109 protein-coding genes, 1 tRNA gene and 1 pseudogene (2 of these 111 running past the window's edge) are annotated in these 112,338 nt (G+C 71.5%); 46 read left to right on the top strand and 65 right to left on the bottom strand.

Annotated features, from left to right (window positions below; all coding sequences use genetic code 11):
• From selA to ABEA24_RS35330, 5 genes are all read right to left on the bottom strand, one after another.
• Positions 1 to 279 carry the 5' portion of an L-seryl-tRNA(Sec) selenium transferase gene (gene selA / locus ABEA24_RS35350; protein ID WP_345436555.1) on the bottom strand. The gene continues 1,026 nt to the left of window position 1, outside the view, so 279 of the gene's 1,305 nt are visible here — the first part of the coding sequence; its start codon is at positions 277 to 279; its stop codon lies off the left edge, out of view.
• Between the two features lie 193 nt (positions 280 to 472).
• Positions 473 to 619 (bottom strand): DUF397 domain-containing protein, encoded by a 147-nt coding sequence (locus ABEA24_RS35345; RefSeq protein ID WP_345436553.1) that lies wholly within the window; start codon positions 617 to 619, stop codon positions 473 to 475.
• 20 nt (positions 620 to 639) lie between these two features.
• On the bottom strand, positions 640 to 1,512 hold the full coding sequence (locus ABEA24_RS35340; RefSeq protein WP_345436551.1) for a helix-turn-helix domain-containing protein: 873 nt from the start codon (positions 1,510 to 1,512) through the stop codon (positions 640 to 642).
• A 349-nt stretch (positions 1,513 to 1,861) separates the two neighbouring features.
• Complete coding sequence (locus tag ABEA24_RS35335; protein WP_345436549.1) at positions 1,862 to 2,461, bottom strand: DJ-1/PfpI family protein; 600 nt, start codon at positions 2,459 to 2,461, stop codon at positions 1,862 to 1,864.
• Positions 2,458 to 3,414 carry a GlxA family transcriptional regulator gene (locus ABEA24_RS35330; RefSeq protein WP_345436547.1) on the bottom strand — a complete coding sequence of 319 codons (957 nt, stop codon included), beginning with the start codon at positions 3,412 to 3,414 and terminating at the stop codon, positions 2,458 to 2,460. The genes ABEA24_RS35335 and ABEA24_RS35330 overlap by 4 nt, the downstream gene beginning before the upstream one ends.
• Before the next feature lie 98 nt (positions 3,415 to 3,512).
• On the opposite strand from ABEA24_RS35330, the gene ABEA24_RS35325 reads away from it, so the two are divergent.
• Positions 3,513 to 4,037 carry a DinB family protein gene (locus tag ABEA24_RS35325; RefSeq protein WP_345436545.1) on the top strand — a complete coding sequence of 175 codons (525 nt, stop codon included), beginning with the start codon at positions 3,513 to 3,515 and terminating at the stop codon, positions 4,035 to 4,037.
• Positions 4,038 to 4,279: 242 nt separating this feature from the next.
• Here the strand turns inward: ABEA24_RS35325 and ABEA24_RS35320 are convergent, their stop codons facing one another.
• Positions 4,280 to 5,209, bottom strand: coding sequence for a hypothetical protein (locus ABEA24_RS35320; protein WP_345436543.1), 930 nt, complete (start codon positions 5,207 to 5,209; stop codon positions 4,280 to 4,282).
• 94 nt (positions 5,210 to 5,303) lie between these two features.
• Positions 5,304 to 5,699 carry a MarR family winged helix-turn-helix transcriptional regulator gene (locus ABEA24_RS35315; RefSeq protein WP_345436541.1) on the bottom strand — a complete coding sequence of 132 codons (396 nt, stop codon included), beginning with the start codon at positions 5,697 to 5,699 and terminating at the stop codon, positions 5,304 to 5,306.
• Positions 5,700 to 5,784: 85 nt separating this feature from the next.
• On the opposite strand from ABEA24_RS35315, the gene ABEA24_RS35310 reads away from it, so the two are divergent.
• On the top strand, positions 5,785 to 7,245 hold the full coding sequence (locus ABEA24_RS35310; RefSeq protein ID WP_345436539.1) for an MFS transporter: 1,461 nt from the start codon (positions 5,785 to 5,787) through the stop codon (positions 7,243 to 7,245).
• 42 nt (positions 7,246 to 7,287) lie between these two features.
• Here ABEA24_RS35310 and ABEA24_RS35305 read toward each other — a convergent pair whose 3' ends face one another.
• From ABEA24_RS35305 to ABEA24_RS35285, 5 genes are all read right to left on the bottom strand, one after another.
• On the bottom strand, positions 7,288 to 8,088 hold the full coding sequence (locus ABEA24_RS35305; protein WP_345436537.1) for a protein phosphatase 2C domain-containing protein: 801 nt from the start codon (positions 8,086 to 8,088) through the stop codon (positions 7,288 to 7,290).
• 112 nt (positions 8,089 to 8,200) lie between these two features.
• A complete protein-coding gene (locus ABEA24_RS35300; RefSeq protein WP_345436535.1) occupies positions 8,201 to 8,884 on the bottom strand; it encodes an alkylmercury lyase family protein in 684 nt (227 codons plus the stop codon).
• A gap of 22 nt (positions 8,885 to 8,906) precedes the next feature.
• Positions 8,907 to 9,524: a TetR/AcrR family transcriptional regulator gene (locus ABEA24_RS35295; RefSeq protein WP_345436533.1), complete on the bottom strand. Its 618-nt coding sequence runs from the start codon at positions 9,522 to 9,524 to the stop codon at positions 8,907 to 8,909.
• Positions 9,525 to 9,832: 308 nt separating this feature from the next.
• Positions 9,833 to 10,444 (bottom strand): FMN-dependent NADH-azoreductase, encoded by a 612-nt coding sequence (locus ABEA24_RS35290; protein WP_345436531.1) that lies wholly within the window; start codon positions 10,442 to 10,444, stop codon positions 9,833 to 9,835.
• Between the two features lie 107 nt (positions 10,445 to 10,551).
• Positions 10,552 to 11,424: a helix-turn-helix domain-containing protein gene (locus ABEA24_RS35285; protein WP_345436529.1), complete on the bottom strand. Its 873-nt coding sequence runs from the start codon at positions 11,422 to 11,424 to the stop codon at positions 10,552 to 10,554.
• A 168-nt stretch (positions 11,425 to 11,592) separates the two neighbouring features.
• Here ABEA24_RS35285 and ABEA24_RS35280 point away from each other — a divergent pair, with 168 nt between their 5' ends.
• Complete coding sequence (locus ABEA24_RS35280) at positions 11,593 to 12,240, top strand: HAD family hydrolase (protein ID WP_345436527.1); 648 nt, start codon at positions 11,593 to 11,595, stop codon at positions 12,238 to 12,240.
• A gap of 85 nt (positions 12,241 to 12,325) precedes the next feature.
• Here the strand turns inward: ABEA24_RS35280 and ABEA24_RS35275 are convergent, their stop codons facing one another.
• A complete protein-coding gene (locus ABEA24_RS35275) occupies positions 12,326 to 13,177 on the bottom strand; it encodes an alkaline phosphatase family protein (RefSeq protein ID WP_345436525.1) in 852 nt (283 codons plus the stop codon).
• A gap of 219 nt (positions 13,178 to 13,396) precedes the next feature.
• Between ABEA24_RS35275 and ABEA24_RS35270 the strand changes: the two genes are divergently transcribed.
• Positions 13,397 to 14,131: a hypothetical protein gene (locus ABEA24_RS35270; protein ID WP_345436523.1), complete on the top strand. Its 735-nt coding sequence runs from the start codon at positions 13,397 to 13,399 to the stop codon at positions 14,129 to 14,131.
• A 148-nt stretch (positions 14,132 to 14,279) separates the two neighbouring features.
• Positions 14,280 to 16,046, top strand: coding sequence for an MOSC domain-containing protein (locus ABEA24_RS35265; RefSeq protein WP_345436521.1), 1,767 nt, complete (start codon positions 14,280 to 14,282; stop codon positions 16,044 to 16,046).
• Positions 16,047 to 16,138: 92 nt separating this feature from the next.
• On the opposite strand, the gene ABEA24_RS35260 is transcribed toward ABEA24_RS35265, so the two are convergent.
• From ABEA24_RS35260 to ABEA24_RS35250, 3 genes are all read right to left on the bottom strand, one after another.
• Positions 16,139 to 16,234 (bottom strand) — tRNA-Sec (locus ABEA24_RS35260).
• A gap of 14 nt (positions 16,235 to 16,248) precedes the next feature.
• The gene (locus tag ABEA24_RS35255; protein WP_345436519.1) at positions 16,249 to 16,953 is read right to left on the bottom strand and encodes a YidC/Oxa1 family membrane protein insertase; all 705 of its coding nucleotides are present in this window, start codon (positions 16,951 to 16,953) and stop codon (positions 16,249 to 16,251) included.
• A gap of 130 nt (positions 16,954 to 17,083) precedes the next feature.
• Entirely contained in the window at positions 17,084 to 17,350 is a 267-nt protein-coding gene (locus ABEA24_RS35250) for a DUF6412 domain-containing protein (protein ID WP_345436517.1), read from the bottom strand.
• Between the two features lie 97 nt (positions 17,351 to 17,447).
• Here ABEA24_RS35250 and selD point away from each other — a divergent pair, with 97 nt between their 5' ends.
• From selD to ABEA24_RS35235, 3 genes are all read left to right on the top strand, one after another.
• Positions 17,448 to 18,455, top strand: coding sequence for a selenide, water dikinase SelD (gene selD / locus ABEA24_RS35245; RefSeq protein WP_345436515.1), 1,008 nt, complete (start codon positions 17,448 to 17,450; stop codon positions 18,453 to 18,455).
• A gap of 72 nt (positions 18,456 to 18,527) precedes the next feature.
• Positions 18,528 to 19,169: a trimeric intracellular cation channel family protein gene (locus ABEA24_RS35240; protein ID WP_345436513.1), complete on the top strand. Its 642-nt coding sequence runs from the start codon at positions 18,528 to 18,530 to the stop codon at positions 19,167 to 19,169.
• Positions 19,170 to 19,352: 183 nt separating this feature from the next.
• Entirely contained in the window at positions 19,353 to 20,105 is a 753-nt protein-coding gene (locus ABEA24_RS35235) for an LppU/SCO3897 family protein (RefSeq protein WP_345436511.1), read from the top strand.
• Positions 20,106 to 20,126: 21 nt separating this feature from the next.
• Here ABEA24_RS35235 and nrfD read toward each other — a convergent pair whose 3' ends face one another.
• The 3 genes from nrfD to fdnG all read right to left on the bottom strand — a co-directional run bounded on the left by nrfD (position 20,127) and on the right by fdnG (position 25,233).
• Positions 20,127 to 21,035 (bottom strand): NrfD/PsrC family molybdoenzyme membrane anchor subunit, encoded by a 909-nt coding sequence (nrfD, locus tag ABEA24_RS35230; protein WP_345436509.1) that lies wholly within the window; start codon positions 21,033 to 21,035, stop codon positions 20,127 to 20,129.
• A gap of 275 nt (positions 21,036 to 21,310) precedes the next feature.
• On the bottom strand, positions 21,311 to 22,147 hold the full coding sequence (locus ABEA24_RS35225) for a 4Fe-4S dicluster domain-containing protein (RefSeq protein ID WP_345436507.1): 837 nt from the start codon (positions 22,145 to 22,147) through the stop codon (positions 21,311 to 21,313).
• Between the two features lie 2 nt (positions 22,148 to 22,149).
• Complete coding sequence (fdnG, locus tag ABEA24_RS35220) at positions 22,150 to 25,233, bottom strand: formate dehydrogenase-N subunit alpha (protein ID WP_345436505.1); 3,084 nt, start codon at positions 25,231 to 25,233, stop codon at positions 22,150 to 22,152.
• Between the two features lie 320 nt (positions 25,234 to 25,553).
• Here fdnG and fdhD point away from each other — a divergent pair, with 320 nt between their 5' ends.
• Positions 25,554 to 26,363, top strand: a complete 810-nt coding sequence (gene fdhD / locus ABEA24_RS35215) for a formate dehydrogenase accessory sulfurtransferase FdhD (RefSeq protein ID WP_345436503.1) — start codon at positions 25,554 to 25,556, stop codon at positions 26,361 to 26,363.
• 124 nt (positions 26,364 to 26,487) lie between these two features.
• On the top strand, positions 26,488 to 27,381 hold the full coding sequence (locus tag ABEA24_RS35210) for an alpha/beta fold hydrolase (protein WP_345436501.1): 894 nt from the start codon (positions 26,488 to 26,490) through the stop codon (positions 27,379 to 27,381).
• 129 nt (positions 27,382 to 27,510) lie between these two features.
• On the opposite strand, the gene ABEA24_RS35205 is transcribed toward ABEA24_RS35210, so the two are convergent.
• A complete protein-coding gene (locus ABEA24_RS35205; protein ID WP_345436499.1) occupies positions 27,511 to 27,906 on the bottom strand; it encodes a nuclear transport factor 2 family protein in 396 nt (131 codons plus the stop codon).
• Between the two features lie 141 nt (positions 27,907 to 28,047).
• Here ABEA24_RS35205 and ABEA24_RS35200 point away from each other — a divergent pair, with 141 nt between their 5' ends.
• Entirely contained in the window at positions 28,048 to 28,656 is a 609-nt protein-coding gene (locus tag ABEA24_RS35200; protein ID WP_345436497.1) for a TetR/AcrR family transcriptional regulator, read from the top strand.
• Between the two features lie 33 nt (positions 28,657 to 28,689).
• On the opposite strand, the gene yczR is transcribed toward ABEA24_RS35200, so the two are convergent.
• Positions 28,690 to 30,108 carry a MocR-like transcription factor YczR gene (gene yczR, locus ABEA24_RS35195; protein ID WP_345436495.1) on the bottom strand — a complete coding sequence of 473 codons (1,419 nt, stop codon included), beginning with the start codon at positions 30,106 to 30,108 and terminating at the stop codon, positions 28,690 to 28,692.
• A gap of 144 nt (positions 30,109 to 30,252) precedes the next feature.
• Here yczR and yczE point away from each other — a divergent pair, with 144 nt between their 5' ends.
• Positions 30,253 to 30,882 (top strand): membrane protein YczE, encoded by a 630-nt coding sequence (gene yczE, locus ABEA24_RS35190; RefSeq protein ID WP_425551275.1) that lies wholly within the window; start codon positions 30,253 to 30,255, stop codon positions 30,880 to 30,882.
• A 1-nt stretch (position 30,883) separates the two neighbouring features.
• On the opposite strand, the gene ABEA24_RS35185 is transcribed toward yczE, so the two are convergent.
• Positions 30,884 to 33,676, bottom strand: coding sequence for an ATP-binding protein (locus tag ABEA24_RS35185; protein WP_345436491.1), 2,793 nt, complete (start codon positions 33,674 to 33,676; stop codon positions 30,884 to 30,886).
• A 233-nt stretch (positions 33,677 to 33,909) separates the two neighbouring features.
• Between ABEA24_RS35185 and ABEA24_RS35180 the strand changes: the two genes are divergently transcribed.
• The 3 genes from ABEA24_RS35180 to ABEA24_RS35170 all read left to right on the top strand — a co-directional run bounded on the left by ABEA24_RS35180 (position 33,910) and on the right by ABEA24_RS35170 (position 37,769).
• Complete coding sequence (locus tag ABEA24_RS35180) at positions 33,910 to 34,812, top strand: hypothetical protein (RefSeq protein WP_345436489.1); 903 nt, start codon at positions 33,910 to 33,912, stop codon at positions 34,810 to 34,812.
• Entirely contained in the window at positions 34,809 to 35,489 is a 681-nt protein-coding gene (locus ABEA24_RS35175; RefSeq protein WP_345436487.1) for a hypothetical protein, read from the top strand. The genes ABEA24_RS35180 and ABEA24_RS35175 overlap by 4 nt, the downstream gene beginning before the upstream one ends.
• A 480-nt stretch (positions 35,490 to 35,969) precedes the next feature.
• Positions 35,970 to 37,769, top strand: a complete 1,800-nt coding sequence (locus tag ABEA24_RS35170) for a glycoside hydrolase family 15 protein (protein ID WP_345436485.1) — start codon at positions 35,970 to 35,972, stop codon at positions 37,767 to 37,769.
• A 267-nt stretch (positions 37,770 to 38,036) separates the two neighbouring features.
• Here the strand turns inward: ABEA24_RS35170 and ABEA24_RS35165 are convergent, their stop codons facing one another.
• The 5 genes from ABEA24_RS35165 to ABEA24_RS35145 all read right to left on the bottom strand — a co-directional run bounded on the left by ABEA24_RS35165 (position 38,037) and on the right by ABEA24_RS35145 (position 43,262).
• Positions 38,037 to 38,909: a hypothetical protein gene (locus tag ABEA24_RS35165; RefSeq protein WP_345436483.1), complete on the bottom strand. Its 873-nt coding sequence runs from the start codon at positions 38,907 to 38,909 to the stop codon at positions 38,037 to 38,039.
• A 116-nt stretch (positions 38,910 to 39,025) separates the two neighbouring features.
• Positions 39,026 to 40,606 carry a beta-N-acetylhexosaminidase gene (locus ABEA24_RS35160; RefSeq protein ID WP_425551279.1) on the bottom strand — a complete coding sequence of 527 codons (1,581 nt, stop codon included), beginning with the start codon at positions 40,604 to 40,606 and terminating at the stop codon, positions 39,026 to 39,028.
• 46 nt (positions 40,607 to 40,652) lie between these two features.
• Positions 40,653 to 41,516, bottom strand: coding sequence for a hypothetical protein (locus ABEA24_RS35155; protein ID WP_345436479.1), 864 nt, complete (start codon positions 41,514 to 41,516; stop codon positions 40,653 to 40,655).
• Entirely contained in the window at positions 41,513 to 42,469 is a 957-nt protein-coding gene (locus ABEA24_RS35150; RefSeq protein ID WP_345436477.1) for a S66 peptidase family protein, read from the bottom strand. The genes ABEA24_RS35155 and ABEA24_RS35150 overlap by 4 nt, the downstream gene beginning before the upstream one ends.
• 214 nt (positions 42,470 to 42,683) lie before the next feature.
• The gene (locus ABEA24_RS35145) at positions 42,684 to 43,262 is read right to left on the bottom strand and encodes a MarR family winged helix-turn-helix transcriptional regulator (RefSeq protein ID WP_345436475.1); all 579 of its coding nucleotides are present in this window, start codon (positions 43,260 to 43,262) and stop codon (positions 42,684 to 42,686) included.
• Between the two features lie 48 nt (positions 43,263 to 43,310).
• Between ABEA24_RS35145 and ABEA24_RS35140 the strand changes: the two genes are divergently transcribed.
• From ABEA24_RS35140 to ABEA24_RS35120, 5 genes are all read left to right on the top strand, one after another.
• Positions 43,311 to 44,036 carry an SDR family NAD(P)-dependent oxidoreductase gene (locus ABEA24_RS35140; RefSeq protein WP_345436473.1) on the top strand — a complete coding sequence of 242 codons (726 nt, stop codon included), beginning with the start codon at positions 43,311 to 43,313 and terminating at the stop codon, positions 44,034 to 44,036.
• A gap of 36 nt (positions 44,037 to 44,072) precedes the next feature.
• On the top strand, positions 44,073 to 44,828 hold the full coding sequence (locus ABEA24_RS35135) for a glucose 1-dehydrogenase (protein ID WP_345436471.1): 756 nt from the start codon (positions 44,073 to 44,075) through the stop codon (positions 44,826 to 44,828).
• A gap of 45 nt (positions 44,829 to 44,873) precedes the next feature.
• Complete coding sequence (locus tag ABEA24_RS35130; RefSeq protein WP_345436469.1) at positions 44,874 to 45,008, top strand: hypothetical protein; 135 nt, start codon at positions 44,874 to 44,876, stop codon at positions 45,006 to 45,008.
• A 127-nt stretch (positions 45,009 to 45,135) separates the two neighbouring features.
• Positions 45,136 to 46,236, top strand: a complete 1,101-nt coding sequence (locus ABEA24_RS35125; protein WP_345436467.1) for a glycoside hydrolase family 3 N-terminal domain-containing protein — start codon at positions 45,136 to 45,138, stop codon at positions 46,234 to 46,236.
• A 192-nt stretch (positions 46,237 to 46,428) separates the two neighbouring features.
• Positions 46,429 to 47,340, top strand: coding sequence for a sulfotransferase family protein (locus ABEA24_RS35120; protein WP_345436465.1), 912 nt, complete (start codon positions 46,429 to 46,431; stop codon positions 47,338 to 47,340).
• Here the strand turns inward: ABEA24_RS35120 and ABEA24_RS35115 are convergent.
• The 10 genes from ABEA24_RS35115 to ABEA24_RS35070 form a co-directional block, all read right to left on the bottom strand.
• Positions 47,315 to 47,443 (bottom strand): hypothetical protein, encoded by a 129-nt coding sequence (locus tag ABEA24_RS35115; RefSeq protein WP_345436463.1) that lies wholly within the window; start codon positions 47,441 to 47,443, stop codon positions 47,315 to 47,317. The two genes, ABEA24_RS35120 and ABEA24_RS35115, sit on opposite strands and share 26 nt — an antisense overlap.
• A gap of 555 nt (positions 47,444 to 47,998) precedes the next feature.
• Positions 47,999 to 48,376: a hypothetical protein gene (locus ABEA24_RS35110; protein WP_345436461.1), complete on the bottom strand. Its 378-nt coding sequence runs from the start codon at positions 48,374 to 48,376 to the stop codon at positions 47,999 to 48,001.
• A 21-nt stretch (positions 48,377 to 48,397) separates the two neighbouring features.
• Complete coding sequence (locus ABEA24_RS35105) at positions 48,398 to 48,940, bottom strand: hypothetical protein (protein WP_345436459.1); 543 nt, start codon at positions 48,938 to 48,940, stop codon at positions 48,398 to 48,400.
• A gap of 59 nt (positions 48,941 to 48,999) precedes the next feature.
• Positions 49,000 to 49,245: a hypothetical protein gene (locus tag ABEA24_RS35100; RefSeq protein ID WP_345436457.1), complete on the bottom strand. Its 246-nt coding sequence runs from the start codon at positions 49,243 to 49,245 to the stop codon at positions 49,000 to 49,002.
• A 101-nt stretch (positions 49,246 to 49,346) separates the two neighbouring features.
• Complete coding sequence (locus tag ABEA24_RS35095; RefSeq protein ID WP_345436892.1) at positions 49,347 to 51,260, bottom strand: ABC transporter ATP-binding protein; 1,914 nt, start codon at positions 51,258 to 51,260, stop codon at positions 49,347 to 49,349.
• Between the two features lie 207 nt (positions 51,261 to 51,467).
• The gene (locus ABEA24_RS35090) at positions 51,468 to 52,262 is read right to left on the bottom strand and encodes an aldo/keto reductase (protein WP_345436890.1); all 795 of its coding nucleotides are present in this window, start codon (positions 52,260 to 52,262) and stop codon (positions 51,468 to 51,470) included.
• 149 nt (positions 52,263 to 52,411) lie between these two features.
• Positions 52,412 to 53,470, bottom strand: a complete 1,059-nt coding sequence (gene bioB, locus ABEA24_RS35085; RefSeq protein ID WP_345436456.1) for a biotin synthase BioB — start codon at positions 53,468 to 53,470, stop codon at positions 52,412 to 52,414.
• 102 nt (positions 53,471 to 53,572) lie between these two features.
• Entirely contained in the window at positions 53,573 to 54,346 is a 774-nt protein-coding gene (locus ABEA24_RS35080) for an enoyl-CoA hydratase/isomerase family protein (protein ID WP_345436454.1), read from the bottom strand.
• A gap of 121 nt (positions 54,347 to 54,467) precedes the next feature.
• Positions 54,468 to 54,680, bottom strand: coding sequence for a helix-turn-helix domain-containing protein (locus tag ABEA24_RS35075; protein WP_141961196.1), 213 nt, complete (start codon positions 54,678 to 54,680; stop codon positions 54,468 to 54,470).
• Positions 54,681 to 54,806: 126 nt separating this feature from the next.
• Positions 54,807 to 56,405 carry an ABC-F family ATP-binding cassette domain-containing protein gene (locus tag ABEA24_RS35070; RefSeq protein WP_345436452.1) on the bottom strand — a complete coding sequence of 533 codons (1,599 nt, stop codon included), beginning with the start codon at positions 56,403 to 56,405 and terminating at the stop codon, positions 54,807 to 54,809.
• A 290-nt stretch (positions 56,406 to 56,695) separates the two neighbouring features.
• Between ABEA24_RS35070 and ABEA24_RS35065 the strand changes: the two genes are divergently transcribed.
• The 4 genes from ABEA24_RS35065 to ABEA24_RS35050 all read left to right on the top strand — a co-directional run bounded on the left by ABEA24_RS35065 (position 56,696) and on the right by ABEA24_RS35050 (position 60,338).
• On the top strand, positions 56,696 to 56,935 hold the full coding sequence (locus ABEA24_RS35065; RefSeq protein WP_345436450.1) for a hypothetical protein: 240 nt from the start codon (positions 56,696 to 56,698) through the stop codon (positions 56,933 to 56,935).
• Positions 56,936 to 57,255: 320 nt separating this feature from the next.
• Positions 57,256 to 58,323 carry a DUF2330 domain-containing protein gene (locus ABEA24_RS35060; RefSeq protein WP_345436447.1) on the top strand — a complete coding sequence of 356 codons (1,068 nt, stop codon included), beginning with the start codon at positions 57,256 to 57,258 and terminating at the stop codon, positions 58,321 to 58,323.
• 276 nt (positions 58,324 to 58,599) lie between these two features.
• Positions 58,600 to 58,995, top strand: a complete 396-nt coding sequence (locus ABEA24_RS35055; RefSeq protein ID WP_345436445.1) for an ABC transporter permease — start codon at positions 58,600 to 58,602, stop codon at positions 58,993 to 58,995.
• A 137-nt stretch (positions 58,996 to 59,132) separates the two neighbouring features.
• A complete protein-coding gene (locus tag ABEA24_RS35050) occupies positions 59,133 to 60,338 on the top strand; it encodes an EAL domain-containing protein (protein WP_345436443.1) in 1,206 nt (401 codons plus the stop codon).
• 131 nt (positions 60,339 to 60,469) lie between these two features.
• Here ABEA24_RS35050 and ABEA24_RS35045 read toward each other — a convergent pair whose 3' ends face one another.
• The 3 genes from ABEA24_RS35045 to ABEA24_RS35035 all read right to left on the bottom strand — a co-directional run bounded on the left by ABEA24_RS35045 (position 60,470) and on the right by ABEA24_RS35035 (position 63,612).
• On the bottom strand, positions 60,470 to 61,669 hold the full coding sequence (locus ABEA24_RS35045; protein ID WP_345436441.1) for an alpha/beta hydrolase fold domain-containing protein: 1,200 nt from the start codon (positions 61,667 to 61,669) through the stop codon (positions 60,470 to 60,472).
• Between the two features lie 124 nt (positions 61,670 to 61,793).
• Positions 61,794 to 62,432, bottom strand: a complete 639-nt coding sequence (locus ABEA24_RS35040; protein WP_345436439.1) for a response regulator — start codon at positions 62,430 to 62,432, stop codon at positions 61,794 to 61,796.
• Between the two features lie 28 nt (positions 62,433 to 62,460).
• Complete coding sequence (locus ABEA24_RS35035; protein WP_345436437.1) at positions 62,461 to 63,612, bottom strand: sensor histidine kinase; 1,152 nt, start codon at positions 63,610 to 63,612, stop codon at positions 62,461 to 62,463.
• Between the two features lie 133 nt (positions 63,613 to 63,745).
• Between ABEA24_RS35035 and ABEA24_RS35030 the strand changes: the two genes are divergently transcribed.
• Complete coding sequence (locus ABEA24_RS35030) at positions 63,746 to 64,291, top strand: hypothetical protein (protein WP_345436435.1); 546 nt, start codon at positions 63,746 to 63,748, stop codon at positions 64,289 to 64,291.
• Between the two features lie 186 nt (positions 64,292 to 64,477).
• Here the strand turns inward: ABEA24_RS35030 and ABEA24_RS35025 are convergent, their stop codons facing one another.
• Entirely contained in the window at positions 64,478 to 65,686 is a 1,209-nt protein-coding gene (locus ABEA24_RS35025; protein ID WP_345436433.1) for an RNA-guided endonuclease InsQ/TnpB family protein, read from the bottom strand.
• Here ABEA24_RS35025 and ABEA24_RS35020 point away from each other — a divergent pair.
• Positions 65,685 to 66,002, top strand: a pseudogene (locus ABEA24_RS35020) (SDR family NAD(P)-dependent oxidoreductase); the annotation flags it as partial. The gene ABEA24_RS35025 and the pseudogene ABEA24_RS35020 sit on opposite strands and share 2 nt — an antisense overlap.
• A gap of 212 nt (positions 66,003 to 66,214) precedes the next feature.
• On the opposite strand, the gene ABEA24_RS35015 reads toward ABEA24_RS35020, so the two are convergent.
• Both ABEA24_RS35015 and ABEA24_RS35010 read right to left on the bottom strand, forming a co-directional pair.
• Complete coding sequence (locus ABEA24_RS35015) at positions 66,215 to 66,697, bottom strand: SRPBCC family protein (RefSeq protein WP_345436431.1); 483 nt, start codon at positions 66,695 to 66,697, stop codon at positions 66,215 to 66,217.
• Between the two features lie 20 nt (positions 66,698 to 66,717).
• Entirely contained in the window at positions 66,718 to 67,302 is a 585-nt protein-coding gene (locus ABEA24_RS35010) for an HD domain-containing protein (protein WP_345436429.1), read from the bottom strand.
• Between the two features lie 95 nt (positions 67,303 to 67,397).
• Between ABEA24_RS35010 and ABEA24_RS35005 the strand changes: the two genes are divergently transcribed.
• On the top strand, positions 67,398 to 67,907 hold the full coding sequence (locus ABEA24_RS35005) for a hypothetical protein (protein WP_345436427.1): 510 nt from the start codon (positions 67,398 to 67,400) through the stop codon (positions 67,905 to 67,907).
• 6 nt (positions 67,908 to 67,913) lie between these two features.
• On the opposite strand, the gene ABEA24_RS35000 is transcribed toward ABEA24_RS35005, so the two are convergent.
• From ABEA24_RS35000 to argF, 10 genes are all read right to left on the bottom strand, one after another.
• Positions 67,914 to 68,234: a metal-sulfur cluster assembly factor gene (locus tag ABEA24_RS35000; protein ID WP_345436425.1), complete on the bottom strand. Its 321-nt coding sequence runs from the start codon at positions 68,232 to 68,234 to the stop codon at positions 67,914 to 67,916.
• Positions 68,231 to 68,677 (bottom strand): Fe-S cluster assembly sulfur transfer protein SufU, encoded by a 447-nt coding sequence (sufU, locus tag ABEA24_RS34995; protein WP_345436423.1) that lies wholly within the window; start codon positions 68,675 to 68,677, stop codon positions 68,231 to 68,233. Before sufU ends, ABEA24_RS35000 begins: the two co-directional genes overlap by 4 nt.
• Before the next feature lie 34 nt (positions 68,678 to 68,711).
• Entirely contained in the window at positions 68,712 to 69,992 is a 1,281-nt protein-coding gene (locus ABEA24_RS34990) for a cysteine desulfurase (protein WP_345436421.1), read from the bottom strand.
• Complete coding sequence (sufC, locus tag ABEA24_RS34985; protein WP_345436419.1) at positions 69,989 to 70,738, bottom strand: Fe-S cluster assembly ATPase SufC; 750 nt, start codon at positions 70,736 to 70,738, stop codon at positions 69,989 to 69,991. Before sufC ends, ABEA24_RS34990 begins: the two co-directional genes overlap by 4 nt.
• 5 nt (positions 70,739 to 70,743) lie before the next feature.
• Positions 70,744 to 71,058, bottom strand: coding sequence for a non-heme iron oxygenase ferredoxin subunit (locus ABEA24_RS34980; protein WP_345436417.1), 315 nt, complete (start codon positions 71,056 to 71,058; stop codon positions 70,744 to 70,746).
• Positions 71,055 to 72,173 carry a Fe-S cluster assembly protein SufD gene (gene sufD / locus ABEA24_RS34975; protein ID WP_345436415.1) on the bottom strand — a complete coding sequence of 373 codons (1,119 nt, stop codon included), beginning with the start codon at positions 72,171 to 72,173 and terminating at the stop codon, positions 71,055 to 71,057. The genes ABEA24_RS34980 and sufD overlap by 4 nt, the downstream gene beginning before the upstream one ends.
• Before the next feature lies 1 nt (position 72,174).
• Entirely contained in the window at positions 72,175 to 73,587 is a 1,413-nt protein-coding gene (gene sufB / locus ABEA24_RS34970) for a Fe-S cluster assembly protein SufB (RefSeq protein WP_345436413.1), read from the bottom strand.
• Positions 73,584 to 74,342: a helix-turn-helix transcriptional regulator gene (locus tag ABEA24_RS34965; RefSeq protein ID WP_345436411.1), complete on the bottom strand. Its 759-nt coding sequence runs from the start codon at positions 74,340 to 74,342 to the stop codon at positions 73,584 to 73,586. Before ABEA24_RS34965 ends, sufB begins: the two co-directional genes overlap by 4 nt.
• Before the next feature lie 76 nt (positions 74,343 to 74,418).
• Positions 74,419 to 75,786 (bottom strand): MFS transporter, encoded by a 1,368-nt coding sequence (locus ABEA24_RS34960; RefSeq protein ID WP_345436409.1) that lies wholly within the window; start codon positions 75,784 to 75,786, stop codon positions 74,419 to 74,421.
• A 68-nt stretch (positions 75,787 to 75,854) separates the two neighbouring features.
• The gene (gene argF / locus ABEA24_RS34955) at positions 75,855 to 76,865 is read right to left on the bottom strand and encodes an ornithine carbamoyltransferase (RefSeq protein WP_425551274.1); all 1,011 of its coding nucleotides are present in this window, start codon (positions 76,863 to 76,865) and stop codon (positions 75,855 to 75,857) included.
• 99 nt (positions 76,866 to 76,964) lie between these two features.
• Between argF and ABEA24_RS34950 the strand changes: the two genes are divergently transcribed.
• From ABEA24_RS34950 to ABEA24_RS34940, 3 genes are read left to right on the top strand one after another with little or no spacing between them, the layout of a single operon-like run.
• Positions 76,965 to 77,876 (top strand): ABC transporter ATP-binding protein, encoded by a 912-nt coding sequence (locus ABEA24_RS34950; protein WP_345436407.1) that lies wholly within the window; start codon positions 76,965 to 76,967, stop codon positions 77,874 to 77,876.
• A gap of 47 nt (positions 77,877 to 77,923) precedes the next feature.
• Complete coding sequence (locus ABEA24_RS34945; protein ID WP_345436886.1) at positions 77,924 to 78,640, top strand: ABC transporter permease; 717 nt, start codon at positions 77,924 to 77,926, stop codon at positions 78,638 to 78,640.
• Positions 78,641 to 78,643: 3 nt separating this feature from the next.
• On the top strand, positions 78,644 to 79,585 hold the full coding sequence (locus tag ABEA24_RS34940) for an EamA family transporter (RefSeq protein ID WP_345436405.1): 942 nt from the start codon (positions 78,644 to 78,646) through the stop codon (positions 79,583 to 79,585).
• 26 nt (positions 79,586 to 79,611) lie between these two features.
• Here the strand turns inward: ABEA24_RS34940 and ABEA24_RS34935 are convergent, their stop codons facing one another.
• A complete protein-coding gene (locus ABEA24_RS34935; RefSeq protein ID WP_345436403.1) occupies positions 79,612 to 80,580 on the bottom strand; it encodes an alpha/beta hydrolase in 969 nt (322 codons plus the stop codon).
• Positions 80,581 to 80,664: 84 nt separating this feature from the next.
• Between ABEA24_RS34935 and ABEA24_RS34930 the strand changes: the two genes are divergently transcribed.
• The 4 genes from ABEA24_RS34930 to ABEA24_RS34915 all read left to right on the top strand — a co-directional run bounded on the left by ABEA24_RS34930 (position 80,665) and on the right by ABEA24_RS34915 (position 83,787).
• Entirely contained in the window at positions 80,665 to 81,510 is an 846-nt protein-coding gene (locus ABEA24_RS34930) for an NAD(P)H-binding protein (protein WP_345436401.1), read from the top strand.
• Positions 81,511 to 81,543: 33 nt separating this feature from the next.
• Positions 81,544 to 82,083: an anthrone oxygenase family protein gene (locus ABEA24_RS34925; RefSeq protein ID WP_345436399.1), complete on the top strand. Its 540-nt coding sequence runs from the start codon at positions 81,544 to 81,546 to the stop codon at positions 82,081 to 82,083.
• Between the two features lie 126 nt (positions 82,084 to 82,209).
• Positions 82,210 to 82,707 carry a MarR family transcriptional regulator gene (locus tag ABEA24_RS34920; protein WP_345436397.1) on the top strand — a complete coding sequence of 166 codons (498 nt, stop codon included), beginning with the start codon at positions 82,210 to 82,212 and terminating at the stop codon, positions 82,705 to 82,707.
• A gap of 81 nt (positions 82,708 to 82,788) precedes the next feature.
• The gene (locus ABEA24_RS34915) at positions 82,789 to 83,787 is read left to right on the top strand and encodes a COX15/CtaA family protein (protein WP_425551273.1); all 999 of its coding nucleotides are present in this window, start codon (positions 82,789 to 82,791) and stop codon (positions 83,785 to 83,787) included.
• A gap of 24 nt (positions 83,788 to 83,811) precedes the next feature.
• Here ABEA24_RS34915 and ABEA24_RS34910 read toward each other — a convergent pair whose 3' ends face one another.
• The 5 genes from ABEA24_RS34910 to ABEA24_RS34890 form a co-directional block, all read right to left on the bottom strand.
• The gene (locus tag ABEA24_RS34910) at positions 83,812 to 84,879 is read right to left on the bottom strand and encodes an alpha/beta hydrolase (protein WP_345436393.1); all 1,068 of its coding nucleotides are present in this window, start codon (positions 84,877 to 84,879) and stop codon (positions 83,812 to 83,814) included.
• A gap of 212 nt (positions 84,880 to 85,091) precedes the next feature.
• Positions 85,092 to 85,451: a hypothetical protein gene (locus ABEA24_RS34905; protein ID WP_345436391.1), complete on the bottom strand. Its 360-nt coding sequence runs from the start codon at positions 85,449 to 85,451 to the stop codon at positions 85,092 to 85,094.
• 13 nt (positions 85,452 to 85,464) lie between these two features.
• Positions 85,465 to 86,592, bottom strand: a complete 1,128-nt coding sequence (locus ABEA24_RS34900; RefSeq protein ID WP_345436388.1) for a GNAT family N-acetyltransferase — start codon at positions 86,590 to 86,592, stop codon at positions 85,465 to 85,467.
• 167 nt (positions 86,593 to 86,759) lie between these two features.
• Positions 86,760 to 88,472, bottom strand: a complete 1,713-nt coding sequence (polX, locus tag ABEA24_RS34895) for a DNA polymerase/3'-5' exonuclease PolX (RefSeq protein ID WP_345436386.1) — start codon at positions 88,470 to 88,472, stop codon at positions 86,760 to 86,762.
• 20 nt (positions 88,473 to 88,492) lie between these two features.
• A complete protein-coding gene (locus tag ABEA24_RS34890) occupies positions 88,493 to 89,110 on the bottom strand; it encodes a GntR family transcriptional regulator (protein ID WP_345436384.1) in 618 nt (205 codons plus the stop codon).
• A gap of 140 nt (positions 89,111 to 89,250) precedes the next feature.
• Between ABEA24_RS34890 and pdhA the strand changes: the two genes are divergently transcribed.
• The 3 genes from pdhA to ABEA24_RS34875 are packed head-to-tail and all read left to right on the top strand — an operon-like array spanning position 89,251 to position 92,608.
• Positions 89,251 to 90,309 carry a pyruvate dehydrogenase (acetyl-transferring) E1 component subunit alpha gene (gene pdhA / locus ABEA24_RS34885; protein ID WP_345436382.1) on the top strand — a complete coding sequence of 353 codons (1,059 nt, stop codon included), beginning with the start codon at positions 89,251 to 89,253 and terminating at the stop codon, positions 90,307 to 90,309.
• A gap of 11 nt (positions 90,310 to 90,320) precedes the next feature.
• A complete protein-coding gene (locus ABEA24_RS34880; RefSeq protein ID WP_345436380.1) occupies positions 90,321 to 91,307 on the top strand; it encodes an alpha-ketoacid dehydrogenase subunit beta in 987 nt (328 codons plus the stop codon).
• An 8-nt stretch (positions 91,308 to 91,315) separates the two neighbouring features.
• Positions 91,316 to 92,608, top strand: coding sequence for a dihydrolipoamide acetyltransferase family protein (locus ABEA24_RS34875; protein ID WP_345436378.1), 1,293 nt, complete (start codon positions 91,316 to 91,318; stop codon positions 92,606 to 92,608).
• A gap of 72 nt (positions 92,609 to 92,680) precedes the next feature.
• On the opposite strand, the gene ABEA24_RS34870 is transcribed toward ABEA24_RS34875, so the two are convergent.
• The 3 genes from ABEA24_RS34870 to ABEA24_RS34860 are packed head-to-tail and all read right to left on the bottom strand — an operon-like array spanning position 92,681 to position 95,535.
• A complete protein-coding gene (locus ABEA24_RS34870) occupies positions 92,681 to 93,778 on the bottom strand; it encodes a glycosyltransferase family 4 protein (RefSeq protein ID WP_345436376.1) in 1,098 nt (365 codons plus the stop codon).
• A gap of 3 nt (positions 93,779 to 93,781) precedes the next feature.
• A complete protein-coding gene (locus ABEA24_RS34865; RefSeq protein WP_345436374.1) occupies positions 93,782 to 94,627 on the bottom strand; it encodes a hypothetical protein in 846 nt (281 codons plus the stop codon).
• Entirely contained in the window at positions 94,624 to 95,535 is a 912-nt protein-coding gene (locus tag ABEA24_RS34860; protein WP_345436372.1) for an ABC transporter ATP-binding protein, read from the bottom strand. The genes ABEA24_RS34865 and ABEA24_RS34860 overlap by 4 nt, the downstream gene beginning before the upstream one ends.
• Before the next feature lie 134 nt (positions 95,536 to 95,669).
• On the opposite strand from ABEA24_RS34860, the gene ABEA24_RS34855 reads away from it, so the two are divergent.
• The 6 genes from ABEA24_RS34855 to ABEA24_RS34830 all read left to right on the top strand — a co-directional run bounded on the left by ABEA24_RS34855 (position 95,670) and on the right by ABEA24_RS34830 (position 102,728).
• Positions 95,670 to 96,863, top strand: coding sequence for a sensor histidine kinase (locus ABEA24_RS34855; RefSeq protein WP_345436370.1), 1,194 nt, complete (start codon positions 95,670 to 95,672; stop codon positions 96,861 to 96,863).
• Positions 96,860 to 97,993, top strand: coding sequence for a sensor histidine kinase (locus tag ABEA24_RS34850; RefSeq protein WP_345436368.1), 1,134 nt, complete (start codon positions 96,860 to 96,862; stop codon positions 97,991 to 97,993). The genes ABEA24_RS34855 and ABEA24_RS34850 overlap by 4 nt, the downstream gene beginning before the upstream one ends.
• Positions 97,990 to 98,646: a response regulator gene (locus ABEA24_RS34845; RefSeq protein ID WP_345436366.1), complete on the top strand. Its 657-nt coding sequence runs from the start codon at positions 97,990 to 97,992 to the stop codon at positions 98,644 to 98,646. The genes ABEA24_RS34850 and ABEA24_RS34845 overlap by 4 nt, the downstream gene beginning before the upstream one ends.
• 147 nt (positions 98,647 to 98,793) lie before the next feature.
• Positions 98,794 to 100,404: an FAD-dependent oxidoreductase gene (locus tag ABEA24_RS34840; RefSeq protein ID WP_345436364.1), complete on the top strand. Its 1,611-nt coding sequence runs from the start codon at positions 98,794 to 98,796 to the stop codon at positions 100,402 to 100,404.
• A 23-nt stretch (positions 100,405 to 100,427) separates the two neighbouring features.
• Positions 100,428 to 101,645 carry a cytochrome P450 gene (locus tag ABEA24_RS34835; protein WP_345436362.1) on the top strand — a complete coding sequence of 406 codons (1,218 nt, stop codon included), beginning with the start codon at positions 100,428 to 100,430 and terminating at the stop codon, positions 101,643 to 101,645.
• A gap of 141 nt (positions 101,646 to 101,786) precedes the next feature.
• Complete coding sequence (locus ABEA24_RS34830) at positions 101,787 to 102,728, top strand: hypothetical protein (RefSeq protein WP_345436360.1); 942 nt, start codon at positions 101,787 to 101,789, stop codon at positions 102,726 to 102,728.
• A gap of 74 nt (positions 102,729 to 102,802) precedes the next feature.
• Here ABEA24_RS34830 and ABEA24_RS34825 read toward each other — a convergent pair whose 3' ends face one another.
• Positions 102,803 to 106,090, bottom strand: a complete 3,288-nt coding sequence (locus ABEA24_RS34825; protein ID WP_345436358.1) for a GH92 family glycosyl hydrolase — start codon at positions 106,088 to 106,090, stop codon at positions 102,803 to 102,805.
• 282 nt (positions 106,091 to 106,372) lie between these two features.
• On the opposite strand from ABEA24_RS34825, the gene ABEA24_RS34820 reads away from it, so the two are divergent.
• Positions 106,373 to 106,828 (top strand): DUF2871 domain-containing protein, encoded by a 456-nt coding sequence (locus tag ABEA24_RS34820; protein WP_345436356.1) that lies wholly within the window; start codon positions 106,373 to 106,375, stop codon positions 106,826 to 106,828.
• A gap of 21 nt (positions 106,829 to 106,849) precedes the next feature.
• Here the strand turns inward: ABEA24_RS34820 and ABEA24_RS34815 are convergent, their stop codons facing one another.
• Entirely contained in the window at positions 106,850 to 108,295 is a 1,446-nt protein-coding gene (locus tag ABEA24_RS34815) for a PrsW family intramembrane metalloprotease (protein ID WP_345436353.1), read from the bottom strand.
• A gap of 17 nt (positions 108,296 to 108,312) precedes the next feature.
• Entirely contained in the window at positions 108,313 to 109,257 is a 945-nt protein-coding gene (locus ABEA24_RS34810; RefSeq protein ID WP_425551272.1) for a heme o synthase, read from the bottom strand.
• A gap of 442 nt (positions 109,258 to 109,699) precedes the next feature.
• On the opposite strand from ABEA24_RS34810, the gene tkt reads away from it, so the two are divergent.
• Positions 109,700 to 111,742 carry a transketolase gene (tkt, locus tag ABEA24_RS34805; RefSeq protein ID WP_425551278.1) on the top strand — a complete coding sequence of 681 codons (2,043 nt, stop codon included), beginning with the start codon at positions 109,700 to 109,702 and terminating at the stop codon, positions 111,740 to 111,742.
• A gap of 8 nt (positions 111,743 to 111,750) precedes the next feature.
• On the top strand, positions 111,751 to 112,338 hold the 5' portion of the coding sequence (gene tal / locus ABEA24_RS34800; protein WP_345436349.1) for a transaldolase. Its footprint extends 510 nt past the window's final position; only the first 588 of its 1,098 coding nucleotides appear in the window; its start codon is at positions 111,751 to 111,753; its stop codon lies beyond the right edge, outside the window.

The raw sequence follows: 112,338 nt of genomic DNA, 5'->3' as shown, positions 1-112,338 counted from the left end.
ATCCCGGGCGGCCGCGGACAGCGGGGCACGGCCCAGGTTGGTGTGGAGGAGCACGCCCGTGGCGTTGATCACGGGGCGCAGGGTCGTCGCGTGCGGCGGCAGAGCGGCGACGGCGGCGTCGGCCACGCACTCGGCGGTGATCTCCCCGCGCCGCGCACGCTCCTGCGCCGCCGCGACCGCCGACTTCACGGTGCCGCGTCCGAGCCTGAGGGTCGCCTCCGTGAGCCGCGGGTCGGCGAGCACGGCGTCCGTACGCGGAACCCGGCGTCGAGAGTCCATGTCAGAAACCTACGACCGTGGCATCCCGGACGCCACGGGCCCGCCCGGCGTCCGGCGGCTCCCCCACCGCGCCAAGCGTCAGGAGAGTCCACTTCCTTCGCGGCGCCGCGAAGGAAGTGGACCGCTATTTCACGCACAATCGCCCACAATATGCCTATTGCGAGCGATCTGATTGTTCAAAATTATTCAATTATCAATGCTTATCCGCCGACGCCGTCGAATTGCCGTCCTGCGGCGCGATCAACGGCATCGAAGCCACCTCAACGCATGCGCCATTGGCCATGCTTCGAGACGCTTTGCGCCAAATGGCGCCGGGATGCTCAACTATCTTTCCCATCATTCTCACCTCCTTTCGCCAACTTATCCCCACGCATCCCGGGCCGTCCTGGAGATCAGTTCCATGGATTCCGCCGGGTCGAGCGCCTCTGCACTGAGTCGTTCGAAACTGAGCCTGTGCCGGTAGGTTTCGGTCTCTTCTTCGACATACGAGCAGCCGTTCAGGTGCTCTATGTACGTGACATCGTGGAACTTGATGCCACCGACCTGCGGGAACTGCAGAAGCGTGAAGGACCCCGTCGCGATCGGATGGGGTCCGTCAAGTCGAAGGACCTGGAGGGTGACGTTGGGCAATTCGGCCAATTCCAGGAGATGTTCGAGCTGCTCGCGCATGACGTCCGTGCTCGCGTAACGCCGGAGCAGGGTGGCCTCGTCCAAGACGATGGACAGCCGCAGCGGCGCCTCGCGGGTGAGTACGGACTGGCGCGCCAGCCGCGTCTCCACGCGGGCCTCCACCCGGCTCGGCGGGACCATTTCGATCGAATGGAGCCACTGCTCGACCGCCGAGGCATAGGCCTCCGTCTGCAGGAGGCCGGGAACGACCTGCGTCTCCCATTGGCGGATCTCCTCCGCCTCCATCTCCAGGCCGATATAGGAGGCGTACGGCTCGGGAAGGGCGTCGGAGTAGGCCTCCCACCATCCCTTGCGCACGGCATCTCTGGCGAGCTGGAGAAGCTGCTCGCGGTATGTGCCGTCGACACCATAGAGTTCCAGCAAGCTCCTCACGTCTCCCAGACGGGGGGCTTGACGGGCGTTTTCGATCCGGCTGACCTTCGAGGCCGACCAGCCGAGACGCTCGGCGACGTCATCTCCGGTCAGTTCGGCTCTCTCACGGAGGCGGCGCAGCTCGGTGGCCAGTCTACGATTACGAACCGTGCCACTACTGGGCCCGGGCACCTTTGTCCTCCCCAGCCGACCGACGAGACTCCCTCGGCCGTGCGTTACTACTTTGGCATAACCGTTATAGAGGTCAGCCGTAATGGTGTCAAGAAATCGCCGTCGCAACCTTTAGTGAAACTTGCGACGCAATATACCTTAGTAGGCGATGTACGGCGAGTCGGTTACGAACCGCGGAGACGACCTCGCACGCACTACCCGCATGCATAGCAGCACGGCAATCACCTGGGCCGCCGCCCTTCCCATCTTGTGACAACGACCACATGATCGCCACGCCCCGCCACCGCATATCTCGTGGTGGCGGGGCGAGGGTCCGGCGAGGCCGCCCAGAGGACTCGCGGGACGGTGCTCAGGCGCCGAGCGGCTCGTCGGCGAGGTAGGGCGGGGCCGGCTCGTACTGGATGTACCTGCGCACGGCCCGGGCGTGATCCCTGCCATGCAGGCGCCCGACGAGCCACAGCGCCATGTCGATGCCGGCGGACACCCCCTGGCTCGTGACGAGATTCCCATCGACGACGTAGCGCGCGTCGCGTACGACGGTGATGTCGCCGCGCGCTTCCAGCGTGTCCTCGAACTCATGATGGGTCGCCACCCGCCGGCCCCGGGCGTGGCCCGCCTCGTGGAGGAGCAGCGCGCCCGTGCACACGCTGGTGATCCAGGCGGCGTCGGCCTTCCTGAGCCAGTCGATGAGGACCGGATTGGACACCTCGCGCCGAGTTCCCCGGCCGCCCGGCGCCAGCACGACGTCGAGGCGCGGGTGGTCGCCGAAGACATGGTCGGTCAGGACCCGGAGCCCCTTGTTGCAGCGCACCGGACCGGGCTTCTCGGCGATGGTCACCACGGTGTCGGCGCGGTCCCGCAGCATGGAGGAGGCGGTGAAGACCTCCCACGGGCCGACGAAGTCCAGCTCCTCCGCGCCGTCGAAGAGCAGTAGTCCATAGGTCGTCACGCGTACTCCTTAGTTGATCGAAAACGGTCCCGGTAGTCGGACGGGGGAACGCCGACGTGCCGGTGGAACGCCCGGCGCAGCGTCTCGGCGGTGCCGAAGCCGTACCGCCGGGCGATCGCGTCGACGGGGTCGTCGCCCTCGGCCAGCGCGCGGCGCGCCGCCTCGACGCGCACGCGCTCGACGTACGCCGCCGGGGGCACGCCGAGCTCGGCCGTGAATCTGCGTTGCAGGTGACGGGGGCTCAGACCGGCCCTGGCGGCCAGCTCCTCGACGCCGTGGCGGTCCCCCGGGGCCGCGTGCACGGCGTCCACCGCGAGGCGGATCGGGTCGCTCGACGGCTGGGCGGACCACAGCGGAACGCTGAACTGGGACTGGCTTCCGGGCCTGCGCAGGAACATCACCAGCTCCTGGGCGACGGCGTGGGCCCGGTCGCGGCCGAAATCCTCCTCGACCAGGGCGAGCGCCAGGTCCATGCCGGCGGTCACCCCCGCGGACGTCCAGAACCTTCCGTCGCGGATGAAGATCGGATCGCAGTCGACGGTCAGCTCCGGATGCTCGGCGGTCAGCTGGTCGCGGCGTCTCCAGTGGGTGGTCACGCGGCGGCCGGCCAGGAGGCCCGCCGCGGCCAGCAGGAGGACGCCGCTGCAGACGGACGCGACGCGCCGGGCGCCCGCTCCGGCGGCGGCCACCCACTCGACCAGCGCCCGGTCCCGCCGGGCCTCGTCGACGCCCGCTCCGCCCACCACCACGAGCGTGTCGACGCCGGCGGGGTCGACGTCGCCCACGCCGTACTCGGCGTGGACCGGAAGGGCGCTCCGCGAGCGTACGAGCCCGGCCCGCGGCGCGACGATCCGGCACCGGTATCCGGCGTGGCCGAAGACCTCGTGCGGCCCGACGAGGTCGAGCGGCTGGAATCCGTCGAAGACGACGAAGGTGACCTGGGGCGCGTCCATGTCCCCAGCCTCGTCCGTCCGGAAGGATGGCGTCAACGACGGCCACCCCACGGATCGCGCCATGTCCTGGGCACCCGGGAGCCGCTAGCGTCGGAACGGTGATCGCCGCCAGAGACCCCGCGCCCGAGCCGCCGCAGACGATGAGCGACCCGGCCGATCTCCTCGCCGCGTACCTCGACTTCTACCGGGACGCCGTCCTGCGCAAGCTCGAAGGCCTGTCCGAACGGCAGCTGCGCACAAGCGTGCTGCCGAGCGGATGGACGCCCCTAGAGCTCCTCAAGCACCTGGCCCATGTCGAGCGGCGCTGGCTGTGCTGGGGGTTCGCCGGAGAGCCGGTCACGGACCCCTGGGGCGACGACGGGCCGGACGGCCGATGGCACGTCGCCGACGACGAGACCGTCGAGGACGTCACGGCCTTCTTCATGACGCAGTGCCGGCGTTCCCGGGAGATCGTCGCGGGGGCGCGGCTGACGGATGTGGCCGCCGCCGGTGGCCGGTTCACGCCGCCGGCGGTCCGTCCGACGCTGAGCCGGATCCTGTTCCACCTGCTGCAGGAGTACGCGCGACACGTCGGGCAGCTGGACGTCGTCCGGGAGCTGATCGACGGCGCCGTCGGCGAGTGATCAGGCCGCGGCGATCGGTCCGGTACGGAGTCCCCGCCCGGCGAGGGACCAGAGCGCATCGGCCCGTACGGAGCTCCGGCCGGGCAAAGGATTCAGAGCGCGGCCACCGGCCCGTACGGAGTCCCGGCCCGGCGAGGGATCAGAGCGCGGCCACCGACCCGTACGGAGCTCCGGCGGGGCCAGGGCGGCCATCGGTCCGGCGGGGGGCTCTACGCGAAAGGGCAAGGGTTCTGCCCGAGTGATCAAGGGGTGGCCGTCGGACCGGCGGGCAGCTCCGGCTGGGCGAGCACGCGTCGCTCGCGCCGCCAGAGGCGCCGGATCGCGTCGCGCAGCTCTGACGCGGAGCGGGTCCGGGCGACGAACTCCTCCGGGGTCCGGGCGCCGGTCAGCGGGGACAGGCCGGGGGACGTCGCGAGGAGCCGGGCCAGGAGCTCCGGCTGACCGGCCGGGCGGATCGGGGCGCCGCCCTGGTCGATGAGGCAGCCGTGCCGCCCGGCGTACAGGTCACAGGCGCGCAGGCGGCCCAGGCCGGGGAGGGAGACCGCCGCCGACGCGGGCAGCCGCGTCCGGTGGTAGTTCGGCTCGGTGGCGTCGACGGCGGCGAGCTGCTCGTCGTCGAGCCACAGGACCACCAGCTCCGTGCTCGCGCCCGGTTCCAGGACCGGGACCGCCGGGACGTATCCCGGCCTGCTCACGTGCGCGGAGGCACCGGCGACCAGCCCGTCCACCCGCGCGTACGTCATCGGGACGACCACACGGGTCCGCCCCGCGAGCTTGCGGACGATCTGGGCGGGCGAGGCGTTCGACCCGACGGCCAGCACCGGCCGGCGGTCGGCCATGAGGGGCCCGCCGCAGGATCGCAGGGCGTCGTCGAGCGGGACCTCCGGTCCGCCGAAGATTTGGGGCGGCACTGCGGAGGTGTCGAGGATCCAGCGGCCGGGCGGCGCACCGGTCCGTGCGGCGGAGCCGCCGGACGAAGGACAGAGGTGGTCCGCGTGCAGGCCGAGGAAGCATCCGTCGACGAGGAGGCCCGATCCGGACGGCAGGCGCCCAGGGTAGGTCAGGGGCCGGGCGATCGGGTCGTCGCCGAACCCGAGGGCTCGTAGCTCGCGCCCGGGCGCGGTGATCCGCGGGTACGGTGAGGCCGAGGGCCGACCGGATGGGGGGTGCACGGCTCTCCTGCCGTCGCCCTGGCGGCTAGGGGGACACCCCCTAGGACGCGGCGCGGGGTGGAGGACGGTCTCCGCCGAGGATAGCCCGTGGCGGTCAGACCGCGGCGGGCGTGGCCGTGAAATGCTCGGCGAGGACGCCGCGTTGCGTCTTGCGCGCCCGCTCGTGCCGCTCCCGCCCGACGGCGGTGAGCTTCACGAAGATGGCGCGCCGGTCGTCGGCGCACATGCTGCGCTCGACCAGGCCGTCGCGCTCCAGGCGGGCCACCGTACGCGAGAGCGCGCTCTGGCTGAGGTACATCGCACCGGCGAGGTCGTGCATCCGGGACTTCTCGCACGAGGCGTCGACCAGACGGTCGAGCACCTCGAACTCGCTCATCCCGATGCCGTGAGCCTCCTGCAGGGTGCGATCGAGAGCACACGAGACCGTGCTGTAGCTGGCCAGGAGGTCACGCCAGCGCCGCACGAGCTCGGTTTCACCCGTCTCCGTCATGGCCGGACCCTACCATGCTCGCACATTAAATGCAAACGCATTTATTGCTTGGACATCTGATGCATATGCATGTAACTTCTGTCCGGTGACCACGACAGCACTCCCAGACTCACGCACCCTCCCCGGCGCCCCGGCCGATCAGCACCGGTGGTCCGCCCGGCTCTGGGGCATCCTCGCCGTTCTCTCCCTGGTCCTCTTCCTCGACGGACTCGACGTGTCGATGGTCGGCGTCGCGCTTCCGTCCATCGGCTCGGCTCTGAGCCTGTCCACGTCGAGCCTCCAGTGGATCGTCAGCGGATACGTCCTGGGCTACGGCGGACTGCTGCTGCTCGGCGGCCGCACCGCCGACCTGCTCGGCCGTCGGCGGGTCTTCCTCATCGCGCTCGCGGTCTTCGCCGTCGCCTCCCTGCTCGGCGGCATGGTCGACTCCGGCCCGCTCCTGATCGCCACCCGTTTCATCAAGGGTGTCAGCGCCGCGTTCACCGCGCCCACCGGGCTGTCGATCATCACGACGACGTTCGCGGAGGGCAAGGCGCGCAACAAGGCCTTGTCGATCTACACCGTGTTCGGAGCCAGCGGCTACTCCTCCGGCCTGATCTTCGGCGGCCTCATGACCGGGATCGGCTGGCGCTGGACCTTCCTGATGCCCGTTCCGGTCGCGATCATCGCGCTGGTCGCCGGCCTCTCCCTGATCCCCCGCGACCGGGCGGCGTCCGAGGGCGGCCACGACATCCTCGGGGCGCTCACCTCCACGGCGGCCATGCTGCTCCTGGTGTACGACCTGGTGTCCGCGCCGAACCGCGGCTGGACCGCCCCGGTGACGCTCGCGCTCTTCGGCGTCGTCGTCCTGCTCCTCGCCGCCTTCGTCCTCGTCGAGCGCCGCGTCCGGCACCCGCTGATCCGGCTCGGCATCCTGCGCAAGGGCACGCTCGTCCGCGCCAACCTCGCGATCGTCGCGCTGTTCGGCTCCTACACCGCGTTCCAGTTCATCGTCACGCTCTACCTGCAGTCCGTCCTCGGCTGGAAGCCGATCACCATGGCCCTGGCCCTGCTGCCCACCGGGCTCCTGGTGGCGCTCAGCGCTCCGTTCGCCGGGACGATGATCGACCGGTTCGGCACGGCCCGGTTCATCGTCGGCGGAATGATCGCGATGACGGTCGGCTACCTGCTGTTCCTGCGGGTCGACACGCACCCGGTGTACGTCCTCGCCATCCTGCCGACGGCGCTGCTGCTCGGCGTCGGCTTCGCCCTCGGCTTCCCGTCCATCAACGTGCAGGCCACCGCGGGCGTCGAGAACGACGAGCAGGGTCTGGCCGCCGGGCTCGTGCAGACCGCCGGCCAGGTCGGCGCCGCCCTGGTCCTGGCCATCACCACCGCCATCATCTCCAGCGATGACGCGCGGTCGGCGGTCCGCTCGCCGGCGGCGGTGCTCGCCGACTACCGGCCCGGCCTGATCTTCGTCACGGCCGTGGCCCTCGGCGGACTGGTCATCACGCTGGCCCCGCTGCTGGTCCGCCGCGCCGCGCGGCAGGACGCGCTGGACTGACCCGCCCTCGACTCGATCACCCGGGGAGCAGTCCCCGGGTGATCAGTCGTTGCGGGAGGCGGTACGCCCGGCCTCCAGCGAGGGGCCGCCTCCCCTGCGGGTCGCGAGCAGCGCCGTGGCGTCATCGTGGGGTTTCGCGCCCGGTATCGGCTGCTCCCGCTCCGCCCGCCGTACCAGGTCGATGACGTGGGCCGGGCCGGCGGTCCGCAGGGAGTCGAACAGTCCCGGCCAGTCGTAGCCATAGTGGTCGATCAGCCGGGTGACCCCATCGGTACACATGACGACCTCCTCGACCTCCGTCTCTGGGAAGGCCGCCGTCACCGCTTGGTGGGCGGCCTCCGGCACACTGCTCGCGACCCAGAACCCGCCCGGCCGGTTCCGGTGCGTCCGTACCTTCTCCAGCGTGTACGGACGTCCGCCCGGCAGGTGCGCGACGCGGTCGTCCTCCACCACGTGGAGCGACCCGTCGCGACGGCGCACCGCGATCGGCGAGTCGGCCAGGAGGAGGCACTCGACCACGCCGTCGCGCCGGCGCATCACCGCGAGCGTCGACGACGGGCTGTCCGGATTGGACAGATCACACGTTCCGGCGTGCGAGGCGCACACCTGCCCGATCGACTCCGCCACGATGTCCGCGAGCGACCCGTCGGCGCCGTCCGCCAGACGGGCGCTCAGCGCCCCCGCGAGCCGGCGCACCAGCCACGCGACGTCATGGACGCATCCGCTGTCGACACCGACCGGCGCCGTCGCCCCGTCCAGCACGATCGCCCAGTCCGGGCCGGCGACCACGCAGTCCTCGTTGACGCCGCCCGGAGCGGCCTGGGTCGCATAGGTGATCTGCACGATCCGATCGTCCCGTGCCCCCGCGCCTCGCGGGACCCCGCCCCCACCGATCCTGGCGGGGAGGCGTTCCGGCCTCAGGCCGATGTGGGCGCCGTCCGGCAAATCGGCCCGGTCAGGGCAGCCGCCAGAAGTCTCCGGCCAGGCCGACCTCGGTGAGCAGCCGCTGGTTGTGCTCCGTGGTGTGCGGCCGGAAGCCGGGGGCGAGCCGGTCGCCGTACCAGGGCCGGGACAGCTCCCAGACGGTGGCCGCGCCGACGGCCCGGCCCACGACCCGTCCCGTACGCGACGCCCAGGCGGCCAGATGGTCCGGTGAGCAGAACATCCTGATATTGGAACAGGTGAAGACGACGTCGTCCCACCACCGTGCGGCGGGCAGCGGGAAGTGCACGGTCAGCTCCGGCGTCGGTGGCCGTTCGGGTCCGGAGGTGACGCGATGACGCCGGCCGCACTCCGGGCATGCGGTGTCGATCAGGACGTCCACCCCGAGCGCGGCGCTGATCCCGAAGGAGTCCCACGCGCAGCCACCCCACCAGTTGCGGTCGTCGCGGCCGTCCAGCGGTGACACCACGAATCCCATCGGGGAGGCGGAGAACGGATGGGCCATCCGGATCACGTCGTCCGCCGCTCCCAGCACGATGGTGTGGCGGACGGCCAGTTCACGGAGGCCCCACACCGTCTCCTCCGGTGAGCGACCCCACCTGACCGCGAGCTCGCCCGCCGACGGCGCGCGCCCCTCCTCGGCGAGGGTGGCGTAGACCGCCGTGCGCAGGCCTTCCAGCCGCCGTTCGTCGTTCACTCGACACCCCACGCGTCGTTGTTCACTCGACCTCCATCGCGTCGTCGTTCACCCGGGTCCCAACGCGTCGCCCGGCCTCCATCGCGTCGTCGATCACCAGTGCCGCCATTCGCCGGGCCGCTCGGACCGGTGCGGCATCCTGCCGGATGACGCCCTGGACCGCCGCTCCGTCGATGAGTACGAGCAGGTCGCCGGCCAGCCTGCCGGCGTCCGCCGCGCCCGCCTCGGCCGCCAGCCGGACAAGCGCGGAGGTCAGGCGGGCCTTGTGCTCACGTGCCACCGGCCATGCCGGGTGACCGGCGTCCTCCAGCTCGCTGACGGCCTTGACGAACGGGCACCCACGGAAGGTGCCGCCGCTTCCCTCGATCGCGTCGGCGATGCGGTCGAAGACCCCGAGCAGGCGGTCCCGCGGATCACCGGGCTCATCGGGCAGGAGCCAGGCTCGGTGCCGCTCGTCGCGCTGACGCAGCGTCTCCGCGACGAGCTCGTCCTTGCCCGCGAAATGCCGGTAGAGCGACATCTTGCCGACGCCGGCCCGCGCGGTGAGCGCGTCGATGCCGGTGTTGCCGATGCCCTGCTCGTAGAACATCGCCTCGGCCGCTCGCAGCAGCCGGGCCCGGGCGTCCTTCGTTCCGGTCACGGCCCATACGATACAGAGCGGTATCGTACGACGCCAAGATGCCTGGTCGGACGCAGGGCTCGGTCTGGCTCTCCGGCGCGAGCCGACCGAGCCCCTGCACCACGGGCCGGCACGACCGCCGCTCGCACCAGACGCCGCCGGACGCTGCTCGCGCCGGGCGTCGCCGGGCGCCGCTCACGCCGGGCGGCGCCGGGCGCCGCTCACGCCAGGCGTCGATCGCGTCGCCGAGCATCCGGGGGCGTCGCCGCGTCACGGCTCCGCCGGGGACGAAGGCGGAGCCGTGACGGGTACGGTGGCCGGTCGCCGGGTCAGGCGGCCTTCGCGGCGAGGCTCTTGGCCCGCGCGGCGGCGTCCTCGTGGGCCTTGCGGCGTGAAGCATGGGACATGTCGATCAGGCCGGCCATGGCGGGAACGTGCGGAGCCAGCGTGAGCTCCGGAACGATGAACTCCACGTCGAGACCGAGCGTGTCGGTGAGGACCTTCTCGAGATAGGTCGTGACGAACTCGAAGGACTCACGCGGCGTGCCCGGCCCGTACCCGCCACCCCGGCTGGCCACGACCACGGTGGGCGTCCCCGCCGCGGACGGCCGCTCCCCCGCCGTGCGGCCGTGGATGATGACGTGGTCGAGCCAGGCCTTGAGCGTCGACGGGACGGTGTAGTTGTACATCGGCGCGCCCAGCACGATGGCGTCCGCCCGTTCGAGTTCGGCCGCGAGGGCGTCGCGCAGCGGGTCGCCTGCGCCGGCGGTGTACGCGCGGGCGTCGATGTGGGGCAGCGGCTCGGCCGCCAGGTCGCGGTAGATCACCGTGCCGCCCGGATGCTGCGCCTCCCACTCCCGGCGGAACGTCGCGGTGACCGAGCGGGACGCGGAGACGTCTCCGGGCCACAGGGACGCGTCGATGTGCAGCAGGGTAGACATGATCGCCTTTCGCCAAAAGTTGATTGACGCTTCAACTTTCGCCGGTGTCCGCGCTGGTAGCGAGGTGGGCCCTGGACAGAAGACGGTCGAAAACGGACTCTTCGCAGCTACGGCGCGAGGGCGGTCTCCCGGAACCGCAGGGGCGTGACCCCCACGTTCCGGATGAAGAACTTGCTGAAGTTGGTCGGCTCGGCGAACCCGAGACCGCTCGCGATGGCGACGACCGTCTGGTCCGTGTGCGCCAGCAGCCGCTTGGCCTCGAGCACCACCCGGGCGTCGATGACATGCTTCGCCGAGCGGCCCGTAGCGGCCAGGCTGGCGCGGGTCAGGGTCTTCGGGGTGTAGCCGAGCCGGTCGGCATAGTCCTCGACCCGCCGCGTCGTCGCGAAGGAACGTTCCAGCTCACAGAGGAAGCTCCGGAAGATCTCCCCGCCCTCTTCGGACGATCGAGTGTCCGAGGCCGCCGGCAGCCGGCGGACGTACAGGATGAGCGTGGCCAGCAGATGCCGCAGCAGCTCCGGATCGGTCTCCGGCCCGGCCGACTCCTCGCCGAGCCGTTCGACGATCGGCAGCAGACGCCGCATCGCGGCCTCGTCCAGTTCGTACCGCACCGGCGAGAAGGGGTCCCGCAGCAGGCCGTCGGCGGCCGGGAGCGGGGGCGGGAAGTCCGGAGTGAACCAGATGAACCAGGCCTCCAGGGCGGGTGACAGGACGGTGCGCTGCACCTGTCCCGGCCGGATCCACAGCAGTGTGCCCGGAGCGCAGGGATGGGAGACGAAGTCGACCTCGTGCTCGTCCTTCCCCTCGGTCACGAGGACGAGCTGGTGAAAATCGATCCGGCGCGGGCGGACGTCGTCCACGTCGCAGACGAGACGGGCACGGACGTCGCGGGACGTCACGGCCTCGACGCCGAGAGCGGGCGGCCCGGTCGTACGCCGGTAGCCGACCTCCTTGATGACGTGTCCGTTGGCGACCGTCATGATCACCGACCACCTTTCCCCCACCGGCCCGAATGGGCAGAATACTTGAAGGCTCAATCATCGTGCTTCCCAAACCCACCGTGGCCGGCCGGCCGGTCGAGCGTCCCCGGCCTCCAACGCCATTATTCGTTCGTGTCATCCCGGTGTGATCGCCCAAACTGAGGCACCGTGAGATCGCTGCACGTCTTCGACATGGACGGAACACTGCTCGAGGGAACGACGGCCAGCCTGCAGATCGCCCGGCGCCTCGGATCCACAACGGAACTGGTCGAACTGGAGGCACGGTTCGCCGCCGGTGAGATCGACACCCGGGGTTTCTCGGCCGCCATCCACCGGCTGTGGCGGGACCTGACGCCGTCGGCCGTCGCGGACGCCTTCGCCGCCGGCCCTTGGCTGACCGGAATCCGCGAGGTCTGCGCGGACATCCGCGAACGCGGCGAACGGTCCATGGTGATCACCATGTCGCCCGACTTCTTCGCGCGGCACCTCCTGGAGCTGGGCTTCGACGAAGTGGTGGCCTCCCGGTTCCCGGCACTGCCCCTCGTGGAACCGCTGGATCCGGCGAACGTCCTCACCCCGGATGACAAGGTCGGCATCGTCGAGGACATATGCGAGCGGTCCGGTCTCGCGCACTCGCGATGCGTCGCCTACGGCGACTCGATGTCCGACGCTCCGCTGTTCCGCCGGCTGACCAAGACGGTCGCGGTGAACGCCGACCACCACCTCGCGGACCTGGCCGCCCTCAGCTACCGCGGCAACGACCTCGCCGAGGCGTACGCACTCGGCCGCGCCCTCCTCACCCGCGACGCCCGCTGATCACCGACCGACGCCGCCCACCGGATCGCTGAACGAGCCCGCACCGATCACCGGTGCGGGCTCCGCCCGTCGGGACGTCGGCGCGTCAGAACCAGATGCCGGTGATCGGGGTGGCGCCACAGGAGTTGGCCACGCATGCGAGGGTGAAGCCGTCCTCGACGGTACGCAGCACGTTGTCATGGGTGATGCGCTCGGCGAAGTCACCGGTTTTCACGTGCTGCCCGTAGAAGATCGTCGGGATCTGGTTGTTCTGGCTGTGATCGTCCTCATCGAAGGTGAGAATGAGCACGCTGTTATGGGTTTTGGCCCACTGGGCGTAGCCGTTGACATGCGCGCTCAGCCAACCGTCACCGGTGCCGACGCTGCAGTCGTGCATGTCGTTGCAGATGTTCGGGATGACGAACGACACCGCCGGAAGCCTGGTGTAGTCGGTGGGGAACTGCGAGAACGGGACGTTGCTGGATGAGGGCACGTTCGTGAAGTTCACCCATGGGTTGTGCTTGCGGTAGTACTTTCCCTTCTGGCAGCCGGTATAGCCGACCGAGGGAAGATCCTCGGAATAGCCGGTGAAGGTGTCACCGGCGACGATCAGCCGGTGCCCGAGGTTCTCGGTGGAGAACGTGTGCGGGCAGGAGTCGTCGGTGATGCCCTGCGTGGATCCGGAGAACAGTTCCAGGTAGTTCGGCTGGCTGGGATGGGTGACCGCGAACGACTGCGTGAAGTTGGCGCCGCCGGCCTTGAGAGTGTTGTTGATGTACGGCGCCGACGAACTGCCGATGATGTCGTTGTAGGAATGGTTCTCCATGACAACGATGACGACATGGTCGGGGCGGGGTACGGTCGCGGCCACTGCGGGCCTTACCGTGGCGAGGCCCGCGGCGCTCAGTGCCGCCATGGCGAACGCGACCACGTTCCGCCTGATCCTGGTAATACGCACGATACCCTCCGCATTCGCACGGATGATTCGGATGAGCGTCTTGAACGTCCCACACGAATTGCGATGAGTTCGTAACGCGAGGTGAAGGTGGCGGTAACAGTCCACCGGACCTGAATTACGGACAGTGATCAACATGTTTTAGCACTGTCGAGTAGGCCACTTCCGAATCTGAGTACAAGTGCGGATGCCGGGCCCGTCGCGGACTGCGATGGTGTGCGTATGCGCCGACTCGTACTGATCACGCTGGCCGTGCTCCTGGCCGGAGGATGCGGTGTGATGCCGTCCCCGAAGGACAAGGCGACCGACGACGCACGGGACAGGGCCCGGCGCGTCGGGAACCGGCTCTACAGCGGCAGCGTCCGGCCCGCGCAGGACGTGGGCCACCTCGCGGACGACATCGAGGGTGTCGACGTCATGCGGGTGACCGGCACGACGACCACGCAGGGCGACGGGGTCGGCGTGGTCATCCGGGTGTCCGGCACCGCCTCGAAGGACTGGCTGGAACCTGAGGAGATCACCGTGGTCCGCTGCTTCGAACTGCGGATCTCCCCCAAGACCGAATGGGGCGACGAGCCTCGCGACGTCGATTGCCCGCGTGGCCGGCCGCTCACGTTCAAGCCGTGGCCGAAGAGCGTGGAAATCCCTTACGAGCGACTACGGAAGGCCCTTCCGCGCGTGCCGCGCGGTGGCACGGTCGACGAGCGGAAGGTCCGCGGGGCCGTCGCCTCCCTTCACCTCGATCCGGCGATCCACACCGAGGTCCAGGCCGAAGAAGGCGTGGTGGGGGTCTCTCTCCGGGTCAAGCCGTATCTGGACGACGCGCTCGACTGCGCCCTGGCCCAGGTGGCTCCGGGCCGTACGAGCGTATGGTCGCCGCCGAAGATCCAACGCATGCCGGGCGAGGGCGGGTGCGGTGTCGGCAACGCCATCCACCCGATGCCGCCCCCGCACTGACCCTCGCCGGCCGACCTGATCTGTCGAGGACACCTCCGACCTGGGACGATGAGTACGACAAGCCGGCCAGAGAACCGTAGCGGACGATTCTCTCGACTTCCCCCAGAACCGACGTGCCCCTGGTGAGCCGTCACCTGAGGAGGAACGTATGGCCAAGCTGCTGGCGGTCAATGTCGGAATGCCAAAGGACGTCCCCTGGCATGGCAGGACGGTTCATACCGGTGTGTGGAAGCAGCCTGTCGCCGGCCCACGGATGGTGCGCCGGCTGAACATCGACGGGGACGGCCAGGGCGACCTGGCCGGGCACGGCGGCGAACACCGGGCGGTGCTGGTCTACCAGCTCGACTCCTATCGCCACTGGCAGGAGCAGCTCGGCCGCGACGACTTCGGCTACGGGCAGTTCGGGGAGAACTTCACCGTCGACGGGCTGCCGGACGATGAGGTGTGCATCGGGGACCGGTACCGGATCGGGGAGGCCCTGTTCGAGGTCACCCAGCCGCGCGTCACCTGCTACCGGGTCGGTATGCGGTTGGAGGAACCGCGGATGGCCGCCCTGCTCGTATCCCATCGGCGTCCCGGGTTCTACCTCCGGGTCCTCACCGAAGGACGTGTGGAGGCGGGAGATGAGATCGTCAAGGTCGCCGACGGGCCGGAGGGGGTGACCGTCGCGGAGATCGACGCCCTGCTGTACCTGCCGGGGCACCCCCGCGACCAGCTCGCCCGGGCACTGCGCATCCCCGCGCTCAGCCCCGGCTGGAAGACCTCTTTGCAGGCGCTGCTCGACCAGGCGGACGGCGCCCCCGGGCAACCGGCCGGCAACCCGGGACTGACCTCGGCCGCCGGTCCGCCACCGGCCTGGGACGGATTCCGGCCGCTGCGGGTCGCTCGCATCGACGCGGAGAGCACAAGCGTGTTCTCGCTGACGCTGGCCGCCGTCGACGGCGCGCCGCTGCCCGCCGCGTCGGCCGGCCAGTTCCTCACCCTCCGGCTGCGTCCGGGCGATGACGCTCCCCCGCTCATCCGCAGCTATTCGTTGTCCGGCCCGCCCGGGGCCGCGCGGTACCGCATCAGCGTGAAGCAAGAACCGCACGGCGCCGCCAGCACCCATCTCCGCACTCGGGTACGCGTCGGCGACGTCCTGGACTTCGCGGCGCCGCGGGGTTCCTTCACCCTGAAAACCGGCGGTAACCCGGTCCTGCTGGTGTCGGCCGGCATCGGCGCCACGCCGGTTCTCGCCATGCTGCACGCGCTCGTCGCCGAGCGCTCCACCCGCGAGGTGTGGTGGCTGTACGGGGCGCGCGACGGTACGGAGCACCCCTTCGCGCAGGAGAGCCGCGACCTGCTGGCCAGGCTCGCGAACGCGCACCGGCGGATCTGCTACAGCCGCCCGGCACCCGGTGACCGCAAGGACGTCGACTACGGAACCGCCGGACGATTGTCCGTCGACCTTTTCCGGCACTTCGGCGTTCCGCGCGGCGCCGACGCCTACCTGTGCGGCCCTCCCGCGTTCATGTGCGAGCTTCCCACCGCTCTCGCCGCCTCTGACCTCGCCCCCGAGCGCGTCCACACGGAGATCTTCGGGGCGGGACCGGCCCTGACACCCGGCCTGACCGACGTCGCGGCACGGTCGGTGCACGCACCGGCGGGCCCGCCCGGCACCGGGCCCGCGGTCTCGTTCGCACGCAGCGGCCTGACCGTCGGATGGGACCCCGCCTACACGAGCCTGCTCGAACTCGCGGAGGCCTGCGATGTGCCCACCCGCTGGTCATGCCGCACCGGCGTCTGCCACAACTGTGAGAGCGGCCTGCTGTCTGGCGCCGTCACCTACTCCCCCGACCCGGTGGAGCCACCCGCCGAAGGCAACGTCCTGATCTGCTGCTCCCGGCCCCGAGCCGACCTCGTCCTGGACCTCTAGCGGAAACCAACGGGCCGCCCGCGCGGTTCGAGCACCGCCTCGGCGAGGTCGGTCACGGCGCAGCAGCCCCTGCAGCGCCGCGTTAGAAGGAGTGGCGGAGGCGTACGGGAATCGAACCCGCCGACGACGCCGAGCGCCGTCCAAAGGTTTTGAAGACCTCGGGGGCCACCAGGCACCCTCCCGCCTCCGCCGCTGAGCCTACTCATCCCACGGTGGCGCCGCGCCAGAGAATGGCGCGTTCGGCGGCGCTCCACGCGGTGGAGGTCAGCAGGTACAGGCCCGCCGCGAGCGGAACGTACGCGGCGACCAGGACGGTGCCGAACGGCAGCAGGCGCATGGCCGCCCCGACAACTCCCTGCGGAGGCGTCTGACCCGTGAACATGCGGCGCGACGTCCACCAGGCGACCACGGCCAGCAGGGCGAACAGGCCGAGGAAGACCAGGCCGTGCGGGCCGAAGGCGCCCCCCGACAGCAGCCAGCGCCGTCCGAGCGGCACTCCGAAGAGGGTCTGGACGAGCAGCAGATTGGTGTGGCCGCCGACGGCCGGGGACAGGAACAGGCGGTAGACGACGGTGAAGACGGGCAACTGCAGCAGAGCGGGGCCGACGCCGGCGAACATCGACGTGCCCTCGGCCCGGTACAGCGCGGTCACCTCCTGGTGGGCGCGCAGGGGGTCGTCGCGATGGCGTTCCCGGAGCTTTTGGACCTGGGGAGCGAGCCGGAGACGGGCCCGGCCGGCGGCGGCCTGGCGGCGGCTGAGGGGTAGCAGCATGAGGCGGACGCCGGCGGTGAAGACGACGATCGCGAGGGCGGCGCTGAGGCCTCCGGTGAGCGGGTGGAGGGTGGAGGTGAGTCCGGTGACGAGGTCGTACGCGACGCGGACGGCGCCGTCGAGAACAGCGAGCATGGAAGTAGAGCCCTTCGAGCAGGTCATCGGGTGAGAACGGGGGAACGGCCGCGCCGATCACCGGTATCCGCCGCGTGAAGAGACCGCGGTGGGGTCAGTGATCAAGAACGGGCGGCGGGAACGCCTCGTCTCACGGTGCTCGAACGCGGGGGCGGCCGGGCGCGTCGGGATCGCGGAGCCGTACGAGCGCGGAGCGGCCCGCGCGGTCGCGGAGCGCGGCGGCGCGTACGGGTGTGTCCGCGGCGATCGCCGTCGGGGCATGGTGGACGGCCAGGACGATGAGCCCGGCGACGGCAAGGGTCGCGGCCGCGATGAGGACGGCCGACGGGGTGAGCGCGTCGGCGAGATCCCACCACGCGATCATTGCCGCGACGGCTGCGGCGAGTACCCGGGCCATGCATTGAATGACGCACCCGCTCCCCGCCCGGTTCCCACGCACGGATCCGGCGCCTCGTCCCCGGGCCCGGACGACGGCCGCGCGATAGGTTCGCGGTATGGGAGAGAGCGGAGCGCTCGGGACGGCCTACCGCCTGACGCAGTACGCGCACGGCGGCGGATGCGCCTGCAAGATCCCGCCGGGGGAGCTCGAGGAGGTCGTGGCCGGGCTCATCGACGCGGAACGCCCGGACGACCTGCTCATCGGGCTGGACGACGGCGACGACGCCGCGGTCGTGCGGATCCAGGGCGACCGCGCGGTGGTGGCCACCGCCGACTTCTTCACTCCGGTCGTCGACGACCCGTACGACTGGGGGCGGATCGCGGCGGCGAACGCCCTGTCGGACGTCTACGCCGTCGGCGGCGTCCCCGTCGTCGCGGTGAACCTCCTGGGCTGGCCCCGGGACACGCTCCCCATGGAGCTCGCGCGCGAGGTCCTGCGCGGGGGACTCGACGTGGCGCGCGAGGCCCGCTGTCACCTGGCGGGCGGGCACAGCGTGGACGACCCGGAGCCGAAGTACGGGATGGCCGTGACGGGGCTGGCGGATCCGGGCCGCCTGCTGCGCCTGGACGCCGGGCGGCCCGGCACTCCGCTGTGCCTCACCAAGCCGCTCGGGATCGGGGTGCTGAACACCCGGCACAAGGCGACGGGCGAGGTCTTCGCGCAGGCCGTCGCGGCGATGACGACGCTGAACGCCGAGGCGTCGCGGGCCGCGCTGGAGCGCGGGTGCCGCTGCGCGACCGACGTGACCGGATTCGGCCTGCTGGGGCACCTGTACAAGATGGCGCGGGCGAGCGGCGTGACGGCCGTGGTGGACTCTTCGGCCGTCCCCTACCTGGAGGGGGCGCGGGACGCCGTGCGCGCGGGATACGTCTCCGGGGGGACGCGCCGCAATCTGACGTGGGTGACGCCGCACGCCGACTTTGGCGGGGTGCCGGAGGAGGACCGGCTGCTGCTGGCCGACGCCCAGACCTCCGGCGGGCTGCTCGTCGCCGGTGAGGTGCCGGGCGCGCCGGTGGTGGGCGAGCTCGTCGCCCAGGGGCCGGAGGCCCTCGTCGTCCGCTGACGCGCTTCCGTACGTCACCGAGACGGCACCCCGTGTGGCCGGCTTGGGGACGGGCACGAGAGGATCCCGGCTGTGAGCTCCGTGCACGGCACCGACGTGGAGTACGTCGCCGACCTCGCCGGGATCTTCGTCTTCGCGATCACCGGCGCGCTGGTCGGCGTGCGCAAGCGTTTCGACGTCGTCGGCATGGCGGTGCTCGCGGAGATCACCGCGTTGGGCGGCGGGGTGCTGCGCGACCTCGTCATCGGAGCCGTGCCGCCGGCGGCGTTCCGGGATCTGGGATACACGGCCGTCCCGCTCGTGGCGACCGCGCTGACCGTCGCGTGGCATCCGCACCTGGAACGCATCCGCCGGACGGTGCTGGTGCTCGACGCCGCCGGGCTGGGGCTGTTCAGCGTGGCGGGCGCGACGAAGGCCCTCACCTTCGGGCTGGGATCGCCGGCCGCGGCCGCGCTGGGGGTGACCACGGCGATCGGCGGGGGAATTCTGCGCGACGTGCTGGCGCGCGAGGTGCCGAGCGTCCTCCACGATCGCCAGCTGTACATCGTCCCCGCCCTCCTGGGCGCGACGACCGCCACGATCGCGTACGGCCTGGGCGCGCGCGGATATCTCGTGACTCTCGTCACGGCCGCGCTGGCGTTCGGGGTCCGGCTGCTGGCGATCCGGCTCCGGTGGCGAATGCCGCGGGCGCGCGGCGTTCAGGACCGCACATGATCCGTTCCCGTCGGGCTTCAGGACCGCACATGATCCGTTTCTGTCCGGCTTCGGTCAGGTACGGATCAGTGGGATCCGGGAGCCGAAATCTAACGTCTTAGGTAAAGGCCGGTTTGCACAGCGGGCCGCAGACTAGTTGGCTAGTACAGCTTTGTGGGGTTATGCAACGAGGGGCGGTTGTCCGTGCACGAATCACCTGAGGGCTACGGCCAGGGGCCGTACTCCAACCAACCGCAGGGTCAGGGCGGCTACCCTCCCCAGCAGCCGCCGTACCCGGGTCAGGGCTATGGGCAGGGTCAGCAGCCCTACCCGGGCCAGGGCGGCTATCCCGGCGAGGGCCAGCAGCCGTACTACCCGAATGATCCGCAGCAGCCGTACGGCGCTCAGCCGCCCGGCGGCGGCTGGGGTGGCGGCGGTGGGTACGGCCCGTCCGACCCGGGCGGCCCCGGAGGCTGGGGGCCACCGCCGGGGGGCGGGCGCAAGAACAACGGGCCGGTCATCGTCGTGGCGATCGTGGCCGCGCTGGTCGTCCTCGGTGGCGGCATCGCGACCGCGGTGGCGCTGAGCGGCGGTGACGACAAGAAGAATCCGATCGCGGCGAGCACGTCGCCGGGGATCCCGACCACCTCGCCGACGGGGGGCTACCCCACGCTGGACCCGACCCCGAGCGACAGCCCTACGTTCCCCTCGTCCTCGCCGACGCTGGACGCGGCGGCGACGGCTCAGCCGGGTGACTGCGTCAAGAACGCCGGCACGAAGACGGCTCCGCACCTGGAGGACTCGTCGTGCCGCTCGGGCGCCTACAAGGTGCTCAAGCGGTTCAGCGCCACGTCCGACTGGGACAAGTGCAAGGACGTCCCCGGCTACACGGCGGCGTACCGCCGTCGCAACACTCTCTCCGCCCTGAGCTTCGTGCTCTGCATGAAGAAGCTCTGACCGGCGGGCGGGGTCCGGCGCTCACGGGACGGTGCGGCGCTCGCGCTGCGGGACGATGGTGTACTTCGGGTCCTCGGCCGAGGCCTGCCCGGCGTACAGGACCGCGAAGCGGGTGCACAGCGCGCCTCCGGTGAGCGACAGGCCGGCGACGACGCCGGCCACCCGGCTCCGCCCCGCCGCGAGGGTGCCGGCCGCTCCGACCAGGGTCAGCGGCCGCCCGCAGCGCATCAGGGCGCCCGCGCGTCCGATGCGGTACGGCTCGGAGATCAGTTCCGGCCGTTCGCGCATGCCGACGCCGCGTTCGAGGGCTCCGGCGGCGGCCAGTTCGAGTCCGGCGCCGAGCAGAGCCATCCGGCGGGCGGGCCCTGCCTCGCCGCGCGGCGTGGCGATCATGCCGATGGCGCCGCCGCTGGCCAGTGAGCTGCCGGCGAACAGCAGCGGCAGGTGGCGGTAGGCCTCGTGCCAGGCGGGCACGGCCGTGTCAGCGAGCAGCACGCCCGTGTAGGTCGCGACGAGCGGGCCGGTCACCGCCGAGGCCATGCCCGCCGCGCGGCCCAGCGACGGGGCGATCCCGGTGACGGCGGACGCCGCCGCCGCCATCGTGAACCCGCCCTGCCCGGCGAGGACCCACGAGCCGACGCTCATCGGCGAGGTCGGCTTGAACACCCGCAGCATGTTGAGGAACCGCTCCGGGCGGCCGAGCTCGGCGATGAGCAGCCCGGCGCCCGCCGTGCCCGCCACCGCGGCCGTGAGCCTGCCGGTCAGCGCGAGCCTGGGCCGTCCGGTCACGTCGGCCAGCGCCGCCATCGTCGAGGAGGCGCCCGACAGCCCGCCCAGGTAGAGGTAGGCGGGCATGTGCGGCGCCTTCCAGCGCGGTTTCTTCAGCACCGGGCGGCCGTAGTAGGAGCGGAACTCCGCGCGCGGGACCATGCGCTCCTCACGCCCCGGCGCCCGCTCTCCGCCGGGCCCCCGGCGCTCCGGCGCCCGTCCTCCGCCCCGTCCCCGGCGCTCCGGCGCCCGCTCTCCGCCGCGCTCCGGGCGCTCCGGCGCGCGCTCGCCGCCCGGCTCAGGCGCCGGCGCCGACGTTCCCCCGCGCCGCGGCGACCGCTCTCCGTCGCGTTCCTCGTGCCCCGGTACCGACGCCCCGCCGCGCCATCGGTGTCGCGCCGTACGCCGTTCGCCGCGGCCTTCGCGGCCCCACGACATCAGCGCCTCCCGAGGAACGACAGGGCCGCTCCCCCGGCCAGGGCGAGTGCGGCGCCGCCGGCCCACCGCCACATGGCGGGCAGGTCGCGGGTGGTGACGACGGGGTCCGGCGGCAGGCCGTACACCTCGGGCTCGTCGAGGAGCAGGAAGAACGCGCCCGCGCCGCCGACGCCGTCGTTCTCGTCCTCGCCGTAGAGGCGCGCCTCGGTCACGCCCTCCTCGTGGAGCGCGGTCAGCCGGGTGGCGGCGCGTTCCCGCAGCTCGTCGAGGGGTCCGTACTGGATGGAGTCGGTCGGGCAGGCCTTGGCGCAGGCGGGTTCGAGGCCGTCGCCGATCCGGTCGTAGCACAGGGTGCACTTCCAGGCGCGGCCGTCGTCCTCGCGGCGGTCGATGACGCCGTACGGGCACGCGGCCACGCAGTAGGCGCAGCCGTTGCAGATGTCCTCCTGCACGACGACCGTGCCGAACTCGGTGCGGATCAGCGCGCCGGTGGGGCAGACGTCGAGGCACGCGGCGTGCGTGCAGTGCTTGCACACGTCGGAGGCCATGAGCCAGCGCGTCTCGTCACCGTCGCCGACCTGGTGCGGCCGGGTCTGCTCGACGAACGCGACGTGCCGCCACGTGCTCGCGCCGAGCGCGCCGGTGTTGTCGTACGACATCCCGGTGAGCGTGAAGCCGTCGTCGGGGACGGCGTTCCACTCCTTGCAGGCCACCTCGCAGGCCTTGCAGCCGATGCAGACGGAGGTGTCGGTGAAGAATCCCCGGCGTTCGGGCGGGTCGGAGTAGCCGGCGTCCTCGGCCACGTCCGGGAGCGGTCCGTACAGGCTGTTGCTCATGGTCAGTCCTCCGGGATCCCGGCCATGCGGCGGTAGCGGCGCACGAGGGCGCGCAGGGCAGGACCCTGCGGACGGCGGCCGGGCTGGATGTCGCAGGTGGCCGCCTTGCTCTCCTGGATGTGGGTGTTCGCGTCGAGCACGATCGGCAGCAGGTCGTTGGCCGAGTCGCCGCGGGCGATGCCGGCGGAGCCCCAGTGGAACGGCAGCCCGACCTGGTGGATGACGCGGCGGTGGACGCGGAGCGGCTTGACGCGGTCGGTGACGAGGACCCTGGCCTCGATGGCGGTGCGCGCGGAGATGATCGTCGCCCAGTCGCCGTGGACGAGGCCGCGCTCGGCGGCCAGCTCCGGCGACACCTCGCAGAACATCTCCGGCTGCAGCTCGGACAGGTACGGCAGGAACCGGCTCATCCCGCCCGCGGTGTGGTGCTCGGTGAGCCGGTAGGTCGTGACGACGTACGGGTAGACGTCGCCGCCGACGGGGTTGTAGCGGTTGCCCGGACGCGGGTAGAGCTGCCGGGTCGGGTTCGACTGCTGCCCGTACAGCAGGTTGCGCACCGGCGACTCCTGCGGCTCGTAGTGGGCGGGCAGCGGGCCGTCGACCAGGCCGCGCGGGACGAACAGCCAGCCCTTGCCGTCCGTCTGCATGATGAACGGGTCGGTCCCGGCCAGGGCGGCCTCGGCGGTGGCGCCGGGCGGCGGCTCGTACGACGGCGGCTTGGTCTTCTCGAAGTCGGGGACGTCGTGGCCGGTCCACTGCTCGCCGTCCCACCAGATGTAGGCCTTGCGCTCGCTCCACGGGCGCCCTTGTGGGTCGGCGGAGGCGCGGTTGTACAGGATGCGCCGGTTGGCCGGCCACGCCCAGCCCCACTCGGGCGCGACCCAGGACTGCTCCGAGCCGGGCCTGCGGCGGGCGGTCTGGTTGACGTCACCGGTGAAGCAGCCGGAGTAGATCCAGCAGCCGCAGGCCGTCGAGCCGTCGTCCTTGAGCGCGGTGAACCCGCTCAGCGTGTTCCCTTCGGCGTCGTATCCGTTGATCTCGCGGAGCACCGCCTCCGCGGACGGGTCGCGATGCGGGCCCTCCTGCGGGTAGTCCCAGGTGAGGTCGAGGATGGGGCGGTCGTTCGGGTCGCCGGAGCCGGCCAGCCGCTCGCGGATCCGCAGGCCCAGGTGGTACATGAACCACAGATCGCTGCGGGCGTCGTCCGGCGGGTCGAGCGCCTTGTGGTGCCACTGCAGAAGCCGCTGGGTGTTGGTGAACGTCCCGTCCTTCTCCACGTACGAGGCCGCGGGCAGGAAGAACACCTCGGTGCCGATCTCCTCGGAGGTCCACTCCCCCGACTCGATCTCCGGGCCCTCCTTCCAGAACGTCGCGCTCTCGATGAGCTGCAGGTCCCGGACGACCAGCCAGTCGAGGGAGGTGAGCCCGAGGCGTTGCAGCCGGCCGGCCGCCGAGCCGACGGCCGGGTTCTCCCCCATGAGGAAGTAGCCCTTGACCTTGCCGTCGATCTGGTCGAGGACGGTCTGGTACGTGCCGTGGTCGCCGGTGAGGCGCGGCAGGTGGTCGAAGCAGAAGTCGTTGTCCTCGCGGGCGGCGTCGCCCCACCACGCCTTGAGGAGGCTGACCATGTAGGAGCGTTTGCGCCCCCAGAAGCCGGTGTCGCCGACGGCACGTTCGAGGTAGGTGTCGAGGTCCTCGTGGTGGTGGGCGTTGGGCATCGGCAGGTAGCCGGGCAGCAGGTTGAACAGGGTTGGGATGTCGGTGGAGCCCTGGATGCTGGCGTGGCCGCGCAGCACGAGGATGCCCCCGCCGGGCCGCCCGATGTTGCCGAGCAGGAGCTGCAGGATCGAGGCGGTGCGGATGTACTGCACGCCGACGGTGTGCTGGGTCCAGCCGACGCTGTACACCCAGGCGGTGGTGCGCTCCGGCCCGGAGTTCGCCACGATCGCGTCGGCGAGCTCGGCGAAGTCGCGCCGGGAGATGCCGCACACCTGCTCGACCATCTCCGGCGTGTAGCGCGCGAAGTGCCGCTTCAGCACCTGGTAGACGCAGCGGGGATGCCGGAGCGTCTCGTCGCGGTGCTCTCCGTCGGCGTACGCCCAGGTCTCCGGGTCATAGGAGTGGGCGTCGGCGTCGTATCCGGAGAACAGCCCGTCGAGGTCCTCGGTGTCCCGGAAGTTCTCGTTCAGGATGACCGCGGCGTTGGTGTAGCGCAGGACGTACTCGTGGAAGTCGTGCCCGCCGCTCAGCACGTGGTTGATCAGCGCGCCGAGCAGGACGATGTCGCCGCCCGGGCGAATCGGCAGGTGGCGGTGGGCCATCGCGCTCGTGCGGGTGAACCGCGGGTCGACGTGGAAGATCCGGGCCCCGCGCGCCTTGGCCTCCATCACCCACTGGAACCCGACCGGGTGGCACTCGGCCATGTTCGCGCCCTCGATGACGATGCAGTCGGCGTTGGCGAGGTCCTGCTGGAACGTCGTCGCGCCGCCGCGCCCGAGACTGGTCCCCAGACCGGGGACGGTGGCCGAGTGTCAAATACGGGCCTGGTTCTCGATCTGGATCGCCCCGAGCGCGGTCCAGAGCTTCTTGATGAGGTAGTTCTCCTCGTCGTCGAGCGTGGCGCCGCCGAGGTGCGCGAAGCCCATCGTGCGCCGGACCTTCTTGTCCTCGACGGTGTCCTGCCAGCCGGCCCGCCGAGCCTCGATCACCCGGTCGGCGATCATGTCCATCGCCTCGTCCAGGCCGAGCGGCTCCCACTCGGTGGCGTACGGCCGCCGGTACAGGACCGTGGTCTGGCGGGTCGGCGACGTGACGAGCTGCTTGCTGGCCGAGCCCTTCGGGCACAGCCGGCCGCGGGAGATCGGCGAGGCGGGGTCGCCCTCGATCTGGACGACCTTCTCGTCCTTGACGTAGACCTTCTGCCCGCAGCCGACCGCGCAGTACGGGCAGACGGAGTCGACGACCCGGTCGGCCGTCTCGGTGCGCGCCACGAGGGCGTCCGTGCGCCGGGAACGCGCCGCCCGGCCACGCCCCAGCGGGTCGGCGCCGGTGAGCTGGCGGACCACCGGCCAGGACTCGATGCCCACGTCTGCTGGTCGCCCCCTCCCGCCTGGGCCTCCTCCTCGCCCGCCCCTTTCCCCGTTCGCGGCCGTTGAAGCGTCCTGAGCTGCGCGAATCGTGGCGGGCTCGCCGCGGCGAGCCCGCCACGACCAGTTCACCGTTCCTCAACACTGAGCACGAGTGGGTCCCGCGCAGCGACACGCCCCGAACGGTCTTGGTCGCACTGGTCCCCCACGTTCAACCTCGGACGGCGACGCACGTCCCGCGTGCGGTCCACTCCCAGGACGGCGGGTTCCCTCTACATCACCGGACTGCGGTCCGGTTCTGCAAGCGGTACCGTCGGATCATGGGCCGAGTGACCGTGCGACGGCGGATCGCGCACATCGACGAACGAGGACGCCGAGCGATGCCCGACACGCTGGTCGTCGAGGAACCTCTCGAGATCCGACTGGCGGGGCGCCCCCTGTCGGTCACCATGCGGACGCCGGGGAACGACTTCGACCTGATCACCGGGTTCCTGTACGCCGAGGGCGTCATCCGCGCGGCCGCCGACGTCGCCGCGATGCGCTACTGCGCCGACACCGACACCTTCAACGTCGTCGACGTCACCCTCGCCGAGGAGGTGCTCCCGCCGGAGGTCTCGGTGGAGCGCTCCTTCTACACGACCAGCGCGTGCGGGGTGTGCGGGAAGACCAGCATCGACGCGATCCGGCAGCGGGCGCCGTACGACGTCCGGTCCGACGCGACCGTCCTCGACCCGGAGGTCCTGATCTCCCTGCCGGAGACGCTGCGCCGGGCGCAACGGGTGTTCGAGCGGACCGGTGGGCTGCACGCCGCCGGGCTGTTCGACGCGACCGGCACGCTCCTCGTCCTCCGTGAGGACGTCGGGCGGCACAACGCCGTCGACAAGGTGATCGGGTGGGCACTGAAGGACGGCCGCCTGCCGCTGACCGGCCACGTGCTCCTCGTCAGCGGCCGCGCGTCGTTCGAGCTCACCCAGAAGGCCTTGCTGGCCGGGATACCGGCGCTGGCGGCCGTGTCCGCGCCGTCTTCGCTCGCCGCCGAGCTGGCGGAGGAGTCCGGCATGACGCTCGTCGGCTTCCTCCGCGGCCATTCCATGAACGTCTACGCGGGAGCCGAGCGCCTCAAGGACTGACCACGGCGAGCCGACGATGAGCAGGAGGCTGAGGGCGGGCCTCGGAAAAGCACGCGGTCGGTGAGGCACGAGCCGGGCGAGGAGGCGGGTGCGGCGGTGAGCGCGCGGCCGTACGGTGGACGGCATGCCAGACGACACGCGAACGCGCCGGGTCCGCGGCGACGGCGTCGACCTCGCGGTGCACGAGCGCGGCTCCGGGCCGACGGTGCTGCTCGTGCACGGCTACCCGGACACCCACGCCGTCTGGGACGGGGTCGCCGCGCGGCTTGCGGACCGGTTCCACGTCGTGGCGTACGACGTGCGGGGCGCGGGAGCGTCGTCCCGGCCCTCCGGGCGGGAGGCGTACGGGTTCGGTCATCTCCTGGCGGACATGAGCGCCGTGCTCGACGCCGTCTCCCCCGGCGCGCCGGTGCACCTCGCCGCCCATGACTGGGGTTCCATCCAGTCGTGGGAGGCCGTCCGTACGACGCCGGAACGCTTCGCCTCGTTCACGTCCATCTCCGGGCCCTGCCTCGACCACGCGTCGCACTGGTTCCGCGAGCGCCTGCGGCAGCCCTCCGGCGTGCCGGCCGCCGCACGGCAACTGCTGCACTCCTGGTACATGGCGGCCTTCCAGGTGCCGGTGGTACCCGAACTGGTCTGGCGACACTGGCTGGCCGGCCGCTGGAGCCGGCGCATGGAACGGGCCGAAGGCGTCCCGGCCGGCGACGGTCACCCCGCCCCGACGCTGCTCCAGGACGCCGTCGCGGGCCTGAACCTGTACCGGGCCAACATGCTCGGCCGGAACCGCAGCGCGCACCGGACCGGCGTCTCACCGCGCGTGACCGTGCCGACGCAGGTCATCGTGCCCACCGAGGACGCCTACGCGACCCCCGCACTGGCCGCCGAGGCCCCTCGCCCCTTCACCGAGCACCTGCGCGTACGGCCCGTCCCGATGTCGCACTGGGCGCTCCTCGCCCGGCCGGAGGAGATCGCGCGGCTCATCGCCGACCACATCGATCACACCGCCGCCCCTTGACGCGCCCCTCACCGGTCGCCGCCACCATTGCCTGGAGCTCCGCTACGAGGTTCGGGTCCAGCACGAGACCGCCGCGACGTGACGCCGCCGGCGAGGTGCCGTCGCGCTCAGCCGCCGGACCGGAACGGGTCACGAGGTGACCTCGGCAGGAGCCAGCGCCGCCTGCATCGCCACTCCGTCGACGTAGGAGTGCTTCTCCTTCACCGCGCCGTTCTCGACCAGGACGAAGTCCGCGAGGTCGACGTCGAGGGCGGCACCGGCCGCGGACGTGCCGGTCAGCTTCCACTGGACGACCCAGAAGTCCTCTCCGAAGCGGAGGGAGACCAGGTCGAACGCCAGGTCGGGCACGAGCGCGAACGTCCCCGCCGCCGCCTCCCGGATGGCCGCTCGACCACGCGCGGGGGGCTGGCCCGAGTGCAGGTGGAACACGGAGTCGTCCGTGTGGAGCTCGGCGATCCGGTCGGGGTCACGGGCCTCCCAGCCCGCGTGGTAGCGCTCGAAAAGGTCGCGGACGGCAGCGGTCATCGCCGGGTCTCCGTTCATGAAAAAAACAGGCAGTCTGTATGTATCCTTTCGATCGGCCGCCCGTCAAGCGGTCCGCAACGGGACCCGTGAGCGCCGCTATAGACTCTGGTTCGCCCCAGCCGACCTGATCCACCTCGATACATGAACGCCGATCGCCGTACCCAAGCCGAGCGCTCCGCGGCGACGCGGCAAGCGCTGATCACGGCTGGCCGCAGACTGTTCGGCGAGCTCGGTTACGCCGAGGTCAGCACCGTCGCCATCACCCATGCCGCCGGTGTGAGCCGCGGCGCGATGTACCACCAGTTCACCGACAAACGTGACCTGTTCGAAGCCGTGGTCGAAGACGTCGAACACGACCTGGTCGGCCGCATCAGCTCAGCCGTGTCGAAGTCGGGGTTCACCGACCCGATCGACAACCTGGTCGTGGGCTGCCTCGCCTGGCTCGACGCCTCGACCGAGCCCGAAGTGCAGCGCATCGCCCTCCTGGACGCACCCGCCGTCCTCGGCTGGGACCGCTGGCGCGAGATCGAGCTCCGGCACACCATCGGCCGCCTGGAAGCCTCGCTGTCCGCGGCCGCCAAGGCGGGCCGGATCCGCACTCAGCCCATCCGGCCCCTGGCCCTCGTCATCGTGGGCGCTTTGGACGAAGCAGCCCTGTACATCGCCAGATTCGGACGCACACCGGAAGAGGAACGCAACGTCAGGTCGGTCATCGAGCAACTCATCTCCGGGTTGGCGACCGAAGCCTGACGCCGCGCAGCCGGACGAAGATCCACTGGACCCTTAGACGAACGCGGGCCGAGGCGGCTGCGCGCCGGCGGCCTCGCGGCAGGCCGCGGCGAGCCGGGAGACGGCGTCTCGCAACACCTCCGGCGGGAGCACGTACGGCACGCGCACGTGGTCGTCGAGGACGCCGTCCACGCCGAAGGCCGTCCCCGGCACGACGTGCAGGCCGTACCGGGCCGCGGTCGCCGCCAGCGCCGTGCTCGACGTCCCCGGCAGCCGCACCCACAGCGACAGACCGCCCGGCGGGACGCTGAACTCCCAGTCCGGGCACTCGCGGCGCAGGGCGTCGACGAGGACCGCGCGGCGTTCGCGCAGCATGGCGCGCCGCTCGTCGGCCACCGCGTCCATGCGGCCGAGCAGCCCGGTGACGATCAGCTGTTCCAGCACCGGACTGGCCAGATCGACCGACTCCCGGGCCTCGACCAGCCTGCGGACGAGCGCCTGGGTCGCCCGGATCCACCCGATCCGCAGGCCGCCCCACATCACCTTCGACGCCGACCCGATGCTGATCACACGCCCGTCGGTGTCGTGGGCGGCGAGTGGGCGCGGCCGCGCGACGTCGTCCACGGCCAGCTCGGTGAAGGTCTCATCGGTGATGACGTACGTCCCGGTGACCCGGGCGGCCGCGACCAGCGCGGCACGGACCTCGTCGTCCATGAGCAGGCCGGTGGGGTTCTGGAAGTCGGGGATGAGGTACGCCAGCCGGGCGGCGGACTGCCGCAGGCCGCTCGTGATGAGCTCGGGGTCCCAGCCGGCGTTGACGCCCGTCGGCACGAGGCGCGCCCCCGCGCGGCGCAGCGCGTCGAGTGCGTGCGGGTAGGTCGGTGACTCGACGAGCACCGGGTCGCCGGGGCGTACGAACGCCTGGACCACGAGGCACAGTCCGTGCTGCGCGCCGGTCGTCACCAGGATCTGCTCCGGCAGGGTGGGCACGCCGCGGGCGGTGTAGCGCGCGGCGACGGCCTCGCGGAGCGTCCACAGTCCGAGCGGCTCGTAGCCGGGCCCGCCGGCGTAACGCGGGAGTTCGGCCGCGGCGGCGGCGACGTCGTCCTCGAAACCGCGCGGGGCGGACGGTGCGACACGGGCCAGGTCGATGAGCGTCCGGTCCTCCGTGTGGCCGTGGCGGGCCGCCCCCGGGCTGCCGGCGGGCAGCGCCGTCCAGCTGCCCGCGCCCTGTCGGCTCTCCACGTATCCCTCGGCGCGCAGCGCGTCGTACGCGGAGGTCACCGTGGTCCGGCTCAGTCCCAGGGCGGCCGCGAGGTCGCGCTCGGCGGGCAAACGTGTGCGCAGCGGGAGCCGGCCGTCGAGGACGAGGCCCCGGAGGCTCCGGGCCAGCGCGGCGTACAGGGGGCGGCCCTCCGGCGCGCCGCCGAGAAGCCGGGCAAGGCCGGTGGCATTGATCGTCCGGGACGTCATATGGCCACTTTTCCTGATTGGCCATTAATCAGCAAGCCACTTCTATGAGTGAATAGGTCACCCCGGACGAACGGTCACGAATCGCCCGGGGATCCGCAGGCAGGCTCGCTCAATGATCAGGGGAGACCAGTGATCGTCCGCCGATTGGCCCAGCTGTATGTCGGATTGGCCCTCTACGGCCTCGGCATCGCCCTCCAGGTGGCCTCACGGCTCGGCAACGACCCGTGGGACGCGCTCCACCAGGGGCTCGCCCGCCAGACCGGGCTGTCGATCGGCACGTGGATCATCATCGCCGGCGTGGCCGTGATGGCCCTGTGGATCCCGCTTCGCCAGCGACCCGGGATCGGCACGATCAGCAACGCCATTCTCGTCGGCCTGTTCGCCGACCTCTTCCTGTGGGCGCTTCCCCATCCGGGCGCCCTCGCCCTCCGCTGGGGCTACCTCGTCGCGGCGATCGTCGTCGGCGGGTTCGCGACCGGGTGCTACATCGGGGCGGGGTTGGGCGCGGGACCGCGCGACGGCCTGACCACCGGCCTGGCCGCGCGCGGGCACTCGATCCGCGTCGTCCGGACCGGCATCGAACTGACGGTGCTCGCCGCCGGCTGGGCGCTGGGCGGCACCGTCGGCATCGGCACGCTCGCCTACGCGGTGACGATCGGCCCGCTCACGCACGTCTTCATCCCGATGCTGCAGATCAAGCGGGCACCGGGGCGAGACGACGCGCCCCGCCGCCGGGCCGTGCCGGTCCCGGCCGAGGGCGGGAACGCGCCCTGAGTTACGCGGTGGAGAGTGCGGCGAGGGCCGCCTTCAGCCCGCGCCGCGAGTCGATTCCCAGCTTGCGGTACGTGCTGGTGAGGTGGATCTCCACGGTGCGCCTGCTGACGAACAACATCTGGGCGATCTCCCGGTTCGTCGCCTCCTCGGCCGCGAGCCGGGCGACGCGGAGCTCGGCGGCGGTCAGGGACAGCGGTCCGGTGAGCAGCTCCCGTCGCGGTCGCGCGCCCGTGGCGGTCAGCTCCTCCGTCGCCTGCGTGGCGAGCGGGCGGGCGCCGATCCGGGCGGCGAGGTCGAGACCCCGGCGCAGCGGTGGCTGGGCGTCGGCGCGCCGACCCGCCCGGCGCAGTGCGCTGCCGTAGTCGACGAGCGCACGGGCCCGTACCAGATCCGCCGACGAGAGCTCCGCGACCGCCACGGCCTCTTCCAGGAGCGCCAGCCCGCGGGCTCCTGCCTCGATCAGGCCGGTCGCGCGCAGGGCGATGGCGATGGCGCGGGGGGCGCCGAATCGGCGGGCGAGCTCCAGGTCCTCGGCGGCCAGGTCCATCGCGGCGGCGCGTTCGCCGAGGGCCAGATGGGCCAGCGCGGCGTTCGAGCGCCATTCGGCGAAATTCGGATTGGTGTAGCCGGCGCCGCTGAGCGCGTCGCCGCAGGCGCGCAGATCCCGCGCTGCTTCGCGGAAGCGGTTCTGCCGCAGCCGCAGCCGGCCGCGCGCCAGGTGGACGAAGTGGCCGATGAGCAGGCGTACCTGGTCCTCGTCCTCCAGCCCGCGTTCGGCGAGGACGGCCTGCGCCTCCGTGACGGCACCGCGTTCGGCGAGCGCGTCGACCAGGACGGCCGCGGCCAGCGGGATCTCGCGGGCCTGATCCTCTTCGTGGAGGGCGAGCGCGGCCCGGCCGTCGGCCTCGGCGTCCAGCAGGCTCCCGGAGTAAAGGCCGGTGTGCGAGCGGAGCACGAGAAGGTAGCGGAACTCCGCGACGTCGCCGCGGCGTCTGGCGTTCTCAATGGCGCGATCGAGCACCGCGAGGGACTCGGAGTGCCGGCCGGCGATGCCCAGCGCGGCGTTGGTGAAGTTCGCCAGAACCCATCCGTGGCGTGCGGGCAGCGGTCCGCTCGCGGCCCTGCTCGCCAGGTCCGCCACCTCGGCCGCGGGACGGTCGCCCGTCACGGAGGCGCCGAAGGCCAGGCAGCCCAGAATCAGGCGTTCGGCGTCCGTGGCACCGCTCAGGCCGGCGGCCAGCCGGTCCAGCCTGCCCATCCAGGTGCCGGGGGGCTCCCTGGAGGCGAACGCGGCGAGCGCGAAGGCCGCGTGCAGCCGCAGCGACAGTTCGGAGCCGGTGTCGCCGATCGCGCGGCGGGCTCGTTCGAACGTCTCCCGTGCCTCGTCGACCCGGCCGGCCAGCACCATGATCGTTCCGAGGTCCAGGGCCAGCCTCCCGCGCGCGAGCGGGTCCTCCGTCAGGTCGAAGGCGGCGCGCAGGGCCTCGGCGGCCTCCTCCGGTCGGTGCGCCATTCCCAGGGCGTACCCGAGATCGGCGTGGAGGCGGGGCCGCTCGGCCGGGGCGGGCGGCTCGGCGAGCGCGCGCGTCAGACAGGCCGCGGCCGTCTCGGGTGCGCCCCGGGCAAGGGCGCCGGCCGCGGCGGTGCGCAGGGCGCCGACGACGAACGGGTCGGACTCGGGTTCGGCGGCCAGCAGGTGCGGGACGAGCGTCTCCGGCGGAGCGTCGTCCGCCGCGAGGATCAGCGCGGCCCGCTTGTGGTCCGCGGCGCGGCGCATGTCGCTGCCGTCGGCGTACACGGCGGTGCGGACCAGCGGATGGACGAATTCGACCGGGCGGGTCCCCGTGATGATCGACTCTTGGGCGAGCGCGTCGGCGATCTCGGCCGCCCTGGGCCGTTGGACGCCCGCGAGGCGCGCCGCCCGGTGCAGGTCGGTGACCGGTCCTAAGACCGCGAGTGCGCGGGCGAGCCGGACGGCTTCGGGGCCCACGCGGGCCAGTCGGCTCAGCACGGCCCGGGAGACGGTCTCCGGGCGCAGGTCCTCGACTCGTCCCGCCTCGGCCGCCACGGGCCGGACCCGATCGGCGCGCAGGCTGGTGAGCGCCTCGGCGAGCAGGAACGGATTCCCGCCGGTCGCCCGGGAGCACGCCTGGCAGAAGACGTCGTCGGCGGCGCCGGACATCCGCTCCCGGACGAGCCCGGCGACCGCCCGGTCGCTGAGCGGGCTCAGGACGAGGACCTCCGGGTGGGTCCCGCTCAGCGCGCGGGTCAGACCGGAGCCCGGCATCCGCGGACGTCCGCAGAGCAGGAGCAGGACGGGCAGATCCGCGATGCGCCGGGCCAGGTGCGAGATGAACCGCAGCGACGCCTCGTCGGCCCAGTGCGCGTCGTCCACGGTCAGCATCAGCGGGCCCCGCTCGGCCAGGTTCGAGCACAGCCAGTACAGCCCGTGCACGACACTGCCGGTGGCCGACTCGGAGCCGCCCCCGGCGCCGAACACCGGTGCGGCGAGCGCCGCCGCGCCGCTGAACGGCTCCGGGTCGGCCGACCGCAGCACGGGCTCGAACAGCTGACGGACGATCGCGAAGGGCAGCTCCTGCTCCAGCTCGCCGCCGACCGCCGTGAGAGCCCGGACACCGCGGTCGCCCGCCGCCGCCACCGCCGCCCGCAGCAGCGCCGTCTTGCCGATGCCGGGAACCCCCTCGACGAGCAGGACGGCGCCCCGGCCGGCGCGGGCGGCGGTGAGCACGTCGCCGACCCTGGCGAGCTCCTGGTCGCGCTCGTACAACGGCATCGGCGTTCCCCCGGTCGGCCGCCTCGCTCACGCTCGGTCGGCGAAACACTTCGGTGGGTACCACGATGCAGGATCGGCCCCGCCGAAGCCATGGTTTCGTCAGGAACGCCGAGCCGGAACTCCCCGACGCCACCGGTCGAACCCGACCGGCGGGCACGGTCGACTCCGATCGGCGGGAGTCCGGAGGGCGTGGTGTGCGCACGCGCCCTCTCCCCCGGATCCGAGGAGACATCGTGGTCACGCGGCAGATGCTCTCAGCGGCCGTCTGCGCGGCGGCCCTGACGATCGCCGCCTGTTCGCTGGCCCCGGCGATGATGCCACGCGGCTACGCCGGGCCGGTCCGCGCGCTGGACAGCACCCCCGCGATCGGTGGTGACTCGTCGCCGCCCGTCGTGCCGACCCCGTCGGTCGGATCCCCGAAACCCCCGCCGGAAGCCATCGCCCCCCACGTCACGGCGATCGTCAGCCCGGGTTCCGGCCGGCCCGGGGACTCGATCAGGATCTCATTCGTCATCGACCGGCCCGGATGGCGCGTCGACGGTTGCCGGGTGGGGTTCCGCGAGGGTACGACCACGGCCTGCCCGACCGGCGAGGGCGGACCCATCGACCTGCGCGTCCCCGCGAACGCCCGCCCCGGCTACACCTCGGTCGAATGGACCGCCTACTACCGGCCCGATGAGCAGGGGGTCGTCATCGGCGAGGCTCCGCACGCCGATGGCAGCGCACCGTTCCTGGTGCTCGATGCGGCCAGTCCGGCCGGCAGTCCGCCGGACCCCGGCAACGGGCAGTCCTCCCCGGTGGAGTCGCCGATCGGACTCCCGGCCGGACCGCCGCGCACCGCCCCGGACTCATCCGATGGGCCGTCCTTCCCGGGAGTCCCCCTCCTCATCGGGATGGTCGTCGCCGCGGGCGGGGCCGCCGTCCTGGTCGCACGCCGATCTCGAGCCCGTACGGCCGTTCCCGCGCCCAGCGGGCCGATGCGGCCGCAGGCCGGTCCGCGAATCCGGGCCGTGGCCCGCCCCGACCCCGCGATCCGGGTGACGGCGGAAGAACCCCCCGACGGCCGTACGAGCGTCGTGCGGCTCGAGACCCACGGCGGCGTCGTGGCCGTGGACGTTCAGGAGGTGAGCGAATGATTCCGACGGACTCCCCGGTCACCGCCCGGGTCGTCCTCTTCGGCGACACGGACGACGCGGTGGCGAAGCTGGCCCGTGCCCTGTCGTCCGGCCCGGCGGACGCGACACTCGGATCGGCGTTGCGCGGTCTGTCGGCGGCGACCCGTGAGACGGCGACCCGCGAGATCGCCGCCACCGGTACCGGGCTTCTCGAGCTCGATCTGGGCGGTCTGCTGGTGACGGGCTGGCAGAGGTACCGGGCGCTCGTCGAGGCGGGTCACCGGACGGCCGCGGCGCCGGGCCGGCAGGAGATCGTGGACATCATCACCCACCGGATCGGCGCTTCGGCCAACCCGCAGGTCGACCTGCTCGTCAACGACGTACGGGTGGCGACGATCCACTTCGGCCTCGGACTCGAGTTCCAGGTGCGGGCGCTCACCGCGGTGGTCCGGTCGGGACGGATCGTCGCCCTGGAGTCCGGACGCTGCAAGGTCACGGCGAGCCTCTCGATCGAAGGGGTCGAGGTGGCCTCCCAGACCGCGGAGTCCGAGCTGCGTCTGCTGGTCCACGTCGGCGCCGGCATCCCCCTGGTGCCCGAGGCCCCGAACGTGAACGCCCCGCCGCCCGGCCACGGATTCCCGGGGGCGCCCCGGCGAAGCGGTCCGGTCCCGCCGGGACGGAGCGGTCGGATCCGTTGAGGGGAAGCGGTAGGCCCGCTGAGACGGAGCAGGCGATCCCGCGACACGAAACCCGGCAGACCCACCAGGGCGGACTCCGTGCGGCCTGCCGGGGGCCGATCCGGAACGCCCGCCAGGGCGGCGCGGGGGCGCGCCCTGGCGGGGCGGAGCGGGCAGGTCAGGCGCCGCGGCCGTGCCGGTCGCGGCCGTGGAGCGGGAAGGTGTGCTGAGGCCTCATCCCAGCCCGAACGGACGCCGCGTCAGGCTCCGGCCGTGCCGGTCCCGGCGGCGCCGGTCCCCGGCTCGAGCCGTCCGGCGAGGCCGCCGGGTGATCGGTCTCGTGCATGTCATCTCCTTGGTCCACGCACCGTCGCGAAGGACAGAGGAGACGTAACCGCCCGATTCACCGGTAAGCAAGGCGCAGAACGGGCACGGTTGACGGTTGCGCGACCGCGCTGTAGCGCTACGGTACGACGGGATCCGCGACACGAGGGGGCCTGGGTGCCTGGACGAATCGAGGACTACGCGCTCATCGGTGACCTGTTCAGCTGCGCGCTCGTCGGGCGGGACGGCTCGATCGACTGGATGTGCCTGCCGCGCTTCGACTCCCCCGCCTGCTTCGCCGGGCTGCTCGGGACGCCGGACAACGGTCACTGGCAGATCGCCCCGGTCTCCGGCGGCCAGGCGACGCGCCGCCGCTACCGCGGCGACACCCTGATCCTGGAGACCGAGTGGGACACCCCGGACGGCACCGTCCGGGTGATCGACTTCATGCCGGAGCGCGGCGACGCGGCCGACGTCGTCCGCATCATCGAGGGCGTGTCGGGCCGGGTCCCCATGCGCCTCGATCTGAAGCTCCGGTTCGACTACGGGCGGGTCATCCCCTGGATGCGCCGCATCGGCGACCACCTCACCGGCATCGCCGGCCCCGACTCCGTCTGGCTGCGCAGCCCCATCGAGCTGGAGGGCCGCGACTTCGCCCACCGCGCGACGTTCGTGGTCTGCGAGGGCGACTCACTGCCGTTCGTGTGCACGTGGCACCCCTCGCACCTGCCCGCCCCGCGCGACGTCGACCCGTACGAGGCCCTCCAGGGCACCGAGCGGTTCTGGACCGACTGGGCGCGGCACTGCACGTACGACGGCCGGTACCGCGACGCGGTCGTGCGCTCGCTGGCCACCCTCAAGGCGCTCACCTTCGAGCCCACCGGCGGGATCATCGCCGCCGCGACGACCTCGCTGCCGGAGGCCGTCGGCGGGGTGCGCAACTGGGACTACCGCTTCTGCTGGCTGCGCGACGCGACGATGACCCTGGAGGCGCTGCTGCGCAGCGGCTACCGCGACGAGGCGAAGGCCTGGCGGGCCTGGCTGATGCGCGCCGTGGCCGGCGAACCCCAGGACCTGCAGATCATGTACGGCGTGGCCGGGGAGCGCCGGCTGGAGGAGTACGAGCTCGACTGGCTGCCCGGATACGAGGACTCCCGGCCCGTCCGTGTCGGCAACTCCGCGTCCAAGCAACTGCAGCTCGACGTCTTCGGCGAGGTCGCCGACTCGCTGTTCCTCGCCCTGAACAGCGGCATCCAGCCCGAACGGCACGCCTGGTCGCTGCAGCGCGCGCTGACGGGCTTCCTGGAGGAGCACTGGGGCGACCCGGACGAGGGCCTGTGGGAGGTCCGCGGACCGCGACGGCAGTTCGTCCACTCGAAGGTCATGACGTGGGTCGCGGTCGACCGCGCCGTCCGCATGATCGAGACGTTCGACCGCCAGGGCCCGCTGGACAAGTGGCGGGCGCTGCGCGATGAGATCCACCGCGAGGTGTGCGCCAAGGGGTTCGACTCCGACCGCGGCACATTCACCCAGTCGTACGGGTCGAAGGAGCTGGACGCCGCCCTGCTGCTCATCCCCCGCGTCGGCTTCCTGCCTCCCGACGACCCGCGCGTCGTCGGCACGGTCGAGGCGATCCAGCGCGAGCTCACCGTCGACGGCTTCGTCGAGCGGTACCAGACCGGCGAGCAGGAGCACGACGTCGACGGCCTGCCGGGACGCGAGGGCGCCTTCCTCGCCTGCAGCTTCTGGCTGGCCGGCGCGCTGCAGCAGATCGGCCGGGTCGACGAGGCCCGCGAGCTGTTCAAACGGCTGCTCGGCCTGCGCAACGACGTCGGCCTGCTGGCGGAGGAGTACGACCCGCGCCTGCGCCGTCAGGTCGGCAACTTCCCGCAGGCGTTCAGCCACGTGCCCTTGGTGCTCACCGCCTACGACCTCGAAGGCCACGACGGCATCCGCCGCCCCCGCGCCGGGCTCTGATCCACACCGGCGCCGTGATCGCCGAGAGCGTTCGGGATCGGAGCCCCGAGAACAGGTGAGGCGATAGCGCACGCGTCGAAGCGTCAGAACTCGGTCACGTCGTCGGACTCTTCGTCGTCGGATCCGATCCCGGAGCCGGGCTCAGGGTCCGGGGCGCCGAGACCGGAATCCGCAGCCGCAGATGGTCTCCTCCGGGGGCGGGTCGGGTTCCATGGGGGCTGTCGCCATGGGATGGCAGGGAGGCGGCGCCAGACGCCGGTCGTCGCCTCAGCCGGTCGCCGGCGCCTGCACGACCGGATCCACGGCAACGATCCGAGCGCTCATGAGCGCCTTCTTCGCACCTCCCAGGTCCTTTCTCAACGTCTCGAAGGGGTCCGGGGGCACGAGACCGGCCTCCCGCAGCGCCCTCTCGAACTCGCCGGCCCGGTCGTCGGCGGCCTGCAGATAGCCGAGCAGTTCGATCGCCTGTTCTTGCGGAGCCACCCGGAGCGGTTCGGCGCACAGGGCCCGCAGTGCGAAGTGCGCCTTGAGGAGATCCGACGTCAGATTGCCGAAGCGGCCCCAGACCCTCGGATGCTCGCTCGGGGCAACATTCGCGACGAGCCAGTCGTGCGTCCGCTGTCGCCGGTTCAGCGACTCCCGGACCGAACGGCTGTGGACCTGGAGGAGCTGACGCGTGACGTCGCTGATCTCGTACGTGGCCGATTTCCGTACCGGCAGGCGAAGGGAGTCCATGATGCCCTCGGCGTTGGCCAGCGCTTCGTCGACGTCGTCGAGGATGACCTCGTAGAGATCCAGCCCCGCCGGGAAGTCCATGCTCTCGGCCTGGCTGTGGTAGTAGGTGCTGAGCCGCCGGAGAGCGGCGCCGGTGTCGCGCTGGATGAGCCGGAGTTGTTCCACGACACCGATCCGGTGCAGCTGTTCGGTGGCCCGCTCGCCACCGGTCCTGGTGGTCGCCTTGGCGAAGCAGTATCCGGCGGCGGCGAGCAGGGAGCCGAGCACGAAGTCCGGCTGGGCGGCATAGATCTTCTTGAGGTTGCCGGACGCGATGACCGCCACCAGGACCACCACCGTCACACCGATGAACGCCCAGGCGAGCTGGCGATGGGAGAGTTGAAATGCCGGCCCGACGCGTCGCATCCGATCCCTCGCATGACGGAATGACATGGCCCAAGGCTGTGACGGAGCGTATCACCGCAATCGCGGATGTGAAGGGCCTTCGGCTCGTACCCGTCGGCACGGGTCACAGCGCGCGGTCAGTCCGCCATTCGCCAGGTCTTCCGAGGCTTGTCGTGCATCCGTCCGGGGGTGCCGGGGCGTCGCTGCCATGGGTGGGGTCCGGTGGGCGGGCGATACCCGACGCCCAGCGCGTCCAGGCGGGCATAGTGCGCCACGTTCATCCGGCGCTCGAAGTCGGCGAAGTCGCGCTCATCCGGGTGCGGCAGGTCCGACCAGGCCACTTCGGCGAAGGCGACGAGTCGGGGGAACGCCTGGTAGTCCACCCGGCCGCGGTCCTCGGCGACTTCCGTCCATAGGTTGGCCTGGGCACCGATGATGTTGGCCGCGTGCGGCGTACCGGTCAGCCGGGGCGGTACGGGCTCGAATCGGTAGACGTCCTCGAGCGTGTGCACCCACCCGACGGGTACGGGCTCCTCGGCACCGTGGGCCTGGGCATGGTCGAGGTAGACCTCCTGCTGAGGGCACATCACCACACTGTGGCCGGCCTCCGCTGCGGCGATCCCACCCCTGTACCACCGCCAGCACATGACGGCGGCCCCCTCGGCCAGGCCGCCTTCCAATATCTCGTCCCAGCCGATGAGACGCCGTCCACGCGCGGCGAGCCAGCGGCCGAAGTGACGGATCATCCAGGACTGAAGCTCGTCCTCATCCTTGAGTCCCAGTTCACGGATGCGTGCCTGGGCCGTGGGCGATTTGCGCCACTGGTCCTTGCGGCACTCGTCACCGCCGATGTGGACGAACCGGCCGGGGAAGATCGCCAGCACCTCCTCCAGGACACCCTCATAGAAACGCAGCACGGTGTCGGTAGGGGCCAGCACATTGGGATTGATGCCCCAGTCGGTCATCACCTCCAGCGCGGCGGTGTCGATGACGTCGGCGTTCCCCAGTTCGGGATAGGCGGCGATGGCCGCCTGCGAATGACCCGGCAGGTCGATCTCAGGGAGGATCGTGACATGCCGCTCCGCCGCGTACGCGACGATCTCGCGCAGGTCGTCCTGCGTGTAGAAGCCGCCGTGCGGCCGCTCGTCCCAGAGCAACGGCTCACCCCAGCCCCTGCGAGTCCGCCGCCGCCAGGCGCCGATCTCGGTCAGCCGGGGGTGTCGTTCGATCTCAACGCGCCACCCCTGGTCGTCGGTGAGATGGAGGTGCAGCACGTTCAGCTTGTGGGCGGCCAGTAGGTCGACACAGCGCAGCACATCATCCTTGGGCAGGAAGTGTCGCGCGACATCGAGCATGAACCCCCGCCACGCGAAACGTGGCGCGTCATCGATCGTCACGTACGGCACCGTGACCGGTTCTCGCGCGATGGGGGCACGGCGAAAGGCGTCCGGGCCCAGGATCTGCCGCAAGGTCTGACGGCCCCAGAAGACACCGGCCTCAGCACCGCCCACGATCTCGGCGCCGTCGGCCGACACCGTCAGCCGGTACGCCTCCGGCGCAAGTGACGGATCGACTCCGGTACGCACATTCCCATTGAACGGCCCAGAGCCTCCCGTCCACTCGAGCCGGCGGGGGGCGGGTATCAGGTTCACCTCGGTCGCCATATGCCCAGTGTCATCACAGAACGACTCACTCGCCAGGCCCGTGCCGCCCGGTATGACAAGCCCGCCATCACCGGGCGGCGATCACCTCGGTCTCCGGCCCCTAGGGAAGGCCGTCGAGGAAGCCCATGAAGTCGGCGGGCAGCGCCAAGCGGCCCCCGACGGTGCGGGTCTCCAGCAGGGTCAGGGTGCCGTTCCTGGCCCAGAACAGCTCGGGGGTGAGCGAGCCGGGCCCCTCGTCGTAGGCGTTGCGCGCGAAGGCGTGCAGCCGCTCGGCGGTGATCAGCGCGGTGTTCTTGCGGATCGCGCAGGCGGCGATCGCGCTCCGGGTGGGCGCGACGGCGAGCGCGCCGTACGGCCCCGGGTCGAGGTAGGCGTCCAGCCAGAGCAGGTGGGTCGCGGCGTAGAACGTCTGCCCCTCCAGCACGCGGATGCCGGTGTCGTCGATGACGTCGCATTCCAGGGGACCGTCGGCGCGCACGCCGTCGCGGCCGACGGCGAACAGCTCGTCGGCCGTCACCGGCCAGGTCATGGCGTCGTCGGTGACGATGGTGCGGACGGTCGTGGGGGTGTCGGCGACGATCGCCTCGATGAGCCCCGGCGCGAACGGCCGGCAGATGAGGCGGCTGGTCCGGGCCTCGGCCGGATAGACACGGGCCCGCAGCAGGCCCCGGACCAGCGGGAAGTCGCGCAGGTCGAGCGGCTCCTCGATGGCGGTGATGATGGTGCCGACGTGGTCGGCGACCAGTGCGGGCCAGTCGTCGCGGGGCACCTGCCGGGCCAGCTGCCGCAGATTGCGCATGCCGATGTGCAGGCGCTGCGGGCCGTCGAGGAGCATGGCGTCGTTCTGGACGGGACGGCAGCCGTAGCCGTGGCTCTCGGCCACGAGCACGACGAGCGAGTCGAGGGCTCGGTCGTCGCCGCCGGCCGGGGCGGGCCGGTGGTCGCGGCGTTCGAAGGTCGTCATGGTGTCTCCCCCGCGAAGGCGCCCGGAGATCCGGTCCGCCGCCCCCGGGCGTCCGGCACGCCCGGATGGAGTACGAGCGCGTCCGCGTCGAGCAGGACGGGAACGCCCAGCCGGATGGTGAGCTGCCGAGGGCCGTGCCCGACCGGCACGCCCGTGAGGATCGGCACGCCGAGCGGACCGAGGCGGTCGGCGAACACCGCGTCGAGGTCGCCGCAGCCGGTCCAGGTGCCGAGGACGACGCCGGCGACGCCGTCGAACCAGCCGGCCTGGCGGAGCTGGGTGAGCATGCGGTCCACGCGGTAGGGCGCCTCACGGACGTCCTCGAGGAACGCGATGCGTCCGGTGGCCGGCTCCGGGGCGTACGGCGTGGCGAGGAGGGAGGTCAGGAGGGAGAGGTTGCCGCCGGTCAGGACGCCGGTGGCGCGGCCTCCGCGCAGCGCGTGCGTGCCGTGGACGGGCGCTCCCCGGTCGAAGAGGCCCTTCCGCAGGTGGGCGAGCGCCTCCGGCTCGGCGTCGGCGATCAGTGAGGCGACCATCGGCCCGAACGAGGTGGCCACGCCGAGCCGCCGCCCGAAGGCCGTGTGCAGGGCGGTGATGTCACTGGATCCGTGCAGGACCTTGGGCGCCGCGCGGCGGAGCGCGGTCCAGTCGAGGTGGTCGAGGACCCGCGTGGCGCCGTAGCCGCCGCGGGCGCACAGGACGGCGGCGACCCCCGGGTCGCACCAGGCCTCCTGCAGGTCGGCCGCGCGGTCGGCGTCGGCGCCGGCGAGATACGGCAGGCCGGGAGCGGTGTCGGGGACGTGCCGGCCGAAGGTCACCTCGAGGCCGAGATCGCGCAGCACCGCGGCACCGCGCTCCAGGCGGTCGGGATCGACCGGACCGCTGGGGGCGACGACGGCGACTCGATCCCCGGCGTGAAGGGACGATGGCTGACCGCCCCCGGGGTCGCGCATCCGCCCCTCCTTGTTATGTGCTGCGTCAGAGCATGGCACCAACAACCCCCACAGCGGAAGAGGTCAGGTGTCGCGCGCCCGAGCCCTGGACGTCAGCCCGCCTCTGACAGCGTGCGGTCAGAACCTCCCCGATCGGCCCGCGGATCACGCGTTGGTAAAGCGATCATACGGCGTCCGCCACCCCTGGATGATCGTCGGCCCGACTCGTCTCCGGTCAGTCCTCCGGCGGCCCGATCGGGGAGTCGCCATGTCCGCGTTCGAGCAGGCCGTCGAGGAGTTTGCGCAGCAGTTCGGTGAGCCGGTCGCGTTCGGCGGGGCTGAGGTGACCGATCAGGTCGTCCTCGTAGCGAAGCAGCCGCTCGACGCTGCCCTCGATCAGCGCGTGCCCGGCGTCGGTGAGCTCGACGCGGAGCGTACGGCCGCCGGGGCTGCGGACGGCACGGACGGCTCCGGCGGCCTCCGCGCGCCCCACCCGCTGGCTGATCGCGCCGGCGGTGACGAGGCACAGGTCCTTCAGCCGGGCCGGCGTCATGGCGTACGGGGGGCCGGCGCGCCGCAGGGTGGACAGCAGGTCGAGGGTCGCACTGTCGATCCCGAGCCGGGTGAGGGTACGGCGCCGCTCGTCGCCGAGGATCTTCGCCGTCCGCCACACGCGGGTGATCACTCCGATCGACTCCACGGGGACGCCCGGCAGCTCGCGCAGCCAGGCGTGCTGGATCTCGTCGACGGCGTCGGACTGAGGGACGGCGCCGGTCTCAGGGACGGAAGGGCCGGGTTTGCGCTCACGCTGCACGGGGCCTAGCGTAGCCGACGTTGTTTAGGCCTAAACAAGGAGGTCGTGATGACACGGACGGCTGTGGTGACCGGCGGTGGCACCGGCATCGGCCGGGCGATCGCGGAGACGCTGGTCGAGCAGGGCCTGAACGTGACGATCACCGGACGCCGCAAGGAGGTGCTGGAGGAGACCGCGACCGCGATCGGCGCGCGTGCCGTGGCGTTCGACGCGGCGGATCCGGCGGCGGTCGAAGGGGCGCTCACCGAGCTGCCCGACCGGGTCGACGTGCTGGTCAACAACGCGGGCGGCAATGCCGCACGCCGCCGTCCCCCGGTCGCCGACGGCGATCTGGCGGGGGTGCGCGAGCTGTGGCTGGCGCAGTACGAGCAGAACGTCATCAGCGCGGTGCTCGTGACGACCGCGCTGACGCCCCGCCTCGCCGACGACGGCCGGGTCATCCTGTTCGGGTCCATCGCCGGTACGCGCGGCAGCGGCGGGTACGGCGCGGCCAAGGCGGCGGTGCACAACATGGCCGCCGACCTCGCGGCCCGGCTCGGCTCCCGGCGCATCACCGTGAACGCCGTGGCTCCCGGCCTGGTGGAGGACACCGAGTTCTTCGGCGGGACGCTGACCCAGGAGCGGCGCGAGTGGCTGATCTCCCAGGCGTTCAACGGGCGGGCCGCCACGCCGGGCGATGTGGCGGCGACGGTGGCCTTCCTGGCGTCCCCGTCGGCCGGGCACATCACCGGCCAGGTGATCCACGTCAACGGCGGGGCGCTCCTGGCCCGCTGACCGTACCGTCCGCGGGCCGTGATGCATGATCGGGGGATGCGATTCTCTGGACGTGTGGTGGCGGTGACCGGCGCGGGAGCAGGGATCGGGCAGGCCATCGCCCGGAGCTTCGGCGCGGAGGGCGCCGAGGTCCTCGTGGCCGACCTGGACGCCGCGAGCGCGGAGCGCGCGGCCCGTGAGATCCCCGGCGCGCGGGCGGTCGCCGTCGACGTCACCGACCGCGCGAGTGTCCGGGCCGCCCTGGCCGACACGCCCGTGGACGTCCTGGTCAACAACGCGGGTGGCGCGACCGACGCCGCGTTCGAGACGCTGCCCGAGGAGGCCTGGGACCGGGACGTCGACCTGTGCCTGAAGGGGACCTTCCTGTGCACGCAGGCCGTGCTGCCGGCGATGCTCCGGCGGGGCGGCGGAGCGATCGTCAACATCGCCTCGGTCAACGGCCTCGTCCACGTCGGCAACGAGGCCTACAGCGCGGCCAAGGCCGGCGTCCTCAGCCTCACCCGCAGCATCGCGGTCCGCTACGGCCCTCAAGGGATCCGCTGCAACGCCGTCGCGCCGGGCACGATCCGCACCGGCACGTGGGACGACCGCGAACGGCGCAGCCCGGGCGTCCTCGACCGGGTCGCGGGCTGGTACCCCCTGCGCCGGGTGGGCACCCCGGATGACGTCGCCGCCGCCGTGCTCTTCCTGGCCTCGGACGACGCGGCCTGGATCAGCGGGGTGACGCTGCCCGTGGACGGCGGCCTGCTGGCGGGCAACCAGCGCATGACCGACGACATCATGGGCGGCTGACCCCGCTCTGAGGGGTAGCGGTCGTCGGCGCACGGAGTCTCCGACATGGGCGCGTCAGGGGTTGAAGACGGCTCGTACGGCAGCTTCACCGCCTTCGATGTCGACGAGTTCAAGGGCGTCGTCGAGGGTGAGCGCACGGTCGTGCCCTGGCCCCGCCCCTGTTCCAGGGCACGACCGTGACCCCTGGTCCCGGCTCCGGCGAGGCTCTGTTCCACAATCGGAGGAGGAGTCCGAATCCGGCCGCCCGCCGAGGCGGGCCGCAGCAGCGGAAGGAGGCGCGCCCCGCGCCGCGGGGCGTTGGACGGCCATGACGCATCGACCGATCAGCCGGCGGGACGCGATCCGCGCGGGCGCCGGGCTCACCGCCGTGGCCCTCGGGCCGGCGTGCGGGGCCGCCGCGGACGCGCTGACGCCGGAGCAGCAGGCCGGGCAGCGGGTGATCTTCTCCTATTCCGGACCGGATGTGCCGCAGTCCCTGCTCGATCAGGTTCGGGCCGGCACAGCGGCAGGCGTGATCTTCTTCGCCGACAACGTCACCGGTCTGGATCAGATCGCCTCGGTGATCCGGCGATTGGAGGCCGCGCGGCGGGCCGGGCCGGTGCCGGCCCCGCTGCTGCTCATGACCGACCAGGAGGGCGGCCGGATACGACGGCTGCCGGGCGGCCCCCTCATGTCGCAGAAGGAGATCGGCGCGGCGTCCGATCCCCTCGCGGCCGCGAGCCGGGCCGGCGAGACCGCCGGGCGGCTGCTCGCGGGCGTCGGGATGAACGTCAACCTCGCTCCGGTACTGGACGTCCATCGCACCGAAGGCGACTTCGCCGACCGGCTGGGGCGCTCGTACAGCACGGATCCGGCCGTGTGCAGCCGACTGGGCGCCGCCTTCGTCACGGCGCAGCAGCGGGCCGGGGTCGCGGCGACCGTCAAGCACTTCCCCGGGCTCGGCACGGCCGGCGCCGGCCAGAACACCGACCTGAGACCCGTCACGCTCGACGTCTCCCGCGCCGTCCTGCAGCGCGTCGACGAGCCACCGTACGCTCCGGCGATCGCGGCCGGCGTCAAGCTCGTCATGCCGTCGTGGGCCGTGTACCCGGCGCTCGACCCGGCCCGGCCCGCCGGCCTGTCCCCGGTCGTCCTCCGTGAGCTGCGCGAGCGGTTCGGATTCCGGGGCGTGACGGTGAGCGACGCCATCAACGCCGGCGCGCTGACGGCGTTCGGCACGTACGCACAGCGGGCGGTGGCCGCCGCGCGGGCCGGGATCGACCTCATCCTGGTCTGCTCCCAGCGGGTCGCGGACGGGCAGGCGGTCGTCGCCGGCCTGGCCGGCGCGCTGCGGAACGGCCGGCTCGACCGGCACGGCTTCGACGCCGCCGGGGCGCGGGTCACGGCCCTGCGGCGCGGTCTCGGATAAGCCCCCACGACACGGCCCGGACGGCTCCGCGTTTGATCGAACGTGCCTGCGGCAAAATCCAGGTTTCGGGCACTACGATCCGATGTGTCCATCAACCGGTCGTGGGCGCGGCCGACGCATCCGGAGAGAGGCCCCCATGAGTGGCGATCAGGGCGATGACGACCTGACCGGGATGGCAGACTTATGGAACCCATGCGCACGACGCCCTCCCACATCCTCGTGGTCAACGGCACCAAGGTCCGACGCCCGGTCTTTCTCCTGGGCGCCCCCCACTCGGGCTCGGACCTGCTGGCGCGTGCGCTGCGGCGCACCGCCGCGTTCCATGTGACGATGGGACGGCCCGGCGTGGTCCGCACGGTGTACGCCTTCGCACGGCGTCCCTCGATCGCCAGTGAGCGGGGACAGGGCGCGGCACGGGTGCTGCGGGACGCGTACGCGCACAGCTGGCAGGTCACCCGGGAGGGCTGCGGAGAGTGCCCGGCGGAGTGCCGGGAGCTGGGCCGGATCGGAGCCGACGGCACGTGCGCGGATTCGCGCGGCATCCAGCGGTTCGGCGACGCCACCCCCGACCTGATCTACAGCACGGACGTGCTGCTGGACGCCTTCCCCGACGCGCAGCTGATCCAGGTGATCCGGGACGGCCGCGACGCCGTGGCCGGGATGCTCACCGACGAACGCTGCCTGGCATGGTTCCGGCCCGGGTTCGCCAACCTCGACGAGGTGTTCCCGAACCCGTTCTTCGGCGTCGAGGACGTGACCGAGCGCACCCGCTGGCCGCGCGCCGGAGTCGCGGTCAAGTGCGCGTTGCGTTGGCGGGGCTCGATCCGGCTCAGCGCCCGGCTCCGGGCCCAGACGCCGGAGGAGCAGTTGCTCACGGTCCGCTACGAGGAGCTCGTGGCCCGGCCGCGGGAGGTCGTCTCGGCCGTGTCCGACTTCCTCGGCCAGCGGATCGCCCGCACCGCGCTGTACGGCATCCACGACGGCGGTGTCGGCCGGTGGCAGGAGGAGCTGACGCCCAAGCAGATCACCCAGGTCGAGAAGGTCGCCGGGACGGAGCTCACCCGCCTGGGCTACCGGCTCAGCGACCGGTCATCGACGTCGTGACCCGCCCCCGTTCGGCATAGCGCCATCCGATCGCCAGCCCGGCCGCGCCGCAGCCGACGACGAGAGCGGTGATCCGCCGCACTCCGCGCCTGTTCTTCACCATTGCACTCAACTCCGCAGTGACGATTCGCCGCCTGCTCTCAGACTCACCCGGACGCGCGACGGCGGCGTTGCCATGAGGATGCGCTCAGGTGAAACCCGGCGGACGGGCGCCGCGGCACCGGCGGAACGCCGAACGGCCCCGGGCTCCGCGGGTCCAGGACAGGCCGGTGCCCATCCCCCGCCCGGCCTGCAGAACTCAGGACAGCGCGGCGACTGCCCTCACCCGGCAGGCGGAACCCTGGACAGGCCCGCGCCCGACCCTCGCCAAGCCGACGAAACCCGGCACGGACCGACGCCCGTCGCCAAGCCGGCGGAGCCCGGCACGGACCGACGCTCCCGCCAAGCCGAAGAACCCCAGGGCGGGCCGACGCCCACCCCTCGCCAAGCCGACGGAACCCGGCACGGACCAGCGCCCGCCTCCGCCAAGCCGCAGAACCGGGACCCGCCGCCTGCCCTCGTCAGGCCGGCGGACCTGGAACCGGTCGGCGCCAGGCGGCGGAAGCCCGGAACGGGCCCGGCGTCCCGTTCCTCGTCCGGAGGGCGGAACCCGGGACGGTCAGTCGTCGGGGCGGTCGCGCAGGACGGTGTCGTCCGACCGGTCGACGTCCTGCTCGGACCTCTGGACGCAGTGCACGGCGACGCCGCGATGTGATCGGTCGCCAGGGCCGCAGGTGTCCTCGGCCCGCGCCGGCGGACGCCGTCGATGCGGGAGCGGCAGAACCTCGCGGGTCACCCTCTCCCTGATCGCCCGCCGTCCCGTCCAGACCTCTCTGTCCCCACCGTGGACCGGCTCACGGTCCACATGGAAGCGAGCGAACCTCGTCGCCCGGTGATGGGAGAGACGCGTGTCCGGCGGCCCGGTCTCCTGGCGGCAGCCGGCCACCGCCAGCGCGGCTCCTAACGCCGCGCCCGCCACGGCGAGCGAACGTCTCATCTTCTCCCCCGATTCGTGTCCCTAGGGACTGAAGTAATGCTGCAGCCGTGTGACGCGCCCCCGGGCGTCGAACCAGAGTTCAAACATGTGCGAGCGGTCCAGCAGCGGGTGGAGCCGCCCCTGAAGTTTCAAGAGCAGCGTGTGGAACTGTTGCGGGCTCAGCCGGACGCCGCGTACCCAGTCGGTGACGCCCTCGTTGGCGATCGGGGCCGACGCCCGGATGACGGCGCCGGAGGCCAGCCGGAGCTGGACGTACTGCCCCACGTCCGCCGGGTGGACCGTCTCCGGTCCTCCGGGCTGCACCTTGCGGGCCGGGGCGAACAGCACCGCGTCCGCGGTGGGACCCGCCTCGACGAGGCCGAACACGCGGGACCGGTTCGCGTAGGCCGAACCGGGAGCCTCGGTCTCCGTGCCGGACTCCGCGCTGGGGGACGCCGGCGGCGCGTCGGGCACCGGCGGGTCGGCTCCCTCCGTCCGCGCGCCGGTCAGCAGCAGACCGCTCACGCAGGCGCCCGCCGCGACGACGGTCACCCACAGTGCTCGTGCGGTATACGCAGCGCTCACGCGGTGGATCTACCCTCATCGCCGCCGCTTACTCCCGGGAATCGGCGCGCGGCACGCGATCAGCGGTCGTGGTGCTCGGGAGGGACGGGCGTCTCCGTCTCCTGCCCTCTGCCGGCGGGCCGGGCCTGCTCCGCCCGCGGCCTCCGCGGCGCGAGCTCCCGCGCCCGCTCGTTCCCGGCGTCCCGGCCGGGGCGTTCGAGCTCCTCGGCGACGAGGCGGCCGACCTGCCGCATCAGCTCACTGATCGGCCAGAGCTCGACCGGCGGCGGGATGTGGGTACGGGCGCGGTCATCCGGCATCACCATGACCGTTCCCTTCACTCGCGGACAGGTGCTCGATGAGATCGTCTACCCGGGATCGGCGGTTGTACGCCCGCCGGTCCCGCTCCCCGGGGGCGTACGGTCGCTCAGTGCACCGCGTCGGGGATGTTCTGCCGGGCGAACTGCGTGTCGTACAGCTCGCTGTACAGGCCACCCTCGTCGAGCAGCTCCTCGTGCCGGCCCCGCTCGGCGACGCGGCCGTCGTCGATCACGAGAATCTGGTCGGCCTCGCGGATCGTCGACAGGCGGTGCGCGATGACGATCGACGTGCGCCCCGCGAGCGCGGTGCTCAGGGCCCGCTGCACGGCCGCCTCGGACTCGGAGTCCAGGTGGGCCGTCGCCTCGTCGAGCACCACGACGGACGGGGCCTTCAGCAGCAGCCGGGCGATGGCCAGGCGCTGCTTCTCCCCGCCGGAGAGCCGGTAGCCCCGATCCCCCACGACGGTGTCGAGACCGTCGGGCATGCTCGCGACGAGGTCCCAGATCTGCGCGGCCTGGAGAGCCTCGGCCAGTTGCTCGTCGGTGGCGCCGGGCCGGGCGTACTCGAGGTTCGCGCGGATCGAGTCGTGGAACAGGTGCGCGTCCTGGGTGACCATGCCGACGGTGCCGCGCAGCGACTCCAGGGTCACGTCGCGGACGTCCTGGCCGCCGATCCGTACGGCGCCCTCCGTGACGTCGTACAGCCGGGACACGAGCTGGGTGATCGTCGTCTTCCCGGCCCCCGAGGGCCCCACCAGAGCGGTCATCGTTCCGGGTTCGGCGCGGAAGCTCACCCCGTGGAGCACCTCGCGGCTCGGCGCGGTGTCGGCCCGGGCGATCGACTCCAGCGAGGCGAGGGAGACCTCGGAGGCCGCGGGATAGCTGAAGACCACGTCGTCGAACTCGATCGCCGGGGCCGCGCCGCCACCGTCCTCGGCCGACCTGGAGTCGTTCGCGGCGAGCGGGTCCGCGTCCGGCTTCTCGTCGATCATGGGCTTGAGGTCGAGCACCTCGAAGACGCGGTCGAAGCTGACCAGGGCGGTCATCACGTCGACGTGGACGTTCGACAGCGCGGTCAGCGGGCCGTACATCCGGGTCAGGAGCGTGGCCAGGGCGACCAGCGTGCCGAGCTGGAACCCGCCGTTCACGACGAGGGAGCCGCCCACGCCGTACACCATGGCGGTGGCGAGTGAGGCCACCAGGGTCAGCGCGGTGAAGAAGACCCGCCCGTACATCGCGGAGATGATGCCGATGTCGCGCACCCGCCGCGCCCGGTCGGCGAACCCCGCCGACTCCTCCTCAGGGCGGCCGTACAGCTTGGCGAGCATCGCGCCGGCGACGTTGAACCGCTCGGTCATCAGCGAGCTCATCTCCGCGTCCAGCTGCATCTGCTCCCGGCTGATCTTCTGCAGCCGCCGCCCCACCCACTTGGCTGGGAAAATGAAGATCGGCGTCAGCACCAGCGCGATCAACGTGACCTGCCAGGACAGCAGGAACATCGTGCCGAGCACGAGCAGCAGGCTGATCACGTTGGAGACGACCGACGACAGGGTCGTGGTGAGGGCGCGCTGGGCGCCGATGACGTCACTGTTGAGCCGGCTGACCAGCGAACCCGTCTGCGCCCGCATGAAGAAGGCGACCGGCATGCGCTGGACGTGGTCGAAGACCTGGGTGCGCAGGTCGTAGATGAGACCCTCGCCGATGCGCGCGGAGTACCACCGCTGGGCGAGCCCGATCAGGGCCTCGACCAGGGCCAGGCCGCCGACCGCGATGGCGAGGCCGAGGACGACGCCGCTCTTGTGCGGCACGATGCCCTTGTCGATGATCGACTTGAGCAGCAGCGGATTGGCCACGACGATCACCGCGGCGACGGCGTTCAGGGCCAGGAACAGGATGAGCTCGCGGATGTAGGGGCGGGCGTAACCGGCGATGCGCCGGACCGTCCCGGCCTTCAACCGCTCCTTGACGACGGATTTGTCGCGGCGGAACGACGCCATCATCATCCAGCCGTTGTCCGGCATGCCCACGGCGACCCTCCCGTTGGGTTCAGCACGTAATCATGTAAGCGTCCGCGACAACGTACCGGACCGGCGGTTGATTCCCACCCTCCAGAACGCCGATCGCGGCCCTCACGAACAGCCTGCGCCATTCGCGAGGGCCGCGCCATCGGCCATACGCCCGAGTGCGGCTCGGGCCGAGGACCTACGGCGCCGGTGCGCCGAGGCCGGTCACGCGCCGAGGCTGAAGGTGTCCGGGTCCGGCCCGGTGCGCTCGCCGCGGTCGAGACGCGCGATGGCGGCCAGGTCGTCGTCGCTCAGCTCGAAGTCGAAGACCTCGATGTTCTCGCGGATGCGGGACGGCGTCACCGACTTGGGGATCACCACGTTGCCGATCTGGACGTGCCAGCGCAGGACGATCTGCGCGGGGGTCCTGCCGTGCTCGGCCGCCAGCCGGGTGACGGCGTCGTCCTTGAGCAGCGTGCCGCCCTGGGCGAGCGGGCTCCAGGCCTCCGTCGCGATGCCGTGCTCGGCGTGGAACGCCCGCAGCTCCTCCTGCTGGAGGTACGGATGCAGCTCGATCTGGTTGACGGCGGGGACGACGTCCGTCTCCTCGATGAGCCGCCGCAGGTGCGGGATCTGGAAGTTCGAGACGCCGATCGCCCTGGCGCGGCCCTCGTCGTACACCTTCTCGAGGGCCTTCCAGGTCTCCACGTAGGCGTCCTTGGCCGGGAGTGGCCAGTGGACGAGGTAGAGGTCGACGTGGTCGAGGCCGAGCTTGTCCAGGCTCCGGTCGAAGGCCCGCAGCGTGCGGTCGTACCCCTGGTCGGCGTTCCACAGTTTCGTGGTGACGAACAGTTCGTCGCGGGGGATCCCGGACGAGGCGATGGCCTTGCCGACGCCCTCCTCGTTCTCGTACGCCGCCGCGGTGTCGATGCTGCGGTAGCCGACCTCGACGGCGGTGCGGACCGCCGAGACGGCCTCCTCATCGGGGATCTGCCAGACGCCGAACCCCAGCTGCGGCATCGCGGCACCGGTGTTCAGGGTCACGGTCGGGACGGTGGTCACGAAGAAGGGTCCTTCCCTTGTCGTCTGTGGTCTTGCCCCTACACGGTAGGGCCCCGACCGGAACGCGCCTCCGGCCGGGGCCGGTTCAGCCGCCGAGGGGCGGACCGTCAGGTATTGCCCTCTTTGTCGGTCCCTATCCCCCGGTCACGGATGGCGACGAGATCGTGCCGGGCCTCCGGGTCCTGGCGCTCTTCGGTGCCCTCGACGACGAAACCGGCGTCGGCGATCATCCGCAGGTCGTCGTCGCCGGCCTGCCCCTCGCTGGTGAGGTAGTCGCCCAGGAAGATCGAGTTGACCACGTGCAGCGCGAGCGGTTGCAGGCTCCGCAGGTGGATCTCCCGCCCGCCGGCGAGCCGCACCTCGACGTCCGGGAAGACGAGCCGGAACAGCGCGAGGATGCGCAGGCAGCGCAGCGGCGTCAGCTCCCATTTCCGGGCCAGCGGCGTGCCCTCGAACGGGATGAGGAAGTTCACCGGCACCGAGTCCGGACTCAGGTCACGGAGTGCGAAGGCGACGTCGATGACGTCCTCGTCGCCCTCCCCCATGCCGAAGATCGCTCCGGAGCAGGGAGAGAGCCCGGCCGCCGCCGCGTCGTTGACCGTGTCGACCCGGTCCTGGAAGCCGTGGGTCGTGCAGATGTCGCCGTAGCGGTCGGCGCTGGTGTTGAGGTTGTGGTTGTAGGCGAACGCCCCGGCCTCGCGCAGCTGCTCGGCCTGGCCCGGCTTGAGCAGGCCGAGGCACACGCAGACCTCGACGTCACGGGAGGCGATCTCCTTGACGGCCTCGCTGACCCGGTCGATGTCCCGCTGGGCCGGGCCCCGGCCGCTGGCCACCAGGCACACCCGGCGGGCGCCGCGCGCGACGGCCTTGTCGGCCGCGCTGACCATCTCCTCGGTGTCCTGCCAGGAGTACTTGAGGATGTCGGCGTCGGACCCCTTGCGCTGCGAGCAGTAGAAGCAGTCCTCCGGGCACAGGCCGCTCTTCATGTTGACCAGGTAGTTGAGCTTGACCCGGTCACCGAAGAACTTCCGCCGTACGCGCCCGACCGCCGCGATCAGTTCGAGTGTGCCCGCGTCGGAGACGGCGAGCACCGTACGGGCCTCGTCCCGGGTCGGCGCCTCCCGGCGCATCGCCTTGGCCACGATCGGATCCACGAGATCGTCCATGGGGTGAGTCTGCCGTGTGGCGCTCGAGGCGCGGAACAGCCACCGGCACAACAGGGCGGACCGTGGCTTGTAGACGCGGTCTACTTGACGCCGCCGCGCACTTCAGGAGCCGATCAGGTCGCCCAGGAGGGTCACCTGCTCGCGGCGCTCGGCCGCCGCCTGCTCCTCGAGGGTGTTGTGCGGGGCCTGCCGCAGGAGACGCTTGGTCGCGGCCGCCGTCTCCGGCTTGACCTGCAGGATCGCGGCGACGAGGTCGGTCACCGCGGAGTCGAGCTCGGCGGCGGGCACGACCAGCTCGGCCAGGCCGAGGCGGGCGGCCTCGTCGGCGAAGATCGTACGGGTCGTCAGGCAGATCTCCAGGGCCCGGGGCACGCCGACGATGTCGACGAGCGGCTTGGTGCCGGTGAGGTCCGGGACGATGCCGAGCGCGGGCTCCTTCATGGCGAACTTCACGTCGTCGGCGACCACGCGCAGGTCGCAGGCGAGCGCGAGCTGGAAACCGCCGCCGATGGCGTGCCCGTGGACGGCGGCGATGGAGACGATGTCGGGGCGGCGCAGCCAGAGGTACCCGGCCTGCAGGCCGGCGATGAACTCCTCGTCGCGGGGGCCGAAGGTGTCCTCTCCCGGAACGCCCTCCGGGCTGAACAGGCGCAGGTCGATCCCTGCGGAGAACGACGGCCCGTCGCCGCGCACGACGACGACGCGCACACCGTCGGGCAACGTCTCGCCGATCCGGGCGAGCGTCCGCCACGTGCTGTAGGTCAGGGCGTTGCGCCGCTCGGGCCGGGCAAGAGTGATCGTCGCCACGGCGTCGTCGACGTCGAGTCGCAGACCGGCTCGTTCGAGCTCGCCTGCGGTGAGCGGTGAGTCCGCCATGACGCTCCTTCCGGCGTGTGCGTCGTGGCGGAAAAGGCCCGCCACCGTGCCCGACCCTAGCGGGTCGGGCACGGTGGCCTCTCATGCGGTCCGGCGCCGAGAGTTGGGGGGAGCTAGTCCGTCAGGACTTCTTACCGCGGGTGGCCCCACCGCGTCCGCGCAGATTCACGCCGGACTCGGTGAGGATGCGGTGGATGAAGCCGTACGACCGTCCGGTTGCTGCAGCCAGAGCACGGATGCTCTCGCCGGAGTCGTAGCGCTTCTTCAACTGCTCCGCCAACTTATCTCGCTCGGCACCGGTCACGCGGGTGCCCTTCTTTAGGGTCTCGGCCACGAGTACCTCCCGTAGTGATGCGGTGACCGCTGCGTTATCCCCAGCCATGATCAGACATTCGCGCGCGATCGGCTACCCACTACGCCAGAAAAGATCTGCTTCCTTGTGTCAAGGTTGCGCTGCAGGTCAGGCAAGTGCCACGAGATCGGAAAATTCGTCACTCCAGATGTCCTCGACACCATCCGGAAGCAAGATCACTCTTTCCGGTCGCAACGCGTGCACCGCACCCTCATCGTGGGTCACCAGAACGATGGCCCCGGCATAGGTGCGGAGGGCCGCCAGGATCTCCTCGCGGCTCGCCGGATCGAGGTTGTTCGTCGGCTCGTCGAGCAGCAGCACATTGGCGCTGGACACGACGAGAGTGGCCAGGGCCAGGCGGGTCTTCTCGCCCCCGGAGAGCACGCCTGCGGGCTTGTCGACGTCGTCCCCGGTGAACAGGAAGGAGCCCAGGATCTTGCGCGCCTCGACCTCCGGAAGGTCGGGGGCCGCGGACCGCATGTTCTCCAGCACGGAACGGTCGACGTCGAGGGTCTCGTGCTCCTGCGCGTAGTAGCCCAGGCGCAGGCCGTGCCCGTCGATAAGCTCGCCCGTATCGGGCTTTTCGACGCCCGCGAGCATGCGCAGCAGGGTCGTCTTGCCCGCGCCGTTGAGGCCCAGGACGACCACTCGGCTGCCCCGATCAACCGCTAGGTCGACATCGGCGAAGACTTCCAACGAACCGTACGATTTGGACAAAGCTCGTGCCATGAGCGGCGTTTTGCCACACGGAGCCGGCGCGGGGAACCGAATCTTGGCCACCTTGTCGGCCTGACGCTCGTCCTCGACCCCTGCCAGGAGGCGCTGGGCGCGGCGCTCCATCTGCTGCGCGGCCTTCGCCTTCGTCGCCTTGGCCCGCATCTTGTCGGCCTGGGCCTGCAGGGTGCCCGCCTGGCGCTCGGCGTTGGCGCGCTCGCGCTTGCGGCGCCGCTCGTCGGTCTCCCGCTGGGTCAGGTACGTCTTCCAGCCGACGTTGTAGAGGTCGATGACGTTGCGGTTCGCGTCGAGGTGGAACACCTTGTTCACGACCGCGTCGAGCAGGCCGACGTCGTGGCTGATCATGATCAGCCCGCCCTGGTGCGACTTCAGGAAGTCGCGCAGCCAGGCGATCGAGTCGGCGTCGAGGTGGTTGGTCGGCTCGTCGAGCAGGAGGGTGTCGGCCCCGGAGAACAGGATGCGGGCCAGCTCGACCCGGCGGCGCTGACCGCCGGAGAGCGTCCGCAGCGGCTGGCCCAGCACCCGGTCCGGAAGGTTCAGGCTCGAGGCGATGGAGGCGGCCTCCGCGTCGGCGGCGTAGCCGCCGAGGACGTGCAGCCGGTCCTCCAGCCGGCCGTACCGGCGGACGGCCTTGTCCCGCTCGGCGCCCTCGGTCGTCGCCATCTTCTCCTCGGCCGCGCGCATGTCCCTGATGACCTCGTCCAGGCCGCGCGCGGACAGGATCCGGTCGCGGGCGAGGACCTCCAGGTCGCCGGTGCGGGGATCCTGCGGGAGGTAGCCCACGGTGCCGGACCGCGTCACCTCACCGGCGGCGGGCAGGCCCTCTCCGGCGAGCACCTTGGTGAGCGTCGTCTTGCCGGCGCCGTTACGGCCGACCAGGCCGACCCGGTCGCCGGGGTTGACGCGGAATGTGGCTCCCTCGAGCAGCAGGCGGGAACCGGCGCGAAGTTCGATGTCACGGGCGGTGATCACAGTGAGAACGCTCCTGGGGGGCGGGCTGGGAGAGGCGGGGACGACGAAAAGGGCGCCGCCCGAGGCCCCGTACGGCCCGGCCGCGCCCGTGGAGCGCCTGATCAGCTCGCAAGCATGCCCTCAGTGTAAGGGACGGCGCCGAAGATCCCGGCATCGCCGGCCTCCGGCGGGCCGAACTCGAGCCTGTCTCGATGATCTTCCACGTGTGGCGGCCGCGATCAGGGGAAGCGTGTACGGCGACCGGTCCGCCGCACCCGGCGGACCGCCCGAGGGGGAAAGGGGGCCGCGACATGGCCGACGATCGGTCGAGGGAGGACCTGGAGGAGGAGCTCCGGCTGGTGGAGGAGGACATCGCGTCCATCCGCCCGCAGTTGGAGGAGATGCGCCGTCGGATCGGCGAACGGGACGACGACCCGACCGATCCGGCCGAGCGGGCCGCGATGATCGAGAACGCCGATGAGCAGGAGGCGCTCCTCGATCGGCTGGAGGAACGGCGTGCGGTACTCCTGCGGCGGCTGGGCCGGGAGTGACTCATATCCCGGCCCGGCACCCCGGGAACACGTACCCATACGGGGAGTCCTCCCGTAGTCGCGCACCGTTCCCGCGGTGAGAGTGGATATCGACCGTTTCCATCCCCTGACCTCCGAGGAGAGATCGTCCGATGCGACGCATCCAGCAGATCAAGGTCAAACGCCCGCGTCCGACCCCGGCCGCCGAACTCGACCTGCGCACCCCCTCCGGACGCGTGCTCCCCTACTGACCCCCCGCCCCCTGACGGGCGTGCCGCGCCGAGTCCGGATCGTGATCCGCGGCCCGCAACCGTCCTGACGCCGCCCACGTCTGAGCCGGCATGCGTGGAAGATCAGTCGCCCGGCTCCTGGTCCCTCTCGTGGTGGCCGCGGCCGCACTGGGCGTCGTCCGACCGTCCTGGGCCTGCGGCTGCGGAGCGCTCATCACCTCGACGGACTCCGGGGTCAACGTGGCCGAGGAGACCTCCATCGTCCGCTTCGACGGCTCGGCGGAGGAGATCGTCATGCGCCTGTCGGTGCGGTCCAGCGCCCGTGACGCCGCGTGGCTGATGCCGACCCCTGCCCGCGCCACGGTGACGCTCGGCGAACGCGGCTGGTTCGAGCAGCTCGACGGCCTCACCGAACCCCGTGTGGTGAAGCGCAGGCACTGGTTCCCGCGTCTCGGCCCGGACCGGATGGCGGGCGCCCCCGCACCGGGCCCGGGCGGCAGGGTGGGGGTGCTCGGGCAGCAGCGGCTCGGCCCCTTCGAGGTGACGACCCTGTCGGCCGGCGATTCACACGCGCTCGCGTCCTGGCTGACGGCCCACGGATACCATCTGAAGGGCCGGCTCGCCCAGGCGCTCCAGCCGTACGTGGCGCGGCGGTGGACCTACACGGCGATCAGGCTCGCCCCCGAGAGCGGCCCGCTCACCGGTGAGCTCGATCCGCTGCGCATCAAGTTCACGACCGCCGCGCCGGTCTACCCGATCCGGCTGTCCCGGCTGGCGGCAACGCCCCAGGCCGTGCACCTGTACGTCCTCGCGCCGCACCGGGTCACCGTCCGCGGCCTCGGGCTGTTCACCACGTACGCAGGCCGGGTGAGCCCCGCACAGGTCTCCTCCCCCGGCCTTCGCAGCCTGCTGGGCGGCGGGGCGTTCCTGACCGAGGTGGTGCGCCAGGGGATCCCGCCGGCCGACTTCACCGACGACCTGACCTTCGGCTACACCGCCGACACGCCGTACCGGCAGGTGGACTACGTGCAGGGCGGCCTGGTGACGTTCCTGGGCCTGCCGGCCTTCCTGTGGCTGCTCGGGACGCCCGTGGTGGTGCTCGTGGCCGTGGCGGTGGTCGTGGTGGCGGCCCGGCGTTCGGGGCGCGCACGGCGCGGACGCGTCCCGGCACCGTCGTAACCGGGGGCTCGCCCGGGAGGTCGGTCGGGGTTGGTTGGTCGGGTAGGACTCGGAGGTCGGTCGGGGTTGGCTGGTCGGGTAGGACTCGGAGGTCGGTCGGGGTTGGCTGGTCGGGTAGGACTCGGAGGTCGGTCGGGGTTGGCTGGTCGGGTAGGACTCGGAGGTCGGTCGGGGTTGGCTGGTCGAGAAAGACACCGTTCGTCGCGTTCTGACCGGTGATCGCCATTTTCGTCACCGTCGGTTTGGGAACGGCGACCCGGTGGGAGGATGTCGGGCATGTGGATCGCTCCCGAACGCCGGCGCGCGGGCCGGTGGATCGCACCAGCGCTCGCCGTCGCCGCCGGTGTGGCGATCGGAGCCACCGAGGCGGCCCGGGGGCACATGTCGACGGGCCTGGTGGGGTTCGCCGTGCTCCTCGGCTACGGGGCGCTGCTGGCCTACCGCCGGGGCGAGTCGGTCCTCACCACACACGAGGCGTTCGGAGTCGGCAGGCGCTCGGGGATCCATCTGCGCGCCGCCGCGATGACCGGTGACGTGCTCGTCGGGGTGATCGTCGCGGCGATGCTGGTGCAGGCGCTGCGGGGCGCGCAGATCGACCTTCTCGCCGGCCTCGCCGCCGTCGCGGGCGTGACCTACTTCCTGTCGATCGTGATGCTCAACCGCACGTACTGACCCCCGGGGGGTTACGGAAGGCCAACTATCACAACATGACCCCGCCCGATATCGGAACAGCGGCAAACTGTGAAATTTCCGATGAATAGTGAGGTCAGAGGCGTCCACAGGCGTGGATGAGGTCGCAGAATGGTTCCGTGACCGCTTTCGCCGCCGCCCCCGGCGGCCAGGAATCAGCGTTCGCGGGGCGTCCGGACGTCCCGCGACCGACGCACGCGGCGCGCCCGGACGTCCCGCCTCCGGCATACACGGGGCATTCAGATGTCCCGCCTACGGCACACGTCACCTTCCACCCCATCGTCGACCTCGACGCCGGAACCGTCGTCGCCGTGGCGCCCTCCGTGCCCGGTCCCCCGAACCTCGATCCGGATCTCGACGTCGACTGCGCGATCCTCGCCGCCCGTTCCCTGTCCCGCCGGGAGACGTTGCTCCCCATCCAACTGCTCCTGCGGATGGGCACGCTCGCCTACGACCGGCCGATGGAACGCCTGCACCGGACGCTGGCGAGCCTGGGCCGCCGCCCCGGCGGCGTCATCGTCGGGGTGACGGGCGACCTCGCCGGAATGTCGCTCGACGAGGCCGCCGCCCGGCTGGGCGGACTCCGCTCGGGCGGGTACCTCCTCGCCGTGGAGGCGGGCGACCTGCCGACGCGGTTCGTCGCCGACATCGCCCCGACGATCCTGATGCTCGGGCCCGAGGTGACCCGGCGGGCCGCCGCGGACCCCCGGCGCTCCGCGGTCGCCGAGGCTCTGGTCGCACTCGGTCGCCGCATCGGCGGTCATGTGCTCGCCCCTGGCGTGGTCTCCGACGATCAGCTCACTCACCTGCGGGGACGCGGGGTGCGGCTCGCGCAGGGACCGCTGCTGGCGTCTCCGCAGTGGCTGCCCGGGGTACCGGTGAACGTCCCGGTCGGATCGCGCGACGCCGAACGCGACCGGCTCGGCCCGCGCGTCACGGAGTTCATGATGCCGGCGACGGTCATGCCCGACACGGCCACCGCCGAAGAGGTCCTCACGGTGTTCAACGCGGACCCGGCCACCGGCAGCGTCGTACTCGTCGACCAGGCCCAGCGCCCCCGGCACACGGTCGACCGCACCCGGTTCCTGCTCCGGCTCGCCGGTGCATACGGCCACGCCCTGCACGCCCACAAGCCGGCCGCGCGGCTCGCCGACGCACCCCGGCCGGTCCCTCGGACGGTTCCTGCGATCGCGGCCCTCCGCGCGGCGGGCAACGACGCCGAGCGCGTCTACGAGGACCTCGTGGTGATCGACGAGGTCGGGCGCTGCCTGGGCATCGCGCGGGTCGGGGACCTGATCCGCAGCCTGTCCGCGCTCGAGCACTGACACCCACGCCGCTCGAGCACAGACGCCGGCACCGCTCGAGCGCAGACACCCACGCTGCTCGAGCGCAGACGCCGACGCCGCTCAGGTGCAGGCGCCGGCGCCACTCGAGCGCTGACGCCCACGCCGCGAGGTCAGACGGGGTGCCCGGCCCGCCGCACCGAGGTGAGGAAACGCTCGACGCCCTCGATGACGCGGGCCGTGCGGTACGACGGGAAGATGTCGAAGGCGTGCTGGGCGCCCTTCATCTCGGCGTACAGCACCGGGGCGGCCGACACCTCCCTGAGCCGCTCCGCGAAGGAGCGCGCCTGCGCCACCGGCACCAGCGTGTCCAGACTGCCGTGAACGATGAGGAAGGGCGGCGCGTCCGCGTTGATCCGGTGTGCCGGTGAGGCCTTCTCGTACGCCTCGGGGTCCTCCGCCCGCCGTACGCCCATGACGTGGCGTTCCATGGCGGACGCGAACGTCTTCGAGCCGTCCAGCAGGTCGCCGATGTCGTAGACGCCGTAGAAGGTCACGGCGGCCCGCACGGTGGTGTCGACGTCCTCGAACCCCGGCTGGTACTCCGGGACGCCCGGCGTGAGCGCGAGAAGGGCGGCGAGGTGGCCGCCCGCCGACCCGCCGGTGACGCACAGGAAGTCCGGGTCGGCCCCGTACTCCTCAGCGTGCTCGCGGTACCACCGGATCGCCCGTTTGAGGTCGATGAGGTGGTCGGGGAACTTCACGCGCGGGCTGAGCCGGTAGTCGACGTTGACGCCCACCCAGCCGTTGGCGGCGAGATGGTTCAGCAGCGGGATGCCCTGCTCCCGCTTGCTCCCGATCATCCAGGCCCCGCCGTGCACCTCCATGATCCCCGGGCGGCGCTCCCCCGGCTCCGACGGCCGGTAGACGTCGAGCCGCATGTCCGGCTCGTCCCCGTACGCGATGTCCCGGGTCCGCGTCACCCCGGCGCGGCGGGTCATGAGGAAGGGGAGGACGACGTGGGACCGGGGAAACGCCGGTGCCCGCTCCCCCGGGTCGAGCTCCAGTTCGGCGCTCCACTCCCGGACGGTCACCGTCGTCCGCCGCGCCCGCGCCATGACCACCGCCAGTCCGGCCCAGCCGAGGACGGTCGCGGCGAGCCCCGCCCAGCCGGCCGGGCCCGCGAGACCTCCCGCGCCGGCGATGAGCGCCGTGACCACCGCCTCGATCACGAGGACCCAGGGCGCGAGCTCGATCGTGAGCCACGCGGTGAAGAAGCCGGGGATCAGCAGGAGGCGCCCCCGGCGTGGCCACAGCGCGTTGACCGTGGTCAGCAGCGCGAGGACGCCCGAGGCGAGGAGAGCGTACGGCATCGTGCCTCCGAGGCGAGGGTCTGCCGGTTTCACCATCCACCACGGGGCCCGTGCCGACAACGTGACCACGGCCACACGCCGGCCGGTGACGGGTTCCGGCCGGGCGGGTCGTCGCGATCGTGCCTCAGGCGGAGGTCAGGCCGATCTCCTGGGCGTAGATCGCCGCCTGGACGCGGCTGCGCAGCCCCAGCTTGGCGAGGATGCGGCTGACGTGCGTCTTGGTCGTCGTCTCCGCCATGGCGAGCCGGGCCGCGATCTCCTGGTTGGACAACCCCTCCCCCAGGCATGCCAGCACGTCGCGCTCCCGTGGGGTGAGCCCGGCGACCGGTCCGGTGGCGGCGGGCGGCCGGGTGGCGGCGAAGGCGGAGATCAACCGCCGGGTGACCCCAGGCGCGATGAAGCCCTCCCCGGCGGCGACCAGCCGTACGGCCTCGACGAGACGGTTCGCGTCGGTGTCCTTCAGCAGGAAGCCGGCGGCGCCGGCCCGTAGCGCGCCGAACACGTACTCGTCGAGGTCGAAGGTGGTCAGCACGAGCACGTCGGCGACGCCGGCCAGCTCCCGGGTGGCCGCGATGCCGTCGAGGCGCGGCATCCGGACGTCCATGACAACGACGTCGGGACGGAGCTCACGGGCCATGGCGACCGCCTCCCGGCCGTCGGCGGCCTCACCGGCGACCTCGATGCCGCGCGCGGAACCCAGGATCAGCACGAGCCCGGCCCGTACGGCCGCCTGGTCGTCGGCGACCAGCACCCGGATGGTCATCCTCTCTCCTTCACCCACCGAATCTCCTTCACCCGCCGACCGGGAGCCGGGCGTGGACCCGCCACCGGCCGCCGTCCCGGCCGGCGGCGAACGAGCCGCCGAGCAGCGACGCCCGCTCGCGCATCCCGATGAGACCCGTGCCGGTCCCCGGAACCCCCGTCGTCGTCCCGCCGAGCGGGCTGTCGACGGTGATGGTGACCGCGTCCCGGCCGTGCGTGATCGCGACCGCCGCCTCACCGTCACCCGCGTGCTTGACGACGTTGGTCAGCGACTCCTGGACGATCCGGTACGCGGCCAGTTCGACGGCGGCCGGGAGGTCCGCGAGTTCGCCGTCCGTGGTGATACGCGTGGTGAGGCCGTCCCGCCGGGTGCGCTCGACGAGGACGGCGACGTCGCCGAGGCGGGGGCGCGCCGCGGGAGCGGCGTCCCCGCTCCCGCGCAGCAGCCCGATCATGCGGCGCATCTCGGCGAGTCCCTGCACGCTGTTCTCTCTGATCACCTCCAGCGCTCTCCGTGCGGCCGCGGGGTCCATGTCCGGCACCGACAGCAGCGCCGAGGAGTGCAGGGCGGCCGCACTGAGGTGGTTGGCGATGACGTCGTGCAGCTCCCGTGCCATCCGCGCGCGCTCGTCGGCGACCGCCTCCCGGCGGTCCAGCTCGGCCAGCCGGGCGACCTGCTCGGCGCGCACGCGTTCCGCCTCCGCCCGGTCGCGGTGTTCGCGGACGACCATCGCGGTGAGCACCGGCACGACGAGCACCAGGGCAAGGCTCGCCAGGTTGGTGACGATCGTGCCGGGGCTGCTGGCGTCGAGCAGGCTGATGACCCCGGTGAGCGCCAGCGTGACCGCTCCGGTCCCGGTCAGCAGGCGGCGCGGAGCGGCGGCCGGTCCGTACAGCGTCCCCGCGTAGAGCGCGTCGGTGAAGATCGCGACGGTCGGGAAGCTCGTCCCCAGGACGGCGTCGGCGACGACGGCGGGCGTGGCGATGGCGAGCGCGGCCATCGGCGCGGTACGGCGGAAGAGCATCGCCGCGCACACGCCGAGCAGCGGGATCGCCCGCCACAGCGGTCCGGCATCGGGCCGCCCGGGCCAATGGACATAGGAGTGGGCGGCCAGCATCACCGCGCCCCCGATGAGCGCGGCGGTGGCCAGCAACGCGTCCTGCCGCGTCGTCCATCGCATGGGTCGATCACACCATCCCCGCAGCGGCCGCGGCACCGGCCAGGGGCCGATCGGCGCGTACATCGAAAGGAGGACCCCGGATTCATCACGCGCGACGAGTGCCCGGCGCGGTCGCCCGGCCGACGATGGGACCGTGCTCTTCGTGATCATCGCCGGCTGTGAGGTCGGCTTCTGGTTGTTCCTGCTCATGGGGCTGCTGACCCGTTACGTCGCCCGCCGGCCCAGACTCGGCGCGGCGCTGCTGATCTGCGTGCCGCTCACCGACCTGGCCCTGCTGACCGCCACGGTCGTCGACCTGCGCCGGGGCGCGACGGCCGGCTTCGCCCACGGCCTCGCCGCCGCGTACCTCGGCTTCTCGGTCGCGTTCGGCCACGGAATGATCCGCTGGGCCGACGAGCGGTTCGCGCACCGGTTCGCGGGCGGGCCGTCGCCGAGCAGGCCGCCCCGCCACGGCAGGGCGCGCGCCCGCCACGAGTGGAAGGAGTTCGGCAAGGCCGTCATCGCCTGGGCGATCTCCTGCGCCCTCCTCCTCGGCGCGATCGCCCTGGTCGGCGACACGGGCCGCACGGCCGCGCTGCACGACTGGCTGAGCCGTCTCACGGTCGTCCTCGGCATCTGGGCACTGTGGCCGATCACCTACACGATCTGGCCCGCCAAACCGAAGAAGGCCTCCCGCTGACGTCCTGGCGCTCGGCCGGTCGCGGCTCACCCGACCTCGGCGTCTTCGGGAGCGCTTCTGGCCAGCGCCGCCGGCGTCTTGAGGGCGACGGCCAGCGTGTCAATCGGCCCCCGCGGGACACGACGACGTTGACTTCTTCCCCTCCTTAAAGAAGGGGATTCCCAACGGCCTCGCGGCCGATCCGGCTTACGCCGGGCGCCTCACAGCGCGGGGTTTCTGCTTCAGCGCCGACTGCGGAAGGGAGAGCCCTTGCCGTCTGACACCAGCTCCACAGACATCGCCGGGGTCGTCCCCGGCTACGGCTCGACCAGCCGCAAGGATGTTCTTGGCCGCGTTGATATCCCGGTCGTGCCGGGTACGGCAGCCCGGACACGTCCAGTGCCGGGTGGAAAGACACAGCTTGGCCAGCAGGTGCCCGCAGACCGAGCAGGTCTTGGAAGAGGGGTACCAGCGGTCGATCACCACGAGCGTGCGCCCGGCGCGTTCGGCCTTGTACTCCAACTGCCGCCGGAACTCCCCCCATCCCGCATCGGAGATCGCCCGCGACAACTTCCGGTTTTTGACCATGTTCTTGACCGCGAGGTCTTCGATCACGATGGTGTCGGCCCGGCGTACCAGGTTCGTGCTGAGGCGGTGCAGGAAGTCGGCGCGGGCGTTGCGGACCTTGCGATGGGCGCGGGCGACCTTGGCCTTGGCCTTACGCCGGTTCATGCTCCCACGCTCGCGACGGGCCATCCGCCGCTGATACCGGGCGAGATTACGAGCCTTGCGCTCCAGATGTCGCGGGTTGGCGATCCGATCCCCGTCGCTGGTCACCGCGAAGTCCTTCACGCCGAGATCGACGCCGACGGCGTGCACGGCCTCGTCCATGGGCTCGGGGGCGTCGGTATCGATGGCGAACGTCGCATACCAGCGGCCGTCCGGATCCCGGGAGATGACGACCATTGTGGGCTTGAGCGTGGAAACCTCGACGTCGTCGAAGGACCACACGAACGCCAATGGCCCCTTGGTCTTGGCCATGTGCAGCTCGCCGTTGTTCATCCGGAACGCCGAGCGGGTGTAGTGCGCGGACTGCCGGGCGTTGCGGTTCTTGTAGCGGGGGTATTCGGCGCGTCCGGCGAAGAAGTTCGCGAACGCCGCATGCTGATGCCGCAACGTCTGCTGCAACGGAACCGACGACACCTCGGACAAGAACGCCAGATCCTCGGTCTTCTTCCACCCCGTCAGCGCGGCATCCGTCTGCTTGTAGGAGGTCTTCTCACCCCGCTCGTGATACGCCGCGTGGCGTTCGGCCAGGGTCTTGTTCCACACCAAGCGCACACACCCGAACGTGCGGCTGAACACCGCCGCTTGTTCGGGGTCCGGGTAGGCCCGGCACTTGTACGCCGTCCGCATGCCCGCATCCTTACACACGAGATACGAGCGGGTAAGGCGGTTCGTTGAATTCCGGTGGACTCCGTTTTTGGACCCGTCCCGGCTACGCCGGGCCGCTCCTGGCGGAATCCGAATTCCCCCCCCGCTGCGCGCTGGGCAAGTTCCTCGACGCGGTCCTCGGGGAGCGATAAGCGCCGTGACCATGACCGCATTCGTCATCGGCGCCAGCACCGGATTCGGAGCCGCGATCATCCGTCGTCTCGCGGCCGACGGCGCGCGCGTCGTCGCGGCGGCGCGGGGGGCTGACCTGCTGGCCGAGTTAGCGGCCGACCACCCCGGCAGCGTCCACCCGCTCGAACTCGACGTCCGGGACAGGATGGCGGTCGAGCAGGCGACCGGTTACCCTGCCGGACGGGTTCGCCGACGTCGACCTGCTGGTCAACAGCGCCGGGCTCGCCACAGGCCTCGGACCCGCCCACGTCAACATCAACGTCATCGAGCTGATGCTCGTGGCCCAGAGCTTCGCGGCGTTCCCGGTGCACCGGTTGGTCAGCGCTCCAGAGCCGTCTTGATTCCAGCGAGGGTCGTGCGCATGCCCTGCCGATTGACGTCGGCGCGCCCGTCCGCGGGGACGCCGGTGAAAACCTTGCCGAGGAGGGAGACGAACCCCGCTCCACGGCTGTCGCGCCGCAGATCCTCCCAGTGCTCCGTCAACCGGGTCGACCCGTCGCCGGCCTCGTCGATCCGGTAGCCCCACACGGCCACCGGGATCCCGAAGCTCGTCACGCGGAACGCGAAGGCCTTGCCGGGCACCGCCTCGGTGACCCGGCAGTTCGTGAACCACATGCGCGGTCCGATCCGGTTGAACCCGACGAACGTCAGGCCGGGGACCACGCGGCGGCCGCGCACCCAGACCACGAAGACCTCCGGGCTCCACTCCCCCATGCGGCGCGGGTCGGCCACCGCCTCGTACACCCGCTCCGGCTGCGCGTCGATGACGACGCTCTCCTCGACCGTCCACTGGCGTTGCATGGGGTGATCATCCCGCATGGTCAGCGCAGGTGGGCGAATCGCTCCTGCCAGTCGGCGAACCAGCCGGCGAACCAGGGCTCGCCCGCCGCCAGCGGCACGATGTAGGTGACCGTCTCGGCGTGGTAGCGGCGCTGGAAGTCCGGCGGCATCCGGTCCAGGGTCTGGACGTTGCTGACCCGGTCGGCGAGCTTGACCAGGATCGCCTCGCGGGGCGCGTCGCGCAGCCGGCGCAGGTAGGACACCTTCGCGGCCCGTTTGGCGGCCTTCCCCTGCACCGGCGGCTTGGTCACCCAGTCCACCAGCTCCCCGACGACCGGGCCGAACTCCGCCTCGACGTCGGCGAGCGTCGCCGCGGTGTCCTCGACCACGTCGTGCAGCAGGGCCGTCACGAGCACGTCGGTATCGGTGACGCCGACGCCGCGGACCAGCACCTCCAGCGCTTCGAGGAGATGCTCGGCATAGGGGGCGCCGGTGGGTCGCGCCTGCTCGCCGTGCCAGCGCAGCGCGGCGGCGGCGGCCCGATCGAGGGTGGCCAGATCGAGCGGCCGCGAGGCCAGGGCGGCACGGGCCTGGTCCCACGTGCGCCAGTTGGTGAAGATCTCCACTGTGCCGTTTCCTCCGAGTCACCGGCATCGTCACGAGGTCGTCTCGATCGCCCGTGAGCGTGCGCGAAGCCGTACGATCGCGGCATCATTACACAGTGAGGAATCCGCCCGACGATCACGCCATCGCGGTGTGGATATGGCCCCGGGCGCTCCCGCTCGCCCAGATCTTCGGGCCGGCGTGGGACGGCGCGGAGATCCGCGCCCGCTTCCTCACTCTGACCGGCCAGTGGCACGCCCGTCATCCGGCCCCGGCGGCCGCGGAGGCAGGTGCCGGGCCACGGCCCGGCCAGTGGATGTGGCACCCGCCCGCGCACCGGATCTACGACTGTCACACCTATGAGGCCGAGGACGACTGGCTCGAGGTGGCGATCCGGATGGAAACGGTCGACTTCTACCCGAACCACTGCCGGCTCGGCGCGAGCCTGACCATCGCGTGCCGGTGCGAGACCACGCACGGGGCGCACACGATCGTGGAGACGTCATGGCGCACCGGCGGGCCCGCCGGTGCGCTCGACGCCCTCACGGCGGTCCTGCGGTACACCGACCAGTGGATCGCCAACTCCCAGCAGCCGGCGGGCTGGCGGCGGCACGCCGGCCTCGAGTGACCGGCCTCAGACGTTGAAGCCCAGGGCGCGCAGCTGCTCCCGCCCGTCCTCGGTGATCTTGTCCGGACCCCACGGCGGCAGCCACACCCAGTTGATCGTGACCTTCTCCACGAGCCCCTCCAGGGCGCTCGCCGTCTGGTCCTCGATCACGTCGGTGAGCGGGCAGGCCGCGCTCGTGAGCGTCATGTCGAGCGTGGCGACGTTGCCGTCGTCGATGTTGACGCCGTAGACCAGTCCGAGGTCGACCACGTTGATGCCGAGCTCGGGGTCGACGACGTCCCGCATCGCCTCGAGGACGTCGTCCTCGGCGGCCTTCGTGTCGCTCATGAGTTGCTGCCTTCCATGGCCTTCGCGGTCGCGTCCTTCCACGCCATCCAGGCGAGCAGGGCGCACTTGATACGGGCGGGGTACTTCGACACTCCGACGAAGGCGACGGCGTCCTCGAGCACGTCCTCGTCGGGCTCGGCCTGCCCGCGAGACTGCATCAGCTTGAGGAACTCGTCGCCGGTCACCATCGCGTCCTTCACCGGCCTGCCGATGATCAGGTCGGTCAGCACCGACGCGCTGGCCTGGCTGATCGAACAGCCGAGCGCGTCGTACGACACGTCGGCGATCTCCTCGCCGTCCAGCTTGACGCGCAGCGTCACCTCGTCGCCGCAGGTCGGGTTCACATGGTGCACCTCGGCGTCGTACGGATCCCGGAGGCCCTTGTGGTGTGGGTTCCGGTAGTGATCCAGGATGATCTCCTGGTACATCGACTCGAGCTGCATCTGCTTCCCTTCCAAACGGCCGATCGGTGCAACGTCAGGCCGTGCCGAAGAATTTCTGCGTCTCCCGCAGCCCCTCGACGAGGGCGTCGACGTCTTCGCGGGTGTTGTAGAAGTACAGCGACGCGCGCGTGCTCGCGGTCACTCCGAAGCGCTTGTGCAGCGGCCGGGCGCAGTGGTGGCCGGCGCGGACGGCGACGCCGTGCGCGTCCAGCACCTGACTGACGTCGTGCGGGTGGATCTCCCGCCCGTCCGGGCCCTCCAGCGTGAAGGAGATCGCGGTGCCGCGGTCCTCGACGTCGACCGGCCCGATGATCCGCAGGCCGTCGATCGCGGCGAGCGACTTGAGCGCGTACGCGAGCAGCTCGTGCTGCTGCGCCTCGATCTCGTCGATGCCGACCTCGGTGAGGTAGTCGATGGCGGCGCCGAGCCCGGCGGCCTCGGCGATCGGCATCGTGCCGGCCTCGAACTTGTGCGGCGGCGGCGCGTACGTCGAACGCTCCATCGCGACCGTCTCGATCATCTCGCCGCCGCCGAGGAACGGCGGGAGCGTCTCGAGCAGCTCGGCGCGGCCCCACAGCGCCCCGATGCCGGTCGGGCCGCAGAGCTTGTGCGCGGTGATTCCGTAGAAGTCGACGCCGAGCTCCTGGACGTTCACCCGCATGTGCGTCGCGGCCTGGGCGCCGTCGGCGAGCACCAGCGCGCCGACGGCGTGGGCCTTGTCGGCGATGAGACGCAGCGGGTTGATGGTGCCGAGGACGTTCGACTGGTGCGCGACCGCGACGATCTTCGTGCGCTCGTTGATGAGGTCGTCGATGTTCGACAGGTCCAGGCGGCCCTCGTCGGTCACCCCGAACCAGCGGAGCGTCGCGCCGGTGCGCTGGGCGAGCAGCTGCCACGGCACGATGTTGGAGTGGTGCTCCATCTCCGAGATGACGATCTCGTCGCCCGGGCCGACGCGGAACCGCTCCGCCTCCGGTCCGGCCGTGGCCGCGTTGCCCATGGCGTAGGCGACGAGGTTGATGCCCTCGGAGATGTTCTTGGTGAACACCACCTCGGTCTCGCTGGCCGCGCCGATGAAGTTCGCGACCTTGATCCGGGCACCCTCGTACGCCTCGGTCGCCTCCTCGCCGAGCTGGTGCGTCGCCCGGTGGATGTTGGCGTTGTGCCGGGCGTAGTAGTCGTCGATCGCGTCGATCACCTGGCGGGGCTTCTGCGAGGTGTTCGCGCTGTCGAGGTAGACCAGCGGCTGCCCGTCACGGACAGTGCGGGTCAGGATCGGGAAGTCCGCCCGGATCCGTTCGACGTCGATGCTCACGCGGACGCGCCTGCCTTCGTGAACTTCTCGTAGCCCTCGGTCTCCAGCAGCTCCGCCAGCTCCGGGCCGCCCTGCTCGACGATGCGGCCGGCGGCGAAGACGTGCACGAAGTCGGGCTTCACGTAGCGGAGGATGCGGGTGTAGTGCGTGATCAGCAGCACGCCCGTGTCGCCGGAGCGGAACCGGTTGACGCCCTCGGAGACGACCTTCAGCGCGTCGATGTCGAGGCCGGAGTCGGTCTCGTCGAGCACCGCGACCTTCGGCTTGAGCATCTCCATCTGGAGGATCTCGTGGCGCTTCTTCTCACCGCCGGAGAAGCCCTCGTTCAGGTTGCGCTGCGCGAACGCGGGGTCGATCTGCAGCTCGGCCATTGCCGAACGCATCTCCTTGGAGAACTCCCGCAGCTTCGGCGCCTCGCCGCGCACGGCGGTGACGGCGGTGCGCAGGAAGTTCGACACCGACACGCCCGGCACCTCGACGGGGTACTGCATGGCGAGGAACAGCCCGGCGCGGGCGCGCTCGTCGACGCTCATGTCCAGGACGCTCTCGCCGTCCAGGAGCACCTCGCCGCCGGTGACGGTGTACTTCGGGTGACCGGCGATGGCGTAGGCGAGGGTCGACTTGCCGGAGCCGTTCGGCCCCATGATCGCGTGGGTCTCGCCCGCCTTGACGGTCAGGTCGACGCCCCGGAGGATCTCCTTGTCCTCGACGGAGACGTGCAGGTCGCGGATCTCAAGCGTGGCCATGGTGTTCAGGACTCCTTGAGCGACACGTACACGTCGTCGCCCTCGATCTTCACTGGGTACGTGGGAACCGGCTGCGTGGCCGGCGGGTTGGTGGGCTTGCCGGTGCGCAGGTCGAAGCACGAGCCGTGCAGCCAGCACTCGATGGTGTGGTTGTAGACGTCGCCCTCGCTGAGCGCGACCTCGGCGTGCGAGCAGACGTCGCGCATGGCGTAGACGTCGTCGCCCGTGCGGACGACCGCCACCGGGGTGCCGTCGATCTCCACCGCGAGCGCGCCCTCCTCGGGCAGCTCGGACAGCGAGCAGGCACGCGTGAAGCTCATCGGTCGAGCTCCTCGTCGATCGCGGCGAGCACCCGCTCCTGGATCTGCGGCAGGTCGATCTTCTCGACGAGCTGGCCGAGGAAGCCGCGCACGACCATCCGCCGGGCGGTGTCGTACGGGATGCCCCGCGCCTGGAGGTAGAACAGGTGCTGGTCGTCGAGGCGGCCGGACGCCGAGGCGTGGCCCGCGCCGGCGACCTCGCCGGTGAGGATCTCGAGGTTCGGCACCGAGTCGACGCGGGTGCCGTCGGTGAGCACGAGGTTGCGGTTGAGCTCGTACGTGTCGGTGCCCTCGGCCTCGGCCCGGATGATCACGTCGCCGATCCAGACGGCGTGCGCGTCCTCGTCCTGCAGCGCGCCGCGGTAGTCGACGCGGCTGCGGCAGTTGGGCTGCGTGTGGTCGACGAGCAGGCGGTGCTCCAGGTGCTGGCCGCCGTCGGCGAAGTACACGCCGTACAGCTCGGCGTCGCCGCCGGGCGCGTCGTAGGCCACGGTCGGGGCGATGCGCACGACCTTGCCGCCGAGGCTGACGACGAAGCTCTTGAACCGCGCGTCGCGGCCGAGCTTGGCGTGCTGGTGCGACAGGTGCACGGCGTCCGGCGCCCAGTTCTGCAGGCTGAACACCGTGAGCGAGGCCCCGTCACCGACGACGAACTCGACGTTGTCGGCGTAGGCGGCCGAGCCGGTGTGCTCCAGCACGACCGTGGCCTGGGCGAACGGCTCCAGGACGATGGTCGTGTGGCCATAGGCGACGCCGCCGCCCTCGCCGCGCAGCGACAGGACGGTCGGCTCGGTGGCCACGACCTCCTTCGGCACGGTGACCACGGTCGCCTGCGTGAACGAGGCGTACGCCTGCGCGCTGACGCGGTCGGACGGGACGTACGCCTTGCCGACCCGCGCGTCGTCCCGGGACACCGTCTCGACGGTGACCTCGGGCGCGGCGGACACGTCGACGATCACCTTGCCGTCGGCGGCCGCGCCCTTGTGCAGGTCGCGGATGCGGCGCAGCGGGGTGAAACGCCACTCCTCCTCGCGGCCGGTCGGCACCGCGAAGTCGTCGACGTCGTACGACGTGTGCTCGTGGAGGGTGGACAGCGGTTTGGTCTCCAGACCCATGTCAGCCCACCGCTCCTTCCATCTGCAGCTCGATCAGGCGGTTCAGCTCGAGCGCGTACTCCATCGGGAGCTCGCGCGCGATCGGCTCGACGAAGCCGCGCACGATCATCGCCATCGCCTCGTCCTCGGTGAGCCCGCGGCTCATGAGGTAGAACAGCTGGTTCTCCGAGACCTTGGAGACGGTGGCCTCGTGGCCCATCTCGACGTCGTCCTCACGGACGTCGACGTAGGGGTAGGTGTCGGAGCGGCTGATCTGGTCGACCAGCAGCGCGTCGCACTTGACCGTCGACTTGGAGTGCTCGGCGCCCTCCTGGATCTGGACCAGGCCGCGGTAGCTCGTGCGGCCGCCGCCGCGCGCCACCGACTTGGAGATGATCGTCGAGGAGGTGTTGGGCGCGGCGTGCACCATCTTCGAACCCGCGTCCTGGTGCTGGCCCTCGCCCGCGAAGGCGATGGACAGCGTCTCGCCCTTGGCGTGCTCGCCCATGAGGTAGACGGCCGGGTACTTCATCGTGACCTTGGACCCGATGTTGCCGTCGATCCACTCCATCGTCGCGCCCTCGTAGGCGACGGCGCGCTTGGTGACGAGGTTGTAGACGTTGTTCGACCAGTTCTGGATGGTCGTGTAACGACAGCGGGCGTTCTTCTTCACGACGATCTCGACGACCGCGGAGTGCAGCGAGTCGGACTTGTAGATCGGCGCGGTGCAGCCCTCGACGTAGTGGACGTACGCGCCCTCGTCGACGATGATCAGCGTCCGCTCGAACTGGCCCATGTTCTCGGTGTTGATCCGGAAGTAGGCCTGCAGCGGGATCTCGACGTGCACGCCCGGCGGCACGTAGATGAACGACCCGCCCGACCACACGGCCGAGTTGAGGGCGGCGAACTTGTTGTCGCCCACCGGGATCACCGAGCCGAAGTACTCCTGGAAGATCTCCGGGTGCTCCTTGAGACCGGTGTCGGTGTCGAGGAAGATGACGCCCTGCTGCTCCAGGTCCTCGCGGATCTGGTGGTAGACGACCTCGGACTCGTACTGGGCCGCGACGCCGGCCACCAGGCGCTGTTTCTCCGCCTCGGGGATGCCGAGCTTGTCGTAGGTGTTCTTGATGTCCGCCGGGAGCTCTTCCCACGACGCGGCCTGCTTCTCCGTCGACCGGACGAAGTACTTGATGTTGTCGAAGTCGATGTCGGTGAGGTCGGCGCCCCACGTCGGCAGCGGCTTCTTACCGAACAGGCGCAGGCCCTTCAGGCGAAGGTCGAGCATCCAGTCGGGCTCGTTCTTCTTCGCCGAGATGTCGCGGACGACCTCATCGGACAGCCCGCGACGGGCCGAGGCGCCGGCCACGTCAGAGTCGGCCCAGCCGAACTTGTAGTTTCCGAGCCCTTCGAGCTCGGGATGGGCTGCCGTAGTCATGCGGAGGTGCCTCCGGAGTCCTGCTTGTCGTTCTTATCGGTTTTTTCGGTCAGTTCACGTGACGTCACGTGGGTCGTGCATATTCCATCGCCGTGCGCGATCGTGGCCAGCCGCTGCACGGGGACGCCGAGCAGCCGCCCGAACGCCGCCGTCTCCGCCTCGCACAGCTGCGGGAACCGGGCCGCGACGTGCGCGACCGGGCAGTGGTGCTGGCACAGCTGCTGCCCGCCGGCCGGGGCGGTGCCGGCCGAGGCGGCATAGCCGTCCACGGACAGCGCCTCGGCGAGGGCCTGGGCCCGCTGCTGCGGCGGGACGTCCCGGATCGACGCGCCGTAGCGCGCCTCCAGGTCGCTCACCTGGCGGCGGGCGAACTCCTCGACGGCCTCCTCGCCGAGCTTGTCGGCCAGGAACCGCAGGGCGTTGGCCGCGAGGTCGTCGTAGGCGTGCACGAAGGCGCTGCGCCCGGCGTCGGTGATGACGAACATCTTGGCCGGACGGCCGCGCCCGCGCCTGGACTGCGGACGGCTCCGCCGCTCCTCGATCATCCCCTCGGCGAGGAGGTGCTCGAGGTGGCGGCGTACGGCCGCGGGCGTGAGCCCGAGCCGCTGTCCGAGCGCCGAGGCGCTGATGGGACCATATTCAAGAATCAGTCGGGCCACCCGGGCGCGGGTGGTGCGCTCGGTGTGGTTCGGACCGAGCGCGGGCACGCCGGCGGCCGCCGGGTCGCTGCTCGTCGTCTCGGTCACGTATTTCACAACATCAGTGTGGCCTAATTCCTTCCCGCGACACAAACGGATCCCGGTAATCCGCATCACTAAGGTGAGCCTTGCCTCACCTGCTCGGACGCTCCCGTACGGTGATCGCCACGACCAGGGCTCCGGCGAGGAACGCCGCGCCCGCGCCGGCCATCGGCGCCGCGAGCCGGCCTCCGGCCCCCAGCGTGCCGAGCAGGGCGACGCCGACCGTGCTGCCGACCTGCCGGGCCGCGTTGACCGCCCCCGAGGCGACGCCCGCCCGCTCCGGCGGCGCGGCCTCGACGACGGTGGTGGTGGCGGCCGGCATCGTGAACGCCATCCCGAAGCCCGTCGCCATCAGCCCGAGCATGATCAGCAGGTACGGCGTGCGCGGACCCACGGCCATGAGCGCGAGCAGCCCGGCCGCTCCCGTGCACAACCCGATCAGCATCGTCGGGCGGGTTCCGGACCGGCCCGTCAGCCGCCCGGACAGGAACGACGCCACCGAGACGAGGATCCCCTCCGGCAGCAGCGCCAGGCCGGCCATCGTCGGGCTCATCCGCCGGACGTCCTGGAAGAACAGGCTGACGACGAACAGCTGACCGTAGAAGCCGAGGTTGATCAGCAGCCCGACCGCGTTGCCGCCGGAGAACGGCCGGCTCCGGAACAGGCTCAGCGGCAGCATCGGGTTCGCCGACCGCCGTTCGACCGCGACGAAGATCGCGGCCGCCAGCGCCGCGAGGGCCAGCCCGCCGAGGACCGCCGGCGACAGCCAGCCGCGGGTCCGCGCCTCGATGAGGGCGAAGGTCAGCAGTCCGAGCGCGGCGACTGCGGCGGCCTGCGCGCCCGGGTCGAGTCCCCGCCGGCCGTGCCCCTCCGGCCGCACGACGTGGCGGACCGTCAGCAGCAGGGCGACCAGCCCGATCGGCACGTTGATGAAGAACACCACGCGCCAGCTCGCCACCTCGGTCAGGACCCCGCCGACCACCGGACCCGAGGCGGCCGCGATCCCGGCGATCGCGGCCCACACGCCGACGGCCCGGGCGCGCGCCGCCGGGTCCGGGTGGGCGGCCTGCAGCAGCGCCAGGGACGAGGGCACCAGGATCGCGGCCGCGGCGCCCTGCACCAGCCGGGCTGCGACGAGAGCGGCGGCGGTCGGTGCCAGCCCGCAGGCCGCCGAGGCGGCGGTGAACAGCAGGAGTCCGGCGCAGAACACCCGGTGGGGGCCCACCCGGTCGCCGAGCGCGCCGGCGGACAGCAGCAGCGTCGCGAACGTGAACGTGTAGCCGTCGACCACCCACTGCAGGACGCCCATCCCGCCTCCGAGATCACGGCCCAGCGCGGGCAGCGACAGGCTCACCGCCGTGGCGTCGATGATGACCATGAAGTAGCCGAGGCAGATTGCGATCAGGGGCAGCGCACCGGCGCGCGGCCGGGACTGCGTTTCGGATTCCAGTGCGACCATGCCCCGATGCTGGCCCGCATTCGTTTAGACGATCGCCGAAGCGTCGCCGCGACGGCCTGGGGGCGGGTTCAGCCGGCGAGGGTCGCGACCAGGATGGCCTTGATGGTGTGCAGGCGGTTCTCGGCCTGGTCGAAGACGATCGAGGCCTCCGACTCGAACACCTCGTCGGTGACCTCGAGCCCCTCCAGGCCGAACTGCACGTAGATCTCCTCGCCGACCGTCGTCTCCCGGTCGTGGAACGCCGGAAGGCAGTGCATGAACCGCACTGACGGGTTCCCGGTCGCGGCGAGCGCCTCGGCGTTGACCTGGTACGGCCTGAGCAGCGCGATCCGCTCGGCCCAGACCTCCTTCGGCTCGCCCATCGACACCCAGACGTCGGTGTGCAGGAAGTCGGCGCCGCGCACGCCCTCGGCGACGTCGTCCGTCAGGGTGATCCGGGCGCCGCTGCGCTCGGCGAGGCCGCGGGCCGCGGCCTGGACCTCGGCGGACGGCAGCAGCCCGTCGGGCGCGACGAGCCGGACGTCCATGCCCAGCAGGGCGCCCATGACGAGCAGGGAGTTGCCCATGTTGTTGCGCGCGTCGCCCAGGTAGGCGAAGGCGATCTCATCGAGGGGCTTGGCCGCGTGCTCGGCCATCGTGAAGGCGTCGCACAGGCTCTGGGTCGGGTGCCACTCGTCCGTGAGACCGTTCCACACGGGCACGCCGGCGTACGCGGCGAGGACCTCGATGTCCGCCTGGCGCCTGCCGCGGTACTGAATGCCGTCGAACATCCGGCCCAGCACCCGTGCGGTGTCCTTCACCGACTCCTTGTGCCCGATCTGGGAGCCCGACGGGTCCAGGTAGGTCACGTGCGCGCCCTGGTCGTGCGCCGCGACCTCGAACGCGCTGCGCGTGCGGGTCGAGGTCTTCTCGAAGATCAGCGCGATGTTGCGGCCGGTCAGGCGGGGTCGCTCGGTGCCCGCGCGACGGGCCGCCTTCAGCTCGCCGGCCAGGTCGACGAGCGAGCGGAACTCCTCCGCGGTGAAATCGAGCTCTTTGAGGAAGCTCCGGCCGCGCAGCATGTGACCTCCCGATGACATGACCCAGACCGTATCACTATGCGCCACTCTGAATCGATATTCAGAACGATCTCCGGGGTCCCTGCCTCGCGCCGAACCGGCCCTCCTAGACTCGGGGGCATGGAACCCCTCGCCGTCGCAGTGAATGACCTGGTCAAACGCTATGGCATCGTCACCGCGGCCGACGGCCTCTCATTCGACGCCCGGAACGGCGAGGTGACCGCCCTCCTCGGCCCCAACGGAGCGGGCAAGACCACCACGGTCGAGATCTGCGAGGGCTACCGGCGCGCCGACGCGGGCACCGTGCGCGTCCTCGGCCGCGACCCCCGCGACCCGGAGCTCAAGACGCGCATCGGCGTGATGCTGCAGTCCGGGGGCGTGCCGACCAACGCCCGCGCCGGGGAGTTCCTGCGCCTGATCGCGAGCTTCTACGCGGCGTCCCTCGACCCCGCCGCGCTCCTCGAACGGCTCGGCCTCACCGCCGCGGCCCGCACCCCGTACCGTCGCCTGTCCGGCGGCCAGCAGCAGCGGCTGGCCCTCGCCGCCGCCGTGGTCGGCCGCCCCGAGCTGGTCTTCCTCGACGAGCCCACCGCCGGCCTCGATCCCCAGGCCCGGCACGCGACGTGGGAGCTCGTCGAGGACCTCAAGGCCGCCGGCGTCGCGGTGATCCTCACCACCCACCACATGGACGAGGCCGAACGCCTGGCCGACCAGGTGGTGATCGTCGACCACGGGACGGTCATCGCCTCGGGCCCGCCGTCCTCGCTGACCGGCGCCGAGCGCCAGCTCCGCTTCCGGGCGCGACCCGGACTCGGCCTGGACGAGCTGCTGTCCGCGCTGCCGCCCGCCACCATGGCCAAGGAGTCGCCGGCCGGGCACTACGTCATCGAGGGCGATCTCGTGCCCGAGTTGCTGGCGACCGTGACCGCCTGGTGCGCCTCCAACGGCGTCATGACCGAGGACCTCCGGATCGAGCGGCGGACCCTGGAAGACGTGTTCCTCGAACTGACCGGACGGGAGCTCCGCTCGTGACGGACCTGACCTTCGCCCCCTCGCCCGGCGCGGCGCCGGCGTCCCGGATGATCCGGGCCCAGACCGCGTACGAGCTGCGCACGCTGCTGCGCAACGGCGAGCAGCTGCTGCTCACCCTCATCATCCCCGTGGCGCTGCTCATCCTGTTCAGCGCCGCGCCGCTGCTCGACGTCGGCGCGGGCAAGCGGGTCGACTTCCTCACCCCCGGCGTCCTGGCGCTCGCCGTGATGTCCACCGCGTTCACCGGGCAGGCGATCGGGACGGGCTTCGAACGCCGGTACGGCGTGCTGAAACGCCTCGGCGCGACGCCGCTCCCCCGGTCCGGGCTGATCGCCGCCAAGACGCTCACCGTCGTTGCCGTCGAGGTCCTGCAGGCGATCGTGCTCTGCGTCGTGGCGTTCGCACTCGGCTGGAGCCCGCACGGGAACCCGGCGACCGTCATCCTGCTGCTGATCGTGGGCACGGCGGCGTTCAGCGGCTTCGGGCTGCTCATGGCGGGCACCCTGCGCGCGGAGGCCACCCTGGCCGCCGCCAACCTCGTCTACCTGCTCCTGCTCGTCCTGGGCGGCGTCATATTTCCGTTGACAAAGTTCTCCGGCGGCGTACGGTCGGTACTCGAACTGCTACCGATCTCCGCGCTCGCCGACGGGCTGCGCCAGGTACTGCAGCACGGTGCCGGGTTCCCCGTCCGCGACCTGGTGATCCTTGCCGTGTGGGCGGTGCTCGGCCTGGCCCTCGCCGCGCGCTTCTTCTCGTGGGAGTGACGCATGGCGCTCGCTGAAAGCCCGGGTTCCTACGACCGGGCCGGATGGTTCCGTTCCCGCCCGGCCGGCCTCCGGCTGTCCCTCGGCTCCGTCCCGCCGCCCGCTCTGATCCTGCTCGGCATCGTCTCGGTGCAGGTCGGCGCCGGCCTGGCCAAGAACCTCTTCGGCCAGATCTCCCCGGACGCGATCGTGACGCTGCGCCTGCTCACCTCGGCCATCGTCCTCTCGGTGATGACCCGCTCCGCGCTGCGCGACCTGCGCCGCGCGCACTCCTGGCGTGACCTCGGAATCGCCGTGCTGTTCGGCCTCACCCTCGCCGGCATGAACTTCAGCTTCTACCAGGCCATCGCCCGGATCCCGCTCGGCGTGGCGGTGACGATCGAGTTCCTCGGGCCGCTCACCGTCGCGATCGTCGCGTCGCGACGCCGACTCGACCTGCTCTGGGCGGTCATGGCGCTGGGCGGGGTGGCGCTGCTCGCCCGCGGCGGCGGGAACATCCCGCTGACGGGGGTGGCGTTCGGGCTGCTCGCGGCGGTCGGCTGGGCCGTGTACATCGTGCTGAGCGGGGCGACGGGCAAGCGGTTCTCCGGGTCCACCGGCCTGGCCATCGCCAGCGTCGTCGGGGCGACCGCCATGATGCCGGTCGGGATCGCCACCGGCGGATCGGCGCTTCTCGACCCGAAGGTCCTGCTGATCGGCCTCGGTGTCGGCCTGCTGTCCTCGGTCATCCCGTACACCCTGGAGCTGGAGGCGCTGCGGCGCATGCCGGCCCGGGTGTTCGGCATCCTGATGAGCCTGGAGCCCGCGGTGGCCGCCCTGGTCGGCCTCGTCTTCCTCGGCGAGATCCTGCAGTGGCGCGAGTGGCTCGCGATCGGCTGCGTCATCGCCGCCTGCGTCGGCGCCACCCGCTTCCAGCAATCCCCGCCCGAAGCCCCCGAGGCCTGACGGAACCCCGGACCGCTCGACGGTCCTCACCCCTGTCCTCTGCGGCGTGGTGCGGAATCTGTGACGTCGGCGGCGGGCTCTTCCGCTGCCGCACGGTCGATCAGGTGCCGTCGCAGGAAGGACAGCTCGGCCTCGACCGCCTGCTCGTGCGCCTCCAGGAACGGCGCGTAGTGCCCGCCGGGCAGGCGGACCAGCTCCCCGCGGGGTGCTCGCTCCGCCGCGCGGATCGCGGGGCCGGGTGGAGCGGTCTGGTCCTGGTCGCACACCACGACCAGCAGCGGGCACCGTGCGCGGGGCGCGTGGCGGCCGGGCCGGTAGAACGGGATCCGGAGCGCGGAGCGGGCGGCGATCACCTGCTGCCAGTCCGGATACCGGTTGCCGGGGTTGAGCGCCCGGTCTCCGTCGAGGCCGTCCGGGGTGGTGAGCATCGCCACGGTCCCCGGCTCGCCGGCGAGCGGGACGAGCAGGGGCGGGCGGCCGAGGAGGCCGCCGAGGGCGTCGAGGAGGCCCCGGCCGGTGAACCGCAGCATCGCCGACGGTCTCTGGTGACGGCCCGCCTTCCTCGTGGCGTCCGGGCCGTCGGCGAGCGGCGTCTGCGCGATCGCCGCCGCCACCCTCGGATCGTCCGCCGCGACCCGGAGGACATGACCGCCTGACAGGGAGAATCCCCAGATCGCGATCCGGTCGGGTGCGACCCCCGGCAGGGTCGCGGCGAACGTGATCGCCGCCTCCCAGTCGGCGAGCTGCTCGCCGATCCGCACGATCTGGCGCGGCCGGCCGCCGCTCTCCCCTAGCCGCCGGTAGTCGAAGGCCAGAACGGCGAACCCGGCGTCGTTCAGACGCTCGGCGAACGGATCGGTGCCCGGCTCCTTGGTCACCGCGCCGCCCGCGCCCATGATCACGCAGGCGCCGTTGGCGCCCGGGTAATGCCAGGCGGCGCACTCGACGCCGCCGCTGACGAAACGAACCTTCTCCCGCTGCGCTGAAACCCGCACCCGGCCTCCCCTGTTGGATTCATATGGAACTCATAGTATACGTTTTACATATCACTCTCAGAGAGAGGCATCATCGTGATTCTTGTGACCGGAGCCACCGGCACGATCGGGCGTCCCCTGGTCGACCTGCTCGCCGGCGCGGGCGCCAAGGTGCGCGCCGTCACCCGCGACCCCGAAACCGCCGGTCTCCCCGCGGGCGTCGAGGTCGTCGCGGGCGACCCGTCGAGGCCCGACACGATCGCCGCGTTCCTCGACGGCGTCACCGCCGTGTTCCTGCACCCGCGGGCCGCCGGGCAGGCCGCCGGCGATCTCCTGGCACTCGCCCGGGAGCGAGGCGCCGAGCGGGTGGTGGCGCTCGCGGCCATCAACGTCGACGACGACCCGGCCGAGCAGCCGTCCCGCTTCCAGGGGGACAGGAACAAGGAGACCGAGGACGCCGCCGTCGCGAGCGGACTGGAGTGGGTCAGCCTGCGGCCCGCCGGCTTCGCCGTCAACGCCCTCCGCACCTGGGCTCCTCAGGTCCGCGCCGGTGACGTCGTACGCGGCCCGTACGCCGGCTTCGCCGAACCGCTCATCCACGAGAGGGACATCGCGGAGGTCGGCGCCCGCGCGCTGCTGGACGGCGGCCTGGCGGGCCGGAGGCTTCGGCTCACCGGCCCGCGGCCCCTGTCCCACGAGCAGGTCGTGACCGTCATCGGCGACGTGATCGGCAGGCCGCTGCGCTTTGAGGAGGTCCCGCCGGAGGTGTTCGCGCGGGGTCTGGTCCAGCGCGGCCTCCCGCAGCCGTTCGTCGAGGCCCTTCTGGCCCGGTACGCCCGGGGCGCCGGACCGGCCGAGGCCGTCACCGACGACGTGGAGACGGTCCTCGGTCGTCCCGCCCGGACCTTCGCCGAGTGGGTCGCCGACCATGCCGCCGCCTTCCAGGGCTGACGACGGCATGAGCGACCGGAAGGGATACCGGCCATGAGAAAGCGTCCGCTCGTCGGGCTCCTCCGTTTCCTGAGCCTGACCTTCGGGGGGCTGTTCGCGGGGTTCCTCGTCTGCGTCCTCGTGCTGGAGTCGTCCCTGCGGCACTACGACCGTTTCGTATACGCCCAGGTCCGGCAGGTCGAGCTCGACCGACTGGACATCCTCGCCTCCGTCACCCTCATCCCCGCGCTGATCACCACGGCGATCGTGGTCATCTCCGCGATCAATTCACGAGGGCGCGCGTTCTGGCTGACGCTGGCGGCGCTGGGCCTGCTCGCGACCGTCTTCGTCACCACGCTGATCTTCAACCTCCCCATCAACAGCGACCAGGCGGGCTGGAACGTGCACGCGCCTCCCGCGGACTGGGCGCACGTCCGTGATCGCTGGCAGATCGCACACGCGGTGCGGACGTGCGCGGCCGTGCTCGCGTTCGCGCTCCTGGGAACGGCGGCGATGCAGAGGATGCCCGCCGGTCCCGAATCGCCCGCGAGGGACGAGGCCTCGCGCCGGCCCCCGGCCCCCGCCGCGCGCTGACGTCCGGACGGATGCCCGGCCGGTACGCGGGACGACCGCGACACGGCCGGCCGGACATCGGTCCGGATACGCTCTAAACTCGCGCCATATGGCTCGGACATCGCATTGCGCGGGAGGCGGCACGCCATGGCGTCCATGACGTCCCAGGACGCCGACGCGGCGCGGCATCGGCGGCGGACTACCGCCACGATCAGAGAGTCGCTGCGCGAGTTGAGCATCCAGCTGTCCCTGCTCAACCACCAGGTCGGCGCGCGCGCCGACCTCAAGGACGTCGACCTGCACTGTCTCGACCTCATCAACCGCCATGGCCCGCTGAGCCCGACCGCCCTGGCGCGGCGCGCCGGGCTCCACCCGGCCACCATCACCGGCATCCTCGACCGGCTCCAGCGCGGCGGCTGGGTCACCCGCGAACGCGACCCCGGCGCCACCGACCGCCGGGCCGTCGCCGTACGCGCCCTGCGCGACCGGAACGCCGAGCTCTTCCAGCTCTACTCGGGGATGAACACCTCGATGGAGGAGATCTGCGCCGAGTACACCGACGCCGAACTCGAGCTGCTCGCCGGCTTCCTGCGCCGTACCATCGACGCCGGTCATGAGGCGACCGACCGGCTGGCCAGCGACTGACCCGGCCGAGCCGACCCGGACCCGAATCGTCGAGAGGGACCCGGATCCGGGGCATGGGCGGGCGCTCGTACGATGAGGGACGTGCGATCCGATAACCCGCTGACCCGGCTCCGTGACCTCGTGTGGCGTCCCACGCCCGCCTCCCTGCGCGGGCTCGCGCTGGCGAGCGTGGCGGGCAACGCCCTGATCATGGCGACGGGCGCGGCCGTGCGCGTCAGCGGCTCGGGCCTCGGCTGCCCCACGTGGCCGAAGTGCACCGGCACCAGCCTGGTGCCGACCCACACTCCGGAGCACTCGGCCGTCAACATGGCGATCGAGTTCGGCAACCGGATGCTGACCTTCCTGGTGCTCGCGCTCGGCGCGCTGGTGTTCGTCGCGGCGCTGCGGCTGCGGCCCCGGCGCAAGGGCCTCGTGCGGCTGGCCGCGATCCAGCCGCTCAGCGTCGTCGCGCAGGCGATCGTCGGCGGGATCGTCGTGCTGACCGACCTGCATCCGGTCTCGGTGACCGTGCACTTCCTGCTGTCGCCGGCGATCCTGGCGGCGGCCGTGGTGCTGTGGGTGCGCGCGGGCGAGGGAGACGAGCCCGCCCGGCCTATCGTCCGCCAGGAGCTGGTCTGGCTCGGGCGCGCCCTGACCGGTGTGGTCTTCCTGCTGCTGGTGGCGGGCACCGTGGTGACCGGCACCGGACCGCACGCCGGCGACCCGAAGGCCCGGCGCTACGACTTCCAGATCGAGCAGGTCGCCCAGCTGCACGTCGACATCGTCTGGGCCACGGTCGGCCTGACGTTCGCCCTACTTCTCGGCCTGCGCCTCACCAGCGCCCCGAAGCACGTCCAGCGGCGCGCGCTCGAGCTGCTGGTGATCGAGCTGGCGCAGGGCGTCATCGGCTACGTGCAGTACTTCACCAACGTCCCGGGCGCCCTCGTCGTCGCCCACGTCCTGGGCGCGGCGCTCGTGTGGATCGCGACCCTGCGCGTGGTCTTCGCGCTCCGCGACCGCGGCCCCATGCCGGCGCTTCCGGCCCCGGAGCCTCCGGCCGAGGCCCGCGACGCCGCTCCGGCCGCCTCGCTCGGCACCTGACCTCCGCTCTCGCCGCAGGCGGGCTCAGGCGGCGTGGGTGAGCTTGGTGGTGAGCCACTGGAAGCACTTGGGGAGCATGGCCGTCCAGACCCCCGTGTTGTGGCCGCCGCGCGGCACGATGTAGGTGTAGACGATCGAGGGCGGCTTCGCCGCCTGGACCATCGTGTTCACCGCGGTCGTGGTGCCGGGGTCCTGCTTGCTGGCGGTCAGGAGCAGGTCGACGGGCGGGCGCCTGGTCTGCAGGAGCTCGGGGACGTTCTCCCCCGGCACCCGGGCGAGCGCCGCCGTGGACGGGGTGAAGTAGCCGGAGAGGCTGACGCCCGCGCGGAACAGGTGGGGGTACTGCGCGGGGAGCTTGGCGGCGCAGTACCCGCCCGTCGAGTAGCCCATTGTCCCCCAGGCGTCGCGGCCGGGCAGGGCGCGGAAGTTCTCGGTGACGATGCGGCGGACGTCCTCGGCCAGCCAGGTCGCCACCTTCGGGCCGTGCGGCACGTTGGCGCACTCGGTGTCGTGGCCGGGGACCACGGTGATGGTCGGCGCGACGAGGATGTACGGCTGCGCGGCGCCCTTCTTCATCGCCTCCTGCAGCTTCTTCGGCCCCTGCATGGTGTGAAGCCAGGTGACCGGCGTGCCGGGGAAACCGGGGAACAGCTCCACGACGGGAAAATGCTGCTGCGGGTGCTGCTGGTACTGCGGCGGCAGCCACACCCAGATCTTGCTGCGGACCCCCGACTTGGCGCCCACGAGGGTGGCCGAGAAGGTGTCCTTCCCGTGGTCGGGGCGGAAGTCCTTGCGGAGCCGCTTGGACAGGCCGCGCGCCAGGGGCTCTGATCCGCCGTTCTGCTGCTGGATGGGCGCGTCGGCGCCGTTCTGGCCGGTCAGATCGCTCCACGAGGCGAAGAACTCGAAGTGGTCGTTCAGGCCGACGCCCGCGACGAGGACCGCCGTCAGCTGGCTGGCCACGATCAGCGAGATCCTCGTCGGCCACGCGGCCATGCCGCGTACCCGTCCCCACAGCAGCGCGCAGCCGACCGGCGCGGTCAGCGCGAGCAGGATCGACAGGACGAGCAGCGGCCAGCCCAGCAGACTCAACCGTGGCCTCCCCGAAGGCGTTTGAACTGAGCATCGCCGGAACGAAAGCTGGACGGCGGCTCAATATGCGTCTGTCGCGGGCCGATCGTAGAGGCGCTCGGGTTCTCTCTTGCTTGATCACAGGTGTCGTTCGCGTGTACTCCGCGTTCACCTGACGTGAAGGTTGCCGCGTGGCCGTCCCGGCGGGGGCACCGGGTGGCGCGATCACACGATCACGCAGGCGTGACCGTCGAGGTCCGGCCGAGCCGCACCGGCGGATCGCTCAGGATCCGTGCGTCCAGGATGTCGTACCACCGGCCTTGCTCGGTGCGGCGCGCCTCCCACTTCGGATCGCGGCTCTGGGCCGCCACAGCCCGGCGGTAGGCGCCCCAGGCCGCTTCGTCGGCGAACGTGACGAAGTGTTCGACGCAGTGGACGTCGGGGCCGATGGTGCGCACGAACCAATCCGTCTTCAGCACCATGTCGAGCCCGTCATAGAACCACTCTTCACGTTCCCGTACCCACTCCCAGAAATCCGGCAGATTCTCCTGCGCGTAGGGGGTCGGCCGGAACGTGTACACCAGATGGATCACTTCATGCCCTCTCTCAGAACCATTGCTCCCACGAGACGTCGAGCGCCTCGGGGCGGGACCGGAAACGTTCGCGCCAGGAACCCGCGACACGGGAGTTGCGCGCCGCGGCGTCGGCATCGGATACCAGGTCGGGCAGGCCATCCGCCGGAGCGACCACCATCGCCAGCGGAGACAGTCGCGCACCGCGGCGGGCCTTGGCCTCCCACGCCGACACCGACAGATGGATCCGGCGAAAACCGTGAGCCGCGGCCCAGTTCACCGCCGCGTAATGGGTCAGAACGTAATAAGTGAACGGTGGGGCATCCTCATCAGCTCCCCAATAACGGCCGTAGAGCCAATCGTGATGCCGGTAGAAGACGGCGGCGGCGGCGATCCGGCCCTCATGTCGGGCCAGGCAGACGACGGCGTGACGTGCCACCCCCGCGGTCTGCTGGGCGGCCAGCACGCGGCGCATCCACTCGATGCCGCCGCCGGATCCGTACCGTGCCCGTGTTCCCGCGATGAGTTCGGCGACCCGGTCGGGTCCCGCGTCGGCCAGCGATCGCCATTCGACCACGCCGCCGTACGCTTTGAACGCTCTCGACTCCCGCCGCCACTTGTTGCGGTCCTCGTGCCGGACGGTGTCCGCCAAGCCGTCCATGCCGTCGGCGGGAACGTGCAGCATCGTGTCCGCCGTTTGCAGCAGGGCACGGGCGCCGGAGGCCGATCCGGCCAGTTCGCTCGCTGCCGGCCCCGGCAGGTACGGCCAGACGACCCCGGCCGCCCCTCGGCGCCGGGCCTCCGCACGCGCCTCCGCCAACAGCGCGCGGAGAACGGCCTCCCGCCGTTCTCCGGGGGCGCACGGCACCGTGTTGGCGGTCGCCCTCCGGCCGCCGAGCCACAGGAACGGCCGGGCCCACGGCCCGGCCAGGCCACCGGCGAGTGCGCTGAGGGAGAACAGCTCACGGTCGGCCGGATCGCCGCCCCAGGTGGGCGCCACACCGGCGATGCCGCCTCCGGCCCTCGCGACGATCACCGGGTCCGCGCCGTGCGCGAGTTCCAGCGAACGGATCCATCCGTGGCTCGAATAGAACCCATCGGGCCCGATCAGGGTGTCCCATTCGTCGGCGGATACGGCTTCGGCCGTGGCGACTTTCGTCACCTCCGGATCGCCGATCCGCCCCCTGTGGCCGATACCTACACCCAAGGGAGATTCACTCCGTTCTGCTCGAACGGAGCCACGCTAGCCGATCAGATCATCGGGTGATCATTTCATTTCCTTGCGTTATGAAAACGTCATCGCCCCGCCGGCGGCGCATATCGGAATGTTCAGCCGGCATTAAGGTACGCCCGCAGGCGTTCCAACGGCCAGGTGTTGACGACATCGTCCGGGGTGAGCCAGCCGCGCTGGGCCGTGCCGACGGCGTAGCGGAGGTTGTCGAAGTGGCCAGGGGCGTGCGCGTCGCTGTCGATGGCGAACTTCACACCGTGCCGCCGGGCGTGCCGGATCAGGTCGGCGGGCAGGTCGAGGCGGTCGGGGAAGGCGTCGATCTCCAGGATCGTCCGGGACCGGGCGCACGCCGCGAACACGGCGTCCCAGTCGGCGTCGACGGACGCGCGGCGGCCGATGCTGCGGGCGGTGGGGTGACCGAGGATGTGGACGTGGGGGTTCTCCACCGCGCGGACGATCCGGCGGGTCATCGCCTCGCGGTCCTGGGTGAAGTGCGAGTGGACCGACGCGACGCAGATGTCGAAGCCCGCCAGGAACTCGGCCGGCCAGTCGACCTCGCCGTCGGGGTCGATGTTCAGCTCGGTGCCGTGCAGCAGCGCCATGTCCGGGTAGCGCCCCTGCAGCGCCCGCACGGCCTCCCGCTGGGCGAGCATCTTCTCGTCCGTCATCCGCTGCATGGACAGGTTCGGCGCGTGGTCGGTGATCGCGTAGTACGCGTTGCCGCGCGCGGCCGCGGCGGCGACCATGTCCTCCAGCGAGGCGACGCCGTCGGTCAGGTCGGTGTGGGTGTGCAGGTCGCCGCAGAGGTCGGCGAGCTCGACGAGGCGGGGCAGCTCGCCGCGCAGCGCCGCCTCGATCTCGCCCTCGTCCTCGCGCAGCTGCGGCGGGATCCACGGCAGCCCGAGCCGGGCGTAGACGTCCTCCTCGGTGGCGGACACGATGAGCTCGCCGGTCTCGACGGAGAACAGGCCGTACTCCGACAGCTTCAGGCCCGCGCGGACGGCGATCTCGCGGGTGCGGACGTTGTGCGCCTTGGACCCGGTGAAGTACTGCAGTGCCGCGCCCCACGCCTCCGGCGGCACGACGCGCAGGTCGACCTGGAGCCCCTTGACCGTACGGACCGAGGTCTTGGTCTCACCGCTGCCGATCACCTCGGTGACGAACGGCAGGGCGATGAACGCCGCCATCAGCGGCCCCGAGTCCTCGGCGGTGGCGAGGATGTCGATGTCGCCGACCGTCTCGCGGCACCGCCGTAGCGACCCGGCGTACGCGCACCGCCCCGCGAGCGGGGACAGCTCGGCGACGATCTCCTCGGCGAGCTCGGTGGCGACGTCGATGAGCGCCCGCTCCCCCGCGTGCCGCAGCAGCTCGATGCCGTGGAGGATGTTCTCCTCGGTCTTGGCGCCGAAGCCCTTGAGGCCGTTCAGCCGGCCGGCCGGGATCGCCTCGGCGAGCTGCTCCACGGAGGAGATCCCCAGCTCCTCGTAGAGCACCATCGCCTTCTTCGGCCCCAGGGTCGGGATCTCGGTGAGGGCCCGCACGCCCGCCGGGATGCGCTCGCGCAACGCCTCGAGCTGCCGGATCGTGCCGGTCTCCTGGTAGTCGAGGATCTTCTTGGCGATCGCCTCGCCGACGTTGGGGATCTTCCGCAGGCCCTTGAGGTCGAGCCGCGTGACATCCTCGGGATAACCGCCGATGGCGCGCGCCGCCTTCTCGTAGGCGCGCACCTTGTACGCCGCCTCGCCGGTGATCGAGAGCAGGTCGGCGAACTCCTGGAACAGAGCCGCGACGTCGTCGTTAGGGCGCCCCATGCCTTCGATCCTAGAAGTATCTACGGGGCGTAGCTCATGACGTGGGCGTGGACCATGCGGCCGACGGCCGGGTCCTGACGGCGGAACGCCTCGGTGATGTCGGTGTGCTCGGCGGCCTTGCCGCACAGCTCGGTGCCCCGGCGCCGCAGCGACAGGGTCGTCCAGACCTCGATGCCGAGCGACTGCCACACCGAGCGGAGCAGGCGGTTGCCGGACGCCTCCACGATCTCGCGGTGGAACGCGATGCTGTGCCGCATGACCTCGCCCAGGTCGGTCGCGGCGGCGAGGCGCTCGATGTGGACCTCGAGCGCGTCGACCTGGCCGGCCAGCCGGTGGACGGCGAGGTCGGCGGCGGTCTCCTCCAGCCCGGCACGGACGGGGAAGACCTCGGCGAGGTCCTCGTCTGTGAAATCGCGCACTCTCGCGCCGCGGTTGGGCAGCGTCTCGATCAGCCGGAGGGCCTCGAGGTGACGCAGCGCCTCCCGGACGGGCGCCTGGCTGACGCCGAGCTCGACGGCGATGCGGCGCTCGACGATACGCTCACCCGGTGCCCATCGGCCGGACGTGATGCCGTCGATGAGCACCTGGCGGATCTGGTCGCCGAGACCGGTGCGCACCAATGCGGGAGAGGCGTTCATGTTACTCAATGGTAGCCCCCGCTAACGTGGTCGGACTCTATTATGACTGATCTATGATCGATCATTGATCGCCTCCTGATTGTATGGGCGCAAGTCATGGGAACCCCATCGCAGCGCCCGAGCACGAAGGGAAGACCTCGATGGGTGACACCAAGACGAGGACTCCGGCACGCCGGACCCGGAGCCGGAAGGCGCGACCCGAGCCGGAGACGCTCGTCGCGTACTACCGGCAAATGCTGCTGATACGCAGGTTCGAGGAACGCGCCGCCCGCGCGTACACCGAAGCCAAGATCGGTGGCTACTGTCACCTCAACCTCGGCGAGGAGGCGACGGTCACCGGGCTGATGGCGGCGCTGGATCCCCGTGACTACCTGTTCACGAACTATCGCGAGCACGGGTACGCCCTCGCCCGCGGCATCGACGCCCGCCGGGTCATGGCCGAGCTGTACGGCCGCAGCACGGGCGTGTCCAAGGGCTGGGGCGGGTCGATGCACATGTTCGACCTGGAGACGCGGCTGCTCGGCGGATACGGCATCGTCGGCGGACAGCTCCCGCTCGCCACGGGCGCGGCGCTCGCCGTGTCGTACAAGGGCGGCGACGAGGTCGTCATGTGCCAGATGGGCGACGGCACGACCAACATCGGCGCGTTCCACGAGTCGCTGAACATGGCCGCCCTGTGGGATCTGCCGATCGTGTTCGTCGTCATCAACAACGGCCTGGGCATGGGCACCACGGTCGAGGCCTCCTCGGCCGAGCCGGAGCTGTACCGCCGGGCCTCCGCCTACCGCATGGAGAGCGCCCGCGTCGACGGCGCCGATGTCCTCGCCGTACGCGAGGCCGCCCACGCGGCGGTCGAGCGGGCCCGCAGCGAGAGCAAGCCGTTCCTGCTGGAGACGACGAGCCCGCGCCTGCGCGGCCACTCGGTGGTCGACCCGGCCCGCTACCGCACGGCGGAGGAGAAGGAGGCCCTCAAGGCCGCCGACCCGCTCGCCCACTTCGCGCTGGAGCTGGAGGAGGCCGGCGTCCTCGACGCGGAGGCCCGAGACAAGCTCGACGCCGAGGTGAAGGCCGAGGTCGACGACGCCGCGGCGTTCGCCGACGACAGCCCGCACCCGGACGTGTCGACGCTGTTCGACTACACCTACGCCACCCCCGTACGGGGCGAGTCCCGCCGCCTGCCGGCCGACCCGGTCTTCTGAGGAGAATCCACATGGCGACCATGACCTACCGCCAGGCCCTCCGGGACACCCTGCGCGACGAGATGCTGCGCGACGAGAACGTCTTCGTCATGGGCGAGGAGATCGGCGTCTTCGAGGGCTCCTACAAGATCACCGAGGGGCTGCTCAAGGAGTTCGGGCCGAAGCGCGTCCGCGACACCCCGATCGCCGAGGAGGGCTTCGTCGGCGCCGCGATCGGCGCGGCCATGCTGGGCCTGCGCCCCGTCGTGGAGATCATGACGATCAACTTCTCGCTGCTGGCGCTCGACCAGATCGTCAACCACGCGGCGAAGATCTACGGCATGTTCGGCGGGCAGTGCAGCGTGCCGATGGTGATCCGCACGCCCGGTGGCGGCGGGCAGCAGCTCGGGGCCACGCACTCGCAGAACGTCGAGCTGTTCTACTCGTTCATCCCGGGCCTGAAGGTCCTCGCACCGAGCACGCCCGCCGAGGCGTCGGCGATGCTGCGGGCGGCGATCCGCGACGACGACCCGGTGCTGTTCCTGGAGAACCTCGCGCTGTACAACACGCGCGGCGAGGTGCCCGAGGACCTCGAGCCCGCCGAGATCGGCCGCGCCGCCGTGACCCGGCCGGGCACCGACGTGACGATCGTCGCGTACTCGCGGATGGCGCGCGTCGCGGCCGAGGCGGCCGAGAAACTCGCCACCGACGGCATCAACGCCGAGATCGTCGACCTGCGCAGCCTGCGCCCGCTCGACCGGGAGACCGTCGTCGAGTCGGTCCGCCGCACCGGCTGCGCCGTCGTCGCCGAGGACGACTGGCTCACGTACGGCATCGGCGCCGAGATCGCCGCGACGATCCAGGAGGGCGCGTTCGACTGGCTCGACGCGCCGGTCCGCCGGGTCGCCATGGCCGAGGTGCCGCTGCCCTATTCCAAGCCGCTCGAACTGGCCGCCCTGCCGTCGGCCGAATCGCTCGTCACCGCCGTCCGCGACACCGTCCGCGCGACCGGCCGTTAGGAAGATCCATGTCCGACATTCTCATGCCGCGCCTTTCCGACACCATGGAGGAAGGCGTCATCAGTGCCTGGCACAAGAAGCCCGGCGACAAGGTGACCGCCGGGGAGTCCCTCGTCGACATCGAGACCGACAAGGCCCTCATGGAGTACGAGGCGTACGAGGACGGCGTGCTCGGCGAGATCCTGGTCGCCGAGGGCGAGACCGTCGCCATCGGCACGCCCATCGCCACCCTCGTCGGCGCGGGCGAGGCCGTCCCCGCCGCGCGGCAGGCGCCCGCCGCCGAGGAGACCTCCGCCGCGACCGGCCAGGCCGCAGCCGCTCCGGCGGCGACCGTGACGGACGCTCCGGCCGCGACCGCGCCCGTACCGGCGCAGAGCGTCGAGACCGCGCCGGCCAACGGCACGCGGTCGCGCCCGCCGTCCTCCCCGCTCGCCCGCCGGCTCGCGCGGGAGAACGACGTCGACCTCGCCACGCTGACCGGCTCCGGCCCCGGTGGCCGGATCGTCCGCGCCGACATCGAGTCCGCGCTGAAGAACGCCCCGGCCGCCCCGGCGCCTGCCCCCGCGCCCGCTCCGCAGGCCCCCTCCCCCGCCGCGCCCGCGGTGGCCGAGGACCCGGACGTGGAGCGGGTGCCGCTGAGCCGGATCCGGAAGGTCACGGCCCGCCGGCTCACCGAGAGCATGCAGACGACGCCGCACTTCTACCTGACGCGGATCGTCGACGTGGGCGCGCTGCTCGCGTTCCGCAAGACGCTGAACGAAGCCCTCAACCCGGCCAAGGTCAGCGTCAACGACCTCGTCGTCAAGGCGTGCGCCACGGCCCTGCGCGCCAACCCGGTGCTGAACGTCTCGTTCACCGAGGACAACCTCCTCGTGCACAAGCGGGTGAACGTCGGCGTGGCCGTCGCGCTGGAGGACGGCCTGGTGGTCCCGGTGATCCGTGACGCGGACCGCAAGAGCGTGTCGCAGATCGGCGAGGAGACCCGGGAGCTGGCCGGGCGAGCGCGCGAGCAGCGTCTGACCCCGCAGGAGATGTCCGGGGGCACGTTCACCGTCAGCAACCTCGGCATGTTCGGGATCGACTCCTTCACGGCGGTCATCAACCCGCCGGAGGCGGCGATCCTCGCGGTCGGTGGGACCCACAAGGACGTCGTGGTCGGCGACGACGGTGAGTTCGTCGCCCGCGACCGGCTGACGCTCACGCTGTCCGTCGACCACCGGGCCTGCGACGGCGCGACCGGCGCGAAGTTCCTCGGCGAGCTGGCCGAACTGCTGGAGAACCCGCTCCGCATCGTGGCCTGAGCCGCGTACGCCGAAGGCGCCCTTCCACGGCCGACGTGGAGGGGCGCCTTCCGGCCGCGGACCGTCGCCGACTCACCGGACGGCCGCTCGCGCCAGCAGGTCGCGGAGGCGCTCGTAAGAGCGGTCCCAGCTCCACTCCGCGCGAACCCACGCGCGACCCTTCTCCCCCATCGCGCCCGGATCGGTCAGCAGCTCGATCAGCCGGTCGGCGATGGCCGGCACCGACCGCCCGTCGACGACGTGGCCGGTCTCCCCGTCGCGTACGGCGTCCGGGGCACCGCCGGAGTCCCCGGCGAGCACCGGCAGACCGGCGGCGGCAGCCTCCAGGAAGACGATCCCGAGCCCCTCGACCTCCAGGCCCGACAACCGGCTCCGGCACGGCATCGTGAAGGCGTCCGCGGCAGCGTAGAACGGCGGGAGGTCATGGTGGGGGTGCCCGCCCGCGAACACCACCCCGTCCCCGGCGAGGCGGCGCAGCCGGTCCTCGTACGGTCCCGCTCCGACGATCAGCAGTGTCGCGTCCGGCACGGCGCGGCGTACGAGCGGCAGCGCGCTGATCAGCCGGTCCTGGCCCTTGCGCGGCACCAGCCGTGACACGCTCAGGACTACGGGCCGGTCCCCCAGGCCGTACCGCTCCCGGACCGCCGCGCCGTCGGCGTCCGGGCGGAACACCGAGGTGTCCACGCCCGGCACCAGCCGGGTCGTGCGCGTCCGGGGGCCGAACGCCCGGGCGATCCGCCGCCTCGTGTATCCGGTCAGGTACGTGACGGTGCCGACCTGGTCACCGATGCGGCGCAGCATCTGCCGCGACCCCGGCAACGACGCCCACCAGATCTCGTGGCCGTGCGTGGTGGCGACCGAGGGCAGGCCGAGCCGGCCGGCGAGCAGGCCCAGCGGCGCGGCCGCGCCGAACCACACCCGGTCGCAGCCGTACCCCTTCGCCAGCGCCACCGCCGTCGCGGCCACCTCACGCGTCGGCAGCAGCGTACGGGCCCGGTCCCGCACCACCGGGAACGGCAGCCCCGCGTCGAACCGGTCCCCGTGCGGTTCACGCGACGTGTAGACCACCACCTCGCCGGGCGGGAACCGGCGCGCCAGTTCGTAGACGAACGTCTCGATGCCGCCCAACCGCGGCGGAAAGTCGTTGGTGACGATGAGGGTGGATCCCATGGGTCACACGTCGCGGCGGTGGACGACGGTGATGGCGACGGCCGCCGCGCCGAGCGCCCACAGGGCCAGCACGATCCAGGCCTCGGTGGTCGTCGTCGGTCGGCGGACGGTGAAGCCGAAGCGTCCGTAGCCGAGGTCGATCAGGCGTCCCCAGGCCATGGCGGGCAGCGCGTGCTTGATGTCGGCCGTCCAGCGGTAGTGGTCGGTGAAGCACATCGGAAGCAGCAGGAGCACCGCCGTGGTGACCACCATGGTCGCCGCGCTGTGCCGGATGATCGCACCGATGCCCATGCCGACGAGCGCGCACACCGGCGCGAGCACCGCCGACGCCGCGACCGCCTGGAACGCTCCGGGGTAGCCGATCGACATGCCGACGCCGCGGCCCGACAGGATGGCCTGGCTCGCCCAGAAGGAGGCGCCCGCGACGACCGTCCCGTAGCCGAGCATGACCACCGTCACGTCGATCAGCTTCGCCGTCACCAGCGAACGGCGGGCCGGCACGGCCGCGAAGGTCGTACGGATCAGCCCGGTTCCGTACTCGCCCGTGATGGTGATCGCGCCGACGCTGCCGGCGGCGAGCATGAGCATCAGGCCGGCGATCTGCGTGAAGGCGTCGCGCATCGCCCAGATCGGGACGAAGATGGCGCGGATGTCGGCGTCGTAGCGCGGCCAGTTGTGGTGGTCGGCGACGGCGGCGTTCACGTTCAGCCCGATGATGGCGAGCCCGCTGAGGAGCAGGGTCCAGTAGGTCGAGCGGAGGGACCAGAGCTTGGTCCACTCGGCGGCGAGGAGATCACGGAACCGGGCGCGGGGCTCGGCCGGGCGGGCGGTGATGGTCGGTGCGGTCATCGGGTGTCTCCGGCGAGGTATTCGACGCTGTCGGCGGTGAGCTCCATGAACGCCTCCTCCAGCGAGGCGGTACGAGGGGCGAGCTCGTGGAGCATGATCCGGTGCTGGAAGGCGAGCTCGCCGATGCGGACGGCGCTCAGGCCGGTGACCGTCAGCGCCCGATCGCCGTCCGGCCGGACGGACGCGCCCTCGGCGGTCAGGACGGCCGTCAGCGAGGAGGCGTCCGGAGTGCGCACGGTCACGCTCTGGGGTGTGCCGCGGGCCGCGAACTCCGCCAGGCTCTCGTCGGCGATCAGCTCTCCCCGGCCGATGACGATGAGGTGGTCGGCGGTGTGCTCCATCTCGCTCATGAGGTGGCTGGAGACGAACACGGTCCGGCCCTCGGCGGCCAGCCGCCGGAACAGGCCGCGGACCCACCGCACGCCTTCGGGGTCAAGGCCGTTGATCGGTTCGTCGAACAGCAGGACGGGCGGGTCGCCGAGCAGGGCGGTGGCGATGCCGAGCCGCTGCCTCATGCCGAGGGAGAAGCCTCCGATGCGGCGACGCGCGACCTCGGTCAGGCCCACCTCCCGCAGGACCTCGTCCACGCGGGTCCGTGGGATCCGGTTGCCGCGGGCGAGGGCGGACAGGTGTGCGTACGCGGTGCGGCCGCCGTGCACGTCCTGGGCGTCGAGCAGCGCCCCGACGTGCCGCAGCCCGCGCGGGCGGTCGCGGAACGGGCGGCCGGCGACGGTGGCCGTTCCGCTGGTCGGCTCGTTCAGCCCGAGGATCATCCGCAGCGTCGTGCTCTTACCGGCGCCGTTGGGTCCGAGGAACCCGGTGACATGTCCTGGACGCACCGTGAAGGTCAGGCCGTTGACGGCCGTCTTGGGGCCGTAGCGTTTCGTCAGTCCGCTCACTTCGATCACGCGGCCAACGGTGTCGCGGGCCGGGCTCTCCGCACATCGAGCCGTCGTCGGCATTCCCGGGACCCGCGTACCGACCGTGGTCGTACACCCGTGGTCCGATGCCGCCATGGAGATCACGCCATTACGATTCGGGCATGTCCGCCGTGCCCTCTTCTCCCCTGCTCAGGCGCGTTCCGCCGGGTGCGTGGACGGCCGCGGCCTGGTGCGCCGGCACGGTGTTCACGTTCCTCATCCGCGTGCGGCTGCCCGGGGAGGGCCTGCCCTCGGTCCAGGCCGGGGTCCTCTTCTATCGGTGGGACGGCCGGGCGATGCTGGTGGTGGCCACCGTGCTCACGCTGATCGGCAGCGGCCTGCTGCGGCGGCGACCGCTCACGGCACTCGGCCTGTTGCTCGCCGGCTCCGTCCTCGGGACACTCCCGCTGAGCGTCGGCGCGATCCCGGTGCCGCAGTTCCTCTCCGTCGACGTCGCCCTGTGGTTCATCGCGGCCACCGGGCGACGCCGGACCTCGCGCACCGCAGCCGGTCTGGTCTTCGTCACACTGGCCGGGTATCTGGCCTTCCGGCTCCTGTGCGGGTGGATCATCGGCACCTCGACGGAGCTGGCCGTGGCGATGACCGCCGCCATCGCCTGGCTCATCGGCAACTCGACGCACCAGGCGCGAGAGCACGCCGAGGACATGCGCGTCCAGGCCGCCACGCAGGCGGTGACCACCGAGCGGCTCCGCATCGCCCGCGAGCTGCACGACGCGGTGGCCCACAACATCGGCATCGTCGCCCTGCAGGCCGGAGCGGCGCGGAGAGTCATCGACACGCAGCCCACCCGAGCACGGGACGCCTTGAAGGCTGTGGAGACTTCGAGCCGGGAGACGCTGTCGGGGCTGCGGCGGATGCTCGGCGCGCTCCGGCAGGCGGAATCAGAGGCGGCGCCGCTGCACGATCTCCCCGGACTGGCGGACCTCGACCGGCTCGCCGAGGCCACCACGGCCGCCGGTGTCCGGGTCGACGTGCGGTGGCGGGGAGAGCCCCGCCCGCTCCCACCGGAGGTCGACCTGTCGGCGTTCCGGATCATCCAGGAGGCCGTCACCAACGTCGTACGGCACGCCGACACCCGATCCTGCACCGTCTCCATCGACTGCCGGGAGGAAGAGCTGACCATCGAGGTCGTCGACGGTGGGCGTGGCCACGGCGGCACCCCTGGCACCGGCTACGGCCTGGTCGGCATGCGCGAACGCGTCGCCCTGCTCCACGGAGACTTCACCGCCGGACCACGCCCCGAAGGCGGCTTCCGTGTGACGGCCCGCCTGCCCCTGCCGGCAGGTGTCGCATGAGGATTCGGGGGATCGCAGGCTGGGGCGGGGCCGTCCTGTTCCCGGTCGCGCTCGCCTGGTCACAGGTGGCCGGGTCGGGCAGCGAACCGTACTACAGCCCTTCCCAGGCCATCGCGGCGATGCTGTCGATGAGCCTGCTGATCGGCGTGCTCCGGCGGAGACCGCTGCTCGCGCTGGTCATGATGCTCCTCGGCTGCGTCTTCGTCGTCGCGTTCGCCGGGCCTGGGTACCAGAGCGGCCGATCCCCGTTTCTCCCGTTTCTGGCGGTGGACCTGGCAGTGGCGTTCATCGTCGCCACGCGGGCCTCGCGGGTGTCGACCGTCGCCGTCGTGCTGTCACTCGTCGTGCAGGTGCTCGCCATCGCCGGCTTCTCGAGTGGGCAGGACCTCCTTACCAACGTCGAGATCGCCGTCTTGGCCATCGCCACGGCCTTCATGGCCGGGAGGCTGCTCCGCGAGCGCCGCGAGCACGCGGCGGCGCTGCGTTCGCGCGCGGTGGCCGACGCCGTCACCGCCGAGCGGCTCCGCATCGCGCGCGAACTGCACGACATGGTCGCGCACACCATCGGCATCGTCGCCCTGCAGGCCGGCGCGGCCAAGCGGGTCATCGACACGCAGCCCGCCCGGGCCCGCGAGGCGCTCGGCGAGGTCGAGACCGCGAGCAGGGACACGCTGTCCGGGCTGCGCCGGATGCTCGGCGCGCTCCGGCTGGCGGAATCGGAGGCTGCGCCGCTGCACGATCTCCCTGGACTGGCGGACCTCGACCGGCTCGCCGAGGCCACCACGGCCGCCGGCGTCCGCGTCGACGTCCGACGGCGCGGTGAACCCCGCCCGCTCCCACCGGAGGTCGACCTGTCGGCCTTCCGGATCATCCAGGAGGCCGTCACCAACGTGGTGCGCCACGCCGACACCCGATCCTGCGAAGTGTCCATCGACTACCAGGACGAGGACCTGACCATCGACGTCGCCGACGGTGGACGCGGTCACGGCGCCGCCCCCGGCACCGGCTACGGCCTGGTCGGCATGCGCGAACGCGTCGCCCTGCTGCACGGAGACTTCACCGCCGGACCACGACCCGAAGGCGGCTTCCGCGTGACGGCCCGCCTCCCCCTACCGACTGGAGTGACATGACCGTCCGCGTTGTCCTCGCCGACGACCAGCCGCTGGTGCGCACCGCTTTGCAGATGGTCATCACCGACGCCCCCGACATCGAGGTCGTCGGCGAGGCCGGAACCGGCGCCGAGGCGGTGGAGCTGGTCCAGAGCCTCGATCCGGACGTCGTCGTGATGGACATCCGGATGCCCGGTATGGACGGGATCGAGGCCACCCGGAAGATCACCGCCGGTTCGGGCTCGACGCACGTCGTCGTCCTCACCACGTTCGACGATGACGACTACGTCTACGGCGCGCTGCGCGCCGGCGCGGCCGGGTTCCTCGTCAAGGACATGGCGCTGGACGACATCCTCGCCGCGATCCGCGTCGTCGCCGCCGGGGACGGCCTGATCGCGCCGAGCGTCACACGGCGTCTGATCGAGGAGTTCGCCGGCCGCCCGGGGCCCGTTCCCGGGCGGCGCACGCTCGACGGCATCACCGAACGGGAGCACGAGGTGCTGACCCTCGTCGGGCGCGGCCTGTCCAACTCCGAGATCGCCGCCGAGCTGGTCATCAGCATCGCCACCGTCAAGACCTACGTGACGCGGCTGCTCACCAAGCTGGACGCCCGCGACCGGATCCAGCTCGTGATCATCGCCTACGAGACCGGCCTGGTCGCGCCCTCCCGCTGACGGTCCCCACCGCCCTGGCTCCGCGCCCGTGGCCTGCCTAAACGGCCGGAACGCGGGGTAGGTCTCGGACGGACAACGGGGAAGGCCGCCGCGCCGGTGTGGGGCCGGGTTCGCCGGGCGGTCGCGCACGACAGGGGGGAGTGCGCCGTGCGGGTGATCATCGATCTCACACGCTGTCAGGGGTACGGCCAGTGCGCGTTTCTGGCGCCGGACGTGTTCGCCATGAACGGCGAGGAGGCGCTGCTGTACGACACCGACCCGGACGAGGCGCAGCGCGAGCACGTCCTCCGCGCGGCGGCGGCCTGCCCGGTGCAGGCCATCCACCTCGACCGGATGGCGACCCAGCATCGAGGGATGCGGACGGGCACGGCCGTCCCCCCTCCGGTCGGTGACGGGTTCCGGAAGACCGGCCGGATCGTGATCGTCGGCGCCTCGCTGGCGGGGGCTCGGGCCGCGGGCGTGCTGCGCCGCGACGGCTTCACCGGCTCGCTGACCTTGATCGGAGACGAGCCGTACGAGCCGTACGACCGTCCGCCGCTGTCCAAGCAGGTGCTGGTCGGCCGGGTGCCCGCAGATCACACCCTGCTCCCCCGCCTGCGCGAGGTCGACGCCGAATGGCTGCCCGGCGTCGCCGCCGCCGGACTCGACCTGGCCGCCAAGACGGTGCGGCTCGCCGACGGCCGGGAGGTGGGCTTCGACCGGCTGCTGATCGCGACGGGTGCGCGCGCCCGGCCGTGGTTCAACCCGGAGGAGGCCGCGCTGGACGGGGTGCTCCCGCTGCGCACGATCGAGGAGTCGTCTCGGCTCCGGGAGCGTCTCGCCGCACGCCCGCGCCGGGTGCTGGTGATCGGCGCCGGGTTCACCGGCTCGGAGGTCGCGTCGGTCTGCCGGGATCTGGATCTCCCGGTGACGGTCGTCGAACGAGGTCCGGCGCCACTCGTCGGCGCGCTGGGCGGCGTCATCGGCAAGGTCGCGGCCGACATGCAGCGCGCGCACGGCGTGGACCTGAGGTGCGGCGTCAGGGTGGAGGCCCTGGAGGGAGACGCGGACGGTCGGCTCCGCGCCGCGCGGCTCTCCGACGGCGACACGGTGGAGGCCGACGTCGCGGTCGTCGCGCTCGGGGCGATCCGCAATGTCGAGTGGCTGCGCGACTCGGGGCTGGCCGCCGGCGTGTGGGGGGTGGCCTGCGACGCGGGCTGCCGCGCCGTCGACATCAACGGCCTGGTCACCGACGACGTCTTCGTCGCGGGCGACGTCGCGCGCTTCCCCCACCCGGTCTACAACTTCCAGTTCATGACGCTCGAGCACTGGGGCAACGCGGTCGCCCAGGCCGAGATCGCCGCGCACAACATGCTCAGCGACCAGGCGCATCGCTGGCCGCACCTGTCGCTGCCGGTGTTCTGGTCCAACCAGTTCGGGACCGGCATCAAGTCCGTCGGCGTGCCGACCTTCGCCGACGAGGTGGTCATCGCGCACGGCTCCACGGAGGAGCGCCGGTTCGTCGCCGTCTACGGCTACCGGGGGCGTATCACCGCCGCGGTCACGTTCGACCGGGCCATGTGGCTGGAGTTCTACCAGGGCCTGATCGAGCGGGCCGCGCCCTTCCCGCCCGACTTCCGCGCCGCCGACCGGCCGGAGACGCTGCGGCCGGTCCCGGCCGAGATCCCGGAGCGGCTCGAGGCGACACAGGTCACCGTCATGGTGACCGGGCACGATCCGGCCGAGCGCCGCGCCACGCTGGTGCACGGCGACCGATGAACGAGTCACGAGGAGGCGCCGCCATGGCACCGTCCAGCGTCTTCGAGCAGATCCTCGACTTCTCCAACCGCGCCGACCCGTACTCCCTGTACCCCGAGCTGCGCAGGACACCGGTGGCGCGGCAGGAGGACGGCACCTATCTCGTCAGCGGCTACAAGGAGATCGTCGCGCTGCTGCACGATCCACGCATCAGCTCCGATCGTCGCAACCTCGCGCGGACGCCCGGATCCGAGGAGGAGTCGACGGGGCTGCCCGGCTTCATCAGCACCGATCCGCCCCTCCACGACCGGCTCCGGCGTCTGGCGATGCGCCACTTCGGTCCGCCGCATTCGCCGCACCGGATAGAGAACCTGCGGCCCGAGCTGGTCCTGATCGTCAGGAACCTGATCGACGGCGTCGCGGACCGGACGCGGATCGACATCGTCGACGACATCGCCTACCCGTTCCCGGTGACCGTGATCTGCCGGCTTCTCGGAGTGCCGCGTGAGGACGAGTCGCGGTTCCACGTGTGGGCCGACGCCATCGCGGAGTCGATCGGCCCCGGGGAGGCGGACCGGGCCGAACGTGAGCGGCGACGGACGGACGCGCAGCGCGAGCTCGAGCAGTACCTCGGCGGGCTCGCCGAGGAGCGCCGGAAGAACCTGGGCGACGACCTGCTCTCCGGCCTGATCAGCTACGAGGGCCCGGACGGGGCGATGTCGCCGGCCGACGTCGCGGTCACCGGCTCGCTGCTGCTGGTCGCCGGGCACGAGACGACGGTCAACCTGATCACGAACGGGATGCTGACCCTCCTCCGCCATCCGGAGCTGATCCACCGGCTGCGCGATGAGCCCGATCTGGTCATTTACACGGTCGAGGAGTTGCTGCGCTACGAGCCGCCGGTGCAGTTCATCTCCTCGCGGGTCGCCCTGGAGGACATCGACATCGCCGGGACCACGATCCCCAAGGGCGCGCCCATCGCCCTGGCACTGGCGGCGGGAAGCCGCGACCCGGAGCACGTGCCCGAGCCCGACCGCTTCATCCCGGACCGCCGGTACAACGAGCATCTCGGTTTCGGCGCCGGGATCCACTACTGCTTCGGCGCTCCGCTGGCCAGGCTGGAGGCGCAGATCGCACTGAGCGAGCTGGCGAGACGGCTGCGGAACCCCCGCCTCGTCGCCGATCCGCCGCCGTACCGGCCCAGCGCGGGCCTGCGAGGGCCCCGCCACCTCCTCGTCGACGTCGACGGCGTCGCCGACTGATCCGTTCGGAGCGCGAGAGGTCCCGGACGGCCGTCGGCGCACGAGACGTCCCGGACGGCCGTCGGCGTGCGGGACCTCGCGGATGGAACCGCCCGGTGCGGGGATGCGTCTAATACGCTCGTCCTCCGCCGAAAGGCCGTCATGCACTCTCGTCTGATCGCCGTCGCCGCCGGACTCGCGCTGATCCTCACCGCGTGCGGTGAGCGGACCGCAGGCGGGTCGAGGACCGCGAACGACGACTTCCGGCGGCGCGCCGGGCAGGCGATCGCGGCGTGGGAGGCCGCGGGCAAACCGAAGGCCTGGACCTCCGGCTTCGTGCCGCTCGAAGAGCTCACGGTCCTTCCGCGCGACCCCGGCTTCACGGACAACACCAGGCTCGCGTACCGCATCGGCGCCTACCGGCTGAGCGGCCGGCTGCCCGAGCAGACACCCCGGCAGGGCACGATCCGCTGGCCCGACGGCCGCACGCTCTCCCTTCCGCTGATCAGTGCCCGGGACGCGTACGCCGCGCTGGACCGGGGGACGATGAGCCGGACGGTCCCCGACAGGGCGAGCCCGGGAACCACGCCGCCCGGAGGGGTGGCGGGAGCGTCCGCCGTGCCGTGCCCCGAATGCGACCTCACGGTGACGGGCGCCCGGCTCGGGGTGGTCTCCCTGCACACGAGCCGGGGCGTGGCACAGGTCCCCGCTTGGTCGTTCACGGTGCCGAAGCTGAAGAGCCCGGTCGTACGGGTGGCGGTCCGGCCGGAGACCGCGGGAGCGCTCCCCACCCCCACGCCCGTATCCGGTGGCACTCCCGTGTATGCGCTCGACGCGGTGCCCGGCGACCCGCTGCGGCTGCGCGTGACGGTTCTCACGCCCAGCGGTGAGTGCGGGGCGCGCTCCGTCCACGGCCGGGTCTACGAGTCCGCGCACGCGATCGTCGTCGGGAGCGCGGTGACCGGCCGCACCGGCGACTGCCCCGGTTTCGGAACGGCGCGCACTCTGGACGTCACCCTGACCGGCCCGGTCGGCGGCCGGGTGGTGCTCGACACGACCGGCCGCCCGATCCGCCTGGGCGAGCACCGCCCCATCCCCGCCTGACGGCCGCCGCCCACGGCGGCGATGAAGACCCCGGTGAGAGCCCGCCGGCGGGTCGGGCTCTCACCGGGGCCGGCTCAGGAGAAGGACCAGGCGAAGACGTGCAGCGACCCTCCGCTGGACGGGGTGTTCAGCGTGACGCTCTTGACCTGCTTGCTCGCGTCGAGCGCGATCGGCGTGGCGCCGAACACGTAAATGTTGATCTTCTGCTGGTTACCGTCGGACCCGTTGCGGTAGGGGGTCTTGGCGACGATCTCGTTGCCGTACTTCGGCGGGTAGGCATCGGCGCCGAGCGCCCAGTCGCTGAACTCCAGCTTGCCCGTCGCCGTCGACCCGTCGGTGTAGGTGATCGTCACCGTCGACGGGGCGTTGCCGTTGCCCGCCGAACCGAGGAACGCCAGCCTGGACGCGCCCTTCGGAGCGCCGGGCAGGTCGACGACCTGGCCGTTCGCCTGGACGTTGTCGAGCTGCCCCGGCGTGCGGTTCGGCCAGGTGAAGGTGAAGCCGTTCCAGGTCACCGGCTGACCGGGCTTGAGGCCGGCCGCGGCCAGCGCCTGAGCGGAGTAGCTCCACCCGCCGCCGTCGAAGTTGGCGTTGCCCTGCTTGCCGTCGTCGGAGATGCCGGCGTTGTTCTGGTACCACTCGATCGTGCCGCGCTTGGCGACGTTGAGCGTGACGCCGGTGGTGCCCACCGACTGCCCGGAGGCGGTCAGCTCGACCGGCACCGAGTAGTAGTCCAGCTTCTGGTCGGCGGCCACCGAGACGGTCACCTTCTGGTCGACCTGGTCGGCGTCGGCGACCTTCAGTGTGCCGGAGGACGGCGTGACCGTGATGCCCGCCGGCGGCTTGGCGGTCCAGCTGACGGTGTCGCCCGTGCCGACGGCCTGGACGCGCAGCGTCGCCTCAACCGAGCCGCCCGGCTCGACGGACGCGGTGCCCGGCGTGATCGCCGACAGGAACGGGCGGGCGCCGGTGCCGAAGGACGGCGGGGCGTCCTTCGGGTCGCTGCCGAAGGTGGTGTTCGGCTGGGCGCCGAGGGTGTAGTCGAGCCTGCCGCCGGAGGCGACGAACGACTCGGGCAGCCAGGCGCGGCTGGTCGCCTTGCCGCCGACATTCAGCGACTGCACGTACTTGTTGGCGTCGGACGCCCCCGGCGCGTTGATCGTGATCTTCTGGCCGCTGGAGCGGGTGACCGTGATCTGCGGGAACTCGGGGCTGTTGAGGACCATCTCGGCGCGGCCCGGGATCGCCGGGTACATGCCGAGCCCGGCGAACACCCGCCACGCCGACATCGTGCCGAGGTCGTCGTTGCCCACCAGACCGCCCGGCGTGGACTTGAACAGCTCCGTGCGGGCCCGCGCAACGACGTCCTGCGTCTTGTACGGCTGCCCGGCCCAGGCGTACAGCCACGGGGACTGCAGCGACGGCTCATTGCCCAGGTAGGCGTACGGCTCGTGCGAGCCGGCGTTGAGCTTGGTGAAGAAGGTGTCGAGCCGCTTGGCCGCCTGGTCCCGGCCGCCCATCGCGTTGAACAGACCGGCGACGTCGTCGTAGACCATCCAGTGGTACTGCGAGCCGTTGCCCTCGACGTACCAGTTCGAGTCGGCCGGGTCGAAGGGGGTGAGGAAGGAGCCGTCCGCGAAGCGCGGCTGGATCCAGTCGTTCTGCGGGTTGTAGATCGTCTCCCAGCCGTGGGCCCGCTTCATGAAGTCCTGGTAGGTGCTCTTGTCCCCCAGGCGCTGGGCGAGCTGGGCGATGCCGAAGTCGGCGATGCCGTACTCCAGCGTGGTCGCCGGGTCGGCGGGCACGTAGCCGAGCTTGAGGTAGTCGGCGTTGCCGGGCCGCTCGGTGTAGGAGGTGTTCTTGTCCTCCCCGACCCGGTTCGCGCCCTTGACCATGGCGGCCAGCGCGGCGTTCGCGTCGAAGTTCCGCGCTCCGAAGGCGTACATCGTCGACACGATCGAATGGTAGGGGTCGCCGTTCATGACGCCGGTGATGGTGTTCTGGTGCGACCAGCGGTCCCACACGTCGCCGACCGAGTGCGCGTCGTTGTACATCGACTGGGCGATGTCGGCGCCCACGTCGGGCGCCAGCAGCGCGATGAGCTGCGCCTCACTGCGGTAGATGTCCCACCCGGAGAACGTCGCGTACTGGTGGTGGCCCTTCTTCACCTTGTGGGTGCGGTAGTCGAACCCGGTGTAGGTGCCGTCGACGTCGTCGAAGATGTACGGCTGCAGCATCGCGTGGTACAGCGCGGTGTAGAAGGTCCGCAGCCGGTCGTCCGCCCCGCCGCTCACCTTGATCTGCCCGAGGCGCTTGTCCCACGCGGCGCGCGCGGCGTTCCGCACGGAGTCGAAGCCCCGCCCGCCGATCTCCTTTTTGAGGTTCTGCTTCGCGCCGTCGATGCTCACGTACGACACCGCGGTGCGCATCTGCACCGGCTTGGCCTTGCTGGTGTCGAACTGCAGGTAGACGCCCGAGCCCGGGCCCTTCACGGTGACGTCACGGGCCAGGGCCTGCGGAGAGCGCTGCGGCATCGGCTTGCCCTCGGGGCCGTTGTTCAACCGCCCGAAGGTCTTCTGCGTCTGCTGGGGCACCTTAGGCGGGGCGCTGCCGCGCACGGCGTCCTCACCCGGCTCCACCGAGTCGTTCTTCCACGTGCCGTACGCCTGGAAGGGCCGGTCGAACGTCGCGGTGACGTACACGTAGTACTTGGTGTCCGCGCCGCAGAACCCACCGGTCTTCGCCCAGCCCGACACCGTGTTGCCCTTGACGGTGGCCTCGGCGTCGTCCACGCCGTTGATCGACCCCGTCACGTTGAGCAGCAGCGTGCCCACCTTGTCGGTGGGGAAGGTGAACCGCCCGACACCGGCCCGCTCTGTCGCGGTCAGCTCGGTCTTCACGCCGGAGTCGAGCGTCACGGCGTACGAGCCGGGCGACGCCTGCTCGTTCTCGTGCTTGAAGGTCTGGACGTAGTCGTCGGCGTGCGTCGCGGGCGACGTCGTGACCGGCCCGGAGAACGGGATGACCGGGAAGTCCTGCGCACCCGTGCAGCCGGGCCCGGAGATGTGGGTCATGCTGAAGCCGCGCAGGCGGTTGTCCTCGTACTTGTACCCGCCGCCGGAATTGCGGACGGTGTCGGGGCTCCACTGCATCATCCCGAACGGAGCGACGGCGCCGGGGAAGTTCATCCCGGCGCCGCCACCGTGTCCGAAGTCGGGTCCGCCGTCCTGGGTGCCCACGAACGGATTGACGTAGGAGGCGAGGTCGGGGGGCGCCGCATGGACGGGGACGGCCGGTAGGGCCAGGGAGGTCAGGGCAAGGCCGACGAGGCCCGCCAATCGGGCGCGCGAGCGTCTGAACACAGCTGCTCCTCTGGGGGGAGGTCACAGGGTGCGCTGGCGGAGGACCACCGCAAGAGATCATGACAACGTTGTCAGGGCTACCGGCATTGTTGATCTGTGTCACTCCACAGTCAATGGGCAATACCGGCCACAGTGATATCGCCACGTCACGGTCCGGCGGCCAGGCGATTCCCTCGATTGATTAGCGCGGGGTCAACAGACGTTACCGACTCTGTCGTTGATCGGAGCTCGGGCGAACCGGCAGGGTGAGGTCACTCTGAAGCACAACCCGAGGTCAGGACAGTGAAGAAGATCTATAACGCCGCCCACATCTACATGATCGTCGGCTTGGTCAGCGGCTTCTACTACCGCGAGGTCACCAAGATCAAGCACTTCACCGGGGACTCGCAGCTCGGTCTGGTGCACACCCACGTGCTCGCGCTCGGGATGCTGTTCTTCCTCATCGTCCTGATGCTGGAGAAGCAGTTCGCCCTGAGCACCGTCAAACTGTTCGGCTGGTTCTTCTGGGTGTACAACGCCGGTCTGGCGGTGACCGTCGCCATGATGACGCTCCACGGCACGCTGACCGTCCTGGGGCACGGGAGCGGCGCCGCCATCGCCCTCGTCGCCGGGCTGGGGCACATCCTGCTGACCGTGGGCCTGATCCTGTTCTTCATCACCCTCGGCAAGCGCATCCCCGCCCGGCGGGAGATCGCGGACCGCGGCGCGGCCCCGGCCGAACCGCTCGCCGACGCCTGAGCCATGCCGTGCGGGCGCGCCCTACAGCGGCCGGTGCGGACCCGGACCGTACGGGCCCGGAGGCTCCTGCGGCCCGTGGCCGTACGGTCCCGGCCCCTGGGGTCCGTACGGTCCCGGCGTGCCCTGGGGTCCTGACGGGCCGTACGGCGGCGTGTCCCGGGGTTCCTGCGGCCCGTACGGTCCCGGCGCACCGTGCGGACCGGGCGGGCCGTACGGCGGCGCGTTCCGGGGTTCCTGCGGGCCGTACGGGGCCGGGCTGGAGAACGGGCCGGGCGGCGGCGGGCCGTACGACGGGCCCGGCTGGAGGAACCCGGACTGGCCGTGTCCGGCCCACGGTGGCACGAGCGGCCGCGTCTGCCGGCCCTGGAACGCCTGGCGGGCGAGGTGCATGAGGTTCAGGAGGTCCTGCCGACGGCGGTAGAACCACGCCGGCTCGGCGACGTGCCGCTCGGCGCGCTGGTGCAGCAGGGCCAGCTCCGTCGCGGCGAGCTGGTAGTCGGCCATCGCCCGCCCGGCGCGCGTCCCGCCGGCCATGCGGGCCCACTGGCGGGCGCGCCGGCGCAGTTTGAGGTTGCCGAGCATGTGGACGTCCTGCGGCGTGACCAGGCCGGTTCCGGCGTACATCGGCAGGTGCCGCTGGATCAGCCGGACCGTCTGGCGGCGCTCCCAGCGGACGGTGACGATCAGTCCGATGAGGATGAGGAAGTCGATGCCGTAGGCGATCATCAGGCCCTTGAGGCCGAAGGCGGTGGAGAAGTTCCAGGTCCCGTGCAGCAGCATCGCCGCGCAGAGCCCGGCGACGGGCGCCACGACGCGGGCGGCGCCCCGGTGCAGGGCGGCGTAGGCGACGCCGAGGCCGGTCATCGAGGTGAACAGCGGGTGCCCGAACGGGGAGATCACCCCGCGCATGATGAAGACGGCCTCGAGGTTGTGCTGGTGGAACGCCCGGATGTAGTACCCGACGTTCTCCATCATCGCGAAGCCGAGGGCGACCATGGCGGCGTAGATGATGCCGTCGGTCAGGCCGTCCAGCTCGTTGCGGCGGAACCACAGGAAGCCGAAGAGCACCGCGCCCTTCAGCGACTCCTCGACCAAGGGCGCGCCGACGGAGGCGGTGACGAGCTCGCCCCGCTCGCCGAACACCGGCTTGGTCAGCAACTCGTAGCCGGCGGTGTTGAGGATCAGCGCGCCGAGCACGGCGATGCCGGCGCCCCACATGAAGGCGAACAGCAGCGCGCGCCACGGCTCGGGCTCGAGCCGGTCGAGGGTGAGGACCAGCGAGATCAGCAGGGGCACCGGGAGGATCGCCAGGACGAACCCGACGATGAACGGCGCCCCGTTGAGCGCGTCGAGGCCCAGGACGACGATCGCGCAGACCGACGAGACGACCAGCCCGATGATCAGCCCGACGGGTGCCCTGCCGGGCATGCGACCTTCGAGGATCGCCTTGGGATCAACACGCGCCATGCCGGGAGGTTAACCCGTCAGTGCAGCAGCGGGTCGATCGCGACCGCCAGGAAGAGCAGTGCCAGGTACGCGTTCGAGAGGTGGAAGTAGCGCATCGGCTTGAGCACCGCGCCGGTGATGCCCGCGCGGACCCGGCCGAGCAGGCGGTACGCCTCGACGAGGCACACGGCGCCGAGGGCGGCCGCGGCGATCGGGTAGAAGATCGTCGTGTGGGCGATGGGCCACAGCGCCAGTGAGCACGCCACGGTCACCCACGTGTAGACGATCACCTCGACGGCGACCCGCCGCTCGGTGGCCACGACGGGCAGCATCGGTACCTCGGCGGCCGCGTAGTCCTCGCGGTAGCGCATGGCGAGGGTCCAGGTGTGCGGCGGCGTCCAGAAGAACACCACGAGGAACAGCACGACCGGCGTCCAGGACATGCTGTTGGTCAGCGCGGACCAGCCGATCAGGACGGGCATGCACCCCGCGATCCCGCCCCACACGACGTTCTGCTTCGTCCGTCGCTTGAGCAGCAGCGAGTAGACGAAGACGTAGAACAGGGTCGCGAACACCGACAGCCCGGCGGACAGAGGGTTCACGGCCAGCGCGAGGAACACGGTGGAGGCGACGGCGAGGGCGATCCCGAAGACCAGGGTCTCCTTCGGCGTGACCTGCACCATCGGCAGCGGCCGGCGGCGGGTGCGGCGCATCTTCGCGTCGATGTCGCGGTCGATGTAGCAGTTCAGCACGTTGGCGCCGCCCGCCGAGAGCATGCCGCCGACGAGGGTGGCGATGACGGGCCACAGCGGCGGCAGCCCGCCGGCGGCGAGGAACATCACCGGCAGCGTCGTGATGAGCAGGAGCTCGATGATCCGCGGCTTGGTCAGCGCCACGTAGGCGCGGACCAGCGCGCCGAACGGTCGACGGCCGGGCGTGGGCGGCGCGGGAGTCCTCGCCGGACGGTTGATGACCACCGTCACCGGATGTTCACCTGCGCGTTCACGACGTTAAGGGACACTGTGTCTGATCCTCGGATTTCCTTGCCGCCAGTCGGCTCTGATCGGGCCGCCGCCCCATGGGCTGGACCGCGCAATCACTGTAGTGCCGGTCTCCGCGCACCCCGTCACCGGGGTGGGCGGGGCGCAACGGGTTAAGCCCGGCATCTCAGGGAAATGCCGTACAAGGGTCGCGGTGTTGATGATGGAGGAACACCTGTCAAGGCGGTGGCGGCGTGAGCGATAGGCTCGCGTACGGGCCCCGGCAGTGGCCTGGTCACGGGCTCTTTTCGGCTGGGACGGGTCACGGGGACACTGACACGTAGTCGAGAGGAGCCTGGAGCGTCTCGTGAGTACGCATTCTGATAACTCATTCGAATGGACCGACCTGGACCGGCGGGCCGTGGACGTCATCCGCGCGCTGGCCATGGACGCCGTCGAGGAGGCCGGCTCGGGCCACCCCGGCACGGCCATGAGCCTCGCTCCGGCCGCCTACCTGCTGTTCCAGCGGTTCCTGCGCCACGACCCGACCGACCCGAAGTGGCCGGGCCGGGACCGGTTCGTCCTCTCCGCCGGCCATTCCAGCCTGACGCTCTACATTCAGCTTTTCCTGTCGGGGTACGGGTTGTCGCTGGACGACCTGAAGGCGCTTCGCAAGTGGGGCAGCCAGACACCCGGGCACCCGGAGCACGGCCACACGCCGGGCGTCGAGACGACGACGGGGCCGCTCGGCCAGGGGCTGGGCAACGCCGTCGGCATGGCGATGGCCGCGCGCCGGGAGCGGGGGCTCTTCGACCCCGACACCGCGCCCGGGAAGAGCCTGTTCGACCACAACATCTGGGCGATCGCCTCCGACGGCGACATCGAGGAGGGCATCAGCCACGAGGCCAGTGCCCTCGCCGCGCACCAGCGCCTCGGCAACCTCACCGTCATCTACGACGACAACCACATCTCGATCGAGGACGACACCGCGATCGCGCTGTCGGAGGACGTGGACGCGCGGTACCGGGCCTACGGCTGGCACGTGCAGCGGGTCGACTGGACCACCGACGGCGACTACCACGAGAACGTCGAGGCTCTGGCCCAGGCCCTGGAGGCCGCGAAGGCCGAGACCGACCGCCCGTCGTTCATCGCGCTCCGCACGATCATCGGCTGGCCGGCGCCGAACAAGAAGAACACCGGCAAGGCCCACGGCGCCGCGCTCGGCGAGGAGGAGGTAGCGGCGACCAAGCGGATCCTCGGCCTCGACCCGGACGTGTCCTTCGACGTGCCCAAGGAGGTGCTCGCCCACTCGCGTGAGGTCATCACGCGGGGCCGGGCACTGCACGCCGAATGGGACCAGAAGTTCGCGGCCTGGCGCTCCGCCGACCCCGAGCGGGCCGCCGAGTTCGACCGGATCTCCGCCCGGCGGCTGCCGGACGGCTGGACGGCCAAACTGCCGGAGTTCGAGAACGGCAAGCAGCTCGCCACCCGCGCGGCCTCGGGCGAGATCCTCTCCGCGATCGGCCCGGTCCTCCCCGAGCTGTGGGGCGGCTCCGCCGACCTGGCGGAGAGCAACCTCACCACGATGAAGGGCGAGCCGTCCTTCATCCCCGAGGAGTTCCAGACCAAGGACTGGCCCGGCAACCGCTACGGCCGCACGCTGCACTTCGGCATCCGCGAGCACGGCATGGGCGCCATCCTGAACGGCATCGCCCTGCACGGCGGCACCCGGCCCTACGGCGGCACGTTCCTGGTCTTCAGCGACTACATGCGCCCCGCCGTACGCCTCGCCGCGCTGATGAAGCTGCCGGTGACCTACGTGTGGACGCACGACTCGATCGGCCTGGGCGAGGACGGCCCGACGCACCAGCCGGTCGAGCACCTGTGGGCGCTGCGCGCCATCCCCGGGCTGGACGTCGTCCGGCCGGCCGACGCGAACGAGACCGTCGTCGCCTGGCGCACGATCCTCGAGCACACGGACCGGCCCGCCGGCCTCTGCCTTTCCCGGCAGAAGCTGCCGGTGTTCGACCGCGGCGAGCTGGCGAGCGCCGAGGGCGTCGCCAAGGGCGGCTACATCCTCGCGGAGGCGTCCGACTGCCAGCCGCACGTCATCCTGATCGCGACCGGCAGCGAGGTCGAGACCGCCGTGGAGGCACGCGAGATCCTGGAGGCCAAGGGCACGCCGACCCGGGTGGTCTCGATGCCGTGCGTCGAGTGGTTCCTGAGCCAGGACGAGGCCTACCGCAACCACGTCCTGCCGCCTTCCGTCCGGGCCCGCGTCTCGGTCGAGGCCGGGATCGGCCTGGGCTGGCGGGCGTTCGTCGGCGACTTCGGCGAGTCGGTCAGCCTGGAGCACTTCGGCGCCTCCTCCGACTACAAGACCCTTTTCCAGCAGTTCGGCTTCACCGCCGACCGCGTCGTCGCCGCGGCCGGGTCCAGCCTGATCAAGGCGGGCATCGGCGGGCGTGGTGAAACGACCGGTAACTGAGGAGAGACATGAGTGAGATCCTGAAGAAGCTCTCGGACGAGGGCGTGTCCATCTGGCTGGACGACATCAGCCGGGAGCGCCTGCGCACGGGCAACCTCGAGGCCCTGATCCGCGAGAAGCACGTCGTGGGCGTGACGTCGAACCCGACGATCTTCTCCAAGGCGCTGAGCCAGGGCTCGGCGTACGACGAGCAGGTACGCGAGCTGTCCGTCCGGGGCGTCGACGTCGAGGAGGCCTCCCGGGCCATCACGACGTACGACATCCGCTGGGCCGCCGACGTGCTGCGCCCGGTCTACGACCGCACCGAGGGCCTCGACGGCCGCGTGTCGATCGAGGTCGACCCGCGGCTCGCCAACGAGACCGAGAAGACCGCGGCCGAGGCCAAGGCGCTGTGGTGGATGGTCGACCGGCCGAACGTCTTCATCAAGATCCCGGCGACGCTCGCCGGCCTGCCGGCGATCACCGAGACGCTGGCGCAGGGCATCAGCGTCAACGTCACGCTGATCTTCTCGCTGGAGCGATACGGCCAGGTCATCGACGCGTTCTTCGAGGGCCTGGAGAAGGCGCGGGCCAACGGCCACGACCTGTCGAAGATC

The organism is Actinoallomurus vinaceus, assembly GCF_039542055.1.
Classification (GTDB): domain Bacteria; phylum Actinomycetota; class Actinomycetes; order Streptosporangiales; family Streptosporangiaceae; genus Actinoallomurus; species Actinoallomurus vinaceus.
This window is presented reverse-complemented; position numbering and strand designations above follow the sequence as displayed.

Bases quoted from the DNA above. Each gene is read 5' to 3' on its own strand.
- ABEA24_RS35345 (WP_345436553.1), bottom strand. From the start codon at position 619: ATGATGGGAAAGATAGTTGAGCATCCCGGCGCCATTTGGCGCAAAGCG.
- ABEA24_RS35330 (WP_345436547.1), bottom strand. From the start codon at position 3,414: ATGGACGCGCCCCAGGTCACCTTCGTCGTCTTCGACGGATTCCAGCCG.
- ABEA24_RS35315 (WP_345436541.1), bottom strand. From the start codon at position 5,699: ATGACGGAGACGGGTGAAACCGAGCTCGTGCGGCGCTGGCGTGACCTC.
- ABEA24_RS35290 (WP_345436531.1), bottom strand. From the start codon at position 10,444: ATGTCTACCCTGCTGCACATCGACGCGTCCCTGTGGCCCGGAGACGTC.
- ABEA24_RS35285 (WP_345436529.1), bottom strand. From the start codon at position 11,424: ATGACGGTCGCCAACGGACACGTCATCAAGGAGGTCGGCTACCGGCGT.
- ABEA24_RS35270 (WP_345436523.1), top strand. From the start codon at position 13,397: ATGCGCCGACTCGTACTGATCACGCTGGCCGTGCTCCTGGCCGGAGGA.
- ABEA24_RS35265 (WP_345436521.1), top strand. From the start codon at position 14,280: ATGGCCAAGCTGCTGGCGGTCAATGTCGGAATGCCAAAGGACGTCCCC.
- ABEA24_RS35255 (WP_345436519.1), bottom strand. From the start codon at position 16,953: ATGCTCGCTGTTCTCGACGGCGCCGTCCGCGTCGCGTACGACCTCGTC.
- ABEA24_RS35250 (WP_345436517.1), bottom strand. From the start codon at position 17,350: ATGGCCCGGGTACTCGCCGCAGCCGTCGCGGCAATGATCGCGTGGTGG.
- selD (WP_345436515.1), top strand. From the start codon at position 17,448: ATGGGAGAGAGCGGAGCGCTCGGGACGGCCTACCGCCTGACGCAGTAC.
- nrfD (WP_345436509.1), bottom strand. From the start codon at position 21,035: ATGGTCCCGCGCGCGGAGTTCCGCTCCTACTACGGCCGCCCGGTGCTG.
- ABEA24_RS35225 (WP_345436507.1), bottom strand. From the start codon at position 22,147: ATGAGCAACAGCCTGTACGGACCGCTCCCGGACGTGGCCGAGGACGCC.
- fdhD (WP_345436503.1), top strand. From the start codon at position 25,554: ATGGGCCGAGTGACCGTGCGACGGCGGATCGCGCACATCGACGAACGA.
- ABEA24_RS35210 (WP_345436501.1), top strand. From the start codon at position 26,488: ATGCCAGACGACACGCGAACGCGCCGGGTCCGCGGCGACGGCGTCGAC.
- ABEA24_RS35205 (WP_345436499.1), bottom strand. From the start codon at position 27,906: ATGACCGCTGCCGTCCGCGACCTTTTCGAGCGCTACCACGCGGGCTGG.
- ABEA24_RS35200 (WP_345436497.1), top strand. From the start codon at position 28,048: ATGAACGCCGATCGCCGTACCCAAGCCGAGCGCTCCGCGGCGACGCGG.
- yczR (WP_345436495.1), bottom strand. From the start codon at position 30,108: ATGACGTCCCGGACGATCAATGCCACCGGCCTTGCCCGGCTTCTCGGC.
- ABEA24_RS35185 (WP_345436491.1), bottom strand. From the start codon at position 33,676: ATGCCGTTGTACGAGCGCGACCAGGAGCTCGCCAGGGTCGGCGACGTG.
- ABEA24_RS35175 (WP_345436487.1), top strand. From the start codon at position 34,809: ATGATTCCGACGGACTCCCCGGTCACCGCCCGGGTCGTCCTCTTCGGC.
- ABEA24_RS35165 (WP_345436483.1), bottom strand. From the start codon at position 38,909: ATGCGACGCGTCGGGCCGGCATTTCAACTCTCCCATCGCCAGCTCGCC.
- ABEA24_RS35155 (WP_345436479.1), bottom strand. From the start codon at position 41,516: ATGACGACCTTCGAACGCCGCGACCACCGGCCCGCCCCGGCCGGCGGC.
- ABEA24_RS35150 (WP_345436477.1), bottom strand. From the start codon at position 42,469: ATGCGCGACCCCGGGGGCGGTCAGCCATCGTCCCTTCACGCCGGGGAT.
- ABEA24_RS35140 (WP_345436473.1), top strand. From the start codon at position 43,311: ATGACACGGACGGCTGTGGTGACCGGCGGTGGCACCGGCATCGGCCGG.
- ABEA24_RS35135 (WP_345436471.1), top strand. From the start codon at position 44,073: ATGCGATTCTCTGGACGTGTGGTGGCGGTGACCGGCGCGGGAGCAGGG.
- ABEA24_RS35130 (WP_345436469.1), top strand. From the start codon at position 44,874: ATGGGCGCGTCAGGGGTTGAAGACGGCTCGTACGGCAGCTTCACCGCC.
- ABEA24_RS35125 (WP_345436467.1), top strand. From the start codon at position 45,136: ATGACGCATCGACCGATCAGCCGGCGGGACGCGATCCGCGCGGGCGCC.
- ABEA24_RS35120 (WP_345436465.1), top strand. From the start codon at position 46,429: ATGCGCACGACGCCCTCCCACATCCTCGTGGTCAACGGCACCAAGGTC.
- ABEA24_RS35115 (WP_345436463.1), bottom strand. From the start codon at position 47,443: ATGGTGAAGAACAGGCGCGGAGTGCGGCGGATCACCGCTCTCGTCGTC.
- ABEA24_RS35110 (WP_345436461.1), bottom strand. From the start codon at position 48,376: ATGAGACGTTCGCTCGCCGTGGCGGGCGCGGCGTTAGGAGCCGCGCTG.
- ABEA24_RS35100 (WP_345436457.1), bottom strand. From the start codon at position 49,245: ATGGTGATGCCGGATGACCGCGCCCGTACCCACATCCCGCCGCCGGTC.
- ABEA24_RS35095 (WP_345436892.1), bottom strand. From the start codon at position 51,260: ATGCCGGACAACGGCTGGATGATGATGGCGTCGTTCCGCCGCGACAAA.
- ABEA24_RS35090 (WP_345436890.1), bottom strand. From the start codon at position 52,262: ATGCCGCAGCTGGGGTTCGGCGTCTGGCAGATCCCCGATGAGGAGGCC.
- bioB (WP_345436456.1), bottom strand. From the start codon at position 53,470: ATGGACGATCTCGTGGATCCGATCGTGGCCAAGGCGATGCGCCGGGAG.
- ABEA24_RS35080 (WP_345436454.1), bottom strand. From the start codon at position 54,346: ATGGCGGACTCACCGCTCACCGCAGGCGAGCTCGAACGAGCCGGTCTG.
- ABEA24_RS35065 (WP_345436450.1), top strand. From the start codon at position 56,696: ATGGCCGACGATCGGTCGAGGGAGGACCTGGAGGAGGAGCTCCGGCTG.
- ABEA24_RS35060 (WP_345436447.1), top strand. From the start codon at position 57,256: ATGCGTGGAAGATCAGTCGCCCGGCTCCTGGTCCCTCTCGTGGTGGCC.
- ABEA24_RS35055 (WP_345436445.1), top strand. From the start codon at position 58,600: ATGTGGATCGCTCCCGAACGCCGGCGCGCGGGCCGGTGGATCGCACCA.
- ABEA24_RS35045 (WP_345436441.1), bottom strand. From the start codon at position 61,669: ATGCCGTACGCTCTCCTCGCCTCGGGCGTCCTCGCGCTGCTGACCACG.
- ABEA24_RS35040 (WP_345436439.1), bottom strand. From the start codon at position 62,432: ATGACCATCCGGGTGCTGGTCGCCGACGACCAGGCGGCCGTACGGGCC.
- ABEA24_RS35035 (WP_345436437.1), bottom strand. From the start codon at position 63,612: ATGCGATGGACGACGCGGCAGGACGCGTTGCTGGCCACCGCCGCGCTC.
- ABEA24_RS35025 (WP_345436433.1), bottom strand. From the start codon at position 65,686: ATGCGGACGGCGTACAAGTGCCGGGCCTACCCGGACCCCGAACAAGCG.
- ABEA24_RS35015 (WP_345436431.1), bottom strand. From the start codon at position 66,697: ATGCAACGCCAGTGGACGGTCGAGGAGAGCGTCGTCATCGACGCGCAG.
- ABEA24_RS35000 (WP_345436425.1), bottom strand. From the start codon at position 68,234: ATGAGCGACACGAAGGCCGCCGAGGACGACGTCCTCGAGGCGATGCGG.
- sufU (WP_345436423.1), bottom strand. From the start codon at position 68,677: ATGCAGCTCGAGTCGATGTACCAGGAGATCATCCTGGATCACTACCGG.
- sufC (WP_345436419.1), bottom strand. From the start codon at position 70,738: ATGGCCACGCTTGAGATCCGCGACCTGCACGTCTCCGTCGAGGACAAG.
- ABEA24_RS34980 (WP_345436417.1), bottom strand. From the start codon at position 71,058: ATGAGCTTCACGCGTGCCTGCTCGCTGTCCGAGCTGCCCGAGGAGGGC.
- sufD (WP_345436415.1), bottom strand. From the start codon at position 72,173: ATGGGTCTGGAGACCAAACCGCTGTCCACCCTCCACGAGCACACGTCG.
- sufB (WP_345436413.1), bottom strand. From the start codon at position 73,587: ATGACTACGGCAGCCCATCCCGAGCTCGAAGGGCTCGGAAACTACAAG.
- ABEA24_RS34960 (WP_345436409.1), bottom strand. From the start codon at position 75,786: ATGGTCGCACTGGAATCCGAAACGCAGTCCCGGCCGCGCGCCGGTGCG.
- argF (WP_425551274.1), bottom strand. From the start codon at position 76,865: ATGTCATCGGGAGGTCACATGCTGCGCGGCCGGAGCTTCCTCAAAGAG.
- ABEA24_RS34950 (WP_345436407.1), top strand. From the start codon at position 76,965: ATGGAACCCCTCGCCGTCGCAGTGAATGACCTGGTCAAACGCTATGGC.
- ABEA24_RS34945 (WP_345436886.1), top strand. From the start codon at position 77,924: ATGATCCGGGCCCAGACCGCGTACGAGCTGCGCACGCTGCTGCGCAAC.
- ABEA24_RS34940 (WP_345436405.1), top strand. From the start codon at position 78,644: ATGGCGCTCGCTGAAAGCCCGGGTTCCTACGACCGGGCCGGATGGTTC.
- ABEA24_RS34925 (WP_345436399.1), top strand. From the start codon at position 81,544: ATGAGAAAGCGTCCGCTCGTCGGGCTCCTCCGTTTCCTGAGCCTGACC.
- ABEA24_RS34920 (WP_345436397.1), top strand. From the start codon at position 82,210: ATGGCGTCCATGACGTCCCAGGACGCCGACGCGGCGCGGCATCGGCGG.
- polX (WP_345436386.1), bottom strand. From the start codon at position 88,472: ATGGGGCGCCCTAACGACGACGTCGCGGCTCTGTTCCAGGAGTTCGCC.
- ABEA24_RS34890 (WP_345436384.1), bottom strand. From the start codon at position 89,110: ATGAACGCCTCTCCCGCATTGGTGCGCACCGGTCTCGGCGACCAGATC.
- pdhA (WP_345436382.1), top strand. From the start codon at position 89,251: ATGGGTGACACCAAGACGAGGACTCCGGCACGCCGGACCCGGAGCCGG.
- ABEA24_RS34880 (WP_345436380.1), top strand. From the start codon at position 90,321: ATGGCGACCATGACCTACCGCCAGGCCCTCCGGGACACCCTGCGCGAC.
- ABEA24_RS34875 (WP_345436378.1), top strand. From the start codon at position 91,316: ATGTCCGACATTCTCATGCCGCGCCTTTCCGACACCATGGAGGAAGGC.
- ABEA24_RS34870 (WP_345436376.1), bottom strand. From the start codon at position 93,778: ATGGGATCCACCCTCATCGTCACCAACGACTTTCCGCCGCGGTTGGGC.
- ABEA24_RS34865 (WP_345436374.1), bottom strand. From the start codon at position 94,627: ATGACCGCACCGACCATCACCGCCCGCCCGGCCGAGCCCCGCGCCCGG.
- ABEA24_RS34855 (WP_345436370.1), top strand. From the start codon at position 95,670: ATGTCCGCCGTGCCCTCTTCTCCCCTGCTCAGGCGCGTTCCGCCGGGT.
- ABEA24_RS34850 (WP_345436368.1), top strand. From the start codon at position 96,860: ATGAGGATTCGGGGGATCGCAGGCTGGGGCGGGGCCGTCCTGTTCCCG.
- ABEA24_RS34845 (WP_345436366.1), top strand. From the start codon at position 97,990: ATGACCGTCCGCGTTGTCCTCGCCGACGACCAGCCGCTGGTGCGCACC.
- ABEA24_RS34835 (WP_345436362.1), top strand. From the start codon at position 100,428: ATGGCACCGTCCAGCGTCTTCGAGCAGATCCTCGACTTCTCCAACCGC.
- ABEA24_RS34830 (WP_345436360.1), top strand. From the start codon at position 101,787: ATGCACTCTCGTCTGATCGCCGTCGCCGCCGGACTCGCGCTGATCCTC.
- ABEA24_RS34815 (WP_345436353.1), bottom strand. From the start codon at position 108,295: ATGGCGCGTGTTGATCCCAAGGCGATCCTCGAAGGTCGCATGCCCGGC.
- tkt (WP_425551278.1), top strand. From the start codon at position 109,700: ATGGACGCCGTCGAGGAGGCCGGCTCGGGCCACCCCGGCACGGCCATG.